This is a genomic window from Sulfitobacter sp. CB2047 (assembly GCF_000735125.2).
In the GTDB taxonomy this organism is placed as follows: Bacteria; Pseudomonadota; Alphaproteobacteria; order Rhodobacterales; family Rhodobacteraceae; genus Sulfitobacter; species Sulfitobacter pontiacus.
In genome coordinates this window covers 57,104-170,429 of the sequence record NZ_CP072613.1, presented here as the reverse complement: position 1 = coordinate 170,429, position 113,326 = coordinate 57,104, and the positions used below count along the sequence as shown (strand labels likewise).

General features: G+C 59.7%; 109 protein-coding genes and 3 pseudogenes (1 of these 112 only partly in view). 59 read left to right on the top strand and 53 right to left on the bottom strand.

All coding sequences use genetic code 11. The features are described from left to right. Together IV89_RS00820 and IV89_RS00815 are read right to left on the bottom strand one after the other, a co-directional pair. A protein-coding gene (locus IV89_RS00820; RefSeq protein ID WP_037942279.1) for a dienelactone hydrolase crosses the window boundary here: on the bottom strand, positions 1-623 show its 5' portion. It extends 316 nt beyond the left edge of the window; 623 of the gene's 939 nt are visible here — the first part of the coding sequence; it begins with the start codon at positions 621-623; the stop codon falls past the left edge of the window. A 65-nt stretch (positions 624-688) separates the two neighbouring features. Next, positions 689-1,447 carry an SDR family oxidoreductase gene (locus IV89_RS00815; RefSeq protein ID WP_037942280.1) on the bottom strand — a complete coding sequence of 253 codons (759 nt, stop codon included), beginning with the start codon at positions 1,445-1,447 and terminating at the stop codon, positions 689-691. Between the two features lie 97 nt (positions 1,448-1,544). Here IV89_RS00815 and IV89_RS00810 point away from each other — a divergent pair, with 97 nt between their 5' ends. Next, positions 1,545-2,456: an AraC family transcriptional regulator gene (locus tag IV89_RS00810; protein WP_037942281.1), complete on the top strand. Its 912-nt coding sequence runs from the start codon at positions 1,545-1,547 to the stop codon at positions 2,454-2,456. A gap of 122 nt (positions 2,457-2,578) precedes the next feature. Here IV89_RS00810 and bla read toward each other — a convergent pair whose 3' ends face one another. After that, entirely contained in the window at positions 2,579-3,415 is an 837-nt protein-coding gene (gene bla, locus IV89_RS00805; RefSeq protein WP_037942282.1) for a class A beta-lactamase, read from the bottom strand. A 53-nt stretch (positions 3,416-3,468) separates the two neighbouring features. Between bla and IV89_RS00800 the strand changes: the two are divergent. Further along, a pseudogene (locus IV89_RS00800) lies at positions 3,469-4,227 on the top strand (IS6 family transposase). A gap of 107 nt (positions 4,228-4,334) precedes the next feature. Beyond that, positions 4,335-4,553: a DUF2798 domain-containing protein gene (locus IV89_RS00795; RefSeq protein WP_037942288.1), complete on the top strand. Its 219-nt coding sequence runs from the start codon at positions 4,335-4,337 to the stop codon at positions 4,551-4,553. A gap of 67 nt (positions 4,554-4,620) precedes the next feature. Here the strand turns inward: IV89_RS00795 and IV89_RS00790 are convergent, their stop codons facing one another. Further along, on the bottom strand, positions 4,621-5,382 hold the full coding sequence (locus tag IV89_RS00790) for an IclR family transcriptional regulator C-terminal domain-containing protein (protein ID WP_037942291.1): 762 nt from the start codon (positions 5,380-5,382) through the stop codon (positions 4,621-4,623). Between the two features lie 105 nt (positions 5,383-5,487). On the opposite strand from IV89_RS00790, the gene IV89_RS00785 reads away from it, so the two are divergent. The 4 genes from IV89_RS00785 (at position 5,488) to rarD (ending at position 9,208) form a co-directional block, all read left to right on the top strand. Continuing rightward, complete coding sequence (locus IV89_RS00785; RefSeq protein ID WP_037942292.1) at positions 5,488-6,207, top strand: 3-oxoacid CoA-transferase subunit A; 720 nt, start codon at positions 5,488-5,490, stop codon at positions 6,205-6,207. Beyond that, a complete protein-coding gene (locus IV89_RS00780; protein WP_276312638.1) occupies positions 6,207-6,902 on the top strand; it encodes a 3-oxoacid CoA-transferase subunit B in 696 nt (231 codons plus the stop codon). The genes IV89_RS00785 and IV89_RS00780 overlap by 1 nt, the downstream gene beginning before the upstream one ends. Further along, positions 6,899-8,098: a 3-oxoadipyl-CoA thiolase gene (pcaF, locus tag IV89_RS00775; RefSeq protein ID WP_037942294.1), complete on the top strand. Its 1,200-nt coding sequence runs from the start codon at positions 6,899-6,901 to the stop codon at positions 8,096-8,098. Before IV89_RS00780 ends, pcaF begins: the two co-directional genes overlap by 4 nt. Before the next feature lie 180 nt (positions 8,099-8,278). Then, positions 8,279-9,208: an EamA family transporter RarD gene (gene rarD, locus IV89_RS00770; protein ID WP_037942295.1), complete on the top strand. Its 930-nt coding sequence runs from the start codon at positions 8,279-8,281 to the stop codon at positions 9,206-9,208. A 260-nt stretch (positions 9,209-9,468) separates the two neighbouring features. On the opposite strand, the gene IV89_RS00765 is transcribed toward rarD, so the two are convergent. Then, positions 9,469-10,146: a TetR/AcrR family transcriptional regulator gene (locus IV89_RS00765; RefSeq protein WP_037942296.1), complete on the bottom strand. Its 678-nt coding sequence runs from the start codon at positions 10,144-10,146 to the stop codon at positions 9,469-9,471. Positions 10,147-10,285: 139 nt separating this feature from the next. Here IV89_RS00765 and IV89_RS00760 point away from each other — a divergent pair, with 139 nt between their 5' ends. The 13 genes from IV89_RS00760 (at position 10,286) to IV89_RS00700 (ending at position 22,519) form a co-directional block, all read left to right on the top strand. After that, positions 10,286-11,179 carry a shikimate dehydrogenase gene (locus IV89_RS00760; RefSeq protein ID WP_051843870.1) on the top strand — a complete coding sequence of 298 codons (894 nt, stop codon included), beginning with the start codon at positions 10,286-10,288 and terminating at the stop codon, positions 11,177-11,179. A gap of 44 nt (positions 11,180-11,223) precedes the next feature. Further along, a complete protein-coding gene (locus tag IV89_RS00755) occupies positions 11,224-12,231 on the top strand; it encodes a DctP family TRAP transporter solute-binding subunit (RefSeq protein ID WP_037942318.1) in 1,008 nt (335 codons plus the stop codon). A 66-nt stretch (positions 12,232-12,297) separates the two neighbouring features. Then, the gene (locus IV89_RS00750; protein WP_037942299.1) at positions 12,298-12,825 is read left to right on the top strand and encodes a TRAP transporter small permease subunit; all 528 of its coding nucleotides are present in this window, start codon (positions 12,298-12,300) and stop codon (positions 12,823-12,825) included. A gap of 1 nt (position 12,826) precedes the next feature. Further along, on the top strand, positions 12,827-14,107 hold the full coding sequence (locus IV89_RS00745) for a TRAP transporter large permease (RefSeq protein ID WP_037942301.1): 1,281 nt from the start codon (positions 12,827-12,829) through the stop codon (positions 14,105-14,107). Between the two features lies 1 nt (position 14,108). Next, positions 14,109-15,995 carry a sugar phosphate isomerase/epimerase and 4-hydroxyphenylpyruvate domain-containing protein gene (locus tag IV89_RS00740; RefSeq protein WP_037942302.1) on the top strand — a complete coding sequence of 629 codons (1,887 nt, stop codon included), beginning with the start codon at positions 14,109-14,111 and terminating at the stop codon, positions 15,993-15,995. Then, the gene (gene pcaC, locus IV89_RS00735; protein WP_037942303.1) at positions 15,992-16,375 is read left to right on the top strand and encodes a 4-carboxymuconolactone decarboxylase; all 384 of its coding nucleotides are present in this window, start codon (positions 15,992-15,994) and stop codon (positions 16,373-16,375) included. The genes IV89_RS00740 and pcaC overlap by 4 nt, the downstream gene beginning before the upstream one ends. Further along, positions 16,372-17,094, top strand: a complete 723-nt coding sequence (pcaH, locus tag IV89_RS00730) for a protocatechuate 3,4-dioxygenase subunit beta (protein WP_037942305.1) — start codon at positions 16,372-16,374, stop codon at positions 17,092-17,094. Before pcaC ends, pcaH begins: the two co-directional genes overlap by 4 nt. Positions 17,095-17,096: 2 nt before the next feature. Continuing rightward, complete coding sequence (gene pcaG, locus IV89_RS00725; protein ID WP_037942307.1) at positions 17,097-17,696, top strand: protocatechuate 3,4-dioxygenase subunit alpha; 600 nt, start codon at positions 17,097-17,099, stop codon at positions 17,694-17,696. Between the two features lie 7 nt (positions 17,697-17,703). After that, on the top strand, positions 17,704-18,573 hold the full coding sequence (locus IV89_RS00720) for a 3-keto-5-aminohexanoate cleavage protein (protein ID WP_037942308.1): 870 nt from the start codon (positions 17,704-17,706) through the stop codon (positions 18,571-18,573). Then, positions 18,570-19,349, top strand: a complete 780-nt coding sequence (gene pcaD / locus IV89_RS00715; protein ID WP_037942309.1) for a 3-oxoadipate enol-lactonase — start codon at positions 18,570-18,572, stop codon at positions 19,347-19,349. Before IV89_RS00720 ends, pcaD begins: the two co-directional genes overlap by 4 nt. After that, positions 19,346-20,407 carry a 3-carboxy-cis,cis-muconate cycloisomerase gene (locus IV89_RS00710; protein WP_037942310.1) on the top strand — a complete coding sequence of 354 codons (1,062 nt, stop codon included), beginning with the start codon at positions 19,346-19,348 and terminating at the stop codon, positions 20,405-20,407. Before pcaD ends, IV89_RS00710 begins: the two co-directional genes overlap by 4 nt. Beyond that, positions 20,404-20,868, top strand: a complete 465-nt coding sequence (aroQ, locus tag IV89_RS00705; protein ID WP_037942311.1) for a type II 3-dehydroquinate dehydratase — start codon at positions 20,404-20,406, stop codon at positions 20,866-20,868. The genes IV89_RS00710 and aroQ overlap by 4 nt, the downstream gene beginning before the upstream one ends. A gap of 115 nt (positions 20,869-20,983) precedes the next feature. Beyond that, positions 20,984-22,519, top strand: coding sequence for an IS3 family transposase (locus IV89_RS00700; RefSeq protein WP_240558212.1), 1,536 nt, complete (start codon positions 20,984-20,986; stop codon positions 22,517-22,519). A 589-nt stretch (positions 22,520-23,108) separates the two neighbouring features. On the opposite strand, the gene IV89_RS00695 is transcribed toward IV89_RS00700, so the two are convergent. From IV89_RS00695 to IV89_RS00685, 3 genes are all read right to left on the bottom strand, one after another. Next, positions 23,109-23,738, bottom strand: a complete 630-nt coding sequence (locus tag IV89_RS00695; protein ID WP_037941509.1) for a hypothetical protein — start codon at positions 23,736-23,738, stop codon at positions 23,109-23,111. Positions 23,739-23,860: 122 nt separating this feature from the next. Continuing rightward, positions 23,861-24,949, bottom strand: a complete 1,089-nt coding sequence (locus IV89_RS00690; protein ID WP_037941508.1) for an FAD-dependent oxidoreductase — start codon at positions 24,947-24,949, stop codon at positions 23,861-23,863. Positions 24,950-24,985: 36 nt separating this feature from the next. After that, positions 24,986-25,879, bottom strand: coding sequence for a pirin family protein (locus IV89_RS00685; protein WP_051843798.1), 894 nt, complete (start codon positions 25,877-25,879; stop codon positions 24,986-24,988). 103 nt (positions 25,880-25,982) lie between these two features. Here IV89_RS00685 and IV89_RS00680 point away from each other — a divergent pair, with 103 nt between their 5' ends. The 5 genes and pseudogenes from IV89_RS00680 to IV89_RS00660 all read left to right on the top strand — a co-directional run bounded on the left by IV89_RS00680 (position 25,983) and on the right by IV89_RS00660 (position 29,658). After that, a complete protein-coding gene (locus IV89_RS00680; protein WP_051843797.1) occupies positions 25,983-26,876 on the top strand; it encodes a LysR family transcriptional regulator in 894 nt (297 codons plus the stop codon). Positions 26,877-27,171: 295 nt separating this feature from the next. Then, a pseudogene (locus IV89_RS00675) lies at positions 27,172-27,811 on the top strand (TRAP transporter large permease subunit); the annotation flags it as partial. Positions 27,812-27,845: 34 nt separating this feature from the next. Then, positions 27,846-28,109, top strand: coding sequence for a hypothetical protein (locus IV89_RS00670; protein ID WP_235183675.1), 264 nt, complete (start codon positions 27,846-27,848; stop codon positions 28,107-28,109). Positions 28,110-28,172: 63 nt separating this feature from the next. Further along, positions 28,173-28,805, top strand: a pseudogene (locus tag IV89_RS00665) (DDE-type integrase/transposase/recombinase). Next, positions 28,747-29,658, top strand: coding sequence for a DUF4198 domain-containing protein (locus tag IV89_RS00660; protein WP_081858726.1), 912 nt, complete (start codon positions 28,747-28,749; stop codon positions 29,656-29,658). Before IV89_RS00665 ends, IV89_RS00660 begins: the two are co-directional and overlap by 59 nt. Before the next feature lie 33 nt (positions 29,659-29,691). Here IV89_RS00660 and gspD read toward each other — a convergent pair whose 3' ends face one another. From gspD to gspG, 5 genes are read right to left on the bottom strand one after another with little or no spacing between them, the layout of a single operon-like run. Continuing rightward, positions 29,692-31,587: a type II secretion system secretin GspD gene (gene gspD, locus IV89_RS00655; RefSeq protein ID WP_005848548.1), complete on the bottom strand. Its 1,896-nt coding sequence runs from the start codon at positions 31,585-31,587 to the stop codon at positions 29,692-29,694. A 47-nt stretch (positions 31,588-31,634) separates the two neighbouring features. Then, positions 31,635-32,510 carry a type II secretion system protein N gene (locus IV89_RS00650; protein ID WP_037941506.1) on the bottom strand — a complete coding sequence of 292 codons (876 nt, stop codon included), beginning with the start codon at positions 32,508-32,510 and terminating at the stop codon, positions 31,635-31,637. Beyond that, positions 32,507-32,869 (bottom strand): type II secretion system minor pseudopilin GspI, encoded by a 363-nt coding sequence (gspI, locus tag IV89_RS00645; RefSeq protein WP_051843796.1) that lies wholly within the window; start codon positions 32,867-32,869, stop codon positions 32,507-32,509. Before gspI ends, IV89_RS00650 begins: the two co-directional genes overlap by 4 nt. Then, entirely contained in the window at positions 32,866-33,348 is a 483-nt protein-coding gene (locus IV89_RS00640; RefSeq protein ID WP_037941505.1) for a prepilin-type N-terminal cleavage/methylation domain-containing protein, read from the bottom strand. Before IV89_RS00640 ends, gspI begins: the two co-directional genes overlap by 4 nt. Further along, complete coding sequence (gene gspG, locus IV89_RS00635) at positions 33,345-33,830, bottom strand: type II secretion system major pseudopilin GspG (protein ID WP_051843795.1); 486 nt, start codon at positions 33,828-33,830, stop codon at positions 33,345-33,347. Before gspG ends, IV89_RS00640 begins: the two co-directional genes overlap by 4 nt. Positions 33,831-34,011: 181 nt before the next feature. Here gspG and gspL point away from each other — a divergent pair, with 181 nt between their 5' ends. From gspL to gspF, 4 genes are read left to right on the top strand one after another with little or no spacing between them, the layout of a single operon-like run. Then, the gene (gspL, locus tag IV89_RS00630; protein WP_037941504.1) at positions 34,012-35,058 is read left to right on the top strand and encodes a type II secretion system protein GspL; all 1,047 of its coding nucleotides are present in this window, start codon (positions 34,012-34,014) and stop codon (positions 35,056-35,058) included. Next, positions 35,055-35,510 carry a type II secretion system protein M gene (locus IV89_RS00625; protein WP_037941503.1) on the top strand — a complete coding sequence of 152 codons (456 nt, stop codon included), beginning with the start codon at positions 35,055-35,057 and terminating at the stop codon, positions 35,508-35,510. The genes gspL and IV89_RS00625 overlap by 4 nt, the downstream gene beginning before the upstream one ends. After that, a complete protein-coding gene (locus IV89_RS00620; protein WP_037941501.1) occupies positions 35,507-37,039 on the top strand; it encodes an ATPase, T2SS/T4P/T4SS family in 1,533 nt (510 codons plus the stop codon). Before IV89_RS00625 ends, IV89_RS00620 begins: the two co-directional genes overlap by 4 nt. After that, a complete protein-coding gene (gene gspF, locus IV89_RS00615; RefSeq protein WP_037941500.1) occupies positions 37,039-38,256 on the top strand; it encodes a type II secretion system inner membrane protein GspF in 1,218 nt (405 codons plus the stop codon). The genes IV89_RS00620 and gspF overlap by 1 nt, the downstream gene beginning before the upstream one ends. Here the strand turns inward: gspF and IV89_RS00610 are convergent. Then, complete coding sequence (locus tag IV89_RS00610; protein ID WP_146152940.1) at positions 38,253-38,918, bottom strand: type II secretion system protein N; 666 nt, start codon at positions 38,916-38,918, stop codon at positions 38,253-38,255. The genes gspF and IV89_RS00610 overlap by 4 nt on opposite strands. On the opposite strand from IV89_RS00610, the gene IV89_RS00605 reads away from it, so the two are divergent. Genes IV89_RS00605 through IV89_RS00595 form a run of 3 tightly spaced genes read left to right on the top strand, consistent with a single transcriptional unit; the run spans position 38,876 to position 41,453 of the window. Further along, on the top strand, positions 38,876-40,048 hold the full coding sequence (locus IV89_RS00605) for a penicillin-binding protein activator (RefSeq protein WP_308811046.1): 1,173 nt from the start codon (positions 38,876-38,878) through the stop codon (positions 40,046-40,048). The genes IV89_RS00610 and IV89_RS00605 overlap by 43 nt on opposite strands. After that, complete coding sequence (locus IV89_RS00600; protein ID WP_051843794.1) at positions 40,045-40,572, top strand: type II secretion system protein GspJ; 528 nt, start codon at positions 40,045-40,047, stop codon at positions 40,570-40,572. Before IV89_RS00605 ends, IV89_RS00600 begins: the two co-directional genes overlap by 4 nt. Next, complete coding sequence (locus IV89_RS00595; protein WP_037941496.1) at positions 40,569-41,453, top strand: type II secretion system protein GspK; 885 nt, start codon at positions 40,569-40,571, stop codon at positions 41,451-41,453. The genes IV89_RS00600 and IV89_RS00595 overlap by 4 nt, the downstream gene beginning before the upstream one ends. Before the next feature lie 304 nt (positions 41,454-41,757). Here IV89_RS00595 and IV89_RS00590 read toward each other — a convergent pair whose 3' ends face one another. After that, positions 41,758-43,383 (bottom strand): DUF4331 domain-containing protein, encoded by a 1,626-nt coding sequence (locus IV89_RS00590; RefSeq protein ID WP_037941494.1) that lies wholly within the window; start codon positions 43,381-43,383, stop codon positions 41,758-41,760. 208 nt (positions 43,384-43,591) lie between these two features. On the opposite strand from IV89_RS00590, the gene IV89_RS00585 reads away from it, so the two are divergent. After that, positions 43,592-44,047, top strand: a complete 456-nt coding sequence (locus IV89_RS00585) for an A24 family peptidase (RefSeq protein ID WP_051843793.1) — start codon at positions 43,592-43,594, stop codon at positions 44,045-44,047. Positions 44,048-44,130: 83 nt separating this feature from the next. Here the strand turns inward: IV89_RS00585 and IV89_RS00580 are convergent, their stop codons facing one another. Together IV89_RS00580 and IV89_RS00575 are read right to left on the bottom strand one after the other, a co-directional pair. Further along, positions 44,131-47,310, bottom strand: a complete 3,180-nt coding sequence (locus IV89_RS00580) for an efflux RND transporter permease subunit (protein ID WP_037941493.1) — start codon at positions 47,308-47,310, stop codon at positions 44,131-44,133. Further along, the gene (locus IV89_RS00575) at positions 47,307-48,515 is read right to left on the bottom strand and encodes an efflux RND transporter periplasmic adaptor subunit (RefSeq protein WP_037941491.1); all 1,209 of its coding nucleotides are present in this window, start codon (positions 48,513-48,515) and stop codon (positions 47,307-47,309) included. The genes IV89_RS00580 and IV89_RS00575 overlap by 4 nt, the downstream gene beginning before the upstream one ends. Before the next feature lie 336 nt (positions 48,516-48,851). Here IV89_RS00575 and IV89_RS00570 point away from each other — a divergent pair, with 336 nt between their 5' ends. Continuing rightward, on the top strand, positions 48,852-49,571 hold the full coding sequence (locus IV89_RS00570) for a TetR/AcrR family transcriptional regulator (protein ID WP_235183673.1): 720 nt from the start codon (positions 48,852-48,854) through the stop codon (positions 49,569-49,571). A gap of 40 nt (positions 49,572-49,611) precedes the next feature. Here IV89_RS00570 and IV89_RS00565 read toward each other — a convergent pair whose 3' ends face one another. The 6 genes from IV89_RS00565 to IV89_RS00540 form a co-directional block, all read right to left on the bottom strand. Beyond that, positions 49,612-50,919: a TRAP transporter large permease subunit gene (locus IV89_RS00565; protein WP_005848587.1), complete on the bottom strand. Its 1,308-nt coding sequence runs from the start codon at positions 50,917-50,919 to the stop codon at positions 49,612-49,614. Continuing rightward, positions 50,919-51,425 (bottom strand): TRAP transporter small permease, encoded by a 507-nt coding sequence (locus IV89_RS00560; protein ID WP_037941489.1) that lies wholly within the window; start codon positions 51,423-51,425, stop codon positions 50,919-50,921. Before IV89_RS00560 ends, IV89_RS00565 begins: the two co-directional genes overlap by 1 nt. A gap of 56 nt (positions 51,426-51,481) precedes the next feature. Then, a complete protein-coding gene (dctP, locus tag IV89_RS00555) occupies positions 51,482-52,492 on the bottom strand; it encodes a TRAP transporter substrate-binding protein DctP (protein WP_037941488.1) in 1,011 nt (336 codons plus the stop codon). A 78-nt stretch (positions 52,493-52,570) separates the two neighbouring features. Further along, positions 52,571-53,161 (bottom strand): 3-isopropylmalate dehydratase small subunit, encoded by a 591-nt coding sequence (leuD, locus tag IV89_RS00550; RefSeq protein WP_037941486.1) that lies wholly within the window; start codon positions 53,159-53,161, stop codon positions 52,571-52,573. Then, the gene (gene leuC, locus IV89_RS00545; RefSeq protein WP_037941485.1) at positions 53,158-54,555 is read right to left on the bottom strand and encodes a 3-isopropylmalate dehydratase large subunit; all 1,398 of its coding nucleotides are present in this window, start codon (positions 54,553-54,555) and stop codon (positions 53,158-53,160) included. The genes leuD and leuC overlap by 4 nt, the downstream gene beginning before the upstream one ends. Next, entirely contained in the window at positions 54,552-55,367 is an 816-nt protein-coding gene (locus tag IV89_RS00540) for a GntR family transcriptional regulator (protein WP_037941484.1), read from the bottom strand. The genes leuC and IV89_RS00540 overlap by 4 nt, the downstream gene beginning before the upstream one ends. On the opposite strand from IV89_RS00540, the gene IV89_RS00535 reads away from it, so the two are divergent. From IV89_RS00535 to IV89_RS00510, 6 genes are read left to right on the top strand one after another with little or no spacing between them, the layout of a single operon-like run. After that, positions 55,368-56,075, top strand: coding sequence for a tautomerase family protein (locus tag IV89_RS00535; protein WP_081858724.1), 708 nt, complete (start codon positions 55,368-55,370; stop codon positions 56,073-56,075). Beyond that, positions 56,072-57,766: a hydantoinase B/oxoprolinase family protein gene (locus tag IV89_RS00530; RefSeq protein ID WP_005848598.1), complete on the top strand. Its 1,695-nt coding sequence runs from the start codon at positions 56,072-56,074 to the stop codon at positions 57,764-57,766. The genes IV89_RS00535 and IV89_RS00530 overlap by 4 nt, the downstream gene beginning before the upstream one ends. Next, a complete protein-coding gene (locus IV89_RS00525; protein WP_037941482.1) occupies positions 57,763-59,829 on the top strand; it encodes a hydantoinase/oxoprolinase family protein in 2,067 nt (688 codons plus the stop codon). The genes IV89_RS00530 and IV89_RS00525 overlap by 4 nt, the downstream gene beginning before the upstream one ends. Further along, positions 59,826-60,428, top strand: a complete 603-nt coding sequence (locus IV89_RS00520; protein ID WP_037941481.1) for an isochorismatase family cysteine hydrolase — start codon at positions 59,826-59,828, stop codon at positions 60,426-60,428. The genes IV89_RS00525 and IV89_RS00520 overlap by 4 nt, the downstream gene beginning before the upstream one ends. Then, complete coding sequence (locus tag IV89_RS00515; RefSeq protein WP_037941479.1) at positions 60,425-61,285, top strand: isocitrate lyase/phosphoenolpyruvate mutase family protein; 861 nt, start codon at positions 60,425-60,427, stop codon at positions 61,283-61,285. The genes IV89_RS00520 and IV89_RS00515 overlap by 4 nt, the downstream gene beginning before the upstream one ends. Then, positions 61,272-62,639, top strand: coding sequence for an FAD-dependent oxidoreductase (locus IV89_RS00510; protein ID WP_037941477.1), 1,368 nt, complete (start codon positions 61,272-61,274; stop codon positions 62,637-62,639). The genes IV89_RS00515 and IV89_RS00510 overlap by 14 nt, the downstream gene beginning before the upstream one ends. A 49-nt stretch (positions 62,640-62,688) precedes the next feature. Here the strand turns inward: IV89_RS00510 and IV89_RS00505 are convergent, their stop codons facing one another. The 6 genes from IV89_RS00505 to IV89_RS00480 all read right to left on the bottom strand — a co-directional run bounded on the left by IV89_RS00505 (position 62,689) and on the right by IV89_RS00480 (position 69,732). Beyond that, positions 62,689-63,453, bottom strand: a complete 765-nt coding sequence (locus tag IV89_RS00505) for an SDR family oxidoreductase (RefSeq protein WP_037941476.1) — start codon at positions 63,451-63,453, stop codon at positions 62,689-62,691. Positions 63,454-63,478: 25 nt separating this feature from the next. Next, positions 63,479-64,810: a histidinol dehydrogenase gene (gene hisD, locus IV89_RS00500; RefSeq protein WP_037941475.1), complete on the bottom strand. Its 1,332-nt coding sequence runs from the start codon at positions 64,808-64,810 to the stop codon at positions 63,479-63,481. Positions 64,811-64,914: 104 nt separating this feature from the next. Further along, positions 64,915-65,679: an aldolase/citrate lyase family protein gene (locus tag IV89_RS00495; RefSeq protein ID WP_037941474.1), complete on the bottom strand. Its 765-nt coding sequence runs from the start codon at positions 65,677-65,679 to the stop codon at positions 64,915-64,917. 21 nt (positions 65,680-65,700) lie between these two features. Beyond that, positions 65,701-67,605: a TRAP transporter fused permease subunit gene (locus IV89_RS00490; protein WP_037941473.1), complete on the bottom strand. Its 1,905-nt coding sequence runs from the start codon at positions 67,603-67,605 to the stop codon at positions 65,701-65,703. A gap of 67 nt (positions 67,606-67,672) precedes the next feature. Beyond that, the gene (locus IV89_RS00485; RefSeq protein ID WP_037941472.1) at positions 67,673-68,641 is read right to left on the bottom strand and encodes a TAXI family TRAP transporter solute-binding subunit; all 969 of its coding nucleotides are present in this window, start codon (positions 68,639-68,641) and stop codon (positions 67,673-67,675) included. 110 nt (positions 68,642-68,751) lie between these two features. Continuing rightward, positions 68,752-69,732, bottom strand: a complete 981-nt coding sequence (locus IV89_RS00480; RefSeq protein WP_037941471.1) for a LacI family DNA-binding transcriptional regulator — start codon at positions 69,730-69,732, stop codon at positions 68,752-68,754. Positions 69,733-69,901: 169 nt separating this feature from the next. Between IV89_RS00480 and IV89_RS00475 the strand changes: the two genes are divergently transcribed. The 4 genes from IV89_RS00475 to IV89_RS00460 all read left to right on the top strand — a co-directional run bounded on the left by IV89_RS00475 (position 69,902) and on the right by IV89_RS00460 (position 72,876). After that, positions 69,902-70,603 carry a haloacid dehalogenase type II gene (locus tag IV89_RS00475; RefSeq protein WP_037941470.1) on the top strand — a complete coding sequence of 234 codons (702 nt, stop codon included), beginning with the start codon at positions 69,902-69,904 and terminating at the stop codon, positions 70,601-70,603. 140 nt (positions 70,604-70,743) lie between these two features. Then, positions 70,744-71,214 (top strand): MarR family winged helix-turn-helix transcriptional regulator, encoded by a 471-nt coding sequence (locus IV89_RS00470; RefSeq protein WP_037941468.1) that lies wholly within the window; start codon positions 70,744-70,746, stop codon positions 71,212-71,214. Beyond that, entirely contained in the window at positions 71,207-72,073 is an 867-nt protein-coding gene (locus tag IV89_RS00465) for an alpha/beta hydrolase (protein WP_037941467.1), read from the top strand. The genes IV89_RS00470 and IV89_RS00465 overlap by 8 nt, the downstream gene beginning before the upstream one ends. A gap of 44 nt (positions 72,074-72,117) precedes the next feature. After that, complete coding sequence (locus IV89_RS00460) at positions 72,118-72,876, top strand: enoyl-CoA hydratase (protein WP_037941464.1); 759 nt, start codon at positions 72,118-72,120, stop codon at positions 72,874-72,876. Between the two features lie 216 nt (positions 72,877-73,092). On the opposite strand, the gene IV89_RS00455 is transcribed toward IV89_RS00460, so the two are convergent. Beyond that, a complete protein-coding gene (locus tag IV89_RS00455; protein ID WP_051843792.1) occupies positions 73,093-73,815 on the bottom strand; it encodes a hypothetical protein in 723 nt (240 codons plus the stop codon). Positions 73,816-73,988: 173 nt separating this feature from the next. Between IV89_RS00455 and IV89_RS00450 the strand changes: the two genes are divergently transcribed. Further along, on the top strand, positions 73,989-74,672 hold the full coding sequence (locus IV89_RS00450; protein WP_037941463.1) for a TetR family transcriptional regulator: 684 nt from the start codon (positions 73,989-73,991) through the stop codon (positions 74,670-74,672). A 141-nt stretch (positions 74,673-74,813) separates the two neighbouring features. On the opposite strand, the gene IV89_RS00445 is transcribed toward IV89_RS00450, so the two are convergent. Both IV89_RS00445 and IV89_RS00440 read right to left on the bottom strand, forming a co-directional pair. Then, on the bottom strand, positions 74,814-75,971 hold the full coding sequence (locus IV89_RS00445) for a surface lipoprotein assembly modifier (protein ID WP_037941461.1): 1,158 nt from the start codon (positions 75,969-75,971) through the stop codon (positions 74,814-74,816). A gap of 200 nt (positions 75,972-76,171) precedes the next feature. Then, on the bottom strand, positions 76,172-76,876 hold the full coding sequence (locus IV89_RS00440; protein ID WP_037941459.1) for a hypothetical protein: 705 nt from the start codon (positions 76,874-76,876) through the stop codon (positions 76,172-76,174). A gap of 171 nt (positions 76,877-77,047) precedes the next feature. On the opposite strand from IV89_RS00440, the gene IV89_RS00435 reads away from it, so the two are divergent. After that, positions 77,048-79,216, top strand: a complete 2,169-nt coding sequence (locus tag IV89_RS00435; RefSeq protein WP_037941519.1) for an ATPase — start codon at positions 77,048-77,050, stop codon at positions 79,214-79,216. Beyond that, on the top strand, positions 79,213-79,854 hold the full coding sequence (locus tag IV89_RS00430; protein ID WP_037941458.1) for a response regulator transcription factor: 642 nt from the start codon (positions 79,213-79,215) through the stop codon (positions 79,852-79,854). The genes IV89_RS00435 and IV89_RS00430 overlap by 4 nt, the downstream gene beginning before the upstream one ends. 152 nt (positions 79,855-80,006) lie before the next feature. Here IV89_RS00430 and IV89_RS00425 read toward each other — a convergent pair whose 3' ends face one another. The 11 genes from IV89_RS00425 to IV89_RS00375 form a co-directional block, all read right to left on the bottom strand. Further along, positions 80,007-81,101: a C45 family peptidase gene (locus IV89_RS00425; protein WP_037941456.1), complete on the bottom strand. Its 1,095-nt coding sequence runs from the start codon at positions 81,099-81,101 to the stop codon at positions 80,007-80,009. A gap of 1 nt (position 81,102) precedes the next feature. Beyond that, the gene (locus tag IV89_RS00420) at positions 81,103-82,176 is read right to left on the bottom strand and encodes a PHB depolymerase family esterase (protein WP_037941454.1); all 1,074 of its coding nucleotides are present in this window, start codon (positions 82,174-82,176) and stop codon (positions 81,103-81,105) included. A 30-nt stretch (positions 82,177-82,206) separates the two neighbouring features. After that, on the bottom strand, positions 82,207-82,623 hold the full coding sequence (locus IV89_RS00415; RefSeq protein ID WP_009824184.1) for a CopG family transcriptional regulator: 417 nt from the start codon (positions 82,621-82,623) through the stop codon (positions 82,207-82,209). Between the two features lie 78 nt (positions 82,624-82,701). Next, positions 82,702-84,123 (bottom strand): UdgX family uracil-DNA binding protein, encoded by a 1,422-nt coding sequence (locus tag IV89_RS00410; RefSeq protein ID WP_037941452.1) that lies wholly within the window; start codon positions 84,121-84,123, stop codon positions 82,702-82,704. After that, positions 84,123-85,358 carry a putative DNA modification/repair radical SAM protein gene (locus IV89_RS00405; RefSeq protein WP_037941451.1) on the bottom strand — a complete coding sequence of 412 codons (1,236 nt, stop codon included), beginning with the start codon at positions 85,356-85,358 and terminating at the stop codon, positions 84,123-84,125. The genes IV89_RS00410 and IV89_RS00405 overlap by 1 nt, the downstream gene beginning before the upstream one ends. A 111-nt stretch (positions 85,359-85,469) precedes the next feature. After that, positions 85,470-85,844, bottom strand: coding sequence for a response regulator (locus tag IV89_RS00400; RefSeq protein ID WP_037941449.1), 375 nt, complete (start codon positions 85,842-85,844; stop codon positions 85,470-85,472). Beyond that, entirely contained in the window at positions 85,841-86,941 is a 1,101-nt protein-coding gene (locus IV89_RS00395; protein ID WP_037941446.1) for an HWE histidine kinase domain-containing protein, read from the bottom strand. The genes IV89_RS00400 and IV89_RS00395 overlap by 4 nt, the downstream gene beginning before the upstream one ends. A 147-nt stretch (positions 86,942-87,088) precedes the next feature. Beyond that, on the bottom strand, positions 87,089-87,877 hold the full coding sequence (locus tag IV89_RS00390; RefSeq protein WP_037941445.1) for a heme ABC transporter ATP-binding protein: 789 nt from the start codon (positions 87,875-87,877) through the stop codon (positions 87,089-87,091). Continuing rightward, the gene (locus IV89_RS00385; RefSeq protein WP_181358618.1) at positions 87,877-88,941 is read right to left on the bottom strand and encodes an iron ABC transporter permease; all 1,065 of its coding nucleotides are present in this window, start codon (positions 88,939-88,941) and stop codon (positions 87,877-87,879) included. Before IV89_RS00385 ends, IV89_RS00390 begins: the two co-directional genes overlap by 1 nt. A gap of 4 nt (positions 88,942-88,945) precedes the next feature. Then, positions 88,946-89,806, bottom strand: coding sequence for an ABC transporter substrate-binding protein (locus IV89_RS00380; RefSeq protein WP_037941440.1), 861 nt, complete (start codon positions 89,804-89,806; stop codon positions 88,946-88,948). Beyond that, positions 89,803-90,858, bottom strand: a complete 1,056-nt coding sequence (locus tag IV89_RS00375) for a hemin-degrading factor (RefSeq protein WP_037941439.1) — start codon at positions 90,856-90,858, stop codon at positions 89,803-89,805. The genes IV89_RS00380 and IV89_RS00375 overlap by 4 nt, the downstream gene beginning before the upstream one ends. Positions 90,859-91,074: 216 nt before the next feature. Here IV89_RS00375 and IV89_RS00370 point away from each other — a divergent pair, with 216 nt between their 5' ends. Next, a complete protein-coding gene (locus IV89_RS00370; protein ID WP_235183672.1) occupies positions 91,075-93,102 on the top strand; it encodes a TonB-dependent receptor in 2,028 nt (675 codons plus the stop codon). A gap of 51 nt (positions 93,103-93,153) precedes the next feature. Here IV89_RS00370 and IV89_RS00365 read toward each other — a convergent pair whose 3' ends face one another. From IV89_RS00365 to IV89_RS00335, 7 genes are all read right to left on the bottom strand, one after another. Next, positions 93,154-93,594 (bottom strand): cytochrome c, encoded by a 441-nt coding sequence (locus IV89_RS00365; RefSeq protein WP_005848660.1) that lies wholly within the window; start codon positions 93,592-93,594, stop codon positions 93,154-93,156. A 54-nt stretch (positions 93,595-93,648) separates the two neighbouring features. Then, positions 93,649-94,389 carry a copper-binding protein gene (locus IV89_RS00360; RefSeq protein WP_037941437.1) on the bottom strand — a complete coding sequence of 247 codons (741 nt, stop codon included), beginning with the start codon at positions 94,387-94,389 and terminating at the stop codon, positions 93,649-93,651. 48 nt (positions 94,390-94,437) lie between these two features. Next, positions 94,438-95,796, bottom strand: a complete 1,359-nt coding sequence (locus IV89_RS00355; RefSeq protein WP_107277643.1) for a copper oxidase — start codon at positions 95,794-95,796, stop codon at positions 94,438-94,440. 11 nt (positions 95,797-95,807) lie between these two features. Next, positions 95,808-97,271 (bottom strand): TolC family protein, encoded by a 1,464-nt coding sequence (locus tag IV89_RS00350; RefSeq protein WP_037941435.1) that lies wholly within the window; start codon positions 97,269-97,271, stop codon positions 95,808-95,810. Beyond that, entirely contained in the window at positions 97,271-97,513 is a 243-nt protein-coding gene (locus tag IV89_RS00345) for a hypothetical protein (protein ID WP_009824197.1), read from the bottom strand. The genes IV89_RS00350 and IV89_RS00345 overlap by 1 nt, the downstream gene beginning before the upstream one ends. 82 nt (positions 97,514-97,595) lie before the next feature. Next, positions 97,596-98,003 carry a hypothetical protein gene (locus IV89_RS00340; RefSeq protein WP_037941434.1) on the bottom strand — a complete coding sequence of 136 codons (408 nt, stop codon included), beginning with the start codon at positions 98,001-98,003 and terminating at the stop codon, positions 97,596-97,598. Between the two features lie 91 nt (positions 98,004-98,094). Continuing rightward, the gene (locus IV89_RS00335; protein WP_037941432.1) at positions 98,095-98,553 is read right to left on the bottom strand and encodes a helix-turn-helix domain-containing protein; all 459 of its coding nucleotides are present in this window, start codon (positions 98,551-98,553) and stop codon (positions 98,095-98,097) included. Between the two features lie 161 nt (positions 98,554-98,714). Between IV89_RS00335 and IV89_RS00330 the strand changes: the two genes are divergently transcribed. After that, complete coding sequence (locus IV89_RS00330; protein ID WP_037941431.1) at positions 98,715-100,127, top strand: MATE family efflux transporter; 1,413 nt, start codon at positions 98,715-98,717, stop codon at positions 100,125-100,127. Here the strand turns inward: IV89_RS00330 and IV89_RS00325 are convergent. After that, positions 100,124-101,008 carry a LysR family transcriptional regulator gene (locus IV89_RS00325; RefSeq protein ID WP_005848677.1) on the bottom strand — a complete coding sequence of 295 codons (885 nt, stop codon included), beginning with the start codon at positions 101,006-101,008 and terminating at the stop codon, positions 100,124-100,126. The genes IV89_RS00330 and IV89_RS00325 overlap by 4 nt on opposite strands. A 133-nt stretch (positions 101,009-101,141) precedes the next feature. Here IV89_RS00325 and IV89_RS00320 point away from each other — a divergent pair, with 133 nt between their 5' ends. The 9 genes from IV89_RS00320 to IV89_RS00280 all read left to right on the top strand — a co-directional run bounded on the left by IV89_RS00320 (position 101,142) and on the right by IV89_RS00280 (position 110,444). Beyond that, positions 101,142-102,089, top strand: coding sequence for a tripartite tricarboxylate transporter substrate binding protein (locus IV89_RS00320; protein ID WP_005848679.1), 948 nt, complete (start codon positions 101,142-101,144; stop codon positions 102,087-102,089). A gap of 35 nt (positions 102,090-102,124) precedes the next feature. Continuing rightward, entirely contained in the window at positions 102,125-102,595 is a 471-nt protein-coding gene (locus tag IV89_RS00315) for a tripartite tricarboxylate transporter TctB family protein (RefSeq protein ID WP_235183670.1), read from the top strand. Further along, positions 102,596-104,113, top strand: a complete 1,518-nt coding sequence (locus tag IV89_RS00310; protein ID WP_037941427.1) for a tripartite tricarboxylate transporter permease — start codon at positions 102,596-102,598, stop codon at positions 104,111-104,113. After that, positions 104,097-105,686, top strand: a complete 1,590-nt coding sequence (locus IV89_RS00305) for a gamma-glutamyltransferase family protein (protein ID WP_037941425.1) — start codon at positions 104,097-104,099, stop codon at positions 105,684-105,686. The genes IV89_RS00310 and IV89_RS00305 overlap by 17 nt, the downstream gene beginning before the upstream one ends. A 98-nt stretch (positions 105,687-105,784) precedes the next feature. Then, a complete protein-coding gene (locus IV89_RS00300) occupies positions 105,785-106,762 on the top strand; it encodes a bile acid:sodium symporter family protein (RefSeq protein WP_037941423.1) in 978 nt (325 codons plus the stop codon). Positions 106,763-106,969: 207 nt separating this feature from the next. Beyond that, positions 106,970-108,238, top strand: a complete 1,269-nt coding sequence (locus IV89_RS00295; RefSeq protein ID WP_051843791.1) for a tetratricopeptide repeat protein — start codon at positions 106,970-106,972, stop codon at positions 108,236-108,238. Positions 108,239-108,324: 86 nt separating this feature from the next. Continuing rightward, entirely contained in the window at positions 108,325-108,561 is a 237-nt protein-coding gene (locus IV89_RS00290; RefSeq protein ID WP_005848692.1) for a type II toxin-antitoxin system Phd/YefM family antitoxin, read from the top strand. Beyond that, positions 108,558-108,956 (top strand): type II toxin-antitoxin system death-on-curing family toxin, encoded by a 399-nt coding sequence (locus tag IV89_RS00285; protein WP_037941421.1) that lies wholly within the window; start codon positions 108,558-108,560, stop codon positions 108,954-108,956. The genes IV89_RS00290 and IV89_RS00285 overlap by 4 nt, the downstream gene beginning before the upstream one ends. A gap of 102 nt (positions 108,957-109,058) precedes the next feature. Further along, positions 109,059-110,444 carry a cytochrome P450 gene (locus IV89_RS00280; RefSeq protein ID WP_037941419.1) on the top strand — a complete coding sequence of 462 codons (1,386 nt, stop codon included), beginning with the start codon at positions 109,059-109,061 and terminating at the stop codon, positions 110,442-110,444. Here IV89_RS00280 and IV89_RS00275 read toward each other — a convergent pair. Further along, positions 110,426-111,817, bottom strand: coding sequence for a HAMP domain-containing sensor histidine kinase (locus tag IV89_RS00275; protein ID WP_037941417.1), 1,392 nt, complete (start codon positions 111,815-111,817; stop codon positions 110,426-110,428). The two genes, IV89_RS00280 and IV89_RS00275, sit on opposite strands and share 19 nt — an antisense overlap. Before the next feature lie 175 nt (positions 111,818-111,992). On the opposite strand from IV89_RS00275, the gene IV89_RS00270 reads away from it, so the two are divergent. Further along, the gene (locus IV89_RS00270) at positions 111,993-112,721 is read left to right on the top strand and encodes an acyl-homoserine-lactone synthase (protein ID WP_037941416.1); all 729 of its coding nucleotides are present in this window, start codon (positions 111,993-111,995) and stop codon (positions 112,719-112,721) included. On the opposite strand, the gene IV89_RS00265 is transcribed toward IV89_RS00270, so the two are convergent. After that, positions 112,688-113,305, bottom strand: a complete 618-nt coding sequence (locus IV89_RS00265) for a TetR/AcrR family transcriptional regulator (protein WP_037941415.1) — start codon at positions 113,303-113,305, stop codon at positions 112,688-112,690. The genes IV89_RS00270 and IV89_RS00265 overlap by 34 nt on opposite strands. Between the last annotated feature and the right edge of the window lie 21 nt (positions 113,306-113,326).

The window sequence follows — 113,326 nt, the reverse complement described above, 5'->3', positions numbered from 1 at the left end:
GTTGGCGTATTGATGCAGCTGAAGTCCACGTCGAGAAACGGGAAACGTTTAGTGCTATCGGGGGTCAAGTCAGCGCCACCCCGACCGGTCGAGGCGAGTAAAATACCCACTTTGATGCGCGGGTCGAAAAAATCCTCGTCGTGTAAGCGCGCACCAAGCAGCAGGCTACAGGTGAAGCCGCCGAAGGAATGCCCCGCCACGGCGATCAAGTCGTGATCGAAACGCCCGGAAACAGCAGGGGACTGTCGCTCAACCTCGGTCAGTTGGTCGAGGATAGCGCGCAATTCCGTCACCCGCTCGCGCCAGAAGAACGGACCCGCAGGCAGATCGGGGTCAAGCCCTGCCACGCGCGAACTGGCATGGGTGGGTTGGATGACAACCATCCCGCGCTCTGCCCAGAACTGCGCAAGCGGGGCATACCCGTCCTTGGAGGGGATGTAGTTTGAGGGGCCGAAGCCATGCGATAGAATTACGACGGGTAAATTCTCTCCATCGACCGGTGCCGTTAGGCGCAACTCAAGCTGTTGCCGCCCCTCCATTGGCAGCGTGATCGGTGTATAGGCCACGGTGCGTTGTGGGTCTGGGGTCGGCAAGGCGCGAGATGCGTCGATCAATCGATTCATTAGAGCATTTCCTTATAGCGAGACGAATAGGTGGTTTTCCTGCGATGAGAGGGGCCGCGCAGGGATCATTCCATGGGAATGCCGTCTTCGCGGAACCATGTTTCTGCGTCCGCGCCCGCTGGCAGCATCATCGGTGCGGCTTTGTCTGTAACGGCGCGCCAGACAGCCTGCGCGACATCGCTCACCTCAGTTTTTTCGGTCACGGACTGGAGACTCTGAAAGTAAGCTTGAACAAAGGGACCGTAGGCTTCGGGGATTTCCATACCCATCCGAGCGACCGCATTTTTTCCAAACGACGTTGCCTTTGCGCTACCCGGCAACACCAGCCTGGCACGAACTCCGAATTCCTTCGCTTCCAGTGCGAAGCTTTCGGTAAAGGCATTCAGCGCGGCCTTACTGGCGGTGTAGATCGACAAAGCGGGAAGTGGGCGCAGGGTGACGCTGGAACTGATATTGACGATGACGCCGGTCCGCCGTTCGCGCATCGCGGGCATCACGGCGCGGGTCATTGCCATAGCGCCTAGAACGTTGATTTCGAACATCTCGCGGGCCTTCGCGATCTCGGCACCTTCTAGCACGTTAAGCATGCCGACACCGGCGTTGTTCACCAACGCGTCGATCTGACCTGCGCTTGCAATCGCGCTGGAGATACTTGCAGGATCGGTGACATCTAGGGGAAGCACCCGTAGCTTGTAGGACCCTGGCGGTCCTTCGGCGGAGGGCGTGCGCATCGTGGCGATGACCTCCCAGCCTTGATCGAGAAACTGTGCGGCGATGGCTTGGCCGAAGCCAGAGGAACATCCAGTGATGAGAATACGGGGCATGTGACGTTTCCTTGTCTGTGATGAGAAGGAGATAGACGGCTGCGTTCGGTTATTCTATGTTCAGATGTCTCTAATCATCCATCAAGCGTCCAGATCTATGCTCGACATCCCGTCAGACCCTCTTGTCAGCGTGGTCACCTTGCTCAAGCCTGCAGTCTCCATTTCCAAGATGGTCGAGGCTGGCGGGCAGTGGTTGGTGGAGCGTCACGACATGACCAGCCCCTTCTATTGCGCGGTGGTTGAAGGGCAGTGCCAGTTGCACGTCACAGGGCGCAATCCAGTCACGTTGCGGGGCGGAGATTTCGTGCTGATCCCGCATATGCAGGGCTTTACCATGTCGAGCGAGGTGCCACCGCCGCCGCATGTGCCACGCCTACCGTTGGAAACTGGCCCGGGGCGTTTCCGGCTTGGCGTGCCTCACGCCCCTGTCGATGTCCGCGCTCTGGTTGGACATTGCCGTTTTGATACGCCAGCCAGAGACCTGCTCGTGTCCCTGTTGCCCGACATCATCCATGTCTCGGGACAACGTCGCCTGACAGCGCTGGTGCCGATCATTCACGAGGAAACCAGTGCCGACCGGCCGGGGCGCGCGATGATACTTGAACGGTTGCTGGAGGTTTTGCTGATTGAGGCCCTGCGCTCGGGTTCGGCGGCAACATTGCCCCCGGGGCTTCTGCGCGGCTTGTCAGACCCGCAATTGGCCAGCGCATTGCAACGTATCCACGCCGAGGCGGTCAGCGTTCTGTCCGTTTCAGAAATGGCGAAGGAAGCAGGGATGTCGCGATCTGGATTTTTCGAGAGGTTCCGCAAGCAAATTGGCCGCGCGCCAATGGAATACGCGACGGACTGGCGCATGGCCGTCGCCAAAACCTTGCTACGGCAAGGCGGTCTAACCATTGCAGAGATCGCCATGAAAGTCGGTTACGGGTCCGCAAGCGCTTTCGGACTGGCTTTTGTCCGGCACGAGGGACAGTCGCCGGGTGCTTTTGCCAAAAACAAACGAGGCTAAATTGAGGGGGGATTACCCCGTCCCAAGGGGCGGCGATGCGAACCTCCCGGTTGTTATGCTGCAACCTATGCAATCGCAGCACAACGATGAAGACGCTTACAGTCGGCTGAGGTAGGCCATTCTCAGTTCCGGATCACCGACATTACGGCGCCACCTATCTGCTGAAGGGCGGTGTTGCGCGTCTCGAAATCCGCATCGACGTCGGAGATGAAGATGCTGACGACCCATGGAGCGCCGCCTTCGGGAACAACCACCGCGATAATGTTGCGGGTGTGACTGCCGCTGCCCGACTTGTCCAGGATCAGCCAATCTTTTGACGCGTCGGCGCGCAGCAGGTTGCTTGTGACACCACCGATGCTCATCCATTCCACCAGCTGCTCACGCGAGCTGGGCGAGAGCACATTGCCGAGCAGAAGCCCACGCAGCATTTTGGTCATGGCAGCCGGGGTTGTTGTGTCCCGCGGATCACCGGGCACGAATTCGTTCAGTTCGGGTTCACGCCGGTCGAGCCTGCTGACTTCGTCGCCCGTCTGCCGGAAAAACTCGGTCACGGCCTGCGGGCCGCCGATGTGATCAAGCAGCATGTTTGCCGCTGTGTTGTCGCTCAGGTCTATCGCAGCGAGACAAAGATCCGCGAGGCTCATGGCGGTACCGACTTGTTTCTCGGTGACCGGCGCATAGGACAAGATGTCATCCTTCTGGACGTTAAGGGTGTCGGTTAACGACATTTCGTCCGCGTCAACACGAGCGAGGACGGCGCCGCAGATTGGGGCTTTGACTGTGCTGTTCATCATGAAACGCTCGTCTTCGCGGTGGGCCCAGGATAGCTCCGAGCCGGTTTCAAGAAGAGACACCCCGACGCGGGCACCAAGTCGTTCTTCGATCTGCGCGACAGTATTCGTTAACGTATCAATTGGCGTCTGGGCAGACGCAACAGAGGCTAAGGGGCTCTGTTGCAAATTTTTCTGGCTGCGAGCATTTTGCGCATCCTTGCTGAGATAAGAGGTGTAGCATGAGCAATTTCAAAGGCCGTCATTTCCGGGGTGAAATCGTGCTTTGGGCTGTGCGTTGGTACTGCCGCTACGGGGTTAGCTATCGTGACCTGGAAGAGATGATGGCCGAACGGGGGCATCGGGTTGACCACTCTACGATCTATCGCTGGGTTCAACATTATGCCCCCGAGATTGAGAGGCGCATGCGTTGGCAATGGCGCCACCCTCGGTCGAATAGCTGGCGAGTGGATGAGACCTATATCAAGGTTCGCGGGAAATGAGCTTATCTCTACCGGGCTGTCGACAAATTCGGGGACACGATCGATTTCTACCTTTCCTCAACACGCAATACAAAGGCTGCGAAGCGTTTTCTGGGTAAGGCGCTGAAAGGCCTGAAAAGCTGGGAGCAACCGTGCGTGATCAATACCGACAAGGCACCGACCTATGGCGCTGCGCTGGCTGAGTTGAAGAAAGCAGGCAAATGCCCGACTGATGTTCAGCACCGTCAGGTCAAGTATCTGAACAACGTCGTGGAGGCTGACCACGGCAAGCTTAAACAGTTGATCAAACCGGTGCGTGGGTTCAAGACGATGAAGGCCGCCTATGCCACGATCAAGGGCTTCGAGGTTATGCTGGCTCTGCGCAAAGGGCAGTCACGCAGCTTCAATTTGACCGGTGATATCAACGGCGAGGTCCGCATGATCGAACGTGCCTTCGGACTGGGCCCCTGTGCTCTCACGGAGGCAATGTCTATGCTCGAACTCCGCCTCGCAGCTTGAAGATCACCGGGGAAACGGGGCTTGTGCGCACTCAGGAATAATTTGCAACAGAGCCGGTGCCGGGGGAGTTGTGTTCCCCCCTCCGACCGCAACATGGAACGACCTAAATGAACCGAAAAACTCTTATCCTCGCTCAAATCCTCATCACCTTCATGATGGCGGTTTTAATGTCAGGCACGATGTCGCTATTGATCATGGGGCTTACGCTGGAATGGCTTTTGGCTTGGCCTTGGCAAGCGCTCACCGCCTGGCCTATTGCATTTGTCTTCACCCAATTCACGACGCCATTGGCATTCGCAGTCGCCAATCGGACCATCGCAAAATAATCCGAATTTGGCGTGAACCAATTTATGCAGTGGGGATAACCCGCTGCATGACCGCCCCCTGCAAGCCTTATCCAAGAATGCGGGAAATCCCGGCCTGCACCTTCAGCAGCGCGGGTAGGTAACTTTCGACCAACTCTTCCGGGTCCGGCTGCGTTGCTGCCAACCCGGTGTTCAGGGCCGCAACCACGGCACCCTTGTTGTTGAGCACCGGCACCGCGAGCGAGCGCAGGCTGATCTCAACTTCCTGATCGACCATCGCATAGCCGCGTGTCCGCGCCGCCTGTACCTGCGCCGTGATTTCCTCTGGGTCGGTCAAGCTGAACCGGGTGCGCGGCGACAGATCGGACGCTTCAATGACTCGGCGCGCTTCCGCATCCGGCAGCGCGGCCAGCAGCACCCGCCCCATGGAGGTACTATGCGCCGGCAAGCGTGAACCGGGCATCAGGCCAATCGACATGACCCGCCGCTGCGATGCGCGAGCGAGATAGACAATCTCGGTCTCGTCAAGAATGGCGACAGAGCAACTTTGGCCGATTTGTTCAGTCAGTTGATCCAGCCACGGCTGCACGACCTGCGGCAGTTGCAAGCCACCAATGGCCCCGGTGCCAAGGCGCAGGCAGCGATGCGTAAGTGTGAAGAACTTCCCGTCATAGGCAGCGTAGCCTTCGGCATGGAGCGTTAACAGGCACCGACGCGAGGTGGCACGGTCAAGCCCGGTCAGCGCTGCGACCTCGCTGATCGACAGCTTCGGGCGCTGTGCGTCGAAACATTCGATCACCCGAAGCCCCTTGGCGAGAGAGGAAATTGTGCTGCTGGATTTGTTCGGCATGCGCACACTAAATTACGATAAGCGAACAAATGTCAACATGCGCACAAAATCCTGGCCCCGTATCCGCACGAGCGCTAGACCCTCTGCAACTTAAGGAGACCAGAAATGGATAAAAAACTTCCTACCGTGGCCGAGGCCGTGGCCAACATCCCGGATGGGGCGACGGTTATGATCGGAGGGTTTGGCGGCTCCGGCGCACCGATCGAACTGATCCACGCTCTTATCGACCGCTTTCGCGCCACTGGCAGCCCAGCAGCGATCACTGTCATCAACAACAACGCAGGCAACGGCTATTGTGGGATCGCGGCGATGATCAAGGCGGGGATGGTCCGCAAGATGATCTGTTCATTCCCGCGCAGCTCCAACGCCGAAGCCTTCAACGAAAAGTACCTCGCGGGCGAGATCGAGCTGGACCTCGTCCCCCAAGGCACGTTGGCCGAGCGCATCCGCGCCGCCGGTGCTGGCATCCCCGCCTTCTACACGCCGACCTCCTTCGGCACGGAACTTGCCGAAGGCAAACCGACCGAGGAACTCGACGGCAAGATGTATGTCCGCGAAAGATGGCTGAAGGCGGATTACGCGCTGATCAAGGGTCAGGACGGGGATCGCACCGGCAACCTGACCTACCGCATGGCGGGACGTAACTTTAACCCGCTGATGGCCATGGCGGCAGCGAAAACCATCGCGCAGGTCAGCGTGCTGGGCGAGCCCGGCAGCATCGACCCGCAAGCGGTCATCACCCCGGGCATCTTTGTCGATGCCATTGTGGAAGTGGCCGAACCTCAACAGGAAGAAGTGCTTGTGCGCAAGGGAGTGGTTTACTGATGGCGAAGTTCAACATCATGCAGGACAAGCTTTCGAACGCGCAGATCGCATGGCGCGCCGCGCAGGACATTGAAGACGGGTCTTACGTCAACCTCGGCATCGGCTTCCCCGAGATGATCGCCAAGTTCCAGCCCGAAGGTCGCGATGTGACCTATCACACCGAAAACGGGGTTCTGGGTTTCGGTCAGGCCCCGAAAGAGGGCGAAGAGGACTGGGACCTGATCAACGCTGGCAAGAAGCCCATCACACTCAAGCCCGGTGCCGCGTTTTTCCACCATGCCGACAGTTTCGCGATGGTCCGCGGCGGGCATCTCGATCTCGCCGTGCTGGGGGCCTACCAAGTGGCTCAGAATGGCGATCTGGCGAATTGGCGCGTCGGCACCAAGGGCGTGCCTGCCGTGGGCGGCGCGATGGACCTTGTACATGGCGCCAAACGCGTGGCCGTGGTCACCGATCACGTCACCAAGGATGGCGGCCCGAAACTGGTCGAGCGCTGCACCTTCCCGCTGACCGGCGTGGGATGTGTCACCCAAGTTTATACCTCCCTTGCAGTGATCGACATCAAGGGCGGAAGGTTCGTCCTGCGGGAAAAAGTGCCGGGGCTGAGCATGGATGCTCTACAGGCTGTTACCGGGGCCACGTTGCACATTGAAGGCGATGTTGCCGATCTTATCGTACCGGAGGACCTTGCATGATCGACGTCTATATCTGTGATTACATCCGCACTCCCATTGGCCGATATGGCGGCGCGCTGTCCTCTGTCCGGGCCGATGATCTGGGCGCTGTGCCCCTCAAGGCGCTGATCGAACGCAACCCCTCTTTGGACCCTGCGGCAATCGACGAAGTCATCTTTGGCTGCGCCAATCAGGCAGGCGAGGACAACCGCAACGTCGCGCGCATGTCACTGTTATTGGCGGGCTACCCTGAGACCGTCCCCGGCACCACAATGAACCGGCTTTGCGGATCTGGTATGGATGCGGTGATCACCGCCGCGCGGGCGATCAAGGCCGGAGAGGCCGAGGTAATCGTCGCGGGCGGGGTTGAGAGCATGTCGCGCGCGCCCTTCGTGATGCCCAAGGCCGAGACCGCCTTTGCACGCAACAACGAGGTCTTTGACACCACCATCGGCTGGCGTTTCGTCAACAAAATGATGAAGGCACAATACGGCGTCGATTCAATGCCTGAAACCGCCGAGAACGTGGCCGAGGATTTCAACATCAACCGTGCAGATCAGGATGCCTTCGCCCTGCGGTCCCAGCAAAGAGCAGGTGCCGCCATGTCCAGCGGGCGTCTGGCGCAAGAGATCGTGCCTGTCTCTATCCCGCAGCGCCGGGGTGATCCCATCCTCGTGTCAGAAGACGAACACCCCCGCCCCTCGACCACCTTGGAGGCGCTGCAAAAGCTTGAATCCTTCGTCAAAGCGGATGGCACGGTGACGGCGGGCAATGCCTCCGGTGTGAATGATGGTGCGGCGGCATTGATCCTCGCCACCAAAGAAGCCGCCGAGAAACAAGGGCTGACCCCCATCGCCAAGGTGCTCGGTGGGGCGACAGCCGGGGTCGCGCCGCGCATCATGGGCTTTGGTCCGGCGCCTGCGTCAAAGATGCTGATGGCGCGTCTTGGGCTGAGGCAAGAGGATTTCAGCGTCATTGAACTGAACGAGGCTTTCGCGTCACAAGGCCTCGCCACCTTGCGCGATTTGGGCATTGCAGATGACGATTCACGGGTGAACCCCAATGGCGGCGCGATCAGCCTCGGCCACCCCTTGGGCATGTCAGGGGCCAGGATCACCGGCACGGCCATGCTGGAATTGGAACCCGGAGAGAAGTCCTTCTCCACGATGTGTATCGGCGTTGGCCAAGGGATCGCGATCGCATTGGAGGCCGTCTGAACCGCTGGCCGTAGCACTGGAATGGCGATCCCATTGTTGCCGGTAGATACCTGAAATGAGGGAAAGCCGATCTAGCGCCATCCGAAGCCCTGCCTGCAAGTTCAGCCATTCAGACGACAGGATAGTTTGACGCTGGCAGGCGTTCATAGAAGGGGTTAGGACGAATGCGGAGGACCACCCATGCGCAACCCCGACAGTCTCACGAGCAAAACAAACGAAGACACACCCCAAGGTCTGGCCTTTGCTATTACAGCCTATGTGTTCTGGGGGTTCCTGCCGCTCTATATGAAGGCGCTATCGCATATCCCGGCGGCCGAAGTCGTCGCCCACCGGGTGGTCTGGTCTGTGCCGATTGCCACGTTAGTACTTGTGGCGATGCGGCGGACGCAGGATTTGAAAGCCGCGTTGCTTTCCCCTCGAACGCTGCTCATGGGTGCGGTAACGGCGACGCTGATCTCGGTCAACTGGGGCATCTATGTTTGGGCGATTGCCTCAGGACACGCGCTTGATGCGGCACTGGGATATTACATCAACCCACTGTTCAGCATTCTCTTGGGCGCGCTCCTTTTAGGCGAACGCATGTCCAAACGGCAGTTAATTGCAGTGGGCCTCGCCGTAGGAGCCGTGTTCGTGCTGGCACTGGATACCGGATCGATCCCATGGGTTGCTTTGGGGCTGACATTAAGCTGGGGTTTTTACGCCTTGGCGAAAAAGAGCCTGCCAATCGGGCCGAACCAAGGCTTCCTGCTCGAAGTGCTCCTCCTGCTCGTCCCGGCCCTCGCCTATATCGCCTACCTTACATCGACCGGTCAGGGGAATTTTCTCACTGGGGCGCCTGTCGATACTTGGCTTTTGCTGGGCTGTGGCGCGGTTACAGCCGTGCCTCTGCTAATTTACGCCAACGGCGCCAAGCTCTTGCGTCTCTCGACCATCGGCATTCTGCAGTACATCGCGCCCACCATGATCTTCTTCGTAGCGGTCTTTGTTTTCGGCGAAGAATTTGGCCGCGCGCGGATGATCGCATTTCCGATGATATGGGCGGCTCTAATCCTTTACTCGTCTTCGACGCTTCAACAGATGCGTCGGAGCCGCCCTGCCAAGGGGTCCTGAGGGCAGGGCAAAAGCTTTAGAAATTCTGCCGCATACTCTCCAGAATGGTCAATTAGACTGCCTGATTTGTAAGTGAAAAGAATGGCTTCCTTCAATGTCGTACATTGTCTTGGTGCCTGCACGAAATATTCGTAAAGTCAGCTGTTTCTATTCGTATCGAAACTGCGGACCGCGTTGGCCACACCTTTGACCTCATGCTGGCTGAACACCGAGACACGATGGCAGCGCAAAGCTATTTAATCAAGGCTTAACGTAGCCTATCAGGAACCGGAAACCGGAACTGCCAAGACCGAGTTCAAAATCGTGCTGACAATCTCTTCTTTAAGCTTTCTTTGCCCCTCTTGGGAGACGATCTGATCCCCAAAAACCCGGGTGAAGGTAGGTTCGTTGGACACATTAAAAAAGCACAGGGCGCTTATTTTCCAATGTAGTCGAAGGGGATCGATATCCGGGCGAAACACCTTCATCTCGCGTCCACGCTCGAGGATTTCTTTTAACTGATCAACCGCCGGCGTGTTGCCTGATCGAATGGTTTCCGAGGCGGTCAGATGTATGCCTCGATGAATGTTCTCAATCATCACCAAGCGGATGAAATCTTCGTTGTCGCGGTGGTGTGAAAAGGTAAATTTGACCAGCTTTGAGAGAGCTTCAACAGGGTCGAGGTTCTCCAGTTCAAGGGCCCTCTCGCCTTCTCGCACATCGTTGTAGGCCTGTTCGAGTACTTCGCGATAGAGGCTCTCTTTGTCTTTGAAGTAGTAAAAAATCATCCGCTTGGACGTTTTTGTCTTCTCCGCGATGTCGTGCACCCGCGCGCCTGACAAGCCGTGGGCGGCGAACTCCGCGCGCGCCACGCGAAGGATATCTGCTTTAACGGCTTCGGGGTCTTGCTTCCATGAAGTGCGCTGACGACTCGTTGATGTTTTGGCGGATGTGGTCATGCATAACTCCCTAACGGTCCGACCAGCATAGCACAATTAACTGCTTGGTACATATCTGTTGACACACAATTAACCACATGGTTCATTACGGACATTCCAGCGTGCCGGGAGGATTCGCTGGATGTATCGGAGGTAACGAATGTCGTCGCAGATCAAAAAGCAGACCAAGCACTCGCAAGACGACGGATCTGCCGACTTGTTGATCGGACTGGTGGGCCGAGGCATTCAACAGTCCCGCACCCCAAGGATGCACATGGCCGAGGGAGCTGCCCAAGGGCATCGCATTCTCTACCAAATTCTTGATGCCGATGCTTTTCCGCGAGGGGAGGCACCGCTGGAAAAAATCGTCGACGCCGCCGAGCTTTGCGGTTTTGCCGGGTTGAACGTGACCTTTCCTTATAAAATTGACGTCATGGCCTTCTTGGACGAGTTATCTCCGAACGCCCGCGCCATTGGGGCAGTCAACACCGTAGTCTTTCGCAACGGGCGTCGCATAGGTCACAACACTGACAAATGGGGGTTCGAAGAAGGCTTCCGTCGGAACTTGCCGGACGCGAAGATGGGCCATGTTCTGCAAATTGGCGCGGGCGGCGCAGGGGTTGCTGTCGCCCATGGGCTCCTTTCTCTTGGCGCGGATCGCTTGACCATCGCTGACACGAACGCGGAGCGTGCAGAAGCTTTGGTAAAGCAGCTTTCCCAAAGTGCAGATGCCGCGCAAGTCAACGCGATCGATCTTAGCAAACTGCCTGAGATCTCCCCTACTGGTGTCGTAAACGCGACCCCGATGGGGATGGCGAAGCTGCCGGGCTCGTCCTATCCGATTGATTTGCTGCACCATGATATGTGGGTCGCTGATATTGTCTATTTCCCGCTTGAAACCGAGTTGCTCGCCGCCGCCCGCGCGGCCGGATGCCGGGTTTTGCTGGGCTCAGGCATGGCCGTCTATCAGGCCGTGCGCGCCTATGAACTCTTTACTGGGCGCAAGCCCGACCCGATGCGGATGAAAGCCACATTCGACTCTTTCATCTCATGAACCTTGCTGCTCAAGCGGCAACCGAACGCAAAATGGAGGATAACATGCGTTTCAACATTACCACCCTCACCACGGCCACGGCACTCGTCTTTGGCCTTGCCGCCGCCGGCGCACAGGCTCAGACCCTGCGCATCGCACACGTTGATCCCGATGAGTGGACCGGCTCCAAGAAAGGCGCCGCGGCGCAGATTTTCCGCAACATCGTCGAAGGCGAGACAGATCTGGAAGTTGAAATCTTCCCCGCAGGCGCCTTGGGTAACGAAGATGAACTGGTCGGACAGGTGCAAGAAGGGCTGCTCCAGATGGCCATTGTTTCGGGCGCCATGTCCAAAGCCTGTCCCGCTGCTTCGGTTCTCGACATTCCCTACACCTTCTCCTCTGCAACCGTCGCCTGGGAGGTGCTGGACGGTGAATTCGGTGCAAAGCTGTCCGAACACTGTCTTGAGCAGACCGGCATGCGGACCTTGGCCTATGGCGAAACCGGCTTTCGCAATTTTACCAACAACGTGCGCGAAATCCGTACCCCAGCCGACATGGAAGGCTTGAAATTTCGAGTCCAGCCGATCCCACTCTATCTTGAGATGGTCAGCGGCTTGGGCGGCGAACCGACCCCCATCGCATGGACGGAACTGCCGAATGCGTTGTCCACCGGTGTGGTTGACGGGCAAGAGAACCCGGTCGGCGTCATCTACAACAACGGACTGCATCAATTGCAGAAATATATGACTCTTGATGGTCATGTTTACGCAGCAGACTTTATCGTCGTCAGCGATGAATTCTTCCAGACCCTAACCGCCCCCCAACAGGAAGTCGTGACCCGCGCCGCCATCGTGGCCGGCAATATGGGTCGATCAATCCAGCAGTGGACAACGGCGCAGGGCGTGCTTTCAGTTCAGGAAGAAGGCATGCAGGTCTATTCGCCCACCGCAGAAGAACTGGCCATGTTTGCCGAGAAAGCGCAGCCAGCAGTGGTTGAGTTCCTGCGCGGCGAATTGGGCGAGAACGCCACTTGGATCGATGAGCTCCAATCGGCAGTGGCAGCAACACAATAAGCTGCTCCTACAGCCAAGCCGTCTTCGGCCTGGCTACACCATACCAACCGCGGAGGAGCCTGGGTCATGGACAGACTGAATAGAATAGTTGCTCAAGTCTTCGGCTGGGGAGCCGGGCTTTCGATGATGCTGGTGTTTGCGATCATCTTCATCAATTCCCTACGGCGCTACACCGTGGGCCAGTCGGTCCAATGGGGCGAGGAACTGCCGGTCTATCTGGCGGCCTATGGCGTGATGTTCGGCATCTCAATGGCCTATATGCAAGACCGCCATATCCGCTTCACGATCCTGATTGACTTTCTGAGCGACCAGCGCAAGACACTGATGTTCGCGCTCAGCGACCTTGTGATGATGGTAACCGGAGTGCTTCTGGTCCTTTCGGGCATCGCCTTTCTCGAGCGTCGCGGCAACACAATGTCCTCCGGCATGTTCGGTCTGGCACGCTGGCTGGAAAAGAGCACAGGGATCGAGGCCTTTGGCGCGCTCGGAACCCTCGGCGTCTACCAGTTTTCGCTGATTCTTGGCGGCGCAATGATCACCTTTGCGGCGGTTCTGAAATTCGTCGAGCGCCTGATCGCGCTCCGGGGGAACTGAAATGGTCTATATCATCCTTATCGCAGGACTTCTCATCGGCGTGCCGATTGCCTTCGCGATCCTCGCCTCTCTAAGCTATTTTATGGCAGTAGGTGAGGCTCCCTACACGCTGCGCATCGTCGCGACCGAACTGTTCAACGGGCTGAACTCCTACCCGTTGCTGGCCATTCCGCTTTTTGTGCTGGCTGGCGAATTGATGAACGAGAGCGGTATTACCGGACGGATCATCGCTTTTGCCAACGTCCTTGTAGGTCGGATGCGCGCCGGGCTTGCGATGGTCAACATCTGGGCCTCGGTCATCTTCGCGGGTCTTTCGGGCTCCGCCGTTGCCGACACCTCTGCCATTGGTCGAGTATTCATTCCCGAGATGGAGAAACATGGCTATGACCGTGCCTATGCGGCGGCCCTGACAGCGGCCTCGTCGGTTATCGGACCGATTATTCCCCCTTCAATCCCAGTCATCATCTACGCGTTAATCGTCACCGGGGTCTCGGTCCCTGCCCTGTTCATGGCTGGCGTGATCCCCGGATTGCTACTGGCCGTCTTTCTCTCCGCCTACGTCATGCTGACGGTTGATATGACCAAGATCCGGCAGGCGGCAGACGACATGCCCGACGCGCAACCGGCCCGAGAGGCGCTGCTTGGGGGCATCTTGCCCCTGCTGATGCCCGTTTTTGTTGTGGGATCAATCCTGCTTGGCGTGGTGACACCCACAGAGGCGGCCAGCTTTGCGGTCGCCTATGCGTTGGTTGTAGGCCTTTTTATCTATCGCAAGATCGCATTTAAACGCCTTCCTATCATCTTTACCGAAGCCATGCGCGATAGCGCCGTGATCCTAATCATCATCGCGGCGGTTTCAGCAGCCAACTGGCTGTTGGCCTATAACCGTGTACCAAACATGCTGACCGACTGGGTGTTGGGCAATGTTGACAGCAAGACCACGTTCTTGATCGCCGTCATCCTCCTTTTTCTCTTTGTCGGTCTCTTTCTCGAAGGCATCGCCGCGATGCTGGTGCTAGTGCCGATTCTCCACCCTATCGCCGTAAGTCTGGGCATTGACCCGGTTCACTTCGGCATTCTGGTGATCTTCAACCTAATGATAGGCCTGATTACCCCGCCTCTGGGCCTCTGTCTGTTTGTGGCAGAGGGAATTGCGGGCGTCGGCATGGCACGTATGGTTAAGGCAATCCTGCCGTTCTTTCTGGTCGAGGTACTGGTCCTCCTGGTTCTTACATTTGTGCCGCAGACAGTGATCTGGCTGCCGCAAGCCCTGGGGTATTGAGATGAAAACTTCCATCGCAACAGTGTCCATATCCGGCAATTTCCCGGAGAAACTCGAAGCCATTGCCGCTGCCGGTTTCGACGGTATCGAAATCTTCGAACAGGACTTTATCGCCCATGACGGGGACCCCAAAGAAGTGGGCGACATGATCCGCGCCATGGGTCTCGAGATCAACCTCTTTCAGCCATTCCGAGATTTCGAAGGTTTGCCAGAACCGCACCGGGCAAAGGTGTTTGATCGGGTGGAACGCAAATTTGACCTGATGCAAGACCTTGGCACAGACCTTGTTCTTATCTGTTCGAGCTGCCACCCGGAGGCTCTTGGCGGCATCGACCGGTCTGCGGCGGACTTCAACGAGCTGGGCGACAGGGCGGCCAAGCGCGGCCTGCGGGTCGGCTATGAGGCGCTCGCGTGGGGGCGACATGTCAATGACCATCGCGACGCATGGGAAATAGTGCGCCGCGCCGATCACGGCTCGGTTGGTCTGATCCTCGACAGCTTTCACACGCTGGCGCGTAAGATTGATGCGCAAACCATTCGACGCATTCCCGGCGACAAAATCTTCTTTGTGCAACTTGCCGATGCGCCGGCAATTGACATGGACCTGCTCTATTGGTCGCGCCACTTCCGCAACATGCCGGGGGAAGGTGATCTGGATGTGACAGGTTTTATGAAGTCGGTCATGGCCACCGGGTATACGGGCCCGATTTCACTGGAGATTTTCAATGATCAGTTCCGCGGCGGCCACCCAAAGACCATCGCCAAGGACGGGTATCGGTCCTTGATCGCCCTGATGGACGACGTGCGACGCGCAGAGCCTGTCGCCGCAACGTCGGCACCCTTGCTGCCGAAACGCTCGAAGGTTGAAGGCGTGTCTTTCGTCGAATTCGCCGCCCGCGGCGCAGAAGCCGACGCACTGGAGCGATTGCTCGAAACGCTCGGCTTCAGTCTCTCCGGCACTCATATCGCCAAGAAGCTGTCTCTCTGGAGCCAAGGCGAAATACGGATCGTGGTAAACCGGGAGACCACCGGCTATGCCAGCAGCGCCTATACGACCCACGGCACAACCGTCTGCGACATCGGCATTTCTGTCGACGCGGCAACTGAGACCGTAAGCCGTGCCAAAGCGCTTGGTGCCGCGCCCTTTCACCAGCCGATTGGCCCCGGTGAGTTGGATATACCGGCCATTCGCGGGCTGAGCGGCAGTGTCTTGCATTTCACCGACCAAACCAGCGGGCTGAATGATGTCTGGTCGGTCGAGTTCAACCAGACCGACGCCGAGCAGACACATGCGGGCCTGACAAGCATCGATCACATTGCCCAGACCATGAGCTATGATGAAATGCTCAGTTGGTCTTTGTTTTATACCACGCTGTTCGGCATGGAAAAATCTCCGATGGTCGATGTGGTAGACCCCGACGGGCTGGTGCGCAGCCAAGCTTTGGAAACTCGAGACGGCGCGTTTCGCATCACGCTTAATGGCGCAGAAACTCATCGCACAATGGCAGGCAACTTCCTTGCCGATAGCTTTGGCGCCTCCGTGCAGCACATCGCACTGGCGAGCGAAGACATCTTTGCCACCAGCAGCGTGATGCGGGCCAAAGGATTCGAGCCACTGCCAATATCGGACAACTATTACGCCGACCTCGTCGCGCGGTTCGATCTGGATGCCGACATGCTCAGCGCCCTGAAGGCAGGGAACATACTCTATGATGAGGATGCAAATGGGGCGTTCTTTCAGTTCTACTCGCGTCCTTACGCGGGGGGCATGTTCTTTGAAATCGTCGAGCGTCGTGGCGGATACGCGGGCTACGGCGCCCCCAATGCCCCTTTTAGAATTGCCGCTCAGAAACGCCTGATGCGCCCGAAAGGAATGCCAAAGAAATGACTGACAAACATGACGCTGGAATGAAGGTGCGCCGCGCGGTGCTGGGAGATGCCCATGTGGACCGTGCTCTGGCGGCCGGGACGGAGTTTGACAGCGTCTTTCAGACACTGATCACCGAAGCGGCCTGGGGGACGGTCTGGGCTTCTGATGCGATCACGCGGCGAGAGCGGTCCATGGTCACACTTGCGCTTTTGGCCGCGACCAAGAACTTCGCTGAAATCCCGATGCATATCCGCGCGACGGCCAATACCGGAGCCACCCGACAGGACGTGATCGAGGTGTTCCAGCATGTCGCTATCTACGCCGGAGTGCCCACCGCGAACCACGCGATCGCGCTGGCCAAACAGACCTATGCGGAAATGGAGGAGGAACAATCATGAGTAATGGGGACCTCATCCAACGTGACCGCTTGTGGCATCCGCCTGCCCTTACGCCCGATTACAAAACCAGTGTCGCGCGCTCGCCGCGCCATGCGCTTTTGTCGCTGCAAAACTCGGACAGCGAGCTAACCGGACCGACCTTTGGGCAGAACGACATTGCAGAGATCGACAATGATCTAATCCTGAACTACGCCAAAACAGGAGACCCTATTGGGGAGCGCATTATCGTGCATGGCCGAGTTCTGGACGAAAACGCGCGTCCGGTTCCGAACACCCTTATCGAGATCTGGCAGGCGAACGCAGGCGGCCGCTATCGGCACAAGAAAGATAGTTATCTCGCACCGATTGACCCGAACTTTGGCGGGTGCGGTCGCACGCTGACCGATGACAATGGAAACTATGTCTTCCGCACCGTCAAACCCGGCGCCTACCCATGGCGGAACTGGGTCAACAATTGGCGGCCGGCCCATATCCATTTCTCAGTATTCGGGACCGCTTTCGCGCAGCGCCTGATCACCCAAATGTACTTTGAGGGCGACCCTCTCATCGCCAAATGCCCGATTGTGCAATCCATTCCGGAACAACGCGCCGTTGATCAGCTTGTCGCCGCATTGGATCTAAACGCCTCCCTGCCGCTCGATAGCATTGCCTATAAATTCGACATCGTGCTTCGGGGACGCCGCTCGACCTTCTTCGAAAACCGGCCAGAAGGGAACTAATCATGGTGCAAGCACTCGACTACCTCAAAGAAACCGCATCTCAGACGGCTGGGCCCTATGTTCACATCGGGCTCGTTCCCGGCGACGCCGGCTTCGATATCTACGACCACGAACTGGGGCGGGACATTGCTGGCCCGAAGGCTGCAGGCACACGTATCACCGTCACCGGGACGGTAACCGACGGCACCGGCGCGCCGGTTAAGGACATTTTGATTGAGGTCTGGCAGGCAAATGCTGCAGGCATCTATCCCGGAACAGGCGAGGTTGAAGACGGCTTTCGCGGTTGGGGTCGGGTGACACCGGATTTCGAGACTGGGGTATTCAGTTTTGAGACCATGAAGCCCGGCAAGGTGACAGGGCCCGATGCCCGGCCAATGGCCCCGCACCTTAATCTCTGGCTGGTTGCTCGGGGCATCAATGTCGGGCTCAACACGAGAATGTACTTCGGTGACGAGGACGCGGCCAACGCGGCTGATCCAGTCCTCACCCTGATTGAGCAGCCCTTGCGCCGTGAGACGCTGATCGCGCGCGCCGATGGCAACGCCTATCACTTCGACATTCGCCTACAGGGCGAGGGCGAAACCGTATTCTTCGATCTATGAGGCCGCTATGACCACCCCGTGTATTATCTGCGTGGCACTCACCGGGTCCCTGCCGACGAAGGACAACAACCCGGCAGTGCCGATCACCATTTCCGAACAGATCGAAAGTGCTCAGGAGGCCTTTGAGGCGGGCGCCTCGATCGCCCATTGCCACGTGCGCGACGATCACGGTCGCCCCACCTCAGACCCGGACCGTTTTGCGCGACTGAAAGAAGGTCTGGAACAGCACTGCCCGGGCATGATCGTCCAACTTTCAACCGGGGGACGCTCTGGCGCGGGTAAGGAGCGCGGCGGTATGCTATCGTTGTCGCCGGACATGGCTTCGCTGTCAGTAGGGTCGAACAATTTTCCAACGCGCGTCTATGAAAACAGTCCCGACTTGGTCGACTGGCTGGCCTTGGAAATGATCGCCCATGATGTCAAACCCGAGATCGAAGCCTTTGACCTTGGTCATATCGTACAAGCCACCCGCATGGCCCAAGATGGTCGGTTGAAGGGGCCCCTTTATGTACAGTTTGTCATGGGTGTGAAAAATGCGATGCCTGCGGACGAGCCGATTTTTGACTTCTACATCGAAACACTCAAACGTCTGGCACCGGACGCCCAATGGTGCGCCGCCGGTATCGGCCCTGCACAGTTGACCATCAACGAATGGTCTATCGCCAAAGGCGGCCACACCCGGACCGGCCTGGAAGACAATGTCCGGCTGGACCGCGATAGGCTCGCGCCCTCCAACGCCGCATTGGTCAAGCGGGCCGTCGCACTTTGCAAGAAATACGAGCGACCTGTCGCGACTTGGCAAGAGGCGCGGGAGATATTGGGGCTGAAGACGAGAGAGAGTGCTGCGCCAAAGTCCGCCTCTGCCGCCACCCCATGATGTTCGCCACCCTCAACGGGATAACACACCACTATCGCTATCGGCCCGGAACCGGCGTGCCTGTGGTGTTTCTGAACTCACTTGGTACGGACTTCCGGATCTGGGACAAAGTCATTGATCGGCTGCCGTCACAAACGCCAGTGCTTTGCCTTGATAAGCGCGGCCATGGGCTGAGCGACGATGGGCCAATTACGATGGACCAGCTCATCGACGATGTTGCTGCCCTTGCTCTGCACCTTGACCTGCCTCCTGCCCTGATCTGTGGTGTATCCGTTGGCGGCCAAATCGCTCAAGGTTTTGCCGCTGCTTATCCGGCGCAGGTGAGAGCGCTCATGCTATGTTGCACCGGAGCCAAGATCGGTGACGCGGGAAGCTGGAATGCGCGCATTGAAAGCGTTGGGAAGTCCGGTATCGCTGCGCTCTCGGACGCCATTCTTGAACGCTGGTTCAGCCCAAACTTTCACGCGACACGATCGGCCGAATGGGCAGGCTACCGCAATATGCTGGCCCGCACATCTGCTGCTGGCTATAGCGGCGTTTGCGCCGCAATCAGAGACAGTGACCTCACGACGCGAGCTGGGGCGACCACGGTGCCGACAGTTTGCATCGCCGGAAGTGAAGACCGCGCGACCCCGCCGGAACTCGTCAGGGCGTTGGCGCAGATCATACCGGACGCCTCCTATCGCCTCGTGCCCGGCTGTGGTCATCTACCCTGCATTGAAAACCCCAAGGTTGTCTCAGATTTGCTGGAAGACCTGATGGAAAAGATTTCATGACCTCCCCTTTCGAGCATCCCTGGTTGAGCGGGTTATTTGGCGACGCAGAGGCCACGGAGATTTGGGGCCCCACGCGGCAGATGACGCATATGATCGCCTTCGAGAGAGCCTATACGCAGGGGCTGTGCAAAGTCGGCACCATTTCTGAAGATACCGCGAAAGAAGTCGCGCGTACTTTCGACGATTTCCAATGCGATATGGAAGCACTTCGTTCTGCGACAGCGCGTGACGGGGTGGTTGTTCCCGAACTCGTCCGGCAGATCAGGGGGTCCGCGGGTTCTCATGGTGAAGCCATACATAGCGGCGCGACTTCGCAGGATGTGATTGATACCGCTTTGGTCCTGACTTTGAAGGACTACAGTAACCTTCTGAAGCGGCGCCTTTTGGAACTGATGGAAGCAATAGACGCTTTGTCGGCGCGGTTCGGGAGCCGGAGGATCATGGGGCGCACCCGGATGCAGGCGGCGATGCCCATTGCGGCACGAGAGCGGTTCGCAACATGGTCTCAGCCTTTAGACGACCATCGTCAGCGGCTCACGCAGACCAGGCCCCGCGTCGAGCGGCTTCAACTTGGGGGCGCAGCCGGAGATCGGGCAGCTTTGCCCCATGCTGAATCTCTCGGGGCTGAAGTGGCTTTACGGCTCGGTCTCGCGAACCCGCCAAAGGCATGGCATGCAATGCGCGACGCGGTGGTCGACTACGCTGGGCTGCTGTCGCTGATCAGTGGAACGCTTGGCAAAATGGGACAAGATATTTGCCTCATGGCGCAACAAGGCGTCGACGAAATCACGTTGGACAACGCAGGGGGCTCTTCCGCGATGCCCCACAAACAAAATCCCGTTCTGGCTGAATTGCTTGTGACGCTCGCCCGGTTCAATGCCACTCAGGTGTCGGCCATGCATCAAGGGCTGGTTCACGAGCAGGAACGTTCCGGCGCGGCTTGGGCGTTGGAATGGATGGTTCTTCCGCAAATGGCTCAAGCAACCGCACGCAGCTTGGCCGCATCAATCGCAATTTGCCAGGCGATCTCCCACGTTGGCTCAAAGGACATCAGATGAGTTCCCAAACGATCCATATACTCAACGGCCCGAACCTGAACCTGCTGGGCACCAGACAGCCCGAGGTTTATGGGCGGGATACCCTGAACGATGTCGAAACGCTCTGCCGACGCGTTGCCACCGAGTATGATCTGGCCATTCTGTTTCGCCAAAGCAATCATGAGGGTGAGCTCGTAGAGATGATCCATGAAGCAAGAACCGAGGGGATGGGCATCGTCATCAACCCAGCCGCCTATACCCATACCTCAATTGCTATTCGCGATGCCTTAGTGAGTTGTGAAATCCCCATCTACGAAGTCCATATTTCAAACGTTCACCGTCGGGAGGCCTTCCGGCACCACTCCTACGTATCTGGTGTGGCGACGGGCGTCATAGCGGGGTTAGGGATCGAGGGCTACGCTGCTGCTATTCGCGCATTATCCCGGACGAAGAAAAGGCCAAACTTTGAGTTGAACCCCTGAATTCTACGATACGCACTTACCGATTATGAGCCGAGATTAATTCTTCCTTCGGAAACGATTTCATTGCAGCGATTGGGGGTGCGGACGAAAAGTTGGACTATCTTGGAGATAGTTCATGTACAGCTACGAAGATCGAATGCGCGCGGTTGAGCTTTATATCAAGCTCGGCAAGCGTTTGGGGGCCACCATCCGTGAGTTGGGGTATCCAACGAAGAATGCCTTGAAAGGCTGGCATCGAGAGTATGAACGTCGGCAGGACTTGCAAATACGTTCAGCGCCGCGCCCGCCTAAATTCTCGGCGGCACAAAAGCAGGTGGCGTTAGAGCATTATGCAAGCCATGGGCGCTGCGTTTCATGGACGCTGCGCGCTTTAGGCTATCCAGGCCGAGCCACCCTGACGGCTTGGGTGCGCGAGGCGTTTCCTGACACGAAAACGGTCTCCAATGCGACATATGGCCCAGGAAATCACTCTGACGCCGTGAAGCAGGCTGCTGTGGTCGGGCTCTATAATCGCCAAGAAAGTGCCCAGGCCTTGGCCGAAAAGTTCGGACTTAGTCGGCCGACGCTCTATGCTTGGAAGACTCAGATCCTTGGCCCGGAGGCTCCTGCCATGATGAAACGCAAGAAGAGTGCCCCTTATCCAGAGCTTGAAGAATTGGAACGTCAGCGTGAAGCCCTGCAGCGCGACATCCGCGAGATCCAGATTGAGCATGACCTGCTCAAGACTGCGAGTGAAATGATAAAAAAGGAACTTGGCGGCGATCTGCAGGACCTGAGCAATCGGGAAAAGACCATGCTGATCGTCGCCCTAAAAAAACGGTATAAGACACCAGCCCTGTTGGCTCGGCTGGGTCTCGCGCGCAGCTCTTACTTTTACCACCGCGCTCGCATGAAACTGGAAGATAAGTATCTTCCCATTCGACACGCCATGAAGGAGGCCTTCGAAAGCAACCATCGCTGCTACGGCTACCGTCGCCTCAAAGCCTGTATGACGCGGAATTCTATCTCGATCTCCGAGAAAGTGGTGCGGCGCCTAATGAAACAGGAAGCTTTGATCGTCCCAAAGCCTAAGCGGCGGCGTTACAGCTCATATCTTGGTGAGATTAGCCCTGCGCCGAAGAATATTATCAACCGGGAATTCCAGGCGGCCGCGCCAAATGAGAAATGGCTAACGGACATCACGGAGTTCCACATCCGAGCGGGAAAAGTTTATCTTTCCCCGATCATTGATTGCTTCGACGGCCTCGTCATAAGTTGGACCATTGGGACCAGACCGGACGCCGATCTTGTGAACACCATGCTTGATGCAGCGGTAGAAACCATCGCTGACAGCGAAGCGCGGCCCGTAGTCCATAGCGATCGCGGAGGCCACTATCGCTGGCCTGGCTGGCTGGAACGTATAGACGCGGCAAAGCTGGTTCGGTCGATGTCGCGAAAGGCGAGCTCGCAAGACAATGCCGCCTGTGAAGGCTTCTTTGGACGCCTCAAGACTGAGTTCTTCTATCCTCGTGATTGGCGGGCCTTCACCGCGGCCCAGTTTGTTGACGAGGTTGACGCCTACATCCGCTGGTATAACGAAACACGCATCAAGATGTCCCTTGGTGGCAGAAGCCCCATCGAATATCGTAAAAGCCTCGGCCTTATGCCGTGAAAACAGTCCAAGTTTTTGTCCGCACCCCCGCCGGGTCAGTTCTCGGTGACAATCAACATACAAATCGTTACTCAGTGGCGCACGGCAAGTATTGAGATTGAACCAAATTCTCTCGTACTGAAGTACGACGCCGTGATGCACGAAGTGCGAAATCACCGTGCGACAGTGCGATTTCTCATGCAGAATAGAGACGCGCGCCAAATTGCGGAGTTTGGTTTTTTCGATGCCGAGAAAAGTATTCCCCTAGACCTGCGCGCAAGCGGGCTCGAGTGATCTAGCCTTCTTTGCGCCGTTCACAAATGCCCAATCTGGCCCGCTAATGTAAATGTATCCCACACCAGCCAACATTCTGGGAGGTCAGTTCTTTACGCACAGCGGACCTCGGCCAAATACGCAGTGAACGTCTGGAATGCGCCTTCGTGTCGGATTTGTTGAACGGCCCAAAGCTGCTGCTGGCGCAGTGCTGCGATGTAGTATTGCCAAACCAGCCGTTCCACAGATCGCGCCAAAATGTTTTTCTTGAAGAGTTAATATCCAGTCATTGGGTGCCGCCCCCTTGCGGCGAATGCCCACAAGGGGGCGCTTTGACCTATAAAAGCCAGTTTGCTTCCGCTTTAGGTATACTTTCCGAAAAGGACATTTCGTAGATGATGTTGCCGGTTGCAACCTCGGTTCCGCCCGCTAGCGGCACCGTCACCCATATGTCGCCACCAAGACGGATATAGCCTGGCCGTGCAGTTTCGTCATCCGGTTTCTGCTCGGAATTGAGCGCGTCGCTCAACAGGTGATTGCCTGAAATCTCGATACGGATCATGTTGTCATTGTAGGGCGCTTCGATCAGGAAGCCGTCAGGCCAGCCGTTGCCGGACTGCGGGCCGACATGGATTTCACCAACGAAGCTGTCCTCGAATTCACCCGTGCTGAGCAGGATTTCACTATCCTTTGCCAACACGAACTTGCAGACGACCTTGTTGCCGTAATCCGCGTCGTGAAAGATATAGGAGAAGTTCAGCGTGAAATCGTCGCATTCCGCACGGCCCCAGTGCCACGCCTTGAGAACACCTTCGATACCGGCATTGCCCCAATTGTGGTCGTGATAGCCGTGACCATCCTCGATAGCGATGGTTTCGCCCGCGACCTGAATGGTGCCGTTCACAACTGCGCGTGGTGCGGGCACGACATGCGCGTTAAACACCGTCAGCGCCTCGTCGAAATACATCGCACCGGATCCGGCACGCCAGGATTCAACGGTCGCGACAAACTCAAGGTCGACGACAAAAGGGATCTTCGGGAGATTTCCATGGTCTTTCCTTTTGGAAATTGGGTTCAGCCGCGTTCTGATCAGCTTTCAGGCCGGTTCAGCAACTTTGCGTATTTCTTGAGAAACAGGTCCGCCCCCTTCATCTTGCGGGTCAGGAAGTCTCCTGCCGTGAAGAAAATAAGGAAGGAATTCCCCTGTTTGGGACCAAGCGGAACGAGGATCGGCGCCTTGCTGCCCCATGGCTTATAGGCCTTTATGTCTTCGATCTCCTTGCCCTCTGCCAATCCGGACAGCGTCGCCTTGAGCCAAGGGAGTTGGCGGCTTGTGGCCACGATTGTCATGGCGTCGCCGACATCCGCAACATCGCCCGCCGCAAACACGTTCGGCAGCGAGGATGGGCGCATCCATGGGTCGACCTTGATCCGGTTGGCCGTCGTTTTCTGGACACCGGCAAGCGTTTCAAGCACCTCGGAATTCGCGCGCGATCCGATAACCGGAAAGATCAGGTCGAAGTCGTGCTGTGACCCATCGGCAAGTTGCAGGCTGCCCGCGTAGGGCTCGGTCAAGCTTTTCAGGTTCTCCGCCCGCTGACCGAGAATGAGCGTGACACCGGCCTTTCGCAATTTTGCCGTGAGAGAGGTGCCCAGCTTTGACGGCATCGTCGGGAATAATGCCTCGTCGCCTGAGATCAACGTCACCTTCTTGTCCGGCATGGCATAGGCGATTTCGCCCGCAAGCTCGGTGCCAACGGCACCAGCCCCGACAATGCCGATGCGCCGCGCCGCTTTGAGTTGCTGATGAATGCGCTGGTTGTCGCACCTAAGGCTCGCAATATCGGCACCTTGAGGCTTGAAGGGCATCGCATTGCTGGACCCGGTGGCAACAACGATTTGATCCGCCTCTACCCGAGTGCCGTCCTCCAACGTGACACCTTCCGCGTCGATAACCGTCGCCTTGGACGCGATGACCCTGCCGTTCGCGAGCAGCCGATCATAGGGGATGAGAGCGCGATCCAGCAGCGAAGGGTCGACAACCGCGCGGATCATGGCCGGCGCGTGAACGAAGTGACTGCGCGGCTCGATCAATGTGACGTCCGCTGTGTCGTCGAGAGACTTCGCGAGTTCGGCGCCTATGTAGCCGCCGCCGACAATGGCAATTTTCTGTGACATGATTTCTAACCTTCTTGGTCGCCTTACGGCGTTATTCTATGATTTGTGGGCAGCGTGATCGGCGGGATAGGTAATCTGCCCGAATTTCCCGGCGCGATACGCGCGGAACGCTTGCGCCAGCTCGCTGTCGCTATTCATGACAAACGGGCCGCGCATGGCGATGGGGTCGGTGATCGCCTCACCGCCAAACAGCAGCAGATCGAGCGGTTCAACAGCCGGGTTAGTGATCTCCAACGTCCCATCCGGGGCGTCCAATCCGATGAGGGTCTGAGCGTCGATCTTGGCATCACCGACCACGGCCCCATGCGTCGGCAGGAACCCCACGACTGGCAGACCGGCGTGCAAGGCGATGTCGACCGTCGCAAGCGGCTCGATCCTGACGTGCCAGATGAATTCGCCCGCATAGGTGGGGATGGGCGAGGATTGTCCATCATACTGGCCAAGCAGAACTTTGACCTCCCCACGTCCACCCGCGAGCATTGCTACGGGCAAGTCCGGGGATGAGACGGGCATGTATTGCGCAGGCTCGCGCTTGTTTGCCGCGGGCAGGTTGATCCAGAATTGAAAGGAATGCAGCACCCCGCCATCCCGGCGCAGGGGCGCCGCAAGCATTTCGTCGTGGACAATGCCATTGCCCGCGTTCATCCATTGCACGCCTCCCGCCGAGACGGAGCTGTTGTTTCCCAGGCTGTCAAAATGGGTCATCGCACCTTCCATGACATACGTGAAGGTCACGATACCCGCATGGGGATGGGCAAAGCTGCCGTCCGGCTCAGGTAACTCACCGGCAGAAATTTCGCGCTTGGGAAGATGATCAAGAAGCAGGAAAGGGCCGACCGCATTCACAGCCCGGTTCGGAAGGGCACGTCCGATGGTAAATGTACCGACCTGATCGGGCTGCGCTGGCTCTTGAAAAGAAACTTGTTTCATTGAGTTGCTCCGGTTGTTGATCCGATGATAAGAGAAACGAAACTTGATTGATATTTATACTTATTTCGCATCTATATAATCTAATCTTAACTTCTGGTGCCTGATGAAACTCGATCAACTGAATGTTTTGCGCGCTGTTGTTGAAACGGGCTCGGTCAAAACGGCTGCCGAACGTCTCAACCGGACACAGCCGGCGATCAGCCAGGCATTGAAGGCTCTGGAATTCCAGACTGGGACCGAATTGTTTGACCGGTCAGGGTATCGGCTTGAACTCACACCCGTCGGCAAACGGGTCTATCTTCAATCCTTGCGCGTTTTGACGGAGGCAGAGGATCTGGGTCAACTGATCCATCATTTCGAAAAAGGGCAGGAAGAGACGATCACGATCGCGGTGGATGCCATCGCTGACCTCAACGCACTGACCCCCGTCTTATGCAAACTGCAAACAGGTTTTCCCGAGACCCGCGTGGTCTTGCGCCCCGAGGTACTCTCCGGTGCCATCGAGGCCGTAAAAACAGGAACCGCGGCAATCGCTGTTTCGCCAATGTCCTCGGTCATGCTCGAGGAAGAGGGTTTCGACTATATCCCCCTCGGTACATCAACGTTGCGCAATGTTACGTCACCCTCCCTTTGGGCTGAGATGGACAATCCCAAGCGCCTCGCAGACTTGCGGCGCTTCCATCAGGTCATCGCAAGCGACAGCGGGCAAGCCGGAGGACTGTTCGACCGCGAAATCGGCGTCCAGAAAGGCCAACGCCGTTGGTACGTCAGCGACCTTCAGACAAAAAAGCACCTTTTGATCGCAGGCCTCGGTTGGGGCCGCCTGCCAGAGCACATGATTGCGGAAGAGTTGAAACAAGGGCGGCTGTGCGAGATAGATTTGCGACACACGCATCTTGCGTTCGACGTCACCATCTATGCGTTTCGCCAGTCCAAGCCAATCGTCCGCGCGGTAGCGGCATTGCTGTGGAAAGAATTTGAAGCCCATGCGATGTAAGACATGTGTATCGTAAAAGCCGGCTTTGATGGCCGATTTTCCGACGCATTTCTGCGGCTAATCTTTTATGAAAGTAATGCGCCGGCTATCCCCGAAATACCGACAAGGCTATCATTGAAACCCCTGCCAGTCTAATCGCAGCTTCGGCGACAGCGTCCGAAATGCCTGCCATATCTATGCCGCCCTGCCCTTTGCCCTGGTCTTTGATGCGGACACGACCCTGCGGCGGATCACGGGCGGTATCCTGGCGGCGCTCGGCGTTGCCGCCGCACTTTGGGTAGCACTCAACATCGATGTGCTCGGGGGCCAATATGGCTTCATTGAAAGCGACTTTCAGCTCGCGGTCGCGGTGACGCTGCTCTTGGTGGTGCTCGAAACGGCCCGGCGCGGGGTCGGCTGGCCGCTGCCGCCGGTGGCGGGACTTGCGCTGCTCTACGGGTTGTTTGGACAGTATATTCCGGGTGAGTTCGGACATTCCGGCACGCCGGTTGAAAGTTTCTTCTGGACGCTGACCATTGCCGAGGGCGGCATCTGGGGCACGCTGACCGGGGCTTCGGTGTCGGTCGTGGCGATCTTTGTAATCTTTGGCGCGGTCCTGAACGCCGGTGAAGCGGGTCAGGGTTTCATGAACGTTGCGGCAGCAGCAGCGGGTCGGCTGAAGGGCGGTGCCGCCAAGGTTTTGGTGTTGTCGTCAGCCCTGTTCGGCTCCATCTCGGGCTCTGCCTCGGCGAATGTCGCCTCCACCGGCGCGATCACCCTGCCCGCGATGACGAAGCTTGGCTATCCCGCGCCTTGCCGCCGCGGTCGAGGCCGTAGCCTCCTCCGACGGGCAGATCATGCCACCCCTGATTGGTGCCGGTGCCTTTGTCATGGTCGAGCTTACCGGCGTGCCCTACACCGGCATTATGGCCGCCGCAGCCCTGCCAGCGCTGCTGTATTTCGTCGCGGTCTGGATGGGCATCAACACCTATGATCGGCGAGAACTGGTTGAAGGTCGCGCTGACAGCAATGGCACTTGGCATCGGGCTTTATATCATTCCATTGGGCATGGTCGCCAATCCAGACATGCTGCGGCTCTCGGACGCTCCACTGGCCGCTTTCTTGGCGGCGGCGCGCGTGGCCTTGGGTCTGACGTTACTCTCGTCCGGTCTGATCGGAGCGCGCCGACCCATACCGACGATCGCGCTCTGTGCGGCCGGGCTGATAGTTGTATTCTCAGGACTATGGTTTTGACCAATTTAGTGTAGTTGCTGCTGGCTTTGACAGATACAGGCATTGCCAATTTGTTCAGCTTGCATGATCCGGCTATTTCAACGTCGTGAAACCCCAACCAGCGTCCTGCGCCTGAGGGGTTTCCAGTTCCCTCGCGCAATCATCGCATACGTTGTTTGGTCTTACCATCGCGTCGCAATGAGCACGGCCGACATCGAAGACCTGGTGGCCGAACGCGGTGTGATTGTAAGCCGGGAAGCAATCCGGTTGTGGGTCACTCGCTTCAGCCCACAATTCGCATATTGCGGCGGGCGCGTTCGTCCTCGACATTCTCGTGCAAACGCGACGAAACGCTACAGCAGCCAAGCGATTTATTCACAGGCTGATCACTCAGTTCGGTGAGCCGAGGGTCATGATCACCGACAAGCTGTGCAGCTATGTCAAGCCGATCAAAACATTGGCACCGGACGCTGACCACTGCGCCCACGAGGGATTGAACAACGCCATCGACGGATCACACAGGCCGACCCGCAAGCGAGAGAAGATATTCGGCCGGTTTAAGTCACATCGGCAGACTCAGAGGTTGCTATCCGCTTACGATCAGACCAACCTGATTTTCCGTCCCGCCGATTTCAACGCGCCGCAAACTCATATCGCCATGCCCGAGATGACGCGTTCAGCCTTTGGGCAGAATACACCATCGAAGTGGTGGCGTGATTTACAGACCAGCAACACCCTACGACACGCGGCCAACAACTTGGCACAGCCGAAACAGCAAACGGGTATGATCATGTCTCTATACACGAAGTCTTTCACCATATGGCTTCTGGCCACCCATTCTGCCTTGGCGCATGAATTTTGGATTGAACCTCGCGCCTATACTTTGCCGTCGCAGGCAACGATTGAGGCGGATCTATTGGTCGGATCCGAGTTTGTCGGGCAGGATTATATCTTCATTCCGAAGGGATACAGCTCGGCCCTGTTTTCCAGAGGTGACGTTGAAACAGAGCTGGCGTTTACCGGACAAGATAACCCGTCGTTGAGCCTCCAGTCGGGCGAAAACGGGCTGCACGCTATTGTACTTGTTTCAAATGCAAGCAGCCTAAAGCATGACACGCTGGCCGACTTTCGTGAATTTGCTGAAACCGTAGGGCGTGGTACCGAAGTATTTAGCACTCGGCCGGGTCAGCCTATCAGAGAAGCCTATTTCCGTTACGCGAAAACCTTGGTGGGGGTGGGCGACAAGCGCGGGCAGGATCGTGCATATGGCGCAATTTACGAGTGGGTAGCGCTGGATAATCCTTATGTTACTTTGGACGGGCCGGTCCGCTTTCAGCTGCTCTTGAATGGCGAAGCAAACGCCAATCAACCGGTTCAGGTATTTGCGCGGCCTGTTGGGTCCGAAGCCGAGACAGGACCGCAGCATATGATGACGGATGCGAATGGCATATTGACGCTTTCGGATGACATTCGTGGAGAGATCATGATCAACAGCGTAAAATTGCTGCCGGTAAAGCATAATGACTTTGATTGGGTGAGCTATTGGGCGTCGCTGACTTTTGAACGGTAGCAGCGTCTTGGGGGCAAGTGCCACTGGCTTGGGTCAATACAAACCCTGAATTTCCAAAGGCAACTGCTGTACTTCTTGTTTTTTAAGGATCGTTCTAGGCTGCTGTGTGGCGTCGGCTGCTTTCAGGCGGTTGAACCGGCGCGAAGAAGCCTCGGTGATATCTTCACGGCTGCGCAGGATCGTGGGTCTTAGAAAGACAAAAAGTGTACGCTGGGTATTGCGGGCATTACGCGATTTGAAAAGCTCTCCGACCACCGGTAGATCGCCAAGACCGGGCACCTTGCTGCTGCCGTTGATGCGGTCGTCGGTTATCAGCCCACCAAGCACAACTGTTCCGCGGTTGTCGGCCATTACGGTTGTATTAATCACCCGCCGGTTGGTCACTAGATCCGCGGCACCTTCAACATTGGCATTTGTTAGGCTCGATATTTCCTGTTCGATGACCAGCTGCACCACACCTCCGGCCGTGATCCGGGGCACGACATTCATCGTGATGCCGACATCGCGTCGTTCAATCGTGGTAAAGGGGGTCGCCGTATTCCCATCGGTGGCGAAGCTACCCGTCCGGAAGGGAACGTTCTGGCCGACGACGATGGTCGCGGGTTCATTGTCCAGCGTCGTGACCGATGGCGTCGACAAAAGCCGTGCGCTCGTAGACTGCGACAGGGCCTGCACCAAAATACCAAAGTCATTGCCACCGGCACCAAGCGTCAGTCCCGTAGACAAGGCCGAGCCGGCGGGGACACCAACAGCAGCAAGCACGGACCCCAGCGATACCCCTCCCCCATTAGAGAAGTTCGAGGCGGCGATTGCTCCGTTCGGCACATTCGGGCCAAGCCCCAGTTGGACCCCAAGCCGCTCTGCGACCTCGCCGGACACTTCGACAATAGCTGCCTCGATCATCACCTGCGGGCGACGCACATCAAGGGCATGAACGAGTTGCCCGACTTCTTGAACCTGCGCCGCAGTGCCGCGAACAACGATAGAATTCGTTTCGACAGAGGCGGTGATATTGACAGCATCCGGGGCGACGACGCGGTTTAGCGGCACAAATTGTCCGTCCGACGTGGCTTCGGCTGATTGTGCGCCCACATCGGCGGCAACTGCGTTGGTAATGTCGGTGGCATCCCCCACCGTACCTTTGATGATGTCTGCAATGATCTGCGCGTCGCCATACTGGAGGTTGAAAACTGTGGTAGCGACGGCCTCGCGGGGGTCTTTACGTGGCGCAACGTCCATGGCGATGGCAAGGCTGCGAATTTCTGCAATGTCTTCGGGCGTGCCACGGACAAGCAGTAGATTGGACCCTGCATCAACGGACAGGCGCGCGCCTGTGCCCGCTTGACCAAGTACCTCTAGGATAGCACTGCCGACGGTGACCGCATCGGCACTGCGAAAGCGCAGCACCTCAGAGCGGACAAGGGCATCTCCGTCAAAGCTGCGCGCGATGGCCATGATCCGGTCCACATTGGCGCGGGTATCGGTAATGACCACGCCATTAGGATCTTCGACGGCTTCGATATATCCCGATTCCGCGACAAGCGGGCGCAGGACGCGCACGGCTTCGGCAGAGGGCAGCCGGTTCAGGCGCAACATCTCGGTGACGAAGTCTTGACTGCCAGCGATGACTTCTTCGCCAAGATTAGGTCCGCTCGCAGTGCGCGCTTCGGCCTCCGGGATCACTTGCCAGATCGATCCAGCCTGAACGGCAACGAATCCGCGCACACGCAGAATGGATTGGAACAACGACCAGACGCCTTCTTTGTCCAGCGCCTCGGCAGAGACGACAGTCACTTCTCCCACCAACCCCGGATCAAGCACCAAGGTGCGGCCGGTTATTTCGGAAATCTGTTCAACGAGCAAAGAGATGTCTGCGTCTCGCAGATTGATGACAAAGGTTTCCTGAGCGCGCACAGGGGCGGGCAGCATCAGTAAAACTGCGAGGGCAAAGGCTGCTATATGGCGAAGCGCAAGGTTCACTGCAGCGGAAATGACATAACGATCGTTCGGCCATTCCTTTCGACTTCGATACGGGCCAAGCCAGACGCCGCGATCACGTCATACAGTTCCCGATCCTGATCGACATTGCCGACGCTTTCACCATTTACACTTGTCACGATGTCACCTGCTCTCAGACCGGCGCGGTTTACGCCTACGTCGTGCTTTTCAGCGATGGTATATCCTTTTTCCCCTGGCACCAAGCCAATCGTATCCAGAACCTCAGCGGGGTTGGCGATGATGCGGTCGCGCCACATGTCGATGTAATCCTGTGTTGTCACGGGCTGAGCGCGTGCAGCTGCATCCACCTGTTCACTGATGGAACTACCCTGCCCAGAGGTCATAAGCGCCAGCAGCCGTTCCGCGCCTGTCGGGACTTGCGGACCATCGGCGACCAGATCCGCACCTGCAAAATAAAGACGGCTCTCGGTGTCTTTTGTCAGCACGGTGACATGGTTTTGTGAAATAGAGGTGAGCATCGTACCGGGGACGACCTCATCGCCGATGCGATAGTTGCCTTCAGTCGTGTCCGACCGCAGCAATGCAAGCGAGCGGGTCGGATCATCACGTACGATGACCCCGAGCAAGATCAGGGTCTGCGGAATAGCGGCCGTCTGAGCATCTGCCACCGCGACTTCCGCAGCGCCGAACGGCGCAAGAGCCAGCGCAGGCGCAAGGTCGGGCAGTGCCTCGGGCTCTTGTGCGGGGGGGCGAAGCTTCGCAATAGGGGGGATAACGCGATCGTGGCCCAGCACACGCCAAGTCGCTTCGGCACCCGCCGCGGCCACGCTGGAAACGGCCGTCAGGATCACGCCCAATCGAATCCATTTCGCCACATGGTCAAAGCGCGTCATGATGGGCCTCCTGATGCGACATATCCATCCAGAATATACAAAACCCGATCCGTCCCTGAAACGGCGCTGCCGACAGAGACGGCCTGCACGTCGGGGTCGCTGGTCGGCCGGCGCGTCACGTCGAGATCGAATTCAATGCCGTATACCTCAAGCGGCTCTGCGCCGATTACCACCCCTGCCCGGACTTCTGAAAGGCGGTATTCGGCGGCCCACCGTGCCGCGACCCGATCCGAGAGATCAGCGATGCGTTTACTGTGCCCCTGCGTGGCCGACAGCAGCGATACGGCGCCCAAGGCAAGGACGGCCATCGCCACCAGCGCTTCGATCAACGTGAACCCTGCATCGTCCTGACGTGTCATTCTACCTCCTGAAGATGCGCCGCGCTGACGCCGTCGAACCGAACATACTCCGCCGCGCCGTCACCCGCACGCAGTTCAAGCGACAAGGGGCTATCCCCAGTCGGGCGCGAATCCGTGGAAACGACGATCGCGCCATCACTTCCAACGATCCGCGTGCGACCGGCCAGCAGATGGGGCTCTTTCAGGACTGGTAAAGGATGCGGCACCCAGATTTCCCCGTTATAGACATCGAACCTATAGCCCTCCGCGCCCCAAACGAAGCCCATTGGCACCCCCGTTAGGATCACATCGTCCGCTGCCCGATTTAGCCTGGCGACAAGAAGGTCGGCCTCTTGCTTGGCAATATCACCACGTGACCCGCTGCCGATGCTAAGCCCGACAATCCCGGCCATTATTCCCACCAACACCAGTACCACAAGCACCTCAACAAGCGTCACGCCCGCGTCTTGGTGTCGGTCAGGGGCGGCCGTGGTTTTCACCTGCTGGCCTGCAGCTGCCCATGTGCCAGATCTGCCGCGACCCCTTCGCCGCCGGGCGCCCCATCTGCCCCAAGCGACATCAGATCGAACCCGCCATTCGCACCCGGAGAGACGTAGATGTAATCATTCCCCCAAGGATCGATCGGCACAGCCGTCAGATACCCACCCGCGACCCAGTTGCGGGGTTCGGGCGGCGCGGTGGGACGCACGGCCAAGGCCTGCAATCCCTGTGCGGTCGTGGGATAGGTGCGGTTGTCCAAGCGGTAAAGTTCGAGCGCCGAGCCGACTGCGCGGATGTCGGACTGCGCAACGGTCACCCGTGCTTCGTCTGGGCGCCCGATAACGTTGGGCACGATGATCGCCGCCACCAGCGCGATAATGACCAGCACCACCATCATCTCGATCAGAGTTACGCCCGCTTCACCGTCGCGGCGGCTGCGGTCGGACGCGGTGCGGCCCCCCAGCATTTTCCAGTGACGCATGAAACTGTTTCCCTATCTGTTACGTGGCTTTCCGTATACTATGGCAACAACGGGACGATTGAAAAGGTAATTTTTCGTGATAAGTCAAGGCATTACGCCAGATTTAAACGCCTCGGAGCGCCCTGTACGGCTGCCCGCGTCTGACGCTTTAAAAGTGCCTTTGACCACGAGAAATTCGGCCATGGTTGCACGGGCCGAACTTTATTGCCCGCAGGTTGACGGGCTGGCCGCCCGTCCGGTCAGTGCAGAACACGTCAGTAGTTTTATCGTTCATGTACCCAGATCCAATGCGCGGCAACGGCAGGCGTTGATCACCTTTGCTGTCGAAGAGCGGATTGCCGCACCGCTGCAGTCCGTCCAGATCATCCAAGGCCCGCTTGCCGATGCGTCGCCCGGGGATCACCTGGCGTTTGTCCTGTCCAATGACGTGATGACGCAGGTGACACAGGAAGACGCGCCGCACCTCCCCGAATATCTATTAATCCCCCGTCCACCGTCCGACAATGGTCCCGCGTGGGCCGTCTGGAAAGAAGGCAATCGTGCGGTTGTGCGCTGTTCTGACGGGACGGGTTTTGCCGCCAATGTGAATATGCTGCCGCTTTTATGGCAGCGCGCTGGCCGGCCGTCGCTGCGCGCGCTTGGTGAGCCGTTGGGAGCGGATCTTCCAGCCGAAAATCTGTCAGCCACACCACCCCCACCGGACCCGATAGACGTGGCCTTCAGCTTCGCTCAGCCGCGCAAGGCTGCAACACGGGGGTTGGCTGCGTGGAAGTGGGCTGCCGTCGCTGTGGGGGCTGCGTTAGCGCTGCACATGACCATCGCGGCTTTGAACCTGCGCACACTCTCTCAGATCGCACAGACAGAGCGCCGCGCTGCAGAGCTGGCCATTTCGGACATCCTGCCCGGCATGACCCTAACCCGAGAGGTTGGCCCCGTTCTCGCACGCCTGACACCCGCGCAGGTGGTTGCAACGGAAAGCAGCTTTTTGCCCCTGCTCAGCGATGTCTCACGCGTGCTGACGGACGCGCCGGTTGGTTTCAGGCGCATGGCATGGGGCGCGTCAGAGAATACATTGGTGGTGCTCATGCAGAGCCCGGGCCTGGACGACCTGCAAGGCATCGAGCAGACGCTAGAGGCATCGGGCTTTGCCGTGCGCAGCGGTGCCGCCACAGCGGGCGATGGCGGTGCAGAGGTCGAAATGCGGATCGCGAGAGGGGATGGCGGATGAAAGCTTTTGCCGCGCTCAACCCGCGTGAAAGGCGTCTGGTGAGCATTGTGCTACCTCTCGCCATCGTGGTTGTGGGCTATCAATTCCTATGGGCGCCTCTGCAACGGGCGCAGGCCGAAGCGCGCGCAGACATTCAAGCATTTCGCCTTGTTCAGGACACAGCTGCGCTGGCGTCCGTAGACACGATCGTGTCATTGCAACCGCTCAACGAGACGCCTCTTGCCACGCGGATCACCACCTCGGCATCCGTGGCAAACCTGACCCTGCGGCGCATTGAGCCTGAAAACGACAGCATCCGGGTCACTTTGGACGATACGCCCTTTGCGACCATATTGCTGTGGCTCTCTGATCTGGAAGAGCAGCACGACGTGAGGGTAGAGGCGCTCGAGGTGGATCGGCGCCCGGCACCGGGCCGTGTTTCGGCGCGTTTGCTTTTAGGATCGTTGCAATGACCCATGCCAGCACCCAGACCCGCCTTTCCTATGGTTTCGCGCAAAGCCAAGGGGTCATTCTATTACCTGCCTCTGAAGACCGTGCGGAGCCACGCTGCCAATATCGCCATGATGCCTCTTTCGAAGCCCTGATCGAAGCACAGCGCGTGTCTGGCACCGCTGTGACATTCGAGGAAATATCGCCCGCCGATTTTGAAGCGGCTCTTGGTACGATCTACCGCGATTCCGCGTCCGAGGCGGCGCAGGTGGCCGCGGATGCAGACGATGATCTGGCCTCATTGGCGGACACGGCCGCTTCGATCGACGATCTGCTGGCCCAAAACGACGATGCGCCCGTGGTGCGGCTGATCAATGCCCTGCTGCTGGAGGCGGTCAAGGAAGGCGCGTCTGACGTGCATATCGAGACGGAGGAGCGGCGACTTTTGGTGCGCTTTCGGGTCGACGGCATTCTACGCGAGGTAATCAGCCCGAAACGCGCACTCGCACCGCTGCTTGTCAGCCGGATCAAGGTGATGGGCAAACTCGACATCGCTGAAAAACGCCTTCCGCAGGACGGCCGTGTTTCGTTGCGGGTCGGAGGCTATGACCTGGACGTGCGCATCTCGACGATCCCCTCTCAATTTGGCGAGCGCGTGGTGCTGCGACTTTTGGACCGGGGGCAGACATTGCGTGGGATCGACCATCTTGGCCTGTCGGATCGCGATAATACGGTGCTGAAACGGATCCTGTCCTTGCCCGATGGGATGGTGCTGGTGACTGGACCGACCGGTTCGGGCAAGACCACGACGCTTTATGCTGGTCTGGATATGCTGAATGATCGGCAGCGCAACATCATGACCGTCGAGGACCCGATCGAATATACGATGGACGGTGTTGGCCAGATGCAGGTCAACGCAAAGACTGATCTCAGCTTTGCCAGAGGGTTGCGCGCCATTCTACGGCAAGATCCGGATGTGATTATGGTCGGCGAGATCCGGGACCGCGAGACGGCACAGATCGCCGTGGAATCCGCCATGACCGGGCATCTGGTCATCTCGACCTTGCACACCAACACGGCCATCGGTGCCGTGTCTCGACTGGTCGAAATGGGTGTCGAACGATTTTTGCTGGCTCCTATGCTGCGCGGGCTGATCGCACAGCGGCTGGTGCGGCGCAATTGCGCCGACTGTCTGGGCGACCACGAGGTCACGCAGGCGGAAAGCGATCTTTTGGGGCAAAAGATTAAGCCCGGAGAGATCGTGAAGAAGGGGCTTGGCTGCGATACCTGTCAAGCCAGTGGCTTTCGCGGACGTCTGCCGCTGTATGAAATTATCGAGGTCGACGGCGCGCTTGAACGCAAGATGCACGAAGGGCGATCCGAAGCCGAGCTGATCGCCGCGGCGCGGGATCGCGGCCCGAGCATTCTGGACGACGGCATCGCCAAGATGCGTTTGGGCCTCACCACTGCACAGGAAGTCGCGCGCGCCATCCACGACGGTGCCCCACCGCAACCCAGCATATCGCTTGCCGCATCACAAGAGGATGAATAATGCCAGCCTATGCCTATGAAGCGATGACGCCCGCAGGCAAGTCGACCAAGGGGATCATAGAGGCCGCAAGTGCCGCCGCCGCGCGCAGCAGTCTGCGCCAGCGCAACCTCGCGCCGCTGTCGGTTGAACCAACCGTCGCAAAAAAGGGGAAAGCGACGAAGGGGGCGGGATTTGGCAGGGCCAAGATTTCGCGCCGCGCGCTGACCCTACTGACCCGACAGCTTGCCACGCTGATCGGTTCGGGGATCGGTGTGGAGCAAGCGCTCAAGACAGTGGCAGACCAGCAGAACAAGCCTGCTGTTACATCGTTGTTGTTGAACCTGCGCGCCTCGGTGCTTGACGGGCGCAGCTTTGCGCAGGCGCTTGGCGAGTATCCTCAGGTGTTCGGCGACTTTTACCGTGCGTCGGTCGCTGCGGGGGAAACCTCGGGGCAGCTCGGCCAAGTGATGGAACATCTGTCCGGCTTCGTGGAAACCCGCGCAAAGAACCGCCAGACGGTGCAGCTTGCGTTGCTGTATCCCGCGATCCTTGCCGTCGTTTCGCTTGCGGTAATCGTCGCGCTGTTGACCTTTGTGGTGCCTGACATCGTGCGCGTTTTCACCTCTCGCGGGGCGGAGCTGCCGTTCCTCACCCGTTCGTTGATTACGGTAAGTGATTTTATCAATGCGTGGGGTATTGCAATACTCGGCGTTCTCGCTGCCATTATCCTTGGCGGGGCCAGCCTGCTGCGGCAACCGGCGATGCGGCTGCGCTGGCATCGATTTCTATCGCGTTCGGTGCTGACGCGAGGGTTCTCTCTCAAGACAAACTCGGTGCAGTTTGCGGGTACCTTGGCAACCTTGACCGTCAGCCGCGTGCCGCTTGTAGATGCCTTGACCGCTGCTACGCAGACCGTGCCAAATTTGCACGTCCGCGAAAAAGTCGCCCAAGCCACGGCACGCGTACGCGAAGGGACGGCGCTTTCACGGGCGCTGGACGATGCCAAAGTCTTCCCCCCGATGCTGATCGCGATGATCGCAAGTGGCGAAGCGGGGGGCGTGCTGGGGACAACGCTGACCCGCGCAGCCGACGATCAGGAGCGTGATCTGAATGCATTGGTAGCCGCATTGGTGGCACTGGTCGAACCGGCCGTACTGCTGATCATGGGTGGGATCGTGATGCTTTTGGTGCTCTCGATCCTGCTGCCGATCGTTAACCTCAACAATCTGGTGAATTAGAATGGCATTTCTATGATCATCGGCCCGCTCGTCGGCATGCCCGGCACAAGCACGGCGCCTTCGGGCTCAATGCGCGCGATCAGCCGCCGTTCCCCTGTCACCGTGACCTTGGCCAGCGTGCTGTCACGGTCCGTCAATATTGCTATGGCGTCGCGGCCTTGGGTTGTCAGGTCCAACGTCATCTGTGGCACTGTTGTGTCGCGCCCCAATAGATCTTTGCACCGCCCTTCGCTGATCAGAACCGCGCCCGCAGCAGCAGCGGCCCCCTTGCGCCAGCTCAGCCGTTGCACATCGACGACGGCCTGCGACGTGCAGTTTTTCAATGCGGCCCCGGGGATCAGGTCGACCAAACCGGGCCCGATACGCCCCACAATGTCCGTCGCGCTCATGGATGCTGGGGTAAAGGTCGCAACGCCTGTCAATTGGGTGTCGGGCCCTTGCAAGGTCCAGTCCGCAACCCCGCGAGCAGCGAACAAAGGCCAGCCGCGCAGGTCCCAATCCAGCGAATATCCACCGTCCAACACAGCACGCCCTTCCCACAGGCCGCCATACAGGTCAGTAATCGGAGCAGGGATGACGGCAATACGGCGCAAGGCCGATGCCGGGAGGGTGACAATCAATGTCGTCACGTAAACGAGGAATGCAAAAGATGCCAAAAGCACAGCCGACAAGATCCATCGAAACCGTGACTTCCGGTGCCTTTTCCCCTCTGTCGCGGCGGCGGGTATTGTTGGGTCTTGGTGGGTCATCGGCGCTCATTGGTTTATCGGGCTGCGGCGGGTTGTCTTTGACAGGTGACACTGAACTGCCGCCTGAAAATGCGGTAGGACAGGCCGTTTTGCTGGCCCCGCTTACCGGCCCGCGTGCGTCATTAGGACAGATCATGCTGGCAGCCGCAAGCCTTGGCGGCAACGCGACCGGCCCAGGGGCCGAGGTCGAGGTGGTCGATGCTGGCGATAGCCCCGAAACAGCCGTTGCTGCCGCGCAAAAAGCGATGGACGGCGGGGCGAAGATGTTACTTGGTCCGCTTTTCTCAGGCCAGAGCCGCGCAGTCGCCGAAGCTGTCGGGCGCGGTACGCCCGTTGTTTCACTGTCGAACGACAGCTCTATCGCCGGAGATAACCTGTTTGTATTCGGCATCACACCGCAGCAATCAGCGAAATCGATCCTCGGCTTCGCGGCAACCCGCGGCAAGCGCAACGTTGTTACTGTTGTTCCTCCGGGGCCATTTGGTGCCTTGTCCGCGCAGGCAGCGCAATCCGTCGTCGCGGCGACAGGGGGTACCGCTCCGCCAGCGATTGTTGCCGCATCCGCCGCTGGCCTGATCGACAAGATCCGGGCCGCGAACGGCGGTGCGCTGCCAGATGCGGTTTATCTGCCCGTTGTGGGTGGTCCCTTTGAAGAACAGGCCGCGGCGATCAAGAGCGCGGGGGTGCAGCTGCTTGGCTCGGAACAATGGGCATCGATCACGCCTTACCGGATCGACGCATTGCAGGATGGTTGGTTTGCCGCACCCGACCCTGTTCGTTTCGAAGCCTTTGCTACGGCCTTTACCGCGTTCAGTGAAACCGAGGCGGGTGTGCTTGGCGGGTTGGCCTTTGATGCCGTCGAAATGGCGCGAATTCTTGGTCGCATCGGCCAGCAGAACCGCAAAGGGCTGCTGCGCGACGCCGGTTTCGACGGGGTCGTCGGCCCCTACCGTTTCCAAAAGGACGGACAATGCGCACGCGGGCTGGCTATCCTGAGCGTAACAACCGGTGCGAATAACCTGATTGGCTCTACCGGGGCATGACCGTCATCCGCGACCAAGAGGCTGGCGTGACCCTGATCGAGATGCTGGTCGCTCTTAGTCTTTTCGCTTTGGTGGGTATTGCCTCGTTTACCACACTGGACACGATCTTGCGTGTCCGCGAACGCACCGATGGCCGGCTCGAGCATCTGGCACAATTGGATCGGGCGTTGCTGGTCTTCGGGCGCGATATCGTGCAGGCGGACCCCGGTACGGTGACGCTTCGGGATGGGGTCCTGTCCACTCTCGGGCATGATGGCCAGACCAGACGCCAGTATCTGCACGATGCAAATACGCTTAGCCGCGAGATAGGCCCCCGAAATGCGGATGATCTGTTGCGGCAAACCCTGATACTGGATGTCAGCGCGCTGACGTTTCGCGTGCTTGATAGGGATCGTAACTGGCATTCAACGTGGCCCCTCCCCGACAGCGAGAGCGAAGCGCTGGCCGTGGATATGCGCGTGGACATTGATGGAATTGGCAGTCTGAGGCGGCTTTCGTCTTTGACCCGCCCTGCGCCCCGATGAGCCGCGCCGGTATACGATATCCGGACGCCGGCGTCGTGTTGATCAACGTGTTGGTGGCGCTCGCCTTGGGGTCTGCGATCGTTGTCTTGATGTTCACCTCGCAAGAATCCCTGATGGAACGCACCCAGCGAGCAGCCGCAGCGACCCAGGCCGAGGCGCTGGCCTTGGGCGCGGAGACCTCGATTATCGTGGCGTTGCGCCGGGATATGGACGTCGCACCCGAGACGGATCATATGGCCGAACCATGGGCGTTGGCAGCACAAGAAGAAGTGCAACTAGAGACGGGTAGCTTTGCGATCAGCGTGTCAGATGCCCAAGCGCGGTTTGATTTGAACGGGCTTGCAGCGGGGCGCCTCTCGCAACAGCAAATCCTTGCGCGGCTGGTCAAATCTCTGGACCTGCCCGACAGTGTGGCATTGGACATCAACGACCGAATTTCCCGCCGCGGCCCCATACGCGCGTTGTCCGAGGTCGAGCTTTTGGACGCGCCGACGCGTGCAATACTGGCCCCCAACGTCAGCCTGCTACCGCAACCCGGAGATGTGAACATCAACACCGCAAGTGAAGCGGTCATCGCGGCAGTGCTGGGATCGCCAACCGCCGCAAGACAACTGGTCAAGCGGCGCGAACAAAACGGTTTCCTCACGCGCGGGGACGTGACCGACGCCGGCATTGTCGCGCTGAACGGCATTGGTTTTACGTCAGACGTCTATGATGTGGAAAGCCGCGCAGAAGTCGATGGCACGACGGTTATCCTGACGTCCCGGCTGCTGCGCGAAGACAAGCTGGGGCGAAAAGACACCTATGCGATCGAGCGCAGCTTTTCAAAGCATCTGGGATCGAAGGGGAGCTTGCCTGCCCCAAAGCCCTTCCGTCCCTAAGGGTAAAATGCGAAACGCGGCCACTCTATGGAGCGGCCGCGCCTCTTTCTTGTTCTCACACCCCCGAAAAGGAGCCAATCAACCTAGGGGTTGAAAGGTTCGCTCGTCGGGAACCGTGGCACTGTGACCCCCGCGAGGGAGATCGGCTGGGCATTGCGATCCTGGTTGAAGGCGCGCACAAAATCGGCCCCCAATTTGGAAATGCCGTTTAGTCCGCCGCTGCTACCACAAGCGACTAGAAAGCCGGCCACAACCACAAGAACTGAGATACTCTTCAACATCGGAATTCTCCTATTCTATGGGTTTAGTTGTTCGGCGAGCCAGCAATCGGTGTGTTCAAGTAGGGGAACACGGTTTGCAACTCGGTGGCGCGCAAAGGTGCCCCATCGGTCAACGGCACTAGGCCCGCAGGCGCGGTATCGTTGGGATCGCCTTTGCCACAAAGACCTAGGTTTACATTGTCTTCGGCACTTGGGTCTCCGCTAAGCTCTTGCCCTAGAGGCACGTCATGGCACAACCGGCCCATCATCACGCGCAGCGCAAGATCGACAGTGTCATCCGCCGGACGGCGACCATTGGGAAAGCCCGCGAGGTCTTCAGCCAAAAGGCCAAAGGTATGCTGCTCGGATGCGGGTGTCGCCGGGAACGCTGTATTCAAGCGCAGCATTTCAGACAGGTCTGTCTTCGTGTCGAAGCCAGCAGGCTGGTTTACGCCCTGAAAACCGCTGAGGAACGCGGTAACAAGGTCGTTCCGGGGGAAGTTCGACGGAGCGATATTGCCCGATGCACCCAACGCATCGCGGAACAGGATATCCAGTAGCGCTGGCAGGGTCGGATTGGTCACATAGACAGCCAGTGCCTCGTCAATTGTAGGCTCTGCTGCGTTAAACAGATCCTTGTCGGAAAGGCCGATGACCACCTCGTTGACCAGCGGGTTGGACAAGCGCGACTGCTGTACCCAAGCGCCACCATAAATCGAGGTCTTCTCGTAGGTGGGCGACGGGTCTTCCAACTCGCCTTGTGGCAGGCTGGCAGTCGTCCATGCCCCGATGACCGGCTCATCCCCTTGGGTCAGACAGGAGATTGGAACTTCCAAAGCCAGGGTTGTGACATTGGCTTTACCAATCAGGTCGTCATTGGCGCGGTCCTGCACGATCCCGTTCGCATTGAAATTGGGATCGTTATACTGGGACCACATCGGGTTATCTGGTCCCTGCACCGGAACGAGGTTCACCAGATCAAAGATTTCGCCAAGGTTCACCGCGAAGGCCTCTGCGCGCTGGCCAGCAAAAACCCGGCCCGTTCCGCAGCCCGGAATTTTTACATCGTCATAGATATAGGCGTTCGCGTATTCGGCATAGTCAGGCAGGGTCTTGTTGCCAACGTTGTCGAGCGGCTTGGTAAAGGTCGTCCCGCCGCCATGTGAAAGAGACGTTCTTTTGCCGCTGCGACGGTCCCCCGTGATCATGGTCACGCTATAGCTTTCGGTTTCACCCAGAGCAGCGGTCGGGCTGCTGGCTGTGATCTGGCCTGCAGCGCGCAGCGGAATGCCCACTTTCTCGCCGCCGATGTCCAGCTGGATACCAGTGCCGTCTTTCAGATTATTGTCGAATTGAAACTGAAAGGTGATCTCTTCTTCGGCATCGGCGTCATTGCTGACATGGATCTCGTAGATCGCATCAGGGTCCATGGTGAAATAGTTGGGTCCACCATAGGGGGCCTGCAAAGGCTGGTAATTTGCAATGAGGGTCACGTAGTCGCCGCGGTTTGCCTCGTAGCTTTTGAACATGTAGAAATCTGTCGCGTCGATCTTTGGCTGCTCGGTAATGCCCGGCGCCTCACGGTGCGATGATGCAGTTGCAATGCTTGCTGTCAGGCAAAGCGCTGTAGCGCAGCTTCCCTGCAACAAGGTACGAATGGTAAATGTCATTTTTCACTCCCAAGTTGGCTTATTTTATGTGCCGAGACCAATGGTCATCGGATCGCCCTGCGAGTGCTGAAAAAATTCTATTCACTACCCGCATTGAATGAGACACGTGCTGCCGCCGAGAAAGTTTCACCGTTTATGATAGAATATCTCATTTAGATGGAATCTAGGCACACTGGCGTTTTTGATGCTTGCCGTGTTTTATACGTGAATGTCTCTGTTCATCTTATCCTCGATCATTCTGATTCCGATTTTGGGTCAGCTTGTTCGTATTGATCTGCGCCAACACCGCCTGCCGGATCGCTATACGCTTCCGCTGATCTGCGTCGGACTAGCCACGAATGCCCTCGCGCAGCGTGCCCTCCCGACGGAGGCGATCTGGGGCGCTATCATTGGCTATGTAGTATTCTGGCTGATCGGAGCGGTCTATTTCCGCAGCCGTGGGCAGGAAGGGTTGGGCTTGGGCGATGCAAAGCTGCTGTCGGCAGCGGGTGCATGGGTTGGGGTTTTCGCCTTGCCTTGGGTCGTGCTCCTGTCGGCTCTGGGTGCTCTTGGGTACGCAGTGCTCTCGGGCCACGGGCGCCAAGAGCGCCTCGCGTTTGGTCCATGGATTGCCGGAGCCCTTCTTCTTATTTGGTTAGGAAAAGGGATTTTTTCAGAGGTATAGAAACGCGTATTACCCCTGTGAACGGCATTTTGCGCCGCCATCTCGCGGAGTTTCCAATCGAAGGACGTCAACCATATGCCCGGTCAGCGTTGAGGGTCTGCACGTTTACGTCTGAATAAGCTCGACAACCATGTTCTCCTCGGCCGTTCCGCTGGCGTCGCCTCGTCCCCTTGCAGGCTTCGCTTTTGTCCAAACATCAGCATGGCAGGTGTCAGGATGAGGGTCAGAAGGGTCGCGACAACCAGCCCCCCTACAATCGCGCTCGACAGTTCGGTCCAGTATTGGGTCGATGGCGCGCCAAAGACGATTTCGCGCGTGAAGAAATTCAGGTTGGCCCCCAGCACCATCGGCATCAGGCCAAGCGCCGTGGTAATCGATGTCAGAAGAACAGGCCGCAAGCGTTGTGCGCCTGTGCGCAAGGCGGCCTCGCGCGGGTGCATGCCAGAGGATCGTAGATCATTGTAGGTATCAATCAGAACAATGTTGTTGTTCACCACGATGCCCGCCAACGCGATAATCCCGATGCCCCCCATCACAACGCCAAAGGGGCGCCCCGTGACGATCAAGCCAAGCAGAACACCCGCGACCGAGAAGATGATCGCGCTCATCACGACGAAGGCTTGGTAGAAGCTGTTGAACTGAAGAACCAGGATCACCAGCATCAAGACAATCGCGGACACGAAGGCACCAACAAGGAACACCATCGCTTCGGTCTGGTCCTGCGCCTCGCCGGCAAAGCTATAGCTGACCCCGTCGGGCAAATCCGCGGCGTCCAGGGCTTGTTGCAACGCCGTCACCTGATCGTTGACCAACAAACCGGGTGCAACATTTGCCTCTATCGTCACGACGCGCTTTTCATCGACGCGTGTGATCGTGCCCGTCCGCTCAACCGGCTCGAAGGTGACAAAGTTGGAGATCGGCACCAATCCGGCAGAGGTGGGAACGCGCAGGTTTCCAAGCTCTGACAAAGACCGTTCCTCGGCCGGGAAACGTACGCGGATATCCAGCTCTCCGTCCGCGTCTTCGGGCCGGTAATCCGCGACGGCGATGCCTTGGGTCAGCAGCTGAACGGCCTGCCCCAAAAGACTGACATCTGCACCATATCGCGCGGCTTCCGCCCGGTTCACGCGGATGGACACCTCTACCCCCGGCAGCGGCAGCGTGTCGGTCACATCCGTGAAGCCGCCGATCTGCTCCATGATGGACAAGACCTGCGCGACAGCATCACCCTGCACGGCCGGATTGCGCGCCGCGATCTGAAGGTTGATCGGCTTGCCAGCAGTGGGTCCGCCGCTTTCGGTCTGGACCTGAACATCAATGCCCGCAATGTCTGCGACATCACGCCGGATATCGGTGCCGATGGCTTCTGCCGCGCGCCGCCTGTCCCATTCGGTGAGCTCAAGCTGTATCGTACCGATGGTTTCTTCGCTGCCCTGCCCTGCGCTCATCGTGGATCGGGCATAGACAGTGGCCACTTCATCGTAGCCCATCAATCGCTGCTCGACTCTGCGCACCAACGCGTCACGCTCGTAGATAGAGAAGTTGTCACGAGCGAGCACCTGCACCTGCATGAACTCAGGCTCTACCGAGGGGAAAAACGACAGGCCGGTGCCGAACTGCCCGTATAGACCAAAGCTGCCAAGCAGCATGGCAAGCGCCAGAAACGCCGTCGCACCGGGCCTGAGGATTGCCCATTCCAACAGACGCACATAGGCCCCCGTCAGCCCGCCAATGCGCCGTGGGTCACCGTTTTCAGCTTCGCTGAGCGCACGTTTGGCCGCCGCATTTTGCGGCTGGCGTTTCCCGATGAGGCCACCCAGCACCGGGATAAAAATAAGCGCCATGAAAAGGGATGCGAAAAGGGTCAGGATCACAGTAATGGGCAGGAACTTCATGAACTCGCCGACCATGCCGGTCCAGAACAGCAGCGGAAAGAACACGCTTAAGGTCGTGGCGGTTGAGGCGATGATCGGCCAAGCCATGCGCTTGGCGGCATAGGCATAGGCTGTTTGCGCATCATCCCCCTCTTGCAGACGACGGTCCGCCAGCTCGACCGTTACGATGGCCCCATCGACCAGCATCCCGACAACCAAAATCAGCGAAAAGAGTACCACGATATTCATCGTGAACCCCATCGCCCAAAGCGCCGTTACCCCCACCAGAAACGCCCCCGGAATGGCAAGACCGACAAGGATAGCCGATCGAAGGCCAAGGGCAGCCACGATGACGATCATAACAAGCAAAACCGCTGCAATGACGTTTGCCTCCAGGTCGCTCAGCAAAGTCTCTACCTGCTCGGACTGATCTTGCAGGTAGGTTACCTCGATGCTTTCGGGCCAATCCTTGCGCAGCTCTTCCAGCGCAGCACGCGTGGCCGCGACTGTTTCGATGATATTCGCTCCGGACCGCTTTTTCACCTCAAGCGCAAGCGCCGGTTGCCCGTCGATGCGTGCGTAGCCCGTCGGATCTTGGAAGGTGCGGCGGACGGTTGCGACGTCTTCGAAAGTCACCACCGTATTTCCGCGCACCTTTACCGGAATTTCCATGACGTCTTGCAGGTCCTCGATCAGGCCCGGCACCTTGAGCACGATGCGCCCGCCCCCCGTCTCGATGGCCCCCGCCGCAATCAAACGGTTGTTCCGCTGAAGCTGGCCGATCAGCTCATCAAAGCTCAGGTTGTAGGTTTGGAAAACGGTCGGGTCGATCAGTACCTCAAGGAATTCGTCCCGCGCGCCGCCAATCTCGACCTCCAGAACGCCGGAGAGCCCTTCGATGGCTTCTTGCGCGTCATCGGCAATTGCGTTCAGCGTTCGCTCTGGCACCGGCCCCGAAATGAGCGCGGTGATAATCGGGAAGAGCGCCGTGTTGATCTCTGTCACCGTGAGGTCATAGGCGTCTTCGGGCAAATCTCCCTCGACCCTGTCTGCGGCTTCCCGGACTTTGCGCAGCGCTTCGTCGATGTCTCCGCCGGGGGTGAATTCAAGCTGGACGTTTGCATAGCCTTCGGATGCGTTGCTTTGGATCTTCTCAAGCCCGGCAATCGCGGCGAATTCGGATTCCATCGGCTCGATCAGCAGGCGTTCGGCATCAGACGGGCTGATCCCTTCAAGGCCCGTGGAGACGTAAACAAGCGGTAAAGGTACCTCGGGGTTGGCTTCTTTGGGGATGGCGACATAGGCGACCGCGCCTACGCCCAAGAGCATAAGAAGCACCATCAGAACGACCCGGCTACGCGAGAATGCGGCGTCAATAATCGTATTCATTCCCGCTGCCCTTTGTCGCTTGCCGCGTCACTATCGGGAATGGGAAGCGCGGGCTGCCCATCTTGAGGGGGGCTGTTTTCCTCACCGTCATCCGCGTTGGTCTGCAACGACGGTGCCACCTTTTCGCCCTCGTTCACGAAACCCTGACCGACAGTGATGATGCGCACCGCGTCCGACAGGCCGCTGACATACAGGCCATCGATCTCTGCCCGCACGATGCGAATGGGGGTGAACACAACCATATCATTGTCATCAACGGTTTTGACGCCCAAGCGCCCCTCTGGGCTCAGCGATATCGTCGAGGGCTGCACGAAATGCGCGCTTGTCGAACCGGTCGGGATCCGAATTTCGGCGGAAATACCGGCGGGAATGGCACCGTCTTCGTTCGGCACGGTGATCTTGGTGAGGAACGTGCGGGTTTCGGCATTTGCAGCCGTGCTGACAAAGCTCACCGTGCCTTCACGCTCTTCCCCAGTGATGAAATTCACCGTCGCCGTCTGGCCGCTTTTGATCTTACCAAGCGCCTGTTGTGGTACCTGCAACGCAACTGTCAGCGGCCGATTATCAACGATGCGCCCGACTTCGGCACCCGCCTGAATAAACTCACCCGCATCAAGTGACAGCTCTTCGACACGTCCGGTAAACGGGGCCGTGATAACAAGTGCCTCTATCGCCTCTTGCGCTGCGGTCACGGATGCTTCGGCGGCGGCAAGCGTGGCGCGTGCTTGGCTGACCCGATCGGCAGTCGCCACCCCTCTGTTCAATAGCTCAGTCGCGTTGTTGAACTCTCGGTCCGCACGGGCGAATTCTTCGCGGGCCCGCGCAAGATCTGCCTGAGCTCCCGTCGCAGAGAGCCGAGCAATCACCGCGCCGCCCTCGACCTCTTCCCCCTCCATCACCAAGACATCCACGACGTCGCCTGACGCCTCGGCGCGGATCGACGTATCGCGGTCAGGTTGAGCCTGTCCTTCCGCCTGAAAGGATATCGTGACCTGTTGAGGCGTCGACTTTTCAACCGCCACGGCAACCGGCTTGGCGGGGGCAGTTTCAGCTTGCCCTGCGTCTTCGTCACCCGAGGGCAGGATATACCCGCTGCCCATCCAGCCGACGATGGCGACAACCAAAGCTGCAGCAATCCACGCCGACCGCGACGCGCCTTTATCGTCCTCGAAAGACAATTGCTCTTTGTTTTCGCTGTCGCTCATTTCCAGTTGGCCTTCACTCTCACACACAGGGTTCCTTTTCAGACATGCATACCATGTAGGCCGCCGTTCAAAGAGGTCGCATCATATGACGCTTTTTAGAAACAGACCAGCAGTCTGTAAGCGGGAAATAGACGGTGCGCATGAAACGTCAATGTGACGTCGAGGCATCCAGCGATCCTACCGCTGAAACGAAGCGCAATCGCGATGGATCAAACGCGCTTTGCTGACCACGTACGACCTCATTCGGCATTTAGCTGCTCATGGGTCTTGAACAGTGAATGACACGGGCCTAGGTGTTTACCGACCAACGATCTGTATGGCTATGGAGACGTCGCATTGTCAGAGACCGGTACAAAAAGAGACAGCCGTGTGCGTATGGCGCCAGCGGTAAGGCGAGACCTTATCCTTGATGCGGCCCAAGCGCTGTTTATGGTGCGGGGCTGGGATGCCGTGACAATCGCGGATGTTCAGGAAGCGGCAGGCATTTCACGCGGCGGTTTCTACCACCACTTTGCTGCAAAAGAAGACCTGTTGAGCGGGCTTATCGCGCGCATGACTGAACAAGCGATGCAGACCACTGAAGCCGCGATGAGCCAGAACAACGGCGATGCATTGGTCCAGTTGAACGGTTTGCTGGATGGCGCGGCGCAATGGACGGCCGACAACGTCAACGAACTGCGCGGTTTGGTGCAAATCTTCTCACGGCCCGGCAACGAGATCCCCTACCGCCGGATCTGTGACGCCGAGGCGGCGGTCGTGATGCCGGTCCTTAAAGCCATCATTGAATCCGGTATTGCTGAGGGAACATTCAACCCCGTTGACGCAGGGCTGACCGCCGAGCTGATGCTAAGCCTTTCGCAGGGCCGTCGGGAGGTTCTCATCGAGGTATTTGACCTGGCGAGCGCGAACGATCTGGACGCGGCAGTTGACGCACTTGACAGGCGTCTTCGATCTGAAGGTGAAATCTGCGACCGATTGCTCGGACTACCCGTAGGTAGCGTCGCCCTGGCAAACCGCACCGAATACCGCCGAATGCTGGCCGGCTTGGTCCAGTAGCGGCGGATGATATGCGCGAGTTTGCAACGCGACGCTCCGACTACATCCCAGGCAGCCATAGCGCCAGTTGCGGGAACAGGATCAACAAGAACACCAGCAGCACCGAACATCCCATATAGGGGAAGGCAGATCCGTAGATCTCGCGCATGGTTGTGCCCTTGGGGGCGACGCCCTTCATCACGAAAAGCAATAACCCGAAGGGCGGTGTCGTAAAGCTGATCTCGAGCGCCAGCAGGATCACCAGACCGAACCACACCGGATCAAATCCCAGCGTTGTGGCGAGCGGGAAAAAGATCGGTACGGTCAGCAACATCATTGAGATCTGCTCCATGAACATACCCAGCAGCAGCAGTACCCCGAACATCACCAGCAGCATCGCCACAGGAGCCAGATCAAACGACGTCGCCCACCGGATCAACCCGCTGGAAGCACCGGAAAATGCCAGCAACTGGCTGAAGGTGGCCGACCCAAAGACGATGAGATAGGCCATCAGTGTCACGCGCATCGCGCCGATCACCGATTTCTTCATCGCTTCCCATGTGAGGCAACGGAAGGCCACCGCCAAGATCAACACACCAAGCGCCCCGAATGCCGCGGCCTCGGACGGGGTGATCAGCCCGCCCACCATGCCAATCACGATCACGACCATGACTGACAGCATGGGCACCACATCGCCGAAGAACAGGCGCATCTTCTGGCCAAAGCGCAGGTCTTCAACCTCGTAAGCGGGGGCGGCGTCGGGATCGATACGGGTCTGAATATAGATTGTCGCGATATAAAGGCTGGCAAGGATGAGCCCCGGAATGATCCCCGCGATCAACAATGCGCCCACATCGATCCGCGCTAAGGTTGCCAACAACACGGCCAGCGCCGAGGGCGGGATGATAATCGCCAGACCACCCGTGCCAAGGATCGGACCGATGGACATATGCTTTTTATACCCGCGTTCCGTCATCTCTGGCACCATCAGGCTGCCCAGCAACGCGGTGGAGCCCATGGACGATCCAGACAGCGTTGAAAATGCCGTGCCGCCCAGAACCGTGACATAGGACAGCCGCCCCGGCAGCTTGCCCAGCAAACGGTCGATGGCATTGAACATGCGCTTGCCCAAACCGGTGTAGAAAAAGATTTCGCCCATCAGCAAGAACAACGGGATCGGCACCAGCGCATAGTTGGTCAGCCCGCCGAACCCATTGTTCAGCAGCAGCGTGACCCCTTTGGCTCCGCCCATAAAAAACCACGCCCCAACGATATTGGCTGCGAGAAAAGCCAAGGCAACCGGCATCCCGATGGCCATCAGCACCAGAATAGAGCCCAGCAAAAGGGCCAGCGATTCAAACCATTCCATTATTCGTGTACCCCTGCTTCGCCGGAGTGCATCAGGTCATCGCCAAAAATAAATCGGGAAAATTCAATCGCCATCAGGCCAAAGCTGACCGGAAAGGCCAGCGTCAGTATCCATTTCGGAAAGTAATACGCACGCACATCCAGATCATTGCGCGCGATGTTGTTCAGGCACAGCTCTGCCCCTTTCCACGCCAGTATCAAGGACACGACAACACAAAGCACCGCGACCAGCCGGCTGACAAAGCGCCGTGCCGCTTCGGGCAGCGCCGCGGTCACCAGTTCGATATGCACATGCCCTTTCTCGCGTACCAGCCAAGGTGCGCCGAGCATGGTCATATACAGGATCGCATATTCAGAAGAGGTAAAGAGCCACGCAAAGGGCTGCATCCCGCTGTTGCGCATCACCACTGACAGAATGACCGAAATCATCAGCCACACCAGCATGGCCCCAGCAATCCCCGCCATCGCGTAAAGGAAACCTCTGTAAATTTGTCCGACACGCGCCATGGCTGCCCCTTTTGAACGAAAGCAGGCGCGCCCCATCAGGGCGCGCCAGATGTGGCTTACTGATTTTTCTGCGCGTCGTAGAACAGCTCGATCAGTTTGTCGTAGTTCCCGTCGCCTTGGGGGCTTTCGGCCATCAGGCCCTTCATCCGGTTCCACGTATTCTCTGTCGCCGCTCCCAGATATTTTTGCGCCGCTTCGCCTTCCAGCGTCACAACGGTCATGCCTGCCTCTTCGAGCTTGGCGAAGTCTTCATCACGCACCGCGCCCAGCTTCTCGGCCGAGGCTTTCTCGTGCTCGATCGCCACGTCTTGCAGGATTTTGCGTGCCTCGTCCGAGAGAGAGTTCCACTTGTCGAGGTTCACAATCGTGCCAAGATCGGTCGAGAAAAAGCAGGGTTCAATCCGGTAGTTCAGGAACTCGTTCCATTTAAGGTCAATCAGGCCGATCTGCGTCCAGCCTGTTGCATCGACCACGCCACGTTCCAGCGCAGAATAAACCTCGGTTGTGGGCAGATCGATCACCTGCGCGCCCAGATAGTCGGTGAAGAAGGCGTTATAGACCGCGTTGCCCCGCAGCTTGAGCCCCGACACATCCAGGTTCCCCTCTGCGTCAAGGCTGGGCTCATTACGGGTCCACAGGTTGTAGCATACACCGGAATCGAACCAGCCAAGGTATTTGACGCCCATCTTCTCTTGGTGGATCTGGTCGATCAGGTCCAACCCGCCATTGGCGCGGGTTTCGACCGCGGTTAGGTTGGATGTGACCAGCGCGTCTTTTTCAGGCAAAGCCCCTGCGTAAAAGCTGCCCGGCGTATAGACCATATCGACCACACCCGACCGGACGGCGTCGGGCTGCTGGAACATGCCAATGGCTTCGGGGCCACCGCGCACTTCGATCTGCACAACGCCTTCACCGGCGGTGTTCACCTTGTCCACAAATTCAAGGAACGACTTGGTATAGATCAGGGATTCAGGAAAGGCGTGTACTGCGGTCAGCGTCTCTTGCGCAAAAGCCGCCGTGGTCAGCGCCGTCGAGGCGAGGATACCGCCAAGGATTGTCTGTTTCATCGTATATACTCCCGGTTGGTGGGGCTGTTGGACCCCGTTATGTTGCCGTCCTGTCCCTCTTGCGGGGATCAGCACGTCTTAGGATGCGGGCACTGCCCACGGGTGCGCGGCAAACCGTGCCGTGCGAAAATTTTTGATGCGGTCGTTATGCTGGGCGGTCAGGTCGATATCATCCCAACCGTTCACCAGTTTCTCTTGCCAGACGGGATCCAGTTCGAACGTCAGGGTATGCCCCGCGATCACCGCTGCACATTTTTCCAAATCCACTGTCGCGCTGACAGCATCGGTGCCGATCGCGTCCAGCAGGGCGTCAATCTCTGCATCGCTCACACGGGCGGGCAGCAGTCCATTGTTGACGGCATTGCTTTGAAAGATGTCGCCAAAGCTCGGGGCAAAGACGGCCCTGATCCCGAAATCAACCAGCGCATAGACCGCCGCCTCGCGGCTTGAGCCGCTGCCGAAGTTGCGCCGCGTGATCAACACATCTGCCCCCGCATGGCGATCAAGCACATGATCCGCCGCATCCTGACGCAAGTCATGCAACAGGAACTTGCCATAGCCGTCAGCCCGCGGTGCCGACATAAAGCGCGCCGGTATAAGCTGATCGGTATCGACGTTTTCCTGCGGCAGCGCGACGGCGGTGCCATTGATCTGTGTCCAGCCGGTCATGCGCGTCCCTCCAGCAGCGGGCGCACATCGGCGAGGTGCCCGGTCACTGCGGCGGCGGCGACCATGGCGGGGCTCATCAGATGGGTCCGCGCCCCGCGTCCCTGACGGCCCTTGAAGTTACGATTAGTCGAGGACGCGCAGCGTTTCCCCGCCTCGACCCGATCGCCATTCATGCCGACACACATCGAACAGCCCGATGCAGCCCATTCAAGCCCCGCTTGGGTAAACACGTCGGCCAGCCCTTCGGCTTCGGCCTGCTTCTTGACCTGCGCCGATCCGGGCGACACCAACCCCGGCACAACGGCCTTGCGCCCTGCCAATACTTTGGCGGCTAGGCGCAGGTCTTCGATCCGGCCATTGGTGCACGATCCGATAAACACCTGATCCACTGCAATCTTGTCCAGCGCCATTCCCGGTTCCAGCGCCATATACTCCAGCGCCGCGCGCGCCTGCGCCTGTTTGCTGCCCGACAGCCGTGCCGGATCAGGTACATGTCCGGTGATGGGCAGCGCCTCTTCGGGGGAGGTGCCCCAGGTCACGGTTGGCGCGATATCGCTGGCGTTGATTGCAACCTCGCGGTCGAAACGGGCATCTTTGTCAGTCGCAAGCTGGGACCAGTCCCGCAGGGCCGCCTCCCAATCCGCGCCTTTCGGGGCAAAGTTGCGCCCTTTGATATAATCGAATGTCACCTGATCCGGGGCCACCAACCCCAACCGCGCACCCCCTTCGATGCTGAGATTGCACAGCGTCAGGCGCCCCTCCATGCTCAATGCGCGGACAGCGGGGCCGGCATATTCAATCGCGTGGCCGCGTGCGCCATCGGCCCCCAGCTCTGCGATCCAGTGCAGCGCCAGATCTTTGGCTGTGACACCGGCCCCCAGTTCGCCGTCCACGGTGATCCGCATCGTTTTGGGGCGTTGTTGCCAGATTGTCTGCGTCGCCAGAATATGCGCCACCTCTGTCGCACCGACGCCAAAGGCCAGCGCACCAAAGGCCCCATGAGTAGAGGTATGGCTGTCGCCGCAATTGATCAGCAGCCCCGGCAAGGTCAGCCCCTGTTCGGGGCCGATCACATGCACAATGCCCTGCCCCGGATCGCGCAGATCGAATAGCCGGATGCCCTGCGCCTTGGCGTTGCGCCCCAATGTGTCGATCATCCGCCGGATATCCGCCGCCATCTCGCCGGCGCGGGTGGGGGCATAGTGATCGACGACCCCAAAGGTCAGATCAGGGGCGGCGACCTTCATGCCGCGGCTCTCCAGTTTCACAAATGCGTGGTGCGATCCTTCGTGCACCAGATGTCGATCGACCCATAGCAGTGACGTGCCATCATCGCGTCGCATCACCTCATGTGCGGCCCAAAGCTTGCCAAAGAGGGTCTGCGGCGCGGTCATTCTGCAGCCCCCTTCCGGCCCGGTTTCACCACCGGTTCCCAATGGCGCGCCTCGCCTGCGCCGACACGGCTCAGCGCCATTTCAAGGCGGAACATATCGGGGCGGTAGAGCGCAGACAGGTATTCAACCCCGCGTCCATCCTCATCCTTCACCACACGGTCCAGCGACAGCAGCGGCGCGCCGACGCTGACCCCGAGGGCATCCGCCACATCGGGCGACGCGAGGGTCGCGCTTACCGTTTGATGGGCTGAATCAACCTTGACGCCAGACCGCTCCAGCAAGCGGAAAAGCGGCGTCGTCGCCAGCTCTGCCTCTGTATAGTTATGTGCGATATCTTCGGGCACCCAGGTGGTCAGGTGGGAAAACGGCTCCCCTTCCACCAACCTCAGACGCACCGCAACCTGTACACGCGCTTGCGCATCCAGCCCCATCGCGGTGGCCACACTGCCCGGCGCGGCACCATAGCTAAAGGATAAAAGCCGCGCGGTGGTGTTCTGCCCCATCTCGACCAACTGCGGCATCAATGTATTGAAATCCGCTGCAAGCGCGGGCTGCACCTTGGGCGCGCAAACAGTCGTCCCCGATCCGGCACGGCGCGAGATCAGCCCGTCCCCTTCCAGCGCGTCCAGCGCACGGCGCACGGTCACCCGCGATACATCCAGCGTCACCGCCAGCTTTTGCTCGCCGGGCAAAACCGCACCGGCAGCGTAGACGCCGCGCATGATCTCTTCGTGCAGATGCAGGTAAACGCGCCGCGCCTTCCCCCCTTCGGGAAGCCCCCTGCCCTTCGAAGATGTGCTTTGAAGTGTCATTTGAATCCTTCCAATCCCTTCCAACCCTACAAAGAGTTTTTTCAAAAGCAAGAAATCTATCTGACAAAAATCAAATTATTTGATCTATGCACATTTAATTATCTGTATTACAAAAAATACAGATCTGACGCAGGAGGCTTTATGCCGATCATCGAGATTCATGTGCTGCAAGGGTATGACGCAGCCCAGAAAACAAGGCTGTGCAAGGCGCTGACCAATGCCGCCCGCACGGTGATTCCCGCGACACCGGATGCGGTGACAGTGATGATCAAGGAGATGCCCGCCACCGATTATATGCGCGGCGGCCAGCACCGGTCGCCCGCCCCCGCCCTGCCGGATGCCCCGTCGATGGTGGCGCGGTACCTGCACTCGATGGAGCAGCGCGACATCGTTACCGCCCGCACGCTTTTAGGCGACGGGTTCACCATGCACCTCCCCGGTGCCGCGCCTATGACAGAGCTTGATGATCTGCTGGAGTGGGCCGCGCCGCGCTATCGCTTCGTCAAGAAAACCATTGCCTCCATTGACCTTGCGCCCGGCGACGGGCCGGCCACGGTCGTCTATTGCCACGGCACGCTGTCAGGCGAATGGCCCGACGGGACCGCCTTCTCCGATATTCGCTTTATCGACCGCTTCGAAGTCACCGACGGCTTCATCACCCGCCAAGACGTCTGGAATGACATCGCAGAAACAAAGGCCCAATCATGACCCAAGACATCGACCCGATTACACTGGCCGTTCTGGCCGGACGGATGGAACAGATTGCCGACGAAATGGACGCAACCCTGTTCCGCGCCGCCTTTAACCCGATCATCGCCGAAGCACATGACGCGTCGCACGGGCTGTATCATGCGGTGTCGGGCGACACGCTGGTGCAGGGCAAGTCCGGGCTGCCGATCTTTGTCGGGGTGATGTCATTTGCCGTGAAGGCGGTGATCGACAAAGCGGCCGAGAATGGCGATCTGGAAGACGGCGACATCTATATCTTCAACGATGCCCATCTGGGCGGCACTCACCTGTCCGACATGCGGTTGGTGCGCCCCTATTTTCACGACGGCAAACTGTTTTGCTATCTCGCCTCGGTCGGGCATTGGCATGATGTGGGCGGCGCGGTGCCGGGCAACTACAACCCCGCCGCAACCGACGCCTTCCAAGAAGCCTTCGTCCTGCCCCCTGTGCGTCTTGCCAAAGCGGGCAAGGTCCAGACCGACATTATCGACATCCTGATGCGCAACACCCGCCTGCCGCAATCGGCCCAAGGCGATCTGAACGGCCAGCTCGGCGCGCTTGATCTGGGCAAAAAACGTCTGGACGAACTGCTGGCGGAATACGGTGCCGACACAGTGCGCGCGGCGTTGGATGCGCTGCAGGACCGCGCCGAAACCCTGATGCGGACAGAGCTGACAGACCTGCCAGATGGACGCTGGGAGGCAGAGGATTTTCTGGATAACGACGGCATCACCGATACGCCGCTGCCGATCAAGGTCGCGCTCGAGATCAAGGGCGATCAGATGCTGCTGGATTTCACCGGCACGGCAGACCGCTGTGCAGGGCCGGTCAATATCGCGCTCCCCACGGCGGTGGCCACGGCCTATGTCGCGATCAAACATATCTTTCCCAGCCTGCCCGCCAACGCCGGTGTGATGCGCCCGATCGAGGTGAAGATCCCCGAAGGGTCGCTGCTGTCCGCCCCCTTCCCGGCGCCGGTCGGCGGCTATACCGAAACGATCCTGCGGATGGTCGATGTGATCTTTTCCGCCGCGTCGCAGGCGGCACCGGACCGCGTGGTTGCCAACGCGTATGGCACGATCAACGCGCTGTCGATTTCGGGCAAACGCGCGAATGGGCAACCCTGGGTGATGTTCAGCTTTTACGGCGGCGGGCATGGGGGCTCTCCCGAAGGGGACGGGCTGAACCACGGCAATGCGCCGATCTCCACCGCGACCATCCCCCCGATGGAGATCCTCGAATCCGCCTATCCGGTGATGTTCAAACAATGGGCCCTACGCCCCGACAGCGCCGGTGCGGGTCAGCATCGCGGCGGCATGGGGGCCACCTACGAGATCGAAGTGCTTGAGGAATCCGCCACCGCCTTTCTGTTCGGCGAACGCGGACGCTTTGCGCCGAAAGGGGTCGCAGGCGGGGGCGACGCGGCGCTGAACCGGTTTGAGTACGAACAAGACGACGGCTGGCACGCCCCGCCCATGGCCTCGAAAATGGTGGGCATCAAGCTGCAACGCGGCCAGTCCGTACGGCTCGATACCCCCGGCGGGGGCGGCTATGGCGCGCCCGCAAACCGTGCTGCGGCCGATGTGGCCCGCGACGTGGCGGGCGGCCTGCTGACACCCGACTACGCGACACAGACCTATGGCCCTGACTGGAAAGAGGTGACCCAATGACCAGCGCAAACCGCATGATCGGCGTCGATGTCGGCGGCACCTTCACCGATATCTTCGTTCTGGACGAGGCGACAGGCAGCGCGCAGGTTGCCAAGGTTCCCACCTCGCGCCCCGACCAATCGGCGGGCTTTTTGTCGGGCATCGGATCGCGGGTCGATGATCTGTCGACTGTCTCTGTCGTCGTGCATGGCACCACGGCCGGCACCAATGCGCTGCTGGAACGCAAAGGTGCCAAGATCGGCGTGATCACCACGATGGGCCTGCGCGACGTGCTGGAAATGCGCCGCCGTGACCGGCCGCGCACTTGGGGCCTGCGAGGGGATTTCACGCCCGTTGTCGATCGCGCCTTGCGCCTTGAAGTACCGGAACGCACGCTTGCCGATGGCACGATCCGTCAGGCGGTGGACCTCGAGGCGGTGCAAGCCGCCGCGCAAGAGCTGCTGGATCAGGGCTGTCTTGCCTGTGCGATCCTCTTTGCCAACAGCTATGCCAATGCCGAAAACGAAAGACTGGCGGTCGAAGCCGTGCGCGCCATGTGGCCGAATGCCCATGTCTCGGCCTCAAGCGAAATCCTGCCCGAGATCCGCGAGTTCGAACGGTTCTCTACCACCGCGTTGAACGCCTATCTGCAACCCGAAGTCTCTGGCTACCTCGCGCGGCTTGAAACCGCGCTGAAACAGGACGGGTTTGCAGGCGAGTTCATGATCGTGCAGTCCAATGGCGGGGTGATGGACGCGGCGACCGCAGCGCGTCTGCCCGTGCGCACGGCGCTGTCGGGTCCGGCAGCGGGGGTCATCGCCGCGGGTTACATCGCCGAAGCCGCCGGTTTTCCCGATATCATCACCGGCGACATGGGCGGCACCTCTTTCGATGTGAGCCTGATCGCCAAGGGCCAGTCGATGCTGTCGCAGCAGACCTCGATCGACTTCGGCATGGTGGTCCGGTCCCCCATGATCGAGATTGCGACAATCGGCGCGGGCGGTGGCTCCATCGCTTGGGTCGATAAGGGCGGCTTGCTGAATATCGGGCCGGAAAGCGCCGGGTCCACGCCCGGCCCTGTCGCCTATGGTCAGGGGAACACGCGCCCCACTGTGACCGACGCCAATGTCGTTCTGGGCCGTATTGATCCCGACAACCCCATCGGCGGCAAGCTGGACCGGCTGGACGTGGAGGCGGCAAAGGCCGCGATCCTTGAACATGTGGGCACCCCCCTTGGGCTTGACGCCCTACAAGCCGCCGAGGCGATCTTGCGCGTGGCCAACAGCCGCATGGCCGGCGCGCTGCGACTTGTCTCTATCGAGCGCGGGTTTGATCCAAAACGCTTTGCGTTCATGCCCTTTGGGGGCGGTGGTGCGCTGCATTCCGGTGCCATGATGGCAGAGGTCGGTCTGGCGCGGTCCATCGTGCCGCGTTACCCGGGGGTAACATCTGCCATGGGCTGCGTCATCGCGGATATGCGGCAGGATTTCGTGCAAACCATCAACTCGACTCTGTCGGGCATCGACCTTGGGGCGCTGACCGGTTTCATGCAAACCCACGTTGATGACGGGCTTGCCACGCTTGAAGCCGCGCGCACCCATTTTGAACGGCGCGATACGGAGTTCACGCTTGATATGGCCTATCTCGGCCAGACGCATACGGTATCGGTGACACTGCCGGTGACCGTGACCGATGGCACAGTGACACCCCCGACAGAGGACGATATCTCGGCGGCATTCGACAGCGCCTACCGCGCCACCTATGGGCGGCTGCTTGAGAATGGCACGCGACGGGTGATCAACCTGCGCTCTGCCATCACCGGACGGCGCCCGCGCTTTGATCTGTCCACGCTCGCCCCCGTCGGTGGCAGCGTTGAAGACGCGCTGAAAGGCACGCGGCAGGTCCACTTTGACGGTCAATGGCACGAGACGAAGCTCTATCACCGTCTTTCCTTGCCGGTCGGTGCCGAAGTCCCCGGCCCCGCAATCCTTGAACAACCTGACACAACCGTGTTGATCGAACCCGGACTGGTCGGCAAAGTCGACGCCTACGGCAACACTCTGATCGAAAGGGCCACCGCATGACCCCTGCCACGACCGCTTTGCTGACCATCGACCTGCAAAATGATTTCCTGCATCCGGAAGGCGCCTATGGCCGTGCGGGTCAGGCGGCCGAGAGCATCCTCGCCCTGCCCGACCGGATCGCGCCGCTCAAGTCCGCGCTGACCAAGGCGGGCGGCACCTATATCTCGGCGCAGTTCACGCTGGTACCGGGACGCGATGACGAACCGCTGATCGCCGCGCATCTCAAGAAACTGCGCCCCTTCCTGACCAAGGGCGACTTTACCCCGGGCGGCTTCGGCCACGCGCTGGTAGATACGCTCGCCCCGGCGGATTTCACGATCGAGAAAGTCGCCTACTCCGCCTTTTACCAGACACGGCTTGAATATGTGCTGCGCGCGATGAAGATCGACACGCTGATCATCGGCGGCATCGTCACCAACGGCGGTGTCGCCAGTACCGTGCGGGATGCCCATCTGCGCGACATCCATACGGTGCTGCTGTCGGACGGTTGCGCCGCGTTCAAACAGGACGTGCACGAGGCGACGCTGACCTCGCTGGGGTCGGTGACGCAGGTGATGACCTGCGCCGAAGCCACCGCCGCTGTCGGAGGTGCCCAATGACCCTGCGCCAACGCCTGACCGCCCCCGATATTCTGATCGCCCCCGGTGTCTATGACGGGCTGACCGCCGCCCTTGCCACCGACGCGGGGTTCGAGGCGCTGTATCTTTCCGGTGCAGCGGTTGCCTATACCCGTTTGGGCCGCCCCGACATCGGGCTCAGCACCGCGTCCGAGATGACCGATACGATGGCGTTGATTGCCGATCGCACAGACCTGCCGGTGATCATGGATGCCGACACCGGTTTCGGAAATGCACTGAACGCGCGGCGCACGATGCAAAGCTATGAACGCGCGGGGGCCTCTGCTTTGCAGGTAGAGGATCAGACCTACCCCAAAAAATGCGGCCATCTGTCTGATAAATCGCTGATTTCGAAAGAGGAAATGGCTGGCAAGATCGCCGCCATGGCCGATGCGCGCCGCCACGATACGCTGATCATCGCCCGCACCGACGCCATCGCGGTAGAAGGCTTTGACGCGGCGATTGATCGCGCGGGCAGCTATATCGACGCCGGTGCCGATGTGCTATTCATCGAGGCCCCTCGCGACAGCGGAGAGCTTTCGCGCATCGCCGATACCTTCAAGGGGCGTGTCCCGCTGCTGGCCAATATGGTGGAAGGCGGCGCGACCCCGATCTCTTCGGCGACCACGCTCGAGGATATGGGCTTCGATATCGTGATTTTCCCCGGCGGCATCGTGCGCGCTTTGGCGAGATCGGCGCAGGACTATTACGCGAGCCTGAAGGCAACCGGCTCTAACAAAGCGTTTTCCGACCGGATGCATGATTTCGACGGGTTGAATGCCGCGATTGGCACCCCCGAGATGCTGGCCCTTGGAAAGCGGTTCGATGGCAAATCCTGATGTCGCCGCCCCGCCGTCGGCTTTCGATCTAAAGGTCGAAACCCTGATCATCGGCGCGGGGGCCTGCGGGATGATCGCGGCGCTGGCGGCGCATGAGGCGGGTCAGGATGTGCTGCTGCTAGAGGCCGACGCGATCCCCACCGGCTCTACCGCGCTGAGCGCCGGGTTGATCCCCGCGGCAGGGACGCGCCTGCAACAGGACGCGGGGATCAGCGACAGCCCCGACGTTTTTGCCACCGACATTCAGGCCAAGGCGCACCACGAAAACGATGATGCGCTGGTCACCGCGATGGCCCGCACCGCCCCTCAGGTCATCGACTGGCTTGTCGAAACACATGGGCTGCCATTCTCCCTCGTGCGTGACTTTGATTACCCCGGTCACAGCCAACGGCGGATGCACGGGCTGCCCTCACGGTCGGGGCGCGAATTGATCGACGCCCTGCGCGCGCGGATCGAGGCGCTTGATATTCCGCTGATCTGCAACCGCCGCGCCATTCGGCTTTATGCGGCAGGGGCAACGCTCGCAGGGGCGCGGGTGTCGTTGCCTGACCAAAGCGGCGAGGATATCGGCTGCGACCGGCTGATCCTTGCGTGCAACGGGTTCGGCGGCAACCGCGCCATGGTCGCCCACCACATGCCGGATATCGCGGACGCGATCTGGTTCGGCCATGACGGCAACCGGGGAGAGGCGATCAGCTGGGGCGAGGCGCTTGGCGCCCGCCGCCGTCATCTGGGTGCCTATCAGGGGCACGGCAATGTCGCCCACCCTCATGGCATCCTGATCACATGGGCCACAATCACCGAAGGCGGCGTTCAGGTGAATACCAGCGGCACGCGGTTCTGGAACGAAGCGCAGGGCTACTCCGAAGCGGCGCGGGCAGTGCTGGCGCAGCCTGACGGCGTGGCGTGGACCATATTCGACGCCCGCATCGCCGAGATTGCCCGCCAGTTCGAGGATTTCAAGAACGCCGAGGCCCAAGGGGCGGTGATCACAGGGGATACGGTCGAAACACTGGCTGAAAAGGCCGGATTGCCCGCAGATGTTTTGGCGAAAACGATCACTGATATTCCGGCGGGCGGGCGGGATGCCTTTGGCCGCACATGGGGTGCGGCGTCCCTTTCTTCCCCCTTCTGCGCGGTGAAGGTGACCGGCGCGCTTTTTCACACGCAAGGCGGGCTTGAGGTTGACCCGACGACGGCCAAGGTGCGCAGGGCAGAGGGTGGCACATTCGACAATCTATATGCCGCTGGCGGGGCCGCTTGCGGAGTATCAGGCAAGGGCGACAGCGGCTATCTGTCGGGCAACGGCTTGCTCGCGGCTGTCACGCTCGGGTACATCGCGGGGGGCGGATAGGGTTTTGCCACCATCCTGCGTCTCGCGCGGTCGTTGACCGCTTTGTCCCTTACTCGGCTGTCCAACCGCCATCGACCATCAAGGCTGTGCCCGTCACCATGGCAGAAGCATCGCTCGCGAGGTAGACGATCGGGCCCATGATATCCTCGATCTCGCCGACGCGGCCCAGTTTGATCTTTTCTTCAATCCAAGCCAGACGCGTGGGATCGGATAAGGTTTGCTCTCCCAAAGGCGTACGGATGAAGGTCGGGCATAGCGTGTTGATGCGCACCGCCTTTGGGCCCCATTCGATTGCCATCGCTTTCACCATCCCTTCCAAAGCGTGCTTCGATGCGCAGTAGACCCCCCGATCAATGCCGCCGACATGGCCCATCTGACTGCTCACATGGATGATCGAACCGGGACGGCCCGCTGCGATCATTTGGTCGGCGGCGGCCGTGGAAAGGAAATAGGCTGCCCGAAGGTTAACATTCATGACGGCGTCGAAATCCTTGGGCGTGGTGTCGAGCGCAGGCCCGTGGCGGGCCATGCCGGCGGAATTGACCACGATGTCAACCGCCCCAAGGCCGGCAAACGCCGCGCGGGTCGCATCCACATCGGTGATGTCGAGCTCTTGCGTCTCGCAGCTCAGGCCCTCGGCCTTCATCGCCGCGTGCAACTCTCCCAACGGCCCGGCCCTGCGCGCGGCGCAGACGACATGCGCCCCCGCCCTGGCCAAGGCCGTCGCGGCCCCCAGGCCGATGCCAGACGTGGCACCGGTCACAAACGCGCGTTTCCCCGAAAGGTCAAACCCGGCAAAGGACGGAAGTTGCATCAAGATCTCCTATGTTAACAGCGGTCTACTCGGCCGCGTCGCGGTAGCTTGCGGCTTCGCCATACGGTACGTTCTCACCGCCATAGCGCCGCACGCGGACATTGCATTGTTCGGCGTGCCCCACAAAGCCTTCCAACATGCATAGACGCGAACCATAGGCCCCGACCATTGCTGCAGCCTCATCCGTCATAATCTTCTGATAGGAATGGGTCTTGAGGAATTTACCAACCCAAAGGCCCCCTGTATAGCGCCCCGCCTTATGCGTGGGCAGCGTGTGGTTGGTCCCGATCACCTTATCGCCATTGGCGACATTCGTACGCGGGCCCAAAAACAGCGCGCCATAGCAGGTCATGTTTTCCAAGAACCAGTCATCACGGTCCGTCATGACCTGCACATGCTCCGACGCGATATCATCCGCCACCTGCAACATCTCGTCGTAGGTATCACAGACGATCACCTCGCCGTATTCCTCCCAGCTTGTCTGGGCTGTGGCCGCTGTCGGGAGAATGTGCAGCAGCCGGTCAATCTCGGCCAAAGTATCCTCGGCCAATTGACGCGAATTGGTCAGCAAAACGGCAGGGGAGTTATAGCCGTGTTCCGCCTGCCCCAAGAGATCGGTCGCGCACAGCTCGGCATCCGCTGCTGTCTCATCCGCGATAACCATCGTCTCGGTCGGGCCGGCGAAGAGATCAATACCCACCCGTCCGTAAAGCTGGCGCTTGGCCTCGGCGACGAAGGCATTGCCGGGGCCAACCAGCATGTGTACCGGATCGATCGTCTCTGTGCCAAGCGCCATAGCCCCGACCGCCTGGATCCCGCCCATGACATAGATTTCATCCGCCCCGCCCAAATGCATGGCGGCAATAACAGCTGGGTTTGGTTTCCCGTTGAAGGGCGGCGTGCAGGCCACAATGCGCGGTACTTCGGCAACCTTGGCCGTGGCGACGGACATATGCGCGCTGGCGACCATGGGGAATTTCCCGCCCGGAATGTAGCAGCCGACGGATTGAACCGGGATATTCTTGTGCCCCAGAATAACCCCCGGAAGCGTCTCTACTTCGATGTCGGTCATGGAAGCGCGTTGCGCGCGGGCAAAATTCACGACCTGCTCTTGCGCAAACTGAATGTCCTGCAATTCGCGTGGGCTGAGCTGACCGATCAGGCCGTCAATCTCTTGCTGGCTTAGCCGGAAGGTTTCCGGGCTGTAGCTGTCGAACTTTTCGCTCAATTCGCGCACCGCTGTGTCGCCGCGCGTTTCGATGTCCTGCAAGGTCTGCTCGACGACCGCACGGGTCTTGGCGTCGTCATCGGCACGGGCAGCATCGGATTTGCCCTTCTTGAGGTAGGTAATTGTCATGGTTCGGTCCTTTGGTCAGGCGCTGGCAGTGATAGGTCATTTGTAGGCTGACCAATCCGAGTTGCAATATTTTCTGAATATGCTGCAATTATTTCATAGTCATGTCAGCGCGCGTCTCTCTTTTTGAAATCTTCCACAAGCGCTGCACCGCCCAATTGCATGAGCGTGTGTTCGGACCCCACGACAAAGAAGCTCCCGCCGGCGTCGCGGTGCGCGTCTAGGGGCTCTGTCGGGGCGCAATAGAGTCCCGTGGCCGCCCCTGTCACGGAAAGGATGTCCCGCGTCATCTTTGCCACTTCAGGCGCAAAGAAATCGGACAGACCATGAGAAACGGCCAGATCAGCGCGCCCGATAAAGAGCGCATCTACGCCGTCTACATCCGCAATTTCACTGTGGTTGACCACGCCGTCGGGGTCTTCAATCTGGCAGATCAAGGCGACTTCACTTCGCGCCACGGACAGATGCTCTTTCAGGCTGCGGCCTGCATAGTCGGCCGCCCGTGACGTGCCGGCAAAACCACGCCCGCCGGGCCCGTAAGTCACGGCGCGCGCCAGTTCTTTGGCCTGCGCTGCGGTTTCGACATGAGGCACCATGACACCGGCCGCGCCGCCGTCCAGCACATTGAGCACCCAATCCGCTGTTGCCACTGGCACGCGCACCACGATGGGGCACCCTTCGGCACGTCCGGCCATTGTCATGGCGTCAACGGTGCCCCGATCAAAGGGCGCGTGCTCTGCATCGACGACGAGGAAATCGAACCCTGCCCGGGCCATGATTTCGATCACGATCGGATGGGGCGTTTTGATGAAAGCCCCGAGCATGGGCTCTCGTGCGACCAGCCGCGCCTTGAATTCAGCATTCGTCATCATTTCCAGTACCCTCCTTGGCCCTCAAGCCGTTTGCATTTCGATATTTTCCGCAGCGCCCAAGGCTTTGCGAGAGAAGACCACCAAGACCGCGAACACGATCGCGGCTGCCGCCGTCGCCGGCCAAGGCGGCATCAGCGCAAGCCCAATCGGCACGACCCAAAGCAGCCGCGACAAACCGCCCCAAGGCAGCCGTGCGCCGCCCAGAAGATGCGCAACGCCCAAGGCGAAAACGCCCCCTGACAGGATGGCACGCAAGATGTCTCCGGCTTCGCCACCGCCCAACATGCCGGGATAGGCGAGGAACAGCATTGGCAAGGCATATGCGGTCGCCCCAAGGCGCAACGTCTCGCCCGCGACCTTCATCCACGGCGCCTGCGCAATGGTCGCCGCAACGAAAACACCAAGGCAGACAGGCGGCGTGATGACCGACAGCGCCGCGTAGTAGAGCACAAACATGTGCACCACGAGCGGATCAATACCCTGTTGGATCAGCGCCGGTGCGAAAACAGCCGCGACCATGACGTAGGCTGCCGAGGTCGGCAGGCCCATGCCCGCGATCAGGCAGACAATGGCCATGAGCCCGGCAATAAGCCAGATTTGCCCCTGCCCGATCGCCAACACCGCTGCTGTTACCGCGACGCCAAACCCGGTGAGGTTGATCATGGCGACAAACACCTGTGCGCCGACCAGAAGGATACCGACAATGACAACACCTTTTCCGCCCGCTTCCAGCGCGCGAATGATAATGCCGATGACGGCACGGGGATCCTCACCACTCGAGATCCGCGCGACAAGGACAGCCACCAACATGGCAATCATGCCGTAACAGGCCGTCAGCTCGACGGAATTGCCGTTGAGGACGCCAAATCCAAGCCCCAGCAAAGCGGCGACAATAGGGGCGAGCCGCGCAAAGGTCATGGCACCGCGCCAGTCGGGTAGATCTTCGGACGTCACCGGACGAAAGCCCTGACGGCGCGCGATGACGTGAACGGTTGAATAGATGCCAAGGTAGAACAACAGCGCAGGCACAACGCCCGCAAGCGCGATTGACCAGTAATTCACGCCCACAAGCTCGGCCATGACAAAGGCGGCAGTCCCCATGATCGGGGGGGCGAGCTGCCCGCCGGTCGATGCGATAGCCTCTACCGCGCCGGCATAGGCAGGGGGGTATTTCAGCCGCTTCATCAGGGGAATGGTGAAGTTCCCCGTCGTTGCGACATTGGCGACGGTCGAGCCGTTGATCGCCCCAAAGAAGCCCGATGCGAAGGTCGCGATTTTCGCCGCCCCACCGGGCCGGGAGCCACCCAAACGGGCCGAGAGGTCAAAGAATGTCTCGCCTGCGCCCGTGTGCAACAGGATCGCGCCGAACAGCACAAATGCTGCCAGCGTCGTCGAGGCCACATTGACCAGCATACCCCATAGGCCACGGTCGGACAGGAAGATGATCTCGGTGAGATAGCCGGCGTCAAAGCCACGGTGCCCGAATTGGCCGGGGATCAAATAGCCGAAGAATGCATAGGTCACAGCCGCGATGACGATAAGGGGGAACACCCAGTTGGAGCTGCGCCTTGCCAGTTCAAGCACGCAGGCCAATGTGCCGAACCCCATGACCATATCCCAACCGTTCGCCCAAGGCAGATCGTTCATAATGGTTTCGTAGTTGGCTATGATATAGGCACCTGACACCGTCACCACGCCGACGATTACCGCATCGATCGCGATACCAAGCGGGCGCAGGCGGCTGCCTTCGAAAAGCGGGTGCATCAGCACAGCAAGGGCGGTGATCATCATCACAAAGATCGCACGCTGCACGAGCGATTCAAACGGCCCGTTGAAAGAGGTGTAGAACACAAACACCCCCAGAAGCACTGCAAGAGCCGCGATGGCGGTCTGTCGAAAATGAGCGAAGATCGGAAGAGTATGCATCACGGCACCTTGGCGAAAATGGTAAATAGAGGGGCGACACACGCCGCCCCTTTTGAGGTCAGGTCTTTTACTTGAGGCGCGCAGGCACGGTCAGGCCGATTTCCTCGTAGTAGCGGATGGCACCAGGATGCAGCGGGCTGGTTGCGTATTGCAGGGTCAGCTCTGGCAGGTTCAAACCCTTTACCGTCGGGAAAGCGGCGGATTGCTCGTCCATATTCTCCATCACGGCTTTGGTCAGGTCATAGGCCGTCTGGTCGTCCATATTGGGGCGCGCAGAGACACCGATCATGAATCCCCAGACCTTGTAAGGGCCTGTGTTCTCCATCTCGCCGCCCGGCATGTCCACGATGGAAAGCTCCGGCAGCGCTTCGCGGATCTTGGCTTCTTGCGCGTCGTCGATGCCAAGCGCTGTCAGCGGTGTGAAGGCCGCGATATCGGTGGTAAGCGCATCGAAAGACGTTCCCACGGCGCTTTTGACGAAGCCTTCGGACCGGCCGTCTTTGATGGCGTTGGCCTGTTCACTGTTGGTCCCGCGCACCCAATCAGGCGAGATTTCCAGCAGGTCGAACACAGCCAAGGCCGTGGCCTCGGTCGACGACCCACGCATGCCCGGTCCGAACTTCTTGCCGTCGATATCCGACAGTTTCTCGATACCGGAATCGCGGCGAACGACGACGTTCTGCGGTGCCAGAGAATAGGCCCACAGGAGTTTGGATTCGATCGGTTTGCCGTCGAAGCTCTTGATGCCATTGTAGGCGTGATACAGCGTCGACGTCGTGATCAGCCCGATATCCAGCTGGTCGCGCGCCATGCGTTTGAGGTTATCGACCGTAGCACCCGTTTCCACGACCGACGCCTGATAGGCATCCGGATAGGCAGAGTTGATGATTTTCGCGAGCGAGGCGAAATAGGCATAATGCGCGCTTTGCGAATTGGTCGCACCGAAAGCGAGCCGCGTTTCAGCCTGAGCGGGCAAAGCCACCCCAAGCCCGGCAAGGGACAGTGCAGCGGCGACAGCGAAGTTGCGTAGTTTCATGGGTATCCTCCAAATATCATGAAACGATCCCGATAGGGACGTTCGAACGGAGGTTAGCCACAGTGCATAGCCGCTATGCAATTCCTGTCTGCGTTAATGAAATAATTTCACTACCCGCTTTGACGTTCTTGGAGTTCACCCGCCAAAACACGGATATCACCGGTCCCGACATAGCTCTCGGCGCTTAATATGATATCTACAGCTTGATCCAGCATGCGGCGCAGTGGCTGGCGCATTGTGGTCAGCCGGTAGGATTCCCACGCCGCCATCGGAATGTCGTCGAACCCGATGACAGCCAGATCACCGGGGACCGAGATGCCTTTGTTTCGTGCAGCATCGAGCATGGCAATCGCCATGATGTCATTGGCGCAGAACACGGCGTCCGGCATCGGACGCTGGACCAACATTTCTTGCGCAGCGGCATAGGCTTGGCGGTAGCTGAACCCGCCGTCGAACTGGACAGCGATCTCGCGTCCGGCCTCTTCCAACTGGTCGCGAAACCCTCGCATGCGTTCCAGATGCGTCGAGGTATCACGCCGCCCACCGATAAAGGCGATGCGCTGTCGGCCACCGTCCAGAAACCGCCGCGCTATCGTTCGCGCGCCCCCGTAATTGTCGCAGCACACCGCCATCATGGTACTGTCGGTCTGTACGCGATTCAGCAACACGGCGGGAATTCCGTTCTGACGACAGGCACGCGCGAGCCCGGAGGTGATTGTGGAGCTTGCCAGAATGACCCCCTGCGTGCGGAAGTCGATGACTTGACGGATCATCGTGTCCACATCTTCGGCCGCTGGCACCACATGCATAATCGCCTTGAGCCCGCGCCCTGGTAGCATTCGGGTCAATTCGTCCATCACAATGGGATAGAACGGGTTTCGCATTTCGCTCACCACCATCGAGATCGTGTTGCTGGATTGTTTGGCCAACACCTGATCGACCTTGCTGACGTAGCCAAGCGCCGTGGCAGCAGCAAAGATCGCTTTGCGCTTATCCTCGGCAATCGGGGCATTCCCCCGATACGCGCGCGACACGGCAGACACCGAAACGCCCGCGCGGGCGGCAACATCTTTGGCAGTGACCTTTTTCATATCGATTGCCTCACCCGATTGCTGCGCTTGCCCGAAATGGGGACTGACGGCTGACCTCGCGCATAGTTTGACGAAGCAATGACATGGGTGCAATTGTGAAACGTACCCGCCATTGTGTTCAAATACTTGGATGAAAGCTGCCGAAAAGTAGCACGCTCAGAAAGCCCCCATGCCAGACCGCACAGATTTTTCGACCATTGTTTTCGACGTAAACGAAACCCTTTTGGATATCGCGACGCTAGAGCCGTTCTTTGACCGCGTGTTCGGCAATGCCGCGGTCCTGCGCGAATGGTTTCCAGAGCTGATCTTGTACTCGCAAACAGTGACCTTGTCCGGGCTCTATGTTCCCTTCGGCGATCTGGCCGGCGGTGTCCTGCGGATGGTTGGCGACAATAGAAACATCGCCATTCAGGACAGCGACGTATCCGAGCTGAAGTCACTGATTGGATCGATGCCCGCCCACGCCGATGTGACCCCGGCCTTGACCAAATTGCGCGACGCGGGGTTCACGCTTGTGACCCTGACGAACTCCGCCCCATCCCCCGCACCGACACCCCTTGAAAAAGCTGGCATCGCTGCGCTTTTTGACCACCACTTTAGCGTAGCCGAGGTTGGTCACTTCAAACCACATCCGTCGACATATCAGATGGTTGCCGACCGTCTGGGCGTCGACATCTCAGGCCTGTGCATGGTCGCATGTCACATCTGGGACACCATCGGCGCGCAGTCCGTGGGGTGCCGCGGTGCCTTTATCGCGCGGCCACATAACAGCATCCTGCACGTGCCCGGCGTACCGGAACCTGACTTTACCTCACATGATCTCGCCAAGCTTGCCGAGCAGATCATCCAGGCACAGAAGTTGACTAAGTAGGCAGCAAAAAGCCCTGTTCGCCGTCGCGGTGCCGCAGGGCGCGGCCGTGTCGTAACGTCACCATTGTCTGTGACGCGGTACATGTTGTCGGGTACATTTAATTCATATACGAACAAACTAGTTCACATGCGAATTGATTTATGGCCAATACATTCAAGGTTTTCCACAAGCTCCAGATCGCACATTCAGCGCTCTTTCGCGCTGCCGACCGCCGGACGCGCAACAAGATAGGGCTTACCACGTCACAGCTTGCGGTGCTGTTGATCCTGTCGCGAAGGGACGGGCAGCCCATCAGTGACCTCTCTTCGACCCTTGCAATGGGCAAGTCGAGCTTGACCGGTCTTGTGGATCGCATGTGCGCAAAGGGTCTGGTGCGGCGGTCGCCGTCGCCGGTGGATGGCCGCGTCATACACGTCTACCTTGAACAGTCGGGCCGCGCGGTGCTTGAACAAGGCGCGGGCGAAATAAGCCAGTTCAATGCGGCGCTGCTTGCGCCTTTTCCTGCTGAGGAACAGGTCATTATTGAACGGTTTCTGACGCATCTGGCAGACAATGCGGACGGCATTGTGAACGGCCCTACCCCGCCGAAGAAAGGGCCAGCCGATGACTGAAGACATTACCCAAACGACGATCCGCTTCGCCGCCACCGATGCATGGAAGCTGGAGGCGGACATCTATACCTCACCCTCGCCCAAAATTGCGGTATTGATCTCGGCCGGCACGGGGTTCCCGCGTCAGTTTTATACGGGCCTCGCGATGTATCTGGCCCGCCAAGGTGCCGTTGTCCTGACCTATGACTATCGGGGGATTGGGGGATCAAAGGGCAAGGATCTGGCCGGATCCGGGATCGACTACCCTGACTGGGGACGGCTTGACGCACCCGCCGCCCTTGATGCGCTGGAGGAGGCGGCACCGGGCCTGCCGCTTACCCATCTGTGTCACAGTGTCGGCGGGCATTTTGTCGGCCTCATGCCGAACCACTCCAAGATCACCAGACACGCGTTTGTTTCTGTCGGGACCGGATTTTTCGGCGGCCACCACCTGCGCAATATCCCGTCCGAGCTTTATTTCTGGTGGGTGTTGGGCCCCTATTTGCTGCTGCGCTACGGCTATATCAAACCGGCGGGCGGCTGGCGGGGCGAAGCGCTGCCGCCGAAACTGTTCAAGACATGGCGCCGGTGGAGCCAGCGCCGCAGCTATTTTCAACCGGACCTCGCAACGAAACTGGCCCCGCATCACTACGACGAGGTCACAGCCCCTATCCGGTCTTGGATCTTTCCCGATGACCCGATTGCGACGCCGTCAACCGCATCCGACCTTTTAAAGTGTTATCCAGCCGCCCCGCACGAGGAGATCATCCGCACACCATCGCAGGTCGGTGTAACGCGGATCGGGCACGAAGGCGCATTGCGAAAAGGCCGCGACGCTTTATGGGCCGAATTCAGCGATTGGCTCATGGGCGCGTCTTGAACCGCAACCGATTTCCACCGCCATTCAAATCAACAGGATCAAACATGACCGAAAACATCAAGCTACACACCGACCAACGCGTCACGACCATGACCATCGCGCGCCCCGAAAAACGCAATGCCATCACGCAGGATATGTATGCCGCCATGGCCGACGCGCTGGAAGACTATGCCCAGTCCGACGCGGTACGCGCCTTCGTGATCACAGGTGCGGAAGACTACTTTACCTCCGGGAATGACTTGCAGGATTTTGCCAAGGGAACCCGCAGCGACGGTGTGCCGCCCGTTATCCGGTTTCTGACCGCAATCTCCACCTGCCCCAAACCCTTGATTGCCGCCGTAAACGGCCCGGCCATTGGTGTCGGGGTGACGATGCTGCTGCATTGCGACCTGATTATCGCCGCCGACACTGCCACATTCAGCACGCCATTTGTCCAACTGGGACTGGTGCCAGAGGCCGCCTCCTCGCTTTTGCTGCCCGCCACCGTCGGCTTGGCCGTGGCGAACGATATGTTGCTGGCCAATCGCGTTCTTGATGCGGCAGAGGCGCTGCGTTTTGGGTTGGTGTCGCGTGTCGCTCCCTCGTCCGATTTTGCCACCGAAGTCGCGTCGCTTGCGGCTGGTTTGGCGCAGGCGGCACCGACCTCGGTTATCAAAACCAAGGCGCTGATCCGTCATGGCAAGGACCAGATGACCGCCCAAATGGAGCGTGAGTCAGTGCTGTTCGCCGAACAACTGAAATCTCCGGAATTCGCAGAGGTCGTCGCCGCCAAGATGCAAAAGCGTCAGCCGGTCTTCAAATAACGCGCCGCTTTGCCCTAAGGCACCCGGCGGGCAAACCTGACGGTTCAACCCGGTTTTCCGGGTCGGCCGCAGGTTCGCTTGCCGGGTTGCGTCGCGGCGCGTCAACTCGCCAGCAGATGCATCGGCCGGCTGACCTTTTCGGCATAGCGCACAGCCGCGATCTGCGCGATGACGGCAAGTCCGCTTGGTGGTCATGGCGTGAATGCAGCGTTTTTCTTACCCTTGCGCATCGGCGTAGAGCTTTGGGAGAAAGCCTGCCAGAATGGTCATCTCATCAAAACAGTGGTTTAACAAAGCAGTTGCCGACGCCTCTTTCACGGTCAGCAGACGTGCCAGATAGGTGTTCCCAAGCGTTCCGATGACAGAGGGCACCGCCTCGTTTCCCTCACGCGCGGCCACTATCCCAAGCCAAAAACGGCTACGCATTTCGGCACCGCCTTCGACATTGCGAACAATGTGGCACATTTCGCCGCCATAGATGGGCTCTTCCAGCAGGCCAACGCGGGCGCATACGGCGACGTCGCCGTCAGCCAAGTTTACCTCCCCCAAAACCTCCTCAGGTTCAACAAACTGAATTCTCAGCTTATTCAAGTCTTCACCGATGTATTCATGCACTAGATGGCTCGCCCCGATGAACTGGCCATCAACCTTGTTTTCCCAATCCATCCAAAGATGCGCGTCCGGGAACCAACGTCGGTAGTGTTCGGTCGTTTCCATGTAATCGCCAAACCACCAACCAACCATTTCGGGTGAAACGCCCGGCATCGGGGTCCGTACAGAAACCTCATAAATACCGTTGGGTAGGCGTTTCACCCCGGTCTCAAATCCAGGTTCACCTTCCGCAAACCCAGCGGTGGGCTGACCGCTAAAGGGCGGGAGGCCGAATATCCCGACACCAAGCGCAAAGACAACTGCGCCCCCTACAATCCATCTCATCATGTACTGACATCCTATCGTGCTTGTGCGCCCAGCTATTCTACGTTCGTGGAATATGTCAATATTATTCTTCGAGCGCAGAATATCGTGTTGTAAGAGATCACGCTGGAAAGCTAAGCTGACCCGGGCTAAGCGAGACGGAGTTCTCGCGGCTCAAACATGGAGATGTCATTCAAATGTCCAAGCAACGTACGAGGACCGAGGTCAAAACCGCCATCGACGTTTCTGAGACAGCCGAAAGAAAACGCGGCCGTCCGCAGGCCGCACAGGGTACAGATTTGAAGCTGGCTTTGCTTCGCTCTGCGATTGATCTGTTTGCGGAGCGCGGTTTCGACGGCGTTTCACTGAGCAACGTTGCTGAAAAAGCCGGGGCCGACAAAGGCCTTTCACGGTATTACTTTGGATCAAAAGAGGCGCTTTGGATCGCAGCGATGGAACATCTTGCCGACTGTTTTGCAAGCGACCTTAACAAAGCTCTTGTCGTCAATACCGCGACCCAAACGGAAGCACTGAAAGCGCTCATTCGCGCTTTCATCACCGCATCCGCCCGCTGGCCGCAAGTGAGCCGTGTTATCGTTCATGACGGGGCAAAACACAGTGATCGCAGTGATTTTTTGCAAAGGCACCTCGTTGTGCCTTTTTACACGGCACTGAAAGATCTGATCACAGGTGCAAAATCAGAAGGCACCCTTCCGAACGTCTCGGACCGGACTATCTTTTTCATGATCACCCATGGTGGGTCATTTCCAATGGCCCTGCCCATTCTCACTAACGCGATCGAGGGTGGGGATATTCGATCATCCGACGCATTGGAACATCATTCCGAAGCGATCATCGAACTGCTATTTTCCAAGGCATGAAGATGAAATGGGGCTGTCGCAGTTCCCACCCTATCGTTGGTGCGTGCGCAGGGGGCAACCGGCGTCGGCACGCGCTGCGTAGTAACGACCAAGCACGACCGAAACCTATGCAACCGGGCAGCGACTTAGGGCCGAATTTCTTCAAAACGATCGTGTCAGGCCGATGCTGGCAGTGGCGTTGCGAAACCTGTTGATCGAGATGGTGGAGCGTTGCTCTTCAAACCCGAGCCTCAGAACCTGGGTAAATCCCTTGTAGCTCCAGTTCTGGTTGGACAGGTTCAGCATGACGCTTGATTTCTTATCGACGCGGGCAACGCCGAAAATGGGATGCACGCCGTCAAATTCGTTCCGGTCAAACGACAGATCCAGCCCGACCCGAAGACCGCCGGCAAAGGAATAATCGCCGCCGATGGTGACGCCCGCCGCATGGCCCGCGACGGGGCTGTAAGAACTGGCACGGTTTTCCGCGCGCATACCTACGCGAAACACAAGCTGCGACGATGCCGCATAAGCGAATTGCGCTGCACCAGCTGTTCGGTCCACGTCGACACCGCTGCCATCATAGGTGATACGTTCGCGCTGAAGCACCGCCGTGGCGCGGGCGCGGGTGCCGAGGTTGCGCGTATAGGACAGACCAAGGCCGTAGGTATGCGCATAGGCCACGTCATCAATCCAGCGCTGCGATCCATAGATCTCGGCCGAGACAAGACGCCCCTCATCGGCGAAATGCAGCAGGGATGCACTGGTCCGAAGGGTCACTTCATCGGGTGCACGCCCGTCGAAAAGCCGGGCATCCAGATCCAGTGCGAACCGGGCGCGTAAGGCGTCCGTAAGACGCGGCACGGTCGCAACGCCCGTGCCAATCTCGAACGCCGTGGCGGATTGGGCGCGGGAATTCGGGTCCAGCCGCAGCACAAAGCCGCTGAGGTTCACCGTCTCTGCAGAGGTCCGGCGGGCGGCATTGCTTTCGGGCACAATGGCAAAACGGAAATAGCCCTGCCATTTTTTCGGTTTGGCCAAACGGTCAAGCTCCGCCTGCACTTTTGCCTGGACAGAGGGCGACAAACCCGCACCTTTGGCCAGTTCAAGGTGATATCGCGCCCGTTCGATCTGGTCGCTTTTCACCAATGCGTTCGCCAGTTCAAGCCGGAACGTGGGATCGTCTGGCCGCAAGATCACAAGCCGCGCCAGCGGGGCAACGGCTTGGTGTGATTTTCCCGAACGGTTGTAGGCGACCCCAAGGATCCACATCCGGCGCAGGGTCTCTGTCTCGGTCTTGGGTGAATACCCCTCAAGCAATGGAATAACCTCTGCGGCTTTTCCCTTGAGGATGCTTTGTTCTGCATCATCAAGGGAAAAGGCCGCTAATGGCGAGGCCAGTAAGATTAAAAATAGATTGTATAAAATTCGCCGCATCAAAGACCTCGGCTGCCGCGGGGAAAGCGGGTTTTTGCGGCCGGTAATTGACCGCATCCAAGAGACCCGCTTATCCGTCGCTTCTATTTCTTGTTGGCGTAGAATGTACCACCGACGCCCGCATCGAAAATCTGCGGCGAGGGATTGTTCACATCGTTGATACCGCCAGATACCGGTCCAAGCATCGATTCTGCACCCGGACCCATGAAGTTGCCGCCGAACTGCAAGGTGGCGTCTCCTTCATTCTCGCCATTGCTGAGCCGACCGGACATGTGGAACAGCATCGCGCCGGTGTTCTGCTCGGGGATATTGACGCCCGCGACGACCTGCGCCGGAATGGTGGTGCGGCTGAGCGAGGCTGGCAAGCCTTGATCGACCGTCAGCGTCCCGTCCAGTTTGACGGAGTTCGAGGTGCCCGCCTCTGTCGCGACGATGTTGGAGGCGGTTCCGGTGAACGGATTGGTGGTCTGCCCGTCGGTCCAATCCACATCGACTGCCAGATCGCCAATGATTTCCGCGCTATTCGCATCGATATCGGTGCCGAAAATCTGGGCCGATCCGCTGTTCACGCCGACCTTCATCTGACCTTCGTAGCTGGCTTTCAGCGACGTGGGCATATCCGAAGTAGGGGCCTTTTGACTGACAGCGTTAAAGGCTGTTTCAAAATCCTGCCCGCCGCCTGCGACGCCGCCAACAAGCCCGCCGGCGGAGCTGCTTCCATTGCAACCAGACAAGACCGTTGCCGCCCCAAGGCTTGCAATAACAATACTAAGACGTGCGTGTTTCATGAAATTCCCCTTGCTTGATTTAAAAAATTCTTCTTCACTTTTTAGATACCTACTTCATGAAATCGTCTCCCCCCCGTTCAGGGGGTGTCCTCGGACAAGAGTATTTTGAGAAGATGAGCCGTATAGAATGATTAAATTTGCAATTATAAATTCCGCTGTGTGGTCCATAAGATGACACGTCCACATGTCGCCCCCGGAGCCGCTTTCGCGCTTTGCGTCGTGCTCTATCTGGCCGCCGCCGCTGCCCTGACGTGGGTGGCGACGGCCCAGCCGTGGCTCGGGCTCAGGCTTGGCGTGGTGGGGCAAAGCGTTGTCGTCACTGACATCGCGCAGGGCAGCGCCATGGATCGCGATATGATTGGCAAGACGCTTCTTGGCCTTTCAGCGGATAACCAGCCCACAATCCCGGTGACACCCCTAGACCTGATAGAAGAGCCCGACGGGATCGGTGATCAAGAGACCCTGCGTCGCTTCTTTAACCGTCAGGATCGCTTGCATGACGCGTTGCGCAGCGGCGCAGTCACCCTGACCTTCGACCAAACCGACGGCCCTGAAAGCGTATCGGTAAGGGTCCAGGAAAGCCGTCCGGTTTCGGATCTGCCGATGAAATTCTGGACCCAAATTTTTGTCGCGTTCGTGGGCATGTTTATCGGGACTTGGGTCGTCTGCCTACGCCCTCATGAACAGGCCGGATGGTGGTTTCTGCTGTCCGGGATCGGGTTGGCTTTGGCATCGTCGAGCGCCGCGATCTACAGCTCTCGCGAGCTCGCGCTTAGTCTGACGGCCTATTCGGTGGCCTGCCGGGTAAATCCCGGTGGATCGCTGCTGTTCGGGATTGGTATGGTGACATTGTTCCTCTCGTACCCGCGGCGCATTGTCCCGAAACCCGTGCTCTGGCTACCGACACTTCTGATCGGCGCCTGTATCCTCTTGGTGCTTGGCTCCGGCTGGCCGGACAAGCTGAACAATGCCCCCGATTTCATCGCGATCATCATGGTGGTCCTGTTGCTGGTCATTGCCGCCCAAGTCGCCGCCAATCGCCGCGACCCGGCCGCGCGGGCGATGCTCGGCTGGCTTGGCGTGTCGGTTGCGGTCGGTGCGGGTGGCTTTGTGTTAACGTCCATCCTGCCGACGCTTATAGGGTTGGCCCCGGTGATCGAACAAAGCACTGCGTTTTTGTTTTTCCTGATCATCTACGCCGGTATTGCCCTGGCGGTGACGCGCTACCGGCTGTTCGACCTAGCGAATTGGTCCTACGGCATTTTGTTCTACGGCCTTGGGGTGGCTTTGCTTCTGGGGCTTGATGCCGCGCTCATCTACGGGCTTTCGCTGGGGCGCGCCCCTGCCTTTGGCATCGCGCTCGCGGCGATCTGCACGGTTTACCTGCCCTTGCGCGACAAAGTCTGGGTGCTGCTCAAACGCAACCGCCAGATCCCGGCGGAAGAGCTGTATCGCAGGGTAACCCAGATCGCCCATGCGAGAGACCCCGAAGACAAGCAGAGGCTGCTGCGTAAGTTCTGGTCCGATATTTTCAATCCGTTGCGTATCAAGGATCAACCGGCGTCTACCACGATCACCGCACTGCAAGACGATGGCCGTATCCTGACGCTCGCGTCTATCGGCAATCTGCCTGCACTGTCGCTTGAGCTGGCCGGGCAAGGATCGCGCCTTTTCTCGTCGCGCGATCTGGCGCGTGCCGATGCGATCCTGTCGTTGCTTGATGCCAGCCTGTCCCAGCACGAGACCTATCTTCAGGCCGTCAGCGCAGAGCGGCTGCGCATCAATCGCGACATGCATGACAATATAGGGGTGCTGCTGCTCAGCGCCCTGCACACCGGCCCTCGGGAACGCAAAGATCTTCTTATCCGCCAGACCCTCGCCGATCTACGAGAGTTGATTTCAAACCCGGATCAGACTGATTGGGAACTCCGCGATCTGCTCGCCGATCTGCGTGCCGAAATCATCACCCATTTCGAGGCCGCCCATATCACCGTCACGTGGCAGGCCGACGAGATCACCACAGGCCGTATATCCCATCGGTTGGCGCATGCGCTGCGCGCCTTCCTGCGAGAGGGGACCAGCAATATCCTACGCCACTCTGGCGCGACAGAGGCGAAGGTCCGGATTGCCCTGCAAAGCGATGGATTGCAGCTCACGCTAAGCGATAACGGCTCGGGCTTTGACAGCAGCGTCGCCTCGCTTGGCAATGGTTTCAGAAACCTGAGAAACCGCTTCACCCAGTTGCAAGGTGCCTTCAGCTACAGCACCGGTGCCAAGGGCACCACCTTGACCGCGTTTCTACCTCTTTTCAGCACTCAGAAAGAGGCCGCAGCAGAATGAAGCGTATCCTGATTGTCGAAGATATCGTCGAAACCCTGCGTTGGCTGGTCGAGATCGTACGATCAGCATATCCGGCGGCCACGATATGCACGGCCAATTCGGTACGGATGGCGCTGTCAAAACTGGATGGCCAGATAGATCTCGCCCTGATTGATCTGGGCCTGCCTGATGGGTCGGGTCTCGAAATCCTGCGCGGCCTGAACAAGGCCAGCCCCTCTGCAATCAAGGTCGTAACCACGGTAATGGGCGACGACGCGAGCATTGTTTCCTCGCTCTCGGCCGGGGCGGACGGGTATTTGCTGAAAGAGACAGAGGCGGCGGTGCTCTCTCGCCAGCTGACACAGCTTTCGATGGGGTTACCGGCGATATCACCCTCTGTCGCCCGCCGCATCATGGAACACTTCCGCCTCACCGGGCCAGTCGCCAGCCTGGACGGGCGCCTGACGGAGAGGGAGACCGAAGTGCTCACGCTCATCTCCAAAGGTCTGCGCAACGCCGAGGTCGCCTCCGCATTGAACATCGCGGAAACGACGGTCGCGGGATATATCAAGATCGTCTATCGCAAGCTCGGCATCTCCTCACGGGCGGAAGCTGCATGGCACGCGAACCGCTTGGGGCTTGGACTGAAACCGGAATAGCGCCTTTGTCGGGCAATTCGATTTCAACGACGGCGCGGCTGCCGTTGGCGCGTTGTAGGGTCTGTCACACATGAGATACTAAGGCTTTTAACTTCAGCTCCCGATAAGGGTGCCACAAAACGCACCCTTACCCATCACACTGTTCAGTCGCCCTACGCCACATCAACCCCGGCGGGAACAAACCTACGCCAATCAACCCCGCGGCCCGCTGCGTAGTCCAGACCGATTTGCACCCAATCGATGGCACCCCCTGCGGCCACCGATGACGGGGTGCTGCCATAGGTGACCTGCCGCGTGCCTTCCTCGAACGTGTCGATGGATTGGAGCCAGACCTCATCGTCCCAATGCAGCGTCATCTTCCGGCGTTTGGGTGCGTATTCGGCGGTGAAAAGCGTGCCAAACCCTTCGGCGTAGCGGTCTTGCTTGAGCGGCGCTTGGGTGAACTGACCTGCCAGCGCTGACGGCGTGACCCCTTCGGATAAGACACTCACAAGGTGTTTTGACCGTTCAAACGTGCGGGTAAAACTGCCTCTGTCGGGCGTGCTGCCGTCGGTCTGGTGGTTTGTGGCGACCAGCCGCGGCTGCACCTTTGCCCCGCCTCCGGCGTACATCTCGACGCTCGCACCCGCGCCCGAGGCATCGGCGACCACCACATTATACGGCATATGCGACGGCACGCGTTGCAGCACGCGCAGCGCTTGGGGCACGGTTTCGCAGGTTTCCAGAACGTAGCGCAGGATTGTGGTGATACCGAACCCGCGCCCTGTTTCCTGCCGTCCGCCATAAGCCAGCGCGATGCTGAGCCCCGCATCATTGATGCCATCGGACAGACCCCAAAGGAATTCGACCATACCCATCACGCGCCGCCCGGTCCAAGCGCTGTGCAGCAGTAGGCCTTCGTTCAAGTCAGGTGACAAATCGTAGTTGCGCACCAGGCGGATGTCGTCGTCCGACGTGGCCACGGCGAGGGAGCAGCCGCCCAGATAGCTTGGCGGGCACCACGTGGACAGGAAGCGTGCTGCACGGTCCGACCCGCCCGCGAGCGCTGTGAGCTTGGAGTGCACAGGCACTAACTCGGGCATATATTGCTTTAGGGCCGCCTCGCAGGCTGCACGGTCAGGGCCGTTATCGCCGCCGCGTGCGGTGAACCATGCCTCGTAGGCGGGCCATGAACGGGCCCATCGGGCTGTCCATTTCGGGCCCGGCGTGGCTTCGCTGATGGCGTCAAAGGTAAGGGAGTGTGTCATATCATGCGCCTTTCCTAGGCAAATCGAGGAAGAACCGCAGCATTTCGCGGCTGGCATCTGGTCCTGTGGGGTCCGTGTATGACCCCGCGCTGTTGCCGCCCGACCACGCGTGACCGAGGCCCGAGATGGTCCATTGTTCCATCACGACATGGCCTTTCGGTGCCATCACGCTGCGGCGGGAAAAACGGCGCCCGCCCGTGTTGCCGTCATCCAGAACCTCGGGGCTTTTTGGAGCGTGTTTGGCGATCGCATCCGCATTCGCGGCACTCACAGTGGTATCCGCATCGCCCTGAAAAATGATCGTCGGGATGAAATCCCCTGTGTCAGAGCCTGTTGCCCCCTGCCCCATGGCCGCAAAAGCCGATGGCACATCATGGGCCGCACGGTAGGGCAAACCGGAATGGGCACCCACCGCATCAAAGACATCCCTATAGGTTTGTCCCAGCACCACAGCCATCGCCGCGCCGGCCGACAGCCCCGCAACAAAGCTGCGCCCTTTGGGAATGGCATGGTCGCGCTGCAGCTTTTGCATCAGCCCCGCAAGGATCGCCGGTTCACCCGCGCCGCGCATCTGGTCGGCGGGATCAAACCATTTCCAGCAGTTCTGCATATTCGCCATGCGCGATTGCGCCGGATAGACCACGATCAGCCCATGCGCCTCTGCCAGTTGGTTCATGCCCGTGCCGTTGGCAAAATCCACAGGGGATTGTTTGCACCCGTGTAGCATCATCACCAAACCTGTCGGCGCAGAGCCTTTGAGGTTGGGAATATAAAGCCGATAGTCACGGCTGCCTGCGCTGCAGGAAAAGCTGCCGCTGCCGAATGTAGCACCCTCGGGCAGGTCCGGCTCGGTGCTGTCACCGCCGTTCAGGGTTGATTGCGCCAGCCCCGAAAGCGTCTCGCGCAGGCCGCGGCCGATCTTGGATTTTCCAAAGGGGCTTTTGCCACCTTTCGCCATGCTCCCCAGCCCTCCGGCGCCAAGCGCGTTCTGGATGGCTTCGGTCGCCGCTTTGGGGTTACCAGCGCGCACAAGTTTTCCGGCACGGCGCAGGGCCGCGTTAAATTCATCTGTCATGTCGCATTCCTTTTAAGGATGATGCCGGAGCTAACTGATCCGGTCGCCGAGTGCTTTCTTGACTTCGGTGCTGGCTTGAAGCGCCCCCAGCACGTTGATGGAGCCGATGGTCGCAAGGGCCAGCTCTGGCGTCACATCCCGCGCGATACGGGCCAGTCCGACAACCTTGATGTGCAGCACTTCATTTGCTGCCTGCACCGCCTCGAGGTCCGCGACGGAGTAATCGCGCAGACCCATTTCCATTGTGTGACGGTCGATAGACCGTGTCACCGTCTCCGATTGATGATCCAACTGCTTGCGGATCGCCGTACGGATGAAATCGCTGCGGTTGGAATAAAACCCCTCCTGCACCAGCAGGTCGATCCGCCCTAGATCGACAAAGCCGAGGTTGATCGTGATCTTTTCGTTCTCGGGTTGCTTTTCCCGTAGCTGCCTGACGTTGCTCATCTCAATTCTCCATCCATGTGGATGGTATATGGCATCCCATAGCCATATTGCAACTGCCCCCTACGAGAATACGCCTTTTCAGGCCAACATTCGTACGGCGGCGGTCAAATCGTCTTGAAATTGGGCAGTTGCGTCGGCTTTGGCCTGAGGGTCGGGGAGGCGCAAAAGATACGAAGGGTGTAGCGTCAGCAGAACCGGCGTGCCTGACCGCGCTTGTTCGACCGTGCCACGGCGTGCGGTGATGGCGTCGCGCCGTCCGGTCAGCGCTTCGGCAGCCGTCGCCCCCATGCCCAAAATCAGCTTGGGTTTGACCTGTGCGATCTCGGCATCCAGCCACCAGCGGCAATGCTGGATTTCGGACGCATTGGGCCGTTGGTGCAGACGGCGTTTACCGCGCGGGGTGAATTTAAAGTGTTTCACCGCATTGGTCACAAACGCCTTGTCCCGCTGCAGCCCCGCCCGCCCTGCGATCTGATCAAAGAGCTGCCCCGCAGGCCCGACAAAGGGCCGCCCGCTTAAATCCTCCTGATCGCCGGGCTGTTCGCCCACGATCATCAGATCGGCATCCATCGGCCCCTCGCCCGGTACGGCCTGTGTCGCATTGCAATGCAAGGGGCAGCGGGTGCAGGCGGCAATATCCTTGGCCAGCGCGTCTTTCGGGCCCTCCCATGCGGATTGATGCGCGGCGAGCTGCGCTTGTACCTGCGCCAATCGCTGCGGCGGAAAGGACGGTGCTGCCTCGGCCATCGCGTGGGCACGGGCGGGGGCGTCGGCGATCATCTGGGGGATATGCGCCGCCTCGGGCATGTTCTTCCAGTATTTCTTGGGCATCTCGGACTGCATGGCTTTGGCCATCAGCCGCGCGGGGTTAAAGATGTTCTGGAAATAGGTGATCCACAGCTGTTCGCTCGCGTCTTCGGGCAGCGCGGGCTTTTCCCGCCCCTCGTGGAAAGTCAGTTTCCCCCCCTCGAAAATCGCGCAGACATCCGGCGTGAGAATGCGCCAATCCATATCGCTGAACCGACGCAGGAAGAAATCGGCAGTGGGTTCTACCGTGTGATACGTCGGCTCGAACCACGCGGCAAAGGACCGGCGAGGGGCATCGGGCGCGCCAATCTCGCGGAAACGGACGAAGGCTTTCATCTTGTGCTGGCAGCGATGCACGTTCTTCTCCATCCGGCGCAAGCGTGACAGATCAGCATCACCGCGATCCGTCATCAACTGCGGCGCGTCTTTCAACCGCCAAAGAAATGCATAAAGCCGCGCAAACCGTTCGGGGTCACTGTGCCAGACGACACTGCTCGCCATGCTGATGAAGCTACGCGGCACGGTCACCTGCCCGCCCGTTTGCACGGGGGAGGCACCACCAAAAAGATCGGGCGCCGTGCTGGTATCGCCCCACAGGATCGCCTCGGGCGGGATGCCAGCGGCCAGAAACTGCCGCGCCGCATCACGCCACGCCTGCGCCGTGCCGATCTTGGGCATGACCGCGCGGTGCATCAGAACAGGGTCAACTGTTCGGGCGGCGGCGCAAACCGCGCGCGCAGGTCGATGCTGTCGGTCAACCCGCCGGGGGACCAGCCCCCAGCAGTGACAAAGCTGCGCGCCTTTTTCATGGATGCGCCCATGCGGATCAGATCCTCGTAGCGCAGGGTACGGTGGCGGCGAGTGGACAGGATGCGGTTCACCGTCTTCACCCCGAACCCCGGCACCCGCAGCAGCAACTCGCGGGTGGCGCGGTTTACATCCAGCGGGAACACCGCGCGGTGCACCAGCGCCCATGCGAGTTTCGGGTCGACCTCAAGATCAAGGTTCCCGTCTGCCGTGACGGATGTAATCTCGTCCAGCTGGAAGTCATAGAACCGCAGCAGCCAGTCCGCCTGATAGAGCCTGTGTTCGCGTTGCAACGGCGGCCGGATCAGCGGCAGCTTGGCCGAGCTGTCAGGGATCGGCGAGAAGGCAGAATAATACACGCGTTTCAGCTTGTAGCTGGAATAGAGCCGCGTCGACTGGCCCAGAATGGCCGCATCATTCGACCCGTCCGCCCCGATGATCATCTGCGTCGACTGCCCCGCAGGCGCAAACCGCGGCGGGCGCTTACCGGTGTGGGATGTGTCTTTCGACACCTCTTTACGCAGCCGGAAATCGGCCATCGCTTTGCGGATCTGATCGGGCTTCTTTTCGGGCGCATATTGCTGAACGGCGGCATCGGTGGGCAGCTCGACGTTGATAGATAGTCGGTCTGCCAGCAGCCCTGCTTCGGCAATCAACTCTGGCGCGGCGTCGGGGATGGTCTTCAAATGGATATAGCCGCGAAAATTCTCTTCGTGGCGCAGCTTGCGCGCGATCTGCACCATGTCCGACATCGTCGCATCCGGTGACTTGATCACGCCCGAGGACAGGAACAGCCCTTCGATATAATTGCGGCGGTAGAATTCGATGGTCAGCTTCACCACTTCATCGACACTAAACCGCGCCCTAGTGACGTTGGACGAGGCACGGTTGATGCAATAACTACAATCATAAATGCAGAAATTCGTCATCAGAATTTTCAGGAGTGATATACAGCGCCCGTCCGGCGCATAGGCATGACAGATGCCCGACCCCTCGTTCGACCCCACGCCCCTGCCATCGCGCGAGTCGCGTTTCGTCGACCCCGAAGAAGCGCAAGACGCGTCATATTTCGCCGCGTCGCTCAGAATTGCCAGTTTTTGCTCTACAGATTGCTTAGCCATATGTTCACTATATGTTCACATATGACCGATGTCACGGCGTCAAAGCAGCCCGGCCCTGCGCCGCAGTGTCGCGGCGCGCGGGTTTCTGCCTGCGGGTCCTTTTGGGAGGCCTTACTCGGTCTCTAGGCTTGGATAGACGCGGCGCAGCGTCTCGATCAGCTTCTGGCTGCTCACGGGCTTTTTCACAACACGGTCGTCCGGCCCGAGAAAGCTGATCTGGTCGGCGTCATATGCGGTGATGAACACGAAAGGGATACCCCGTTCGCGCAGAATATCCGCGACGGGTTTCGATGTCTTGTTGCGCCCAAGGTTCACGTCAAGAAAGGCGATATCAATATCCCCGTCACGCGCTTTTTCCTTGGCGTCTTCCAGATGGATACTGGGGCCGACAACGTTAAAGCCGATGTCTTCCAGCAAGTCGGACATCTCGAATGCGACCACGACCTCATCTTCGACGATGAAAATATTCTGAGGATGGTTTGTCATTCTACTGCCTGCTCTTCCGTCTGTTGCGGCATCTTCAAATGCCATTCATATCCATCTGGCCCGAAAACCGTATCGATTTTCCCGCCTGTTTCCGCCTCGAGGGCACGCCCTGTGATGAAGCTACCAAAACCTGTCTCGCTGGGTTTCTCGGCGGCAGGGCCGCCTTGTTCCACCCAGTGGAGTTCAAGGGGAGAACCCTCGGCGGCACTTCCTTGTTCCCAAGATAAATTCACAACACCGTCAGGAACCGACAGGGCACCGTATTTCATCGCGTTTGTCGCCAGTTCATAAAATGCCATCGACAAGGACAGCGCCTGGCGCGATGGCACCTCTACCTCCGGCCCCGTCAACGTGATCCGACCGCCGCCTATAGGGTCGAGCACATCGGCAGCCACGGTGCCAATCGCAGCACGGTCCCATGTGGTGCCCACCAGTTTGGAGTGGGCCGTCGCATAGGCGTTAAGCCGTTGGTCAATCGTTTCGCGGATACCGCGTTGAATGCTCATCTTGCGCAGCGACTGGCTGACGATGGATTTCACCACACTAAATGCGTTCTTCACACGGTGGTTCAACTCGGCAATCAGGATGTTCTGCGCCTCGCGCAAGCGGCGTTCTTCGTCGATGTCGATCAGGGCGACGGTCGCGCCGATCCGCTCCCCCTCGCCGTCGAGCACCGGCTCGCCAATGATCCGCATCCAAAAACGGGTGCCGTCGCCGCGTTGATAATCCACGTCGATCTCGACATGGTCCTCGCGGTTCTGGATCACCCGCGCCAGAGGGTACTCGTGGCTTTGTACACGGGACCCATCAGCGTGGTACGATACCCATTCGCCATAGGCGTTCACGTCGTCCGAATGCAACACAGGATGGCGCACCATCTTTTCGACGTGGCTGTTGCCGTAGATAATCTTGCCTTCGGAATCGGCCATGACGACCCCGACGGGCACCGTCTCCATCATCGCTTCGAGGAAGTTCAACCGATGCGACGCCCGCTGCGCCTGTTTCTTCGGCGCATCCGCGTCAACATTCTTTGCCGCCAGCTCTTCTTGCACATGCAAAAGCTCTGTCGCCATCTTATCGGTGGGCTGTGTCGGCATGGTTTGTCCTGGGTGATTGGTGTGGTGTGTCGGTTGACATAGACCGTCAGACGCTGGTGTCTAGGTGTAGTGTCACATTTGCGTCATTCTGTCGAAGCTCATACGTCAACCGATATATATGTCAGCGCGCTGGCGTGGTGCCCGCCCCTACCCCATACGCTCCTGCGCGACGTGTGGCAGGATATAACTTTGACCCGCTGCAGCGGGCGTATTGACGGTCAGGGTGCAACCATAGGCTTGGGACAGGATGGCGTTTTGCATCACGTCGGCGGGCGTTCCGTGTTTCAGGATCTGGCCGTCTTTGATCATCGCCATGTGATCGGCGAACATGGCCGACAGGTTCAGATCATGCATGACCGCGACCACGCCGCCGCCGCGATTGGCGAAATCTTTGAGAAGCCGCATCACCATAAGCTGATGGCCGATATCCAGACTGGCAACAGGTTCGTCCAGCAGCAACCAACGGGGCAAGCCGTTCTGCACCGGATGCCAAACCTGACAGAGCACGCGCGCCAGCTGCGTGCGTTGCTGCTCTCCGCCCGAAAGCTCTTGATAAAGCTTGTCTGCGTAGCCCTCTAGCCCCACGGCATGCAGGGCGCGGGCGGGGATATCGTCGCGGTGTCCCGATATGCCGCGGCGTAGCCCCATGCGCACGACCTCGGCCACGGTAAAAGGGAACGCAAGGGTGGCTGACTGCGGCAGCACCGCGCGCATGGCGGCAAGTTCCCACGGGTGCAGATCAGCGACGTTTTCGCCGTTCAGCAGAACACGGCCGGTGAAATCGACCTCGGCCGTGATCGCCCTAAGCAGTGTCGATTTGCCCGAGCCGTTGGGGCCGACAATCGCCGTAAGCGCGCCGGCATTGGCAGTAAAATCGACCCCATGCAGAATCTCTTTCTTGCCGATACGGGCTACAATATCGCAGGCGCGCAGCATCACAGGTCCACCAACCCACGGCGCCGCAGCAGGATCCAGAAAAACACCGGTGCGCCCAGAATGGCGGTGATCAACCCGATGGGCAGTTCCGCGGGCGCAATAATCACGCGGCTGATGATATCGGCGGTCAGCAACAGCGTGGCCCCCAGCAGGGCAGCGTTCACCAGCAGGGGTTTGTGATCGGGCCCCGTGGCAAGACGCAACAGGTGGGGCACGACGATCCCGACGAAACCGATCCCGCCGGACATGGCAACCGCGGCACCGGTGGCGGCCGCGACCGTGAGGATGGCGGTATGCTTCACCCGCTGCACCGGCACCCCCATATGCGCGGCGGTTGCCTCCCCGAAAGCGAGTGCGTTCAGCCCGCCGCCCAAGCGCATAGCCACACCCGTCGCCAGAAGGATCAGCGGCCCCGCAATGGCGACTTTGGTCCATGTGGCACCGGCAAGCGAGCCGAGCCCCCAGAACGTCAGATCGCGCAACTGCGTGTCATCGGCGAAATAGATCAACAGCCCGCCCAAGGCCCCTGTCAGCGCGCCCAAGGCAATCCCCGCCAGCAGCATCGTCGCGACAGAGGTGCGCCCGCGCCGAGTCGACACGCGATATAGCAGCAAGGTTGCCGCCCATCCGCCCAGAAAGGCAGCCAGCGGGATCAGCCAAAAGCCCGCCACGGTGAGAACAGCCACCGGCAACAGCCCGCCCAGAACGATTGCCACGATCGCGCCCAATCCGGCACCCGCACTTACCCCAAGCAGACCCGGATCCGCGAGCGGGTTGCGAAACAGCCCCTGCATCACCGCGCCTGACACAGCCAGCGCGGCCCCGACACAGATGCCCATGATCAGCCGCGGCAAACGGATATCCCAAAGCACCACGCGTTCAAGCTGCGTCAGCGGCGCACCGGTCACGATCTTGGCCAGGGCATGCCACAGCGATGTGCCCGACGCCCCGATCGCAAGGCTGCTGATGGCGGCGACTGCCAGAACAGCCGCCATCCACACATGCGCCTTGCGCGCAGCACGACGGCGGTCGCGGGGCGGGGCGAAATCTGCAAGCGCTGTCATCGGATCAGTCGGCGTAAAGCGCGGCGTGCAGATCGGCGACCGCATCTGCCGTGCGCGGCCCGAACCCCAGCAGATAAAGCCCGTCCATCCGCACCACCGATCGGCTGTTCGCCGCAGGGGTGACGGATATGGCAGGCATCGCGAAAAGCTCTGCCTCGGTGCTGTTGTGATCGCCTTCACGCGCCATCATCACCAGCACATCGGGCGCTGCGGCCAGCACGGCTTCGTCTGTGATTGGCTTGTAGCCCGCAAACCCCGTGACCGCATTGACCGCGCCAGCCAGTTCTATCATCGACGCGGCCGCGGTATCCGTGCCCGACGCCATGATCCGCCCGCCTTGGGTGCTGAGGATAAACATCACGCGCTTGCGCTCTGCCGCGGGCCGGTCTTGCGTCGCACGGGATACGGCTGCCAGCTTTTGCTGCAATTCCGCAGCCAGCGCTTCGGCCTGCGGCTCTTTCCCAAGCGCCTGCCCGACGGCGCGTATCTTGGCGCTGACCCCTTCGGCGGTATAGTCGTCAGGGACGGTGACAAAGGGGATATCCGCCTGCGCTAGCACCTCGATTGTTTCGGGCGGTCCGGCACCTTCCTCGGCGATGATCAGCTTGGGGCCTGTGGCCAGCACCCCTTCGGGCGAGAGCGCGCGCATATAGCCCACGTCCGGCAAGGCAGCGGCTTCAGGCGGATAGCTAGAGGTCGTATCCCGCGCAACCAGCTGGTCCTGCGCGCCGAGGGCAAAGACGATCTCTGTCACCGCGCCGCCGATGGAGACGACGCCCCCCACGGGTTCCTCTGCCGTGGTGGGCAGTGCTGTGATCAGGCCAAGCGCCGCGACGCTGATAGCGGTCGTGAAAGCGCGGATCATGCGGGCACCTCGACGTTCAGGCTCTCCAGCCCCGCGACAAGCTTGCCCCATGCGGGACGACAATCGCGCCCTTCCTTGCCGACGCCAAAGACCTGAAGGATAAGCCCCCCGTCCTTGTTGAAGGCCTCGACCGAAACAGCGGGGCCGCGTTGTGTGGGCTTGTCGACGGCCCAGACCTCGGCGATGTGATCAAGCCGCAGGTGCAGGTTAAAGCGTGGGTCCAGCACGTTTTGCCACGGGCCCATGGATTTCAGCGTGGTGATCGGGCCCGAATGGATCTGGATACACCCGCGATTGCCGGTAAAGACCATGATCTCAAGCTCTTGCGCGACCACCTGATGCAGCATGGCATCGACAGCAGAAGGCTGCAAAGCGCGTGCAAAGGGCTCGCCCGCGATGCGGTAGGCCCCTAAGCGGTTCATCTTGAGCTTGGAGGTCAGGCGCAAGAACTGATGCGTGTCGGTCAGCCGCGCCCATTCCTTTCGCAGGATGTCCAGCTTCGACAGATCGGATTTCGGCACCTCGTCAGGGTCGCGCGGCACCACGTCAAGGCTGGGGGATTGATCTTCCAGCGTCAGCCCAGCTTTGGCGCGATCAAAGGCCGCCACATCGGACCCGTCGCGCAGAAAGATCTTATGTACCGCATCGCCCGCCGCATCGAACACCTGCAGGCTGCGGCGCGTACCGGCGTCCGTCTCCTTCTCTACGGCAAAGGCATGATGCCACCGGCTGGGAAAGAGGCGCAGGTCGATGTCATCGGTGAGGATCATCGATGCATGGGGACCGGGGTGATAGTTATCATAGGTGCCGACCTTTTCGTTCACGCAGGACGGGTTGCGGGTCAGCGCCATAACCTCGCCCAGGGTCTGGGCGGCGCGCATGATTTGGTCGGGGTGCGGATTGATACGCCGCACGCCATCGCCGGTATAGGCCGCCAGCAACTGCGCCTCGCTGATCTTAAGCTTGTCGGCCACATCACGTTCGCGCAGCTTTGCGTGGTCAGCGCGGAAGGCGCGGATATCCTCGGGGGTCGGGGGAACGGAATGGGTCATGCAGCACCTTCGCCATATAGATTGAAAGAGAGGGGGCTGGCGACGCGCGTCGGGCATCCGCTGGCAAAGGCGCAGATCAGAAGCTGCCCTTTAATGTTGACACTTTTAGTCGGTCTTTTTAGAACCCGCAAGAGCGCAACCCGTCTACGCCCCTTTTTTCACCGCCAGCCCCTCGCAAGCATTCCGTCAAACCTATTGCTTGCAAGGATGTCTTCGATGACCAAAGCCGCTGGAACCCGTGCCCTATTGAGGGGTACGACAAGCCTGATACTTCTTTCCCTTACCCCGCTCCCCCTCGCTGCGCAGGAGGGCTTTCTAGGCACGCTCGTTCTGGGCGAAAGCAAACGCGAGGTGCAGACCGATACGGCAGTATCCATCACCACAGTCGACCAAGAGGAGATCGACGACCGTCAGGCAGGAACCGTGGCAGAGCTGATCGATTCAGTTCCCGGCGTGAGCCTTGTGAACGGGTCCACCCCGCAAGGGTCCGGCATCAATATCCGCGGCTTCGGCGCGAACGATATCTACGGTGCGGATTCCAAAGTCGCCGTGCAGATCGACGGGGCCACCACCGGGGCAGAGCGGCTATACCGGATCGGCACCCAGCTGTTCACCGATCCGTTCCTTTACAAGTCGGTCGATGTGATCCGCGGGTCCGTCGGCAGCTTTGAATACGGATCCGGCATCGTGGGCGGTGTCGTCCGGCTTGAGACGAAAGACGCGTCGGATCTGACGAATGGTGAGCTTGGCTATGTGCTGGGCCAAACGCTGGAGTTCAGCACGAACGGCGACGGCATCACGTCTTCCAGCGTGCTGGCGTGGCAACCGACCGAAGATATGGAATTTTTGCTGAACTACACGTGGCGCGACCAGAACGATCAGGTGGATGGTGACGGGGCGACTATCGGTAACAGCGCCTTCACCCTGCCGTCGGGTCTGATCAAGGCGAAATACAGCTTTGGCCAGAACCGCGATCAATCGCTGACCTTCAGCCTGTCGCACACTACCGCAAGCGACCGCGACGTGCCTTTTGACAGTTTTACCACCACGGCGGATTCCTTTGGCACCGTTGACCGCGATACGGAGTCTACGACCGCGGTGCTCAAGTACAACTTTAACCCAGCCGATAATGATCTGGTGAACCTTGATGTCGTGCTGTCCTACGCCGACCAACAGATCGACCAAAGCTATGTCTCGGGCAGCTCCCCCCTTGAAGGCACCCCACAAGGGGCCGGTGTTCTTGCCTTGGCGAATGCGGATCATCGGTATCAAACAACGAAACTGGCGTTCAAAAACCAAAGCCTGTTCACCACAGGCGTTGTCTCCCATGATCTGCGGACCGGGCTTGAACTGATCCACAAAGAACGCCTTGATGCCAGCAACGCACCCGGCGGCAAGGACCGTCGCGTCGCTGTCTATGCGGTGGACGATATGCGCATCACTGATGCATGGACCGTGACACCGGCGCTGCGCTACGAGACATCGAAGATCACCGGATCAGCGGCCCCGAATGATGGCACTTATGAAAACAACGCGCTGATGGGCGGGCTGTCTGTGCGCTATGCCTTCGGGAATGGTTTGGCCCTGTTCACCAGTGCCGCCTATACCGAAGGGCTGCCGATGATCGACCATCTGGGCACCGATGCCGCGATCACCTCGTCCGAGAAGGCCGAGACATACGAGATCGGCGCCTCGTTTGACCGTCACGATCTGTTCCGCAGCGGGGACCAATTCGCGATCAAGGGTGTCTACTACGAGACCACCTTGACCGATGTCAGCAGCTATTCGGTCTCGGGGGTACGCCCGCCTGCACCGGCGCTGGACCGGGTCGAAACCTCGGGGCTGGAGCTTGAAGCCTCTTACGCGTTGGACACGGGTCTTTACTTTGACGTGAATGCCAATGTGGTGCGCGGGACGGAGTATGAACCGAGCGGCTCTTCCGGCGACTGGCGGTTGCTGCCTGCGGACAGTCTGCGGGTCACCGTGGGCAAGAAATTCGGCAAAGAGCTTGACCTGAGCTGGGAGGTCGTGGGCAACACATCCGTAACAGACGACGGCGAGACCTCGGCAGGCTTTGGCGTCCATAATCTGCGCGCCACCTATGTCCCGCAAAGCGGTATCCTCAAGGATACGCAGTTCCGCGTCGGGCTAGAGAACGCTTTCGACAAAACCTATACGCCGCATCTGTCGACCCGCACGGCACCGGGTCGGAACGTGAAATTCTCGATCTCGCGGATGTTCTGAAACGGCACGGGCCCCCGGGGTGTGACGTACCTCGGGGCCTGGCCCTTGGGTTTAGTCGATCCCGTTCTCGCGCTGAAGGCGGCGGATGTAGGCCACAATATCCATCACATCGGCCTGCGTGATCCCTTCGACGGGAGGCATGTTTCCGAACGGCCAGTGATGCCCCCGCACCCCGTTTTGCGCGGCCAGCAGGAACGCCCGGTCGCCGTGGTGGCTGGGTTCGTAGATCACATGCACCAAGGGCGGTGCGACGCCGTCCTGCCCCTGACCATTGGCCCCGTGACAGGCCGCGCAAACCGCATCATAGGCGCGCTTTCCCAGCTGCTCCTGATCGGTGAAACTGTCCGGCACCTTCACGGTTGCCAAGGCACCCTCCGCAAGCTCGGTCGGGCTGGTCTCGGGTTGATCATGATGCGAGAAATACCACCCGCCCGCCGCTGCCGTCAGCAGCGCAAAGGGGACAACCCACAGCAATACACGCGATGTTTTCATGTCTTCGCCTCTTATGGGGCGGGCACCGATACATGACCGGAGCCCGCGCGTGGATTACTTCAACTCGACGACGGTCAGCTTGCCTTTGACGGGCTCTGCGACGAATTCGATGCTCTGACCTGCAGAGAGCTTGCCGATCATGGTTTCATCGGCGCGAAACACCATGGTCATCGCGGGCATATCAAGGTTGACCAATGGTCCGTGATCGATGGTGACCTTCCCGCCTTTGGTGTCAACTTTCTTGACGGTGCCCTTGGTATAGACGACCTCTGCCGCTTCGGTTTCTGCCTCGGCTTTGGCGCTGACTTCGATGGGGCCGTACATGCCGGATTCATAGTGACCGGGGATCAGGCAGGCGAATTCAAACGAGCCAGCATTGGCAAAGGTCCAGATGACCTCGCCCGACTGGCCGCCCTCAAGACGGACCGAATTGGGGTCGTCATGTTCCATATCCATCTTCGCCATCATTTCCTTGTGCTTGGCGTTGCCTTCGGCGTTATCGATCACGAACTCATGCTCAAGCTCGCCCTTGTTGGTGACCTCAAAGCGGATGGTTTCCCCCTGCTCGAACGCAAAGTTGTCGGGTTCAAAGATCATATCCCCGTCTTCGGTCTCGCGCATGGTGACCGCGATGGTCCGGGTGACGTCAGCCGCCGTACCGGGTTTGCCCACTGCCATCATTTCGGCATGCTTGTCGGCGTGGTCGTCATCATGCCCGCCAGAGTGGGAACCCGCCGCAAAGGCAGGGCCGGTCAAAGCAATGGCGAAGGCGGTGGTCATCAGAAAGTTTTTCATCGTGTTTTCCTGTATTGTTTTCAATGTTTTATATGGATGCAAAAGGGGTTATCCCTTTTGCGTTGGTTTCGGGGTCAGGATGGTTTTGGGGCTGTTGTTCGTGGCGAATTCCGGTAGTTCTCCGGTCCACTCATAGGCTTCCTCGCCGGGGGGGTTGTCGTACCATCCGGGGTCGGAATAATCGTCCGGCGCGATGCCGTCGCGTACCTTCACGACAGAGAACATGCCGCCCATTTCGATCGGCCCGTGTTTGCCCCAGCCGTTCATCATGGGGATCGTGTTCTCGGGCAGTTCCATCGACATCTTGCCCATGTCCCCCATGCCCGCCGTGCCCATCGGCATGTAGCCCGGCTTGAAGCTGCGCATCTTGGGGGTAAGCTGGGATTTATCGACACCGATAAACGTCGGCACGTCGTGGCCCATGGCATTCATCGTGTGGTGGGACTTGTGACAGTGGATCGCCCAATCGCCCAGGTGGTCCGCCGTGAACTCATAGGCGCGCATCGCGCCGACAGGAATGTCGATGCTGACCTCGGGCCATTGCGCGCTTTCCGGCACCCAGCCGCCGTCGGTGCAGGTGACCTTGAAATCATAGCCGTGCATGTGGATCGGGTGGTTTGTCATCGTCAGGTTGCCAACGCGCACCCGTACCCTGTCGCCCTTGTTCACGACCAGCGGATCAATATCGGGGAAAATCCGGCTGTTCCATGTCCATAGGTTAAAGTCGTTCATCGTCATGACACGCGGCACATAGGTACCGGGGTCAATGTCGAACGCGTTGAGCATGATCAGGAAGTCACGGTCCACCGGCATGAACGTCGGGTCTTTGGGGTGGACGACAAACATGCCCATCATCCCCATCGCCATCTGGACCATCTCATCCGCATGGGGGTGGTACATGAAGGTGCCGGATTTGGTCAGGTCGAACTCGTAGACAAAGGTCTTGCCCGGTTTGATCCCCGGATGGCTCAGCCCGACCACGCCATCCATACCCGAGGGCAGGATCAGCCCGTGCCAGTGGACGGATGTGTTTTCTGGCAGTTTGTTGGTGACATAAATCCGCACACGGTCGCCTTCGACCGCTTCGATCGTGGGGCCGGTGGACTGGCCGTTATACCCCCACAGATGCGCGATCATGCCGTCGGCCAGTTCGCGTTCTACGGGTTCCGCGACAAGGTGGAATTCCTTGACGCCGTTGTTCATGCGGTAGGGCAGCGTCCAGCCGTTCAGCGTGACCACGGGCGTGTAATCCACCCCCGTCGAGGGGCGCGCCGTGACCGCAGTCGCAGCGCTGTCCATATGCGCCGCTTCCGGCAGCCCCATGTTCAGAGTTTTGCCCCACGCCTGAGAGGACACAAGTGTCGCCCCCGCCGCACCGGCACCGAGTAGTTGACGTCTGTTCATCATATCGTTTCCTTTCAGTGTCCTGCGCCGCCACCAGCGGCCAACGTGGCGCCTTCGGAGCCCCCTCCACCGCTGCCTGCACCGCCGCCGTAGATGGCCGCGGTCAGATCCGCCTGCGCCATAAAGAACGCCCGCTTCGCATCAGCGGCTTCCAGCTCGGCACCGAGCTTTTCACGCACATCAGTCAGCAGTTCGAAGGTGTTGGTGATCATGCCGTTGTAAGACAGCAGGGCTTCGTTCTCGACGGTCTTGCGTAGCGGAACAAGAACATCGCGGTAGTGGCGCGCGATCTTGTAAGAGGCATGGTAGGCCCGTTCGGCCCCCCGCGCTTCTGAACGTACATTGACCGCCCGTTCCGCCAGCACATTCGCCGCCTGCAGATACGACAGCTCTGCCTTGCGCATCCGCGCCTTGCCGCTGTCATAGATCGGGATCGCGAATTCCAGCTCTACCTGAGGCGTGATCTCTTTCTCGATATCGCCGCCTTCGGCTTCACGCTCAAGCTCGGCCCCTGCGACGATCTCAAGATCGCTGACGATGCGGGTCTGATCCGTCAGGCCAAAGGCTTTTGCCTGCGCTTCAAGACCCAGCTTTGCGACACGCAGATCGACACGGTTGCGCAGCGCCTTGGCTTCGACATTGGCAACGCCGCCCACGGACCGCGGCAGCCCCGGCAAGGCATCAGGCACGTAATAGTTCACGTCAGCCCCCCAAAGCCCCATGAGGCGCGTCAGCTCTTCCTTCGCGGTGGTCGCATCCAGCCGTGCCTTGGCAAGCTGTCCGGCCAGCTCCGCGTTGAACGCCTGCTCGCGGGCTTGGGCAGCTTTATTGAGCGCGCCGGTTTCCCCCAGCTTGCGGGCCAGCTCCGATCCGGCGTCCGAGGTCGCCTTGGCGCGTTTCAAATACCCCACCACCTCAAATGCGGACACGGCATTGACCCAGGCCTGACGGGTCTGGTTGGCCAATGTCAGCGTATCGTTCACCGCCGTCAGCTGCGCTTGACGAAAGCTCGCGTCAGCGATTGCGCGGCGTTGTTTACGCGTAGTGGCATCCAGAAGATTGGCGCGGATCAACCCTTCGATCGCACGGTAGGCCCCTAGCTCGGGCGCCCCGATCCCGAGCACGCCAATGGACACGATCGGGTTTTCCGGCGTCGATTCCTGCCATGCTTCGGCGGCGGACAATCCGACATTCGCATAGGACGCCTGAAGCCCCTTGTTGTTGAGCAAGGCAACCTGAACCGCCGTATCGGCCGAGATTGTCTTGCCCTGCACCATCGCGCGCACTTCGCGTTTCACCGCTTCGTTTTCGGCTTGGGTCTCGGCAAAGACGGTGCGTTTACCAAGCGCGGGCGTGATCTGGCTGGCGACATTGGCAAAGCCGGCTTTGGGGTCGGTATAAGCGCTTGGGATCGCCGTGGCGCAGGCCCCGAGCACAAGGGGAAAGCCGATGATCAGCGGCAGTTTACGGACGTGCATCAGTTCCCCTCCGATTGTTCTTGATTCACGGTGCGCCAGTCACGCGGACCGGTGGGCCCACGATACGTATAGCCGGCCAGCGGGTTCGGGTGGCTGATGGGAGAGACGACGGTCGTGCTGAGCGTGGCTTCTTGCGTGGCCACGGCAGGCAGCGGTGTCGGCGTATAGGGCAAGGGTCTGACATCCTGCGTGCAGGCGCCAAGGGTCAGGGTGCAAGCCCCCAAAACGAAATGGATTTTCATGTGATGTACCTGATTGATCTTCTAGGGATCGCGCCAGAAACGCTGGCGCGACGCAAAGACCCCAAAGCGGGTCTAAATCAGATCAGGATTGGGGAGGACGCAGAAAGCCTTGCACCTCAAGCGAACGCGCCTGCGCATGGCCGATCTTGTAGGTGCCCGCAGTGACCGCATCGTCTTGCGGATGCGCATGGTCCATCAACACGACGGACAGGCACATCCCGTTGCAGCAATTACCTGCACTGTCGTCAGGCGCGCTTGAAGGGGATTTGTCACTGTGATTGTCGACAGCGGCACGATCCATAGTGCTATGATCATGCAGGGCGTCTTGCGCGTTTATATCGGCCACATCGTCCATGACCGCGGCATAATGCCCGTCATGCATCCCCGACGCCGCGTGGGACGCGGACGGCGGAAACAGCACCAGCGCCGCAGCAAAGGCAAGACATGCCACTGCGTTCAGCCAGAAAGATATGGTGCGCTCAAAAGCCATAGGAGACAGTTGATGCACCTGCCCCTTCCTGTCAATCGGTCCTGCGCTGGAAGGTTTCGAAGTTTTTTACCCGGTGGGCGGCGGAAAGCCGCTATGCTTTTTTGGCACCGGCGTTTGAAATGGCGCTGACACTGCGGTGGGTAATCTCCTCTCCGGTGACACGGTCCACCAGCATGGGCGCGATCGGCGTGCCCGCGCTGCGCGAGACCAACGTGACCGACGGGCTGCCTTCAATCGGGACATGGGCGTTGGCCCAATCGATCAGCGACACCAGCATCGGATAGAGCGCCTTGCCCCGTTCGGTCAGCCGGTATTCGTGGCGCAGGGGGCGCTCCTGATAAGCCTCGCGGCGCAGCACGCCGGCCCCCTCAAGCTTGCGCAACCGGTCCGCCAGCACATGCCGCGTGATCCCCAGCCGGTCCTGCATCTGCTCGAACCGGCGAATGCCCAGAAAGCAATCGCGCAGAACCAGCATGGTCCAGCGGTCACCCACCACGGACAGCCCCCGCGCCACGGGGCAGGATTCATTCTGTAGTTCGTTCCATTTCATGCCTTGATCCTAGCAGGCATTGACAGGTTCTGAAAGAGAACTTACCCGTAGTGCATTCCAAAAAGGAACCGAGAGGCGAAAACTCGCCACTCCAAGCATTCGAACGGGGGGTAAACCATGCCACATCAGGTCGCCACATCGCAGCTCGGCAAGGCCGGCTGATGGCCCGCGTCACCCCGAACGCCGCCCCTGCCCTTTCCGCCGCAGCGACGCAGGCTCGCGCCACCCGGACCCGTGCCCTGCTAGAGGCACCAATCGCGCCAACGCTGGCCAAGCTTGCCGCACCCAACGTCTTGGCGATGTTCGTGCAAACCGTGCAAAGCATATCCGAAGCGTATTTCGCCAGCCTCCTTGGGGTGACAGCGCTGGCCGGTCTGGCGCTGGTGTTCCCGCTTGTCATGCTGACGCAAATGCTGTCGGCGGGGGCCATCGGTGGGGCGATCTCCGCCGCGGTGGCGCGCGCACTTGGCGCGCAAGACAGCGCGCGGGCGGCCACATTGGCAGTAGTCGCGTGGATGATCGCGGGTGCCTTTGCCGTGATCATGGCCGTTCTGGTCGGGCTGTTTGGCGTGGCGTTTTTCACCCTGCTGGGGGGCGGTGCCGATGCCGTCTCTGCCGCCGCGACCTATGCGCTGGTCTTCTTTCCCGGCTGTATGGCGATCTGGCTGTGCAATGCGTCGCTCAGCATTATTCGTGGCACGGGCGACATGCAGACCCCTGCCGTGCTCTTGCTGCTGGTGTCCGTCATCTCGATCCCCTTGTCGGGCGGCTTCGCCCTGGGGTGGGGCCCCCTGCCCGCACTTGGCATGGCGGGGTTGCCCATCGGCGTCGTGCTCGCCTTTGCGATCGGGGCTGTGCTGGCGATGGCGCATATCCTGTCGGGGCGCACGGGGCTTAGCTTTGGCGGGGCCTTGGGCCGGATCGATATCAGCATGTTCCGCGATATCCTCAGCGTTGGGGCGCTGGCGGCGGTGAATACCCTGCTGACCACGATCACCATCATCATGATGACAGGGCTCGTGGGCCAGTTCGGCGAAGAGGCGCTGGCCGGTTACGGGCTTGGCGCACGGCTCGAATTTCTGATGATCCCCGTGATCTTTGGCATTGGTGCCGCGATGACGGCGATGGTCGGGGCGAATATGGGCGCCGGTCAGGTGGACCGCGCCCTGCGCGTGGCCTGGACCGGATCTTGCGCGGCGGCGGTGATCGTCGGCGGTATCGGGCTGCTGCTCGCGGTGTTTCCCGACCTTTGGCTTGGCATGTTCCTTGACCCGTCCAACACCGGCGCGCTGGACGCGGGGCGCAGCTATTTCCGCCTCGTGGCACCGTTCTACGCCTTCTTCGCCCTCGGGCTCGCGCTGTATTTCGCGTCGCAGGGGGCGGGGCATATGGTCTGGCCGGTGGTCAGCAGCCTCAGCCGGATGGCGGTAGCGCTGATCGGCGCGTTGATCCTGATGCAAACCGGCGGCTTGGGCCTGCGCGGCATCTTCATCGCCATCGGCGGCGCGATGGTGGTCTATGGCTCGGTGATCGGCCTTGCGATCTGGCGTAAGGGCTGGCGCGCGCGGGCCTAATCATAGACCTCTGCCGTGAGCCCCTGCTGGATCAGCGCGGTGACCAAAGCCGCCAGCACCTCGGCGCGGCGCGAGGTGACCCGCTGCACCAGCCCCAGACGGCGATGGATCGGCGGCGCCCCGAAAGGGAACCAGTCAAGCGAGGCGGTCTCGGCATCGTGCAGCGCGATCTGCGGGATAATGGCAAAGCCCAGACCCGCGCGCACACAGCCCACCACGGCCGGCATCGTATTCACCGACACGATCTGGCGCGGCGCGGCGCCAAGGCGGGCGATTTCGGTATCGATCTGGCGCGCCAGCGGCACCTGCGTGCGATAGCGGATATAGGGCACGTCGCGGATCAGATCATCCAGCGTGATCGTCCCCGTGCCGGGCGGTGTGAGAACGATCAGCGGTTCGGTCAGCACTGGGGTCCAGCGCAGACTGCTGGGCACCGCCACGTGATCCGCCACAACCGCGGCATCCAGCTGGCCCGAGACGACCTCGCTCATCAGCTCCTCGGACACACCGACGCGCAGCCGAAAATTCAGATACGGAAAGCTCGCGCGCAGCGTCGCAAGCGCCTGCGGCATCAGTGAATTTGCCCCGGTCCGCAACGACCCGAGCGCCACGGTGCCGCGCATCTGCTCCCCCGCGACGGAGGCTTTCGTGTCCGACACGATCTGCAGGATCGACTGGGCCGAGCGGACCATCTCTGCGCCCTTGGTGGTCAAGGCGGGCGGGCGGCGAGTGCGGTCGAACAACTGCGTGCCGATCTCTGCCTCTAGCGCCGCGATCTGCTGGCTGACGGCAGAGGCGGTCAGGTTCACGGCCTGCGCCGCCGCAGCAAAGCCGCCGTGCTGGCTAATGGCCAATAAAGTCTCAAGCTGACGTGTATCCATACCTCAAGATAAGATATACTAAATGTAATGGCAAGAATTACGCGCTTTGCTATGGTTATTCTTGTGTTATTCACGAAACTGACACCAAACCCGTGGCGGATAAACCGCTGCTTCTCTCACAGGGAGTCCTCCTATGACGTTTCGTTCGGGCCTTGCCGCCCTTTTCACCGCTGCCAGCCTGATTGCAGCCCCCGCCACAGCCGACACCTACCCCGAGCGCGCGGTAGAGTTCATCGTGCCCTGGTCGCCCGGTGGCGGCTCTGACACGCTGATGCGTCTTGTGGCCAACAACGTGCAGCCGTTTCTTGGCGTGGAAATGCCCGTGATCAACATGCCCGGCGTCGGCGGCACTGTGGGCCTGCGCGAGGCCTCGCGCCGCGCCGCGGATGGCTATACCATCAGCCAGGTGCACGAAGGACTGCTGGTCGCCACCGAAACCGGCATCACCGATCTGGCATGGGATGACTTTGACCCGATCGCACTGATGACAGCATCGCCCCAGTATCTGGTGGCGGGCAAATCCGACAACTATAGCAATTTCGAAGAATTCGTGACCTACGCCAAGGCACATCCCGGCGAGATCTCCATGGGCGTTACATTGGCCGGCGTCCCGCATCTGCACGCCGCGATGATCGAACAGGCCTTCGGGCTTGAATTCAAATACGTCGGCTATGAGGGCACGGGCGAACGCGTGCGCGCGCTGGTCGGCGGCAACCTTGATGTGGCGATTGGCGACATCAGCTCCTCCAAACAATTCGTCGACAACGGCGATCTGACCTTCCTTGCCGTCGGCGCGACTGACCGGGTGGACGCCGCCCCCGATGTGCCGACCTTCAAAGAGCTGGGTCAGGATCTTGAGCTGAACGTGACCCGCGGCATCGTGATGCCCAAAGGGGCCCCGCAAGAGGTCCGCGACACGCTCGAAGCCGCGCTGCAAGAGATGGCCCAAGACCCCACCTATATCGAGCAGACCAACAACGCGGGTGCCGATGTCGGGTTCCGCGGTCAGGAAGACTACCGCGCCTATCTGAGCAAACTGGACGAGACAGTGAAATCGCTGTCGTCGGTTCTGGCCCCATGAACGGGCACGACCCCATGAAGGCGCAGGAGGCGGGCTTGGTTGCCCGCCTTCTGAGCTATGTCTTCCTCCTGCTGGCCTCGATCGCATTGTTCATCTCGGCCAGCGGCATTAAGACCTCGCGCTTTGAAAAGCTTGGCGCGGGGGCGTTCCCCAAGATCATCTTTGGCGCGATGGCGATCGTATCAGCCATCGCGATCATCGACGCGCTGCGCCAGATCCCCCGCCACGCTTACGGTGATTTCGCAGCACAGGCCGTAGCATGGGCGAAACGCTGCTATCTAGTGTTTGTCTGCCTTGGCGCGCTCACCGCCTATCTGCTGGTCATTCCGGTGCTGGGGTTTTCCATCGCCAGCCTGATCTTCCTTTTCGTGCTTCAGGTGATCCTGATGCCACGCACGCCCAAGTCTATTGCCCTCGCCGCTGTGGTGGCTGTGGTTTTCTCCTTCGGTCTGAACTGGCTTTTTGCCGAAGTGTTCACCGTCTTCCTACCGCGCGGAGTGCTTTGAATGACTGATTTCATGACAGGGGCCGCGCAGATTTTCACGCTGGCGACGCTCGCCTATATGCTGGCGGGGTCCGTCGCGGGCATCGTTGCGGCGGCGATCCCCGGTTTCACCGTCACCATGGCGATTGTGCTGACCCTGCCGCTGACCTTCACGATGGAGCCTTTGCAAGGCATCGCCGTGATGCTCTCGGTCTATGTGGGCGGCTATACTGGCGGGCTGATCTCGGCGGCATTGCTGGGCATCCCCGGCACGCCATCGTCGGTCGCCACCACCTTTGACGCCTTCCCCATGGCGCGCAACGGCGAACCGGGGCGCGCGCTGTCCATCGGGGTCTGGGCGTCCTTCTTTGGCACCGTGATCTCGACCATCGTGCTGATTTTCGCCGCACCACCGCTCGCGCTTTTCGCCGTGCGCCTTGGCCCGTGGGAGTATTTCTCGCTCATCGTCTTTGCCCTCACAATCGTCGCCAGTCTTGTCGGCACCTCTGCCATGCGCGGCATTCTGGCGGGGCTGATCGGGCTTGCAATCTCTACCGTGGGGACGGACCCGATCATGGGCCGTCCGCGCTTTGATTTCGGCATAGAGATGCTACAGGCCGGCCTGCCGTTTCTGGTGGTGCTGATCGGGATCTTCGCCATTTCCCAGCTTGTGTCAGAGGTAGAGAATGCCGACAGCGTGCGGTCGGGCAATGCGCTGGTCACAGGGGCCATCGATTTCCAGACGTGGACCGTGATGAAGGAAGTGTTGATGCGGCCCGTCAACCTGCTGCGGTCCTCCATCGTGGGGGTGCTGATCGGCGCCCTACCCGGTGCGGGCGGGTCCATCGCCAACCTTGTCGCCTATGACCAGGCCAAGCGCGGGTCCAAGAACAGTGAAAAATTCGGCACCGGTGAACCCGACGGCATCGTCGCCTCCGAGGCGGGCAACTCCGCCACCGCGGGCGGCGGGCTGATCCCGCTTATCGGTCTGGGCATCCCCGGATCGGCTGTCGATGCGATCCTTATGGCGTCGCTGATGGTGCATGGCATCTCGGTCGGGCCACGGCTGATCATGGATCACGGTGACCTTGTCTATGGCATGTTCATCGCGATGGTGGTCGCGTCCTTCATGATGTTGATCGTGTCGATCTGTTCCATGCGGCTGTTCCTGCGGGTGACCGAAGTGCCCAAATGGCTGATCGTGCCGGTGGTGATGACCTGCTGCGTCGTGGGCACCTTTGCGTTGAACAACCGCGTGACCGACCTTTACCTGCTGATCTTCATCGGCATCACCGGCTACACGCTGCGCGCCCTTGGCTATGCGCTGGCACCTTTGGTGCTGGGGGTCATTCTGGGCCCAATCGCAGAAACCAACCTGCGGCGCGCGTTGATGACGGACGAAGACCCGACGCTGTTCTTCACCCGCCCCATCAGCCTGATTTTCCTGATTGCGGCTTTCGTGTCCATTGTCTGGGCCATCCGCAGTCACCTCAAAAACCGTACATCTACAGAAAGGCCATCCCATGCGCCTACGTCATGATCCCGTCTACCCGTCGCGCCGCTCGCCCATCCTGGCCGAGAATGTCGTCGCCACCTCGCAACCGCTGGCGACCCAAGCCGGTCTGTCCATCCTGCAACAAGGCGGCAACGCTGTGGATGCGGCCATCGCCACGGCGGCGGTGCTAACAATCGTCGAGCCCACGGGCTGCGGCCTTGGCTCTGACGCCTTCTGCATCCTGTGGGACGGCAAGCAGCTGCACGGGCTGAACGCCTCGGGCCGCGCGCCCGCCGCCTGGACGCCCGAATATTTCAAGAACGGCATCCCCGAACATGGCTGGGACGCCGTGACCGTCCCCGGTGCCGTCAGCGCCTGGGTTGAATTGTCTGAAAAATTCGGCAGCCTCGGCCTGTCGACCGTGCTGGCCCCCGCGATCCGCTATGCTGAAGACGGCTTTATCGTGTCGCCGGTCGTGGGCACGGCATGGGCCAAAGGGGCCGCGGTGCTCAAGGACCAGCCCGGCTTTGCCGAGACTTTCATGCCCGAAGGGCGCGCGCCCAAACCCGGCGAACGCTTCCGCAACCCCGGCGCCGCACGCACCCTGCGCGCCATTGCCGAAACCAAGGGCCGCGCTTTCTACGAGGGCGAGATCGCGCAAGAGATCGCGGCCTTCGCCAAGGCCAATGGCGGCGCGATGACAGCCGACGATCTGGCAGCGCATCACAACGATTGGTGCGGCACCATCAGCCAAAGCTTTGACGACTTGGAATTGCATGAGATCCCGCCAAACGGTCAGGGCATCGCCGCGCTGATGGCGCTTGGCATGTTGCAGCACACCGACATCCGCGATCACGGCCCCGACGATCTGGCCGCCGTGCATTTGCAGATCGAGGCGATCAAGCTCGCCTATGCCGATCTGCACGCCTATGTCGCCGATCGCGATCACATGACCGATGTGGACGAAGCGGCCCTGCTTGACCCCGATTACCTTAAATCCCGTGCCGCCTTGATTGATGCCAACAAGGCGCAGGACTTTGGCGCGGGGGCCCCGAAACAGGGCGGCACCGTGCTGCTGAACGTCGGTGATGCCTCGGGCATGATGGTCAGCTTTATCCAGTCGAACTACGCGGGCTTCGGCTCTGGCGTGGTGGTGCCGGGCACGGGTGTGTCCATGCAGAACCGCGGCTTTGGCTTCACGACACAGGACGGCCACCCCAACCAGGTCGCACCCGGCAAACGCCCCTTCCACACGATCATTCCGGGCTTCGCCATGAAGAACGGCGTGCCGCTGATGGCCTTTGGCATGATGGGCGGGCCTATTCAGGCACAGGGCCACATGCAGCTCTTGCTGCGCACGCAGTTGTGGGACCAAGACCCCCAGACCGCGGCCGATGCCCCCCGCTGGCGCGCGATCGAGGGGTTGGCCGTCGCCTGCGAACCGTCGATGCCTGCCGATCTGCTCGACGGGCTCAAGGCGCTTGGCCATGCGATCCAGATCGAGGCACCGGACAACGCCTTTGGCTTCGGCGGCGCGCAACTGGTGCAACGCAACGCGGCAGGCGGCTACGCCGCGGGCTCTGATCCGCGCAAGGACGGGCAAGCCGCAGGCTTCTGATCCCGCGCCACATGGGCGAGCGGAGGGTCACGCCCCCGCTCGCCCTTTACGGGCCGGCAGCGCCCCTATATCGATCTTTCGACAACGCAGGCATTCCCATGAACTACATCAAACGCATCGGCATCGACGCCTATATGATCTTGCTGCTGGCCACCGTGATCGCGGGCATTGTGCTGCCTGCCACAGGTGTCGCCGCCGAAGGCCTGCGCGGGGTGACCTTCTGGGCCGTCTCGTTGCTGTTCTTTCTGTATGGGGCCAAGCTGGACCCAAGTGCGGTCAAGGCTGGCATCACAAACTGGCGCCTGCAGGGGATGACCTTTGGCGCGACCTATGTGCTGTTTCCGCTGATTGGCCTGCTGCTGGCGACGCTGTGCAGCCCGATCCTCGGGGCGACGGTGACCATGGGGCTGCTGTTCTTGTCGGTGCTGCCCTCGACCGTGCAATCCTCTATCGCCTTCACCTCGATTGCGGGCGGCAATGTGCCTGCGGCGATCTGCGCGGCCTCCGTCTCTAACCTCATCGGGGTCATTCTGACGCCGGTGCTGGTGACCTTGCTGCTGCATCAGGGCGACGGCGGCGTCAGTATGGATGCCATCGGCAAAATCGGCGTGCAGATCTTGCTGCCTTTCATCGTCGGGCAGGTAATGCGTCCGCTGGTGGGCGGGTTTGTGCAACGCCACAAGCTGCTGACCATGATCGTGGACCGCGGGTCGATCATGCTGATCATCTACTCCGCCTTCAGCGCGGGCACAGTCTCGGGCCTGTGGTCCGCTATTCCCGTCACCACGCTGATGCTGCTCTTTGCCGTGGTCTGGCTGTTTCTGGCCGTGGGCATGTGGTCGATGATCGCCCTTGGCAAGGCTGCGGGGATGCCCGACGCGGATCGCGCGGTGCTGTTCTACTGCGGGTCCACCAAAAGCCTTGCCAGCGGGTTGCCCATTGCCACGGCGCTTTTTGCGCCCGATCTGGTCGGTGCCATCGTTTTGCCGCTGATGATCTACCATATCTCGCAGCTTCTGGTCTGCGCCTTCGTCTCGCAGCGCGCGTCGCGTCGGGCCGCTGCGGCACCTGCCTAAAGTTACCCATGGGTATCCTTTTTGCCGATCACCCCCGCGCCCGCGCGCGGGTCTTTGCCTGTCGGGGCACCACGGCCTAAGCCACAGCAGAAACACGCAATTTTCCGCCGAAATTTGGCGGGGTCGCGGCGTGCATCGATAGGGGATACGCGTTACGAAAACGCGAAAAGGCAGCAGGCTGCCCACCCGACAAGAAGGACCCTATCGATGGCAGATAAAACAAAACGAAGCTGGTTTGGCCGTACTGTACTGGCCGCGGTGATGCCCGTGGCCGCGCAGGCCCAGACCGTGCAGGACGGCATGGCCGCGTTCGAGCAAGGCGATTATACCCACGCGCTGGAACTGCTGCTACCGCTGGCCGAACAGGGCGACGCCGAGGCGCAATGTCAGGTCGGCCGACTGTACTATCGCGGCGGCGATGGTGTGCCGCAAAGCTTTGATGATTCCGTCGCATGGGCGAAGAAGTCTGCCGAGCAGAACAACCCCTGCGGGTTGAACTCTCTGGGCGTGTCCTACCGCTTTGGGCAAGGCGTCGACCCCGACGCGAAAACCGCGTTCGACTATTTCACCCGCGCTGCGGCTCAAGGGTTTGACAAGGCACAATTCAGTCTGGGCAACATGCATGAACTGGGCGAAGGCACAGCGCAAAGCGATGCGGAGGCCCGCGCCTGGTATCGTAAAGCGGCAGAGCAAGGCAATGCTATGGGCCAGTACCGCTTGGGCATCCTGTTGCTGGAAGGTCGCGGCGGAGACGCGGCCCCCGAAGAAGCACAGCAGCTTTTGCGTGCCTCGGCGGAACAGGGTCTGGCTGACGCGCAATATTCGCTGGGGTGGATGGCCAATCACGGTGTCGGGGTAAAGCAGGACCACGGCCAAGCGCTTGAATGGTATCGGCTCGCGGCAGAACAGGGCTATGCCCCCGCGCAGATCAATCTGGGCAACCTCTATGCCGAGGGGCTTGGCACCTCGCAAGATGACGAGAAAGCCGTCGGCTGGTACTATGAGGCAGCGCGCAATGGCGTCCCCGCTGCGCAGGTCAACATGGGTAAGCACTATGCGCTTGGGCGCGGTGTGCAGCAGGACTTTGACGAGGCGATGGTCTGGTATCAGCAAGCTGCGGAATATGGCGAACCCGTTGCCTATCTGAACGTAGGATTGCTGTATGAAAACGGTCAGGGCCGTCCCGCCGATCCGGCAGAGGCCGCGCGCTGGTACCGTGCCGCCGCCGAACGCGGAGAGCCCCGATCCCTTGCCAAGCTCGCGCATTTCTATGCCGAAGGGATCAGCGTCACACCGGACCCCGTGACCGCATGGGCGTTGCAGGATACCGCGATGGCCTATGACCGCGACGGCGCGCTGGACGCGCCCGAAGAACGGCTGATGCAAATGGGCCAGCAGTTGGCACCCCAGCAAAAAGGTGAGGCAAAGGCGCTGGCACAAAGCTGGCAGAACGGGGAAGAGCTGGTCTTGCCTTAGCGATTTAGCCAAAGCTGTGACCACGGCCCATATGGACAAAATGTCCATTTTGCCTATATTGTGCGGTGACGCTACAGGAGAGCCCCATGACACGTGTCACCGCCACCGAATTCAAAAACAACATCGGCGCATTCAGCGATGCGGCGATGAGCGAGCCTGTCATCATCACCAGCCATCAACGTGACCGTCTGGTGCTGTTGTCAGCGGATGAATACCGTCGCCTGACCGCCCTGACCGAAGGGGTGACCGCGCAGGATAAGGACCGCGTGGCGCGCGGGCTTGAACGGCATCGCAGCACGATCCTGGAACTCGCCAAACGATGACGGAGCCCCGCTGGGTCACCCGCGAACTTGTTGAATACATGCATGATTGCGTTCTGGAGCTGGCGGGCGGCGCGCGCGGGTTGCGCGATGGTGACCTACTGGAATCCGCACTGGCCCGCCCGATGAACCTATATGCCTTTGGCGAAACGTCGCTTTTTGAATTGGCCGCCTGCTATGCCGAAGCCATCGCCCGCAACCACGCCTTTGTCGATGGCAACAAGCGCACGGCCTTCTTTGTCGCCAGCGATTTTCTGGACCAGAACGGATACGAGCTGCAAGCCGCTGTGGATCAGGAACACGCCGATATGATGGTGGAACTGGCCCAAGGCAAAATGACCCGCGCCGACGCTGCCGCACATTTACGCAACCACAGCATCAAGACCTCTGCGACCTGACGTTTCGCGTTGGCGCGTAACTTTAGATAGAATTAGTCATTGTTTCCCTGCTAGAAACACCGGTGTGATAAACGCCACCCGTGGGCCGGCAAGGAGACGACAATGAATACACAGAATATGCCTGCGCCCGATGGGGCGACACCGGCGCACCCGATCCCTGTCGAGGCGGATCTGGCCAAGGCCGATGTCGGGTTGATCGACTTTGCCAAAAAAGCGGGGAAGAACATCTTTTCGGTGATCCCCGATGCGACGCGCACGCAAAGCTATCTGAAAGGGCCGGCCAAGATCCATTATGTCTGTGACCCCGATATGGTGACCGAACTGCTGGCCGGTGTCGGGCGTCGCTTTCCCAAGGCGGAGTTTACACATAACGTCATCGGCCCCGTTGTCGGCAACGGCATGATCCTGTCGGAAGGCGAGAAATGGCGCGCGCAACGGCATCGCTATGCCCCGCTTTTTGCCGCGCGCAACCTGCCCGTGCTGACCCGACATTTTGCCCAGACCGGCGACGAGCTGGCGGATTTCTTTGCACGCACGGCGGGCGAAGTCGATGTATCGGATGCGGCGCAAGAGGCGACGCTCACCAATATCTCGCGGGTGATGTTCTCGGGGAACGAGGCTGTGTCCAAGCAGGATGTCCGTCAGGGGATGCGACGGTTCACCGACTATATCAGCTATATGTCGCTGTTCGATCTGATGGGGCTGCCGAAGTGGGTGCCCCGTCTGAAATGGCTGCGCAGCAAGAAAGCGATCCGTGATCTACGGCAGTTGACCCATGACGTGATCGCCAACCGCCGCGCGCAGCGCCATGCAGAGGCGGTCGATTTTCTTGACCTGCTGATCGAGGCGCTTGAGACGGATAAGGAAGATGTCGAAACGACGGTCGATAACCTGCTGACCTTTGTCGCGGCGGGCTATGAAACCTCGGCCAATACAATCGCTTGGGGGCTTTATCTGCTGGCGATGCACCCCGAGGTACAGACCGATCTGCGCGCCGAGGTGATGGAGGCCTGCGGTGGCGGGCCCATCGGCTTTCACGATCTGCCCAAGATGCCCAAACTGCACGCACATGTGCGTGAAACCCTGCGGATGTACCCCGCAGGTGCCTTGTTCGCCCGTGATGCGACGGATGAGGTGACGATCAAGGATGTGACGTTTAAGAAGGGCGACGTGATCATGTTCCCGGTCTATGCGCTGCACCGGAACGAGCTGCTGTGGGACAATGCGGCGCTGTATCAGCACGACCGGTTTCTGGACCGTAAGTACCCGCGCGGACAGTATATTCCCTTTGGGGACGGGCCGCGCATCTGCATCGGGGCGCAATATGCCGAGACAGAGATTATGGTGCTGCTGGCCTCGGCGCTACGGCGGGCGTCTTTTGAACTGACGGACCACCCTGTCGCGCCACCGAACCTGACCTTTACCATGCGGCCCGATGGCCCGCTGATGTTGCGGGCCGTGCCGGTAGATCAGGCGGCGGTGGAATAGCTTTCGGGTTTGGCCGCCTTGGCCGCATCCGCTGCCTTGAGCACGACACAGAAGGTGGTGCCCACGCCGAGCTTGCTTTTATAGGCGATGCTGCCGCCGTGGGCATCCACGATACGTTTCGAGATCGACAAGCCAAGACCCGTGCCCTGGAACTTGCGTTGATCGCTTGAATCGATCTGGCCGAATTCCTCGAAGATGACGCTTTCACTGCCTTCGGGAATCCCGATGCCCTGATCCGCGACCGAAATCACGAGGTTCTCGTCCTCGCGTTTGAGGCCCACACGGATGGTGCCCCCCGCCTCGGAGAATTTGGCGGCATTGGACAGCAGGTTCACGATCACCTGATCGAGCCGTTTCTTGTCGCCGCGCACGATGGGCTGGTCTGCGGCAACGTTGATCTCTACCGCGACGCCAAAGCGGCTGGCATAGGGCTGGAACGAATGGGCGGCCGTGTTCACGACCTCGGCCAGATCCACGTTACCCAGATCAAGCGAGAATTTCCCCACATCCGCTGATTGCAAAAGCAGCAAATCCCCGACCAGATCCCCCAGACGGTTCGAGTTGCGCGTCGCGATATCGAGCAGCCGCGACATTTTGTCCGGCACCTCGCCCGCTGACCCTGCATTGATCAGGTCAAGCGCACCGCGGATAGACGTGAGCGGCGTGCGCAATTCATGGCTAACGGTGGACAGGAAACGGGTCTTGGCCTCGCTTGCGGCGAGGGCATTCTTGTTCTCTGTCTGAAGCGCGAGGCGGTTCTTCATCAGCGCGGAATACCCTTTGATGAAGGTCCGGGCGAGTTCGAACACGAAGCCCAGAACAAACAGCGCGGTAAAGAGGTTCAGCCAGATTTCAGAGTCCAGCGAGGGGCGCGCCACGACGACATCGCGGATCGGGATATAGAGGATCGCCCCGATGTAGATCGCCAGCCGAAACCCCAGCACATACAAAAACTGGTGGTTGTTCATCGCCGCGAAGATAGAGGCGGAAATCAACAGGAAAAGCGGCAGAAAGTGGCTGTTTCCAACGCCCTGCTGGATCGCGATCGAGATGCAGAACATCGCAATCGTCGTCGCACTGAGCGCCGTGGTCATGTAGATATGGAACAGCGATTTGCGGATCTTGAGGGTCTTGGACCGGGTGTTGCGCAGGATGTAGCGCAGCACGACGATGTCATAGATTTCGCATAAGGCGATCGCGAAAAAGAAAAACAGCGCGACCCTCAGTTCATAGTAATAGCCTGCCAAAGCAATAGCTGCGGTATAGATGATCGCCCGCTGGCCAAACGCCCGGCTGCCCACAAGCGCATAATCCCGCAGCCGGCTTAGAACCGGGCGGGCCTGAGGCAAATTAACATTGTCAATTGCTTCCATGTTGCGCTTCCTCCGTCAGCCTGGCGCGGAATTGAGCGCCAAACGAATCTGCTGATATTTCACTACGATACACCTCAACTATTGGTGGAAAATTTGTTGCGATCATGGCAGAACCGTGGCTGTATGCATTTTGTTAACTTTTTCGTTACTTGAGCGGAGCTTTAGGCAGAGAACAATGGGTATCCAGAACGCAAAATCGCACCAGCGTGCAGAGACGATCCAGTTGGAGCCTTCGGTTCAGGCCGCTCTTCAGACACGACCCGTTGAAAGTGATGTCCCTTCATACGCGACACGGCTGGAAGAGACAGTGGTGCATATCGGCAACCAGTATCGGTATGGCCAACTCTATTCAGATTTTCTGAAAGCACGCAAATCAGTTTTTATCGATCAAAAGGAATGGGATCTGCCCCATACCGAAGGGATGGAGTTTGACCAGTACGACACCCCCCAAAGCCGGTCTGTCGTGATCCATGAATACGGCCGGGTGCTGGCGGGCGTGCGGTTGCTGCCGACCACGGCGCAATGCGGCTGTTATACCTATATGCTGAAAGACGCGCAGCGCGGTATGTTGCCGGATATCCCTGAATATGTGCTTTACGAAGACGCGCCGGTGATGCCCCATGTCTGGGAAGCCACGCGGCTGTTTTTATCAAAAAACGAGCCCGCGCACCGGCGGCTGGCGATCCAGACCAAGCTGATCCGGGGCATGGCGCGTGCCGCGACTGAACAAGGGGCGACCCATGTGATCGGGATCGTGCCTGCCGTGTTCCAACGCTGGATGAACCGTCTGGGGATGAGCGCGCTGCCCTTGGGCCCCAAGCTGAACATCAGCGGCGACAATACGCAGGCCGCGATCATGCATGTGGCGAATTACGCCGACCCGACCCCGTCTGACGCGCGGTAAGCGACCAGAATGGTATCGACCGCACGGGTGACATGCTGGTCGATATCCTTGTAGGGGCGCGTCGTCAGCCCCAGTTGCGCACGGACCATGCCAAAGCCCTTGAGCAATGAAATAAGGTCTTCGGCGACATCACGCGGGTCGAAATCGTCGCGCAGGTCGCCGCTTTCCTGCCCTTGCACCAGCAGACCGCAAACGGCGGCGCAAACCGCCTCGAAGGCGGCGGTATAGAAGGTGCGACCGATCTGCGGGTAGTCGCGGGCGACCTCGTGGATCAGACAGGTAAATTCGACCGAGTCCTGCTCCCCCAGAAAGCTCAGAAATTTCCGCCCGAACGACATCAGCGCGGTGCGCAAATCGGGATGGTCTGAGATATCTCCCAACACCTCGGCGCGAAAAACCTCTGCCTCGGCCTCGAGCACATTTTGCAGGATCTCCGACATATTGTCGAAATGGCGATAGATCGTCGCCTTGGACACAGAAGCCTCGCGCGCCAAAAGGTCCGTCGTGACTTTTTCAAAGCCTTTGACGAAGAACAGGGCGCGCGCTGTCGACAGTATTCGCGATTTTGATGCGTTTTCATTCATATTGCAGAACTAGGACGTGTA

What these genes read in the sequence shown, in the direction of transcription:
- IV89_RS00815 (WP_037942280.1), bottom strand. Translation starts at nt 1,447, where the DNA reads ATGCCCCGTATTCTCATCACTGGATGTTCCTCTGGCTTCGGCCAAGCC.
- IV89_RS00810 (WP_037942281.1), top strand. Translation starts at nt 1,545, where the DNA reads ATGCTCGACATCCCGTCAGACCCTCTTGTCAGCGTGGTCACCTTGCTC.
- IV89_RS00795 (WP_037942288.1), top strand. Translation starts at nt 4,335, where the DNA reads ATGAACCGAAAAACTCTTATCCTCGCTCAAATCCTCATCACCTTCATG.
- IV89_RS00790 (WP_037942291.1), bottom strand. Translation starts at nt 5,382, where the DNA reads ATGCCGAACAAATCCAGCAGCACAATTTCCTCTCTCGCCAAGGGGCTT.
- IV89_RS00785 (WP_037942292.1), top strand. Translation starts at nt 5,488, where the DNA reads ATGGATAAAAAACTTCCTACCGTGGCCGAGGCCGTGGCCAACATCCCG.
- IV89_RS00780 (WP_276312638.1), top strand. Translation starts at nt 6,207, where the DNA reads ATGGCGAAGTTCAACATCATGCAGGACAAGCTTTCGAACGCGCAGATC.
- pcaF (WP_037942294.1), top strand. Translation starts at nt 6,899, where the DNA reads ATGATCGACGTCTATATCTGTGATTACATCCGCACTCCCATTGGCCGA.
- rarD (WP_037942295.1), top strand. Translation starts at nt 8,279, where the DNA reads ATGCGCAACCCCGACAGTCTCACGAGCAAAACAAACGAAGACACACCC.
- IV89_RS00765 (WP_037942296.1), bottom strand. Translation starts at nt 10,146, where the DNA reads ATGACCACATCCGCCAAAACATCAACGAGTCGTCAGCGCACTTCATGG.
- IV89_RS00760 (WP_051843870.1), top strand. Translation starts at nt 10,286, where the DNA reads ATGTCGTCGCAGATCAAAAAGCAGACCAAGCACTCGCAAGACGACGGA.
- IV89_RS00755 (WP_037942318.1), top strand. Translation starts at nt 11,224, where the DNA reads ATGCGTTTCAACATTACCACCCTCACCACGGCCACGGCACTCGTCTTT.
- IV89_RS00750 (WP_037942299.1), top strand. Translation starts at nt 12,298, where the DNA reads ATGGACAGACTGAATAGAATAGTTGCTCAAGTCTTCGGCTGGGGAGCC.
- IV89_RS00745 (WP_037942301.1), top strand. Translation starts at nt 12,827, where the DNA reads ATGGTCTATATCATCCTTATCGCAGGACTTCTCATCGGCGTGCCGATT.
- IV89_RS00740 (WP_037942302.1), top strand. Translation starts at nt 14,109, where the DNA reads ATGAAAACTTCCATCGCAACAGTGTCCATATCCGGCAATTTCCCGGAG.
- pcaC (WP_037942303.1), top strand. Translation starts at nt 15,992, where the DNA reads ATGACTGACAAACATGACGCTGGAATGAAGGTGCGCCGCGCGGTGCTG.
- pcaH (WP_037942305.1), top strand. Translation starts at nt 16,372, where the DNA reads ATGAGTAATGGGGACCTCATCCAACGTGACCGCTTGTGGCATCCGCCT.
- pcaG (WP_037942307.1), top strand. Translation starts at nt 17,097, where the DNA reads ATGGTGCAAGCACTCGACTACCTCAAAGAAACCGCATCTCAGACGGCT.
- IV89_RS00720 (WP_037942308.1), top strand. Translation starts at nt 17,704, where the DNA reads ATGACCACCCCGTGTATTATCTGCGTGGCACTCACCGGGTCCCTGCCG.
- pcaD (WP_037942309.1), top strand. Translation starts at nt 18,570, where the DNA reads ATGATGTTCGCCACCCTCAACGGGATAACACACCACTATCGCTATCGG.
- IV89_RS00710 (WP_037942310.1), top strand. Translation starts at nt 19,346, where the DNA reads ATGACCTCCCCTTTCGAGCATCCCTGGTTGAGCGGGTTATTTGGCGAC.
- aroQ (WP_037942311.1), top strand. Translation starts at nt 20,404, where the DNA reads ATGAGTTCCCAAACGATCCATATACTCAACGGCCCGAACCTGAACCTG.
- IV89_RS00700 (WP_240558212.1), top strand. Translation starts at nt 20,984, where the DNA reads ATGTACAGCTACGAAGATCGAATGCGCGCGGTTGAGCTTTATATCAAG.
- IV89_RS00695 (WP_037941509.1), bottom strand. Translation starts at nt 23,738, where the DNA reads ATGTATTTCGACGAGGCGCTGACGGTGTTTAACGCGCATGTCGTGCCC.
- IV89_RS00690 (WP_037941508.1), bottom strand. Translation starts at nt 24,949, where the DNA reads ATGTCACAGAAAATTGCCATTGTCGGCGGCGGCTACATAGGCGCCGAA.
- IV89_RS00685 (WP_051843798.1), bottom strand. Translation starts at nt 25,879, where the DNA reads ATGAAACAAGTTTCTTTTCAAGAGCCAGCGCAGCCCGATCAGGTCGGT.
- IV89_RS00680 (WP_051843797.1), top strand. Translation starts at nt 25,983, where the DNA reads ATGAAACTCGATCAACTGAATGTTTTGCGCGCTGTTGTTGAAACGGGC.
- IV89_RS00670 (WP_235183675.1), top strand. Translation starts at nt 27,846, where the DNA reads ATGATCGGCGAGAACTGGTTGAAGGTCGCGCTGACAGCAATGGCACTT.
- IV89_RS00660 (WP_081858726.1), top strand. Translation starts at nt 28,747, where the DNA reads ATGCCCGAGATGACGCGTTCAGCCTTTGGGCAGAATACACCATCGAAG.
- gspD (WP_005848548.1), bottom strand. Translation starts at nt 31,587, where the DNA reads ATGCTGCCCGCCCCTGTGCGCGCTCAGGAAACCTTTGTCATCAATCTG.
- IV89_RS00650 (WP_037941506.1), bottom strand. Translation starts at nt 32,510, where the DNA reads ATGACGCGCTTTGACCATGTGGCGAAATGGATTCGATTGGGCGTGATC.
- gspI (WP_051843796.1), bottom strand. Translation starts at nt 32,869, where the DNA reads ATGACACGTCAGGACGATGCAGGGTTCACGTTGATCGAAGCGCTGGTG.
- gspG (WP_051843795.1), bottom strand. Translation starts at nt 33,830, where the DNA reads ATGCGTCACTGGAAAATGCTGGGGGGCCGCACCGCGTCCGACCGCAGC.
- gspL (WP_037941504.1), top strand. Translation starts at nt 34,012, where the DNA reads ATGGTTGCACGGGCCGAACTTTATTGCCCGCAGGTTGACGGGCTGGCC.
- IV89_RS00625 (WP_037941503.1), top strand. Translation starts at nt 35,055, where the DNA reads ATGAAAGCTTTTGCCGCGCTCAACCCGCGTGAAAGGCGTCTGGTGAGC.
- IV89_RS00620 (WP_037941501.1), top strand. Translation starts at nt 35,507, where the DNA reads ATGACCCATGCCAGCACCCAGACCCGCCTTTCCTATGGTTTCGCGCAA.
- gspF (WP_037941500.1), top strand. Translation starts at nt 37,039, where the DNA reads ATGCCAGCCTATGCCTATGAAGCGATGACGCCCGCAGGCAAGTCGACC.
- IV89_RS00605 (WP_308811046.1), top strand. Translation starts at nt 38,876, where the DNA reads ATGTCGTCACGTAAACGAGGAATGCAAAAGATGCCAAAAGCACAGCCG.
- IV89_RS00600 (WP_051843794.1), top strand. Translation starts at nt 40,045, where the DNA reads ATGACCGTCATCCGCGACCAAGAGGCTGGCGTGACCCTGATCGAGATG.
- IV89_RS00595 (WP_037941496.1), top strand. Translation starts at nt 40,569, where the DNA reads ATGAGCCGCGCCGGTATACGATATCCGGACGCCGGCGTCGTGTTGATC.
- IV89_RS00590 (WP_037941494.1), bottom strand. Translation starts at nt 43,383, where the DNA reads ATGACATTTACCATTCGTACCTTGTTGCAGGGAAGCTGCGCTACAGCG.
- IV89_RS00585 (WP_051843793.1), top strand. Translation starts at nt 43,592, where the DNA reads ATGTCTCTGTTCATCTTATCCTCGATCATTCTGATTCCGATTTTGGGT.
- IV89_RS00580 (WP_037941493.1), bottom strand. Translation starts at nt 47,310, where the DNA reads ATGAATACGATTATTGACGCCGCATTCTCGCGTAGCCGGGTCGTTCTG.
- IV89_RS00575 (WP_037941491.1), bottom strand. Translation starts at nt 48,515, where the DNA reads ATGAGCGACAGCGAAAACAAAGAGCAATTGTCTTTCGAGGACGATAAA.
- IV89_RS00565 (WP_005848587.1), bottom strand. Translation starts at nt 50,919, where the DNA reads ATGGAATGGTTTGAATCGCTGGCCCTTTTGCTGGGCTCTATTCTGGTG.
- IV89_RS00560 (WP_037941489.1), bottom strand. Translation starts at nt 51,425, where the DNA reads ATGGCGCGTGTCGGACAAATTTACAGAGGTTTCCTTTACGCGATGGCG.
- dctP (WP_037941488.1), bottom strand. Translation starts at nt 52,492, where the DNA reads ATGAAACAGACAATCCTTGGCGGTATCCTCGCCTCGACGGCGCTGACC.
- leuD (WP_037941486.1), bottom strand. Translation starts at nt 53,161, where the DNA reads ATGACCGGCTGGACACAGATCAATGGCACCGCCGTCGCGCTGCCGCAG.
- leuC (WP_037941485.1), bottom strand. Translation starts at nt 54,555, where the DNA reads ATGACCGCGCCGCAGACCCTCTTTGGCAAGCTTTGGGCCGCACATGAG.
- IV89_RS00540 (WP_037941484.1), bottom strand. Translation starts at nt 55,367, where the DNA reads ATGACACTTCAAAGCACATCTTCGAAGGGCAGGGGGCTTCCCGAAGGG.
- IV89_RS00530 (WP_005848598.1), top strand. Translation starts at nt 56,072, where the DNA reads ATGACCCAAGACATCGACCCGATTACACTGGCCGTTCTGGCCGGACGG.
- IV89_RS00525 (WP_037941482.1), top strand. Translation starts at nt 57,763, where the DNA reads ATGACCAGCGCAAACCGCATGATCGGCGTCGATGTCGGCGGCACCTTC.
- IV89_RS00520 (WP_037941481.1), top strand. Translation starts at nt 59,826, where the DNA reads ATGACCCCTGCCACGACCGCTTTGCTGACCATCGACCTGCAAAATGAT.
- IV89_RS00515 (WP_037941479.1), top strand. Translation starts at nt 60,425, where the DNA reads ATGACCCTGCGCCAACGCCTGACCGCCCCCGATATTCTGATCGCCCCC.
- IV89_RS00510 (WP_037941477.1), top strand. Translation starts at nt 61,272, where the DNA reads ATGGCAAATCCTGATGTCGCCGCCCCGCCGTCGGCTTTCGATCTAAAG.
- IV89_RS00505 (WP_037941476.1), bottom strand. Translation starts at nt 63,453, where the DNA reads ATGCAACTTCCGTCCTTTGCCGGGTTTGACCTTTCGGGGAAACGCGCG.
- hisD (WP_037941475.1), bottom strand. Translation starts at nt 64,810, where the DNA reads ATGACAATTACCTACCTCAAGAAGGGCAAATCCGATGCTGCCCGTGCC.
- IV89_RS00495 (WP_037941474.1), bottom strand. Translation starts at nt 65,679, where the DNA reads ATGATGACGAATGCTGAATTCAAGGCGCGGCTGGTCGCACGAGAGCCC.
- IV89_RS00490 (WP_037941473.1), bottom strand. Translation starts at nt 67,605, where the DNA reads ATGCATACTCTTCCGATCTTCGCTCATTTTCGACAGACCGCCATCGCG.
- IV89_RS00485 (WP_037941472.1), bottom strand. Translation starts at nt 68,641, where the DNA reads ATGAAACTACGCAACTTCGCTGTCGCCGCTGCACTGTCCCTTGCCGGG.
- IV89_RS00480 (WP_037941471.1), bottom strand. Translation starts at nt 69,732, where the DNA reads ATGAAAAAGGTCACTGCCAAAGATGTTGCCGCCCGCGCGGGCGTTTCG.
- IV89_RS00475 (WP_037941470.1), top strand. Translation starts at nt 69,902, where the DNA reads ATGCCAGACCGCACAGATTTTTCGACCATTGTTTTCGACGTAAACGAA.
- IV89_RS00470 (WP_037941468.1), top strand. Translation starts at nt 70,744, where the DNA reads ATGGCCAATACATTCAAGGTTTTCCACAAGCTCCAGATCGCACATTCA.
- IV89_RS00465 (WP_037941467.1), top strand. Translation starts at nt 71,207, where the DNA reads ATGACTGAAGACATTACCCAAACGACGATCCGCTTCGCCGCCACCGAT.
- IV89_RS00460 (WP_037941464.1), top strand. Translation starts at nt 72,118, where the DNA reads ATGACCGAAAACATCAAGCTACACACCGACCAACGCGTCACGACCATG.
- IV89_RS00455 (WP_051843792.1), bottom strand. Translation starts at nt 73,815, where the DNA reads ATGATGAGATGGATTGTAGGGGGCGCAGTTGTCTTTGCGCTTGGTGTC.
- IV89_RS00450 (WP_037941463.1), top strand. Translation starts at nt 73,989, where the DNA reads ATGTCCAAGCAACGTACGAGGACCGAGGTCAAAACCGCCATCGACGTT.
- IV89_RS00440 (WP_037941459.1), bottom strand. Translation starts at nt 76,876, where the DNA reads ATGAAACACGCACGTCTTAGTATTGTTATTGCAAGCCTTGGGGCGGCA.
- IV89_RS00435 (WP_037941519.1), top strand. Translation starts at nt 77,048, where the DNA reads ATGACACGTCCACATGTCGCCCCCGGAGCCGCTTTCGCGCTTTGCGTC.
- IV89_RS00430 (WP_037941458.1), top strand. Translation starts at nt 79,213, where the DNA reads ATGAAGCGTATCCTGATTGTCGAAGATATCGTCGAAACCCTGCGTTGG.
- IV89_RS00425 (WP_037941456.1), bottom strand. Translation starts at nt 81,101, where the DNA reads ATGACACACTCCCTTACCTTTGACGCCATCAGCGAAGCCACGCCGGGC.
- IV89_RS00420 (WP_037941454.1), bottom strand. Translation starts at nt 82,176, where the DNA reads ATGACAGATGAATTTAACGCGGCCCTGCGCCGTGCCGGAAAACTTGTG.
- IV89_RS00415 (WP_009824184.1), bottom strand. Translation starts at nt 82,623, where the DNA reads ATGAGCAACGTCAGGCAGCTACGGGAAAAGCAACCCGAGAACGAAAAG.
- IV89_RS00410 (WP_037941452.1), bottom strand. Translation starts at nt 84,123, where the DNA reads ATGCACCGCGCGGTCATGCCCAAGATCGGCACGGCGCAGGCGTGGCGT.
- IV89_RS00405 (WP_037941451.1), bottom strand. Translation starts at nt 85,358, where the DNA reads ATGGCTAAGCAATCTGTAGAGCAAAAACTGGCAATTCTGAGCGACGCG.
- IV89_RS00400 (WP_037941449.1), bottom strand. Translation starts at nt 85,844, where the DNA reads ATGACAAACCATCCTCAGAATATTTTCATCGTCGAAGATGAGGTCGTG.
- IV89_RS00395 (WP_037941446.1), bottom strand. Translation starts at nt 86,941, where the DNA reads ATGCCGACACAGCCCACCGATAAGATGGCGACAGAGCTTTTGCATGTG.
- IV89_RS00390 (WP_037941445.1), bottom strand. Translation starts at nt 87,877, where the DNA reads ATGCTGCGCGCCTGCGATATTGTAGCCCGTATCGGCAAGAAAGAGATT.
- IV89_RS00385 (WP_181358618.1), bottom strand. Translation starts at nt 88,941, where the DNA reads ATGACAGCGCTTGCAGATTTCGCCCCGCCCCGCGACCGCCGTCGTGCT.
- IV89_RS00380 (WP_037941440.1), bottom strand. Translation starts at nt 89,806, where the DNA reads ATGATCCGCGCTTTCACGACCGCTATCAGCGTCGCGGCGCTTGGCCTG.
- IV89_RS00375 (WP_037941439.1), bottom strand. Translation starts at nt 90,858, where the DNA reads ATGACCCATTCCGTTCCCCCGACCCCCGAGGATATCCGCGCCTTCCGC.
- IV89_RS00370 (WP_235183672.1), top strand. Translation starts at nt 91,075, where the DNA reads ATGACCAAAGCCGCTGGAACCCGTGCCCTATTGAGGGGTACGACAAGC.
- IV89_RS00365 (WP_005848660.1), bottom strand. Translation starts at nt 93,594, where the DNA reads ATGAAAACATCGCGTGTATTGCTGTGGGTTGTCCCCTTTGCGCTGCTG.
- IV89_RS00360 (WP_037941437.1), bottom strand. Translation starts at nt 94,389, where the DNA reads ATGAAAAACTTTCTGATGACCACCGCCTTCGCCATTGCTTTGACCGGC.
- IV89_RS00355 (WP_107277643.1), bottom strand. Translation starts at nt 95,796, where the DNA reads ATGATGAACAGACGTCAACTACTCGGTGCCGGTGCGGCGGGGGCGACA.
- IV89_RS00350 (WP_037941435.1), bottom strand. Translation starts at nt 97,271, where the DNA reads ATGCACGTCCGTAAACTGCCGCTGATCATCGGCTTTCCCCTTGTGCTC.
- IV89_RS00345 (WP_009824197.1), bottom strand. Translation starts at nt 97,513, where the DNA reads ATGAAAATCCATTTCGTTTTGGGGGCTTGCACCCTGACCCTTGGCGCC.
- IV89_RS00340 (WP_037941434.1), bottom strand. Translation starts at nt 98,003, where the DNA reads ATGGCTTTTGAGCGCACCATATCTTTCTGGCTGAACGCAGTGGCATGT.
- IV89_RS00335 (WP_037941432.1), bottom strand. Translation starts at nt 98,553, where the DNA reads ATGAAATGGAACGAACTACAGAATGAATCCTGCCCCGTGGCGCGGGGG.
- IV89_RS00330 (WP_037941431.1), top strand. Translation starts at nt 98,715, where the DNA reads ATGGCCCGCGTCACCCCGAACGCCGCCCCTGCCCTTTCCGCCGCAGCG.
- IV89_RS00325 (WP_005848677.1), bottom strand. Translation starts at nt 101,008, where the DNA reads ATGGATACACGTCAGCTTGAGACTTTATTGGCCATTAGCCAGCACGGC.
- IV89_RS00320 (WP_005848679.1), top strand. Translation starts at nt 101,142, where the DNA reads ATGACGTTTCGTTCGGGCCTTGCCGCCCTTTTCACCGCTGCCAGCCTG.
- IV89_RS00310 (WP_037941427.1), top strand. Translation starts at nt 102,596, where the DNA reads ATGACTGATTTCATGACAGGGGCCGCGCAGATTTTCACGCTGGCGACG.
- IV89_RS00305 (WP_037941425.1), top strand. Translation starts at nt 104,097, where the DNA reads ATGCGCCTACGTCATGATCCCGTCTACCCGTCGCGCCGCTCGCCCATC.
- IV89_RS00300 (WP_037941423.1), top strand. Translation starts at nt 105,785, where the DNA reads ATGAACTACATCAAACGCATCGGCATCGACGCCTATATGATCTTGCTG.
- IV89_RS00295 (WP_051843791.1), top strand. Translation starts at nt 106,970, where the DNA reads ATGGCAGATAAAACAAAACGAAGCTGGTTTGGCCGTACTGTACTGGCC.
- IV89_RS00290 (WP_005848692.1), top strand. Translation starts at nt 108,325, where the DNA reads ATGACACGTGTCACCGCCACCGAATTCAAAAACAACATCGGCGCATTC.
- IV89_RS00285 (WP_037941421.1), top strand. Translation starts at nt 108,558, where the DNA reads ATGACGGAGCCCCGCTGGGTCACCCGCGAACTTGTTGAATACATGCAT.
- IV89_RS00280 (WP_037941419.1), top strand. Translation starts at nt 109,059, where the DNA reads ATGAATACACAGAATATGCCTGCGCCCGATGGGGCGACACCGGCGCAC.
- IV89_RS00275 (WP_037941417.1), bottom strand. Translation starts at nt 111,817, where the DNA reads ATGGAAGCAATTGACAATGTTAATTTGCCTCAGGCCCGCCCGGTTCTA.
- IV89_RS00270 (WP_037941416.1), top strand. Translation starts at nt 111,993, where the DNA reads ATGGGTATCCAGAACGCAAAATCGCACCAGCGTGCAGAGACGATCCAG.
- IV89_RS00265 (WP_037941415.1), bottom strand. Translation starts at nt 113,305, where the DNA reads ATGAATGAAAACGCATCAAAATCGCGAATACTGTCGACAGCGCGCGCC.